We start from the raw sequence: 96,882 nt of genomic DNA, 5'->3' as shown, positions 1-96,882 counted from the left end.
AATTTTTTGGTCAATATCGTCTGTGGATTGATTGCTTATTGCCATCAGCCCAAGAAGCCTTCTCTCCAGATTGACTGGGCTTTACCCCCTGCTGCTTAACCCGTACTGACGTTAAGTTACTCTGGTTTCTACAATTGTGTTGCTGCAACTTCTGTCGTCCGACTTGCTGAAGATTGCAACAGCAAACCGTATTCAATTCCCTCGACCACTGCCTGATAAGAAGCTTCCAGAATATTGCTAGAAACCCCCACAGTTGCCCAGCGCTGATGACCATTGCTAGATTCCACGAGAACGCGAGTTTTAGCTGAAGTCCCGGCACCACTGTCGAGAATCCGCACTTTGTAGTCAGTCAAGTGAAATACAGCAATTTCTGGATAGAAATTGACTAAAGCTTTGCGTAATGCAGCATCCAACGCCGAAACGGGACCATTTGCTTCCGCAGCTTCCAAAATATCTTTGCCATTGACAGCAACTTTCACCGTGGCAAGGGCGTTTGCATTCCTGACAATATCGCAGTGGACTTGAAAACCCTTGAGTTCAAACATTTGCTGCCGTTGTCCCAGTGCCTCGCGCATCAGCAAATCGAAACTTGCTTCTGCTGCCTCAAACTGATAGCCTTCATTTTCCAGTTCCTTAAGGCGGCGTAAAAGTTGGCGACAGGCGGGATCTTGCTTATCTAGGTCAATGCCAAAGCTGCGAGCCTTTGCCAAAATATTACTTAATCCAGCTTGGTCGGAAATCACAATTCGACGCTCGTTGCCGACTTGTTCTGGCTGAATATGTTCGTAAGTCAACGGGTTGCGCTCAACCGCTGAAACGTGGACACCGCCTTTGTGAGCAAATGCAGAGCGACCCACAAACGGTGCGTGTTCATCGGGAGCAAGATTGACGACTTCGCTAATTGAACGACTGGCTGCTGTCAGATGTAGCAGTTGTTCGTCTTGAATACAGTCATATCCCAGTTTGAGTTGCAAATTGGGAATCAAAGAGCAAAGGTTAGCATTACCGCAGCGTTCGCCGTAGCCGTTGATGGTGCCTTGCACCATTTTGACTCCTTCCATGACAGCGGCTAAAGCATTCGCCACTGCTGTATCAGAATCATTGTGCGTGTGAATGCCGAGCAGGGGGAGGTTTTGAGTTTTGAACTCACTGTTGGCTTCTGACTGCTGAGCGCTGATTCCGATTACACTGGCAACATCCCGGACAATTTGGCTAATTTCGTGGGGAAGCGTGCCGCCATTGGTGTCGCAGAAAACGAGCCATTCTGCACCGGCTGCGATCGCACTATCTAAGGTCTTGAGCGCATAATCCCGATTGTGCTTATAGCCATCAAACCAGTGTTCGGCATCGTAAATTACCCGCCGCCCCTGACTGCGGAGATATTCAATCGTATCTCCGATCATCGCCAGATTTTCTTCTAAGCTGGTCTTCAGACCTTCTGTAACTTGTAAATCCCACGATTTGCCAAAAATCGTCACCCAGCGCGTCCCCGCCGCGAGAATGGGCTGCAACATCGGATCTTCTGCCGCAGTTGTATTTGGACGGCGAGTAGAACAAAAAGCGACAACTTCCGCGGAGGAAAGCGGTTCTTCTTTCAATTGCCAAAAAAATTGTACATCTTTGGGATTCGCCCCAGGCCAACCGCCTTCAATGAACGGAACGCCTAATTTATCTAGCTTTCGGGCAATTCGCAACTTGTCTTCGAGTGACAGCGATAGCCCTTCGCGTTGGGCACCGTCGCGCAATGTCGTGTCGTAAATCCAAATTCGGTTTGTTTGATCTGAGTGCATGGGAAGTTGTCGCCGAGGGAGAAAATTTAACAGCTAATTTTGTAAAGAACTGTAAAAATAAAGTGAAGATAAATGGTCACTCAAGAGGCTCGTTGAATCCATCATTATGCCAAAGGTAACAGCTCAAGGAAAAACGTTTGAGTGGAGTACGGGTGCTAACCTGCGTAAAGTGCTACTGGAAAATGGCATCGACCTCTACAATGGCAAGGCAAAAATCATTAATTGCCAGGGGATTGGCACCTGTGGCACCTGTGCAGTGGCAGTAGAAGGAAACGTTTCCGAAGCCAACTGGAAAGATAAAACCAGGCGATCGCTTCCTCCTCATTCTCCCACGGCAAACCGTCGCTTAGCTTGTCAAACCCAGGTTTTAGGAGATGTCAAAGTAACCAAATTTGATGGATTTTGGGGACAAGGCACTCAAACGGTTTGGACGCGGCAACAATAAACAATTTCAGTTTTAAATTTTAGATTTTGAGTTAAAAGCGTGTCACAAAATCTTGATTTACAGTCGGAATCAGCCCAGTCGGAATCAGCGCAACCCAGTCATTTCGTTTTTCGCATTTCCCCCCTGATTCGCATCACCTTGATGGCACTTTACCTGGCACTGACGATTCCGCTACCGTTTTTGTCACAGGCATCTGCGTCACCCGTACCGCCTTGGTTGCTGTGGTTGGGAATTGCCTTAGGGTTAGTCCCGTTATCTGGCGTCCTCAGCGAACGAGTGATTGTGGATGATGAAAAAATCCAGGTCACTTATCCTCGCTGGGTTCCCGGTTTCTTCCGCAAGGGTTGGTCGTTAGCTTGGGCAGAAGTCAAAGATTTAAAATTTCGCTCGACAGGGCAAGGTGGAATCGTTTATTACTTTATAAGTAAGTCAGAGCAAAAAGCTTATTTGCTACCGATGCGGGTCGTTGGCTTTGCTCGGTTAGTTAAACTGGTGGAAGACAAGACGGGAATTGATACAACTGATGTTCGTCCTTTGTCTCAGCCTTGGATGTATCTAATTTTGTTAGTGTTCTCGCTGCTGCTTTTTGTTACAGATGCGTGGACAATTTGGATGGCGACTACACAAGGACAATTGACATAATTTTTTGAACTACGAAGACACGAAAGCACAAAAAAATTTGCTGCGGCTGGAACGGGTAAGCCTTGCAGCGCCAGTTGGTTCGCAGTATTTATTGAAGGAGATTTCGTTTGAGGTATTTCCGGGCGATCGCTTGTGTTTAATTGGCCCTTCTGGTGCCGGAAAAACCTCGCTGTTGCGACTATTAAACCGGCTATTAGAACCCACTGCTGGCACAATTTACCTAGAAAATCAAGATTACCGAAAGCTTCCGATTATCCCGTTACGGCGGCAGGTAATGTTGGTTTCTCAAGAACCAAAACTTTTGGGAATGACGGTCAGAGATGCCTTAGCTTATCCTCTAGTTTTGCAAGGAGTCACAAAACAGGTAATTCAGCAACAATTGCTCAAATGGATCGAGCAACTACACATCCCAGAAGATTGGTTAGGGCGAATGGAAGTTCAACTGTCGCAAGGACAGCGGCAATTGGTTGGAATAGCTCGCGCCTTGATGATTGAACCTAAAATTTTATTATTTGATGAACCGACATCTGCCCTAGATGCGGGTCGTGCTGCTTACGTCCTGCAAGTATTGACACAATTGTGCAACGAGGGAAAAACGACAGTGGTGATGGTCAATCACCAGTTAGATTTAGCTCAAATGTTTTGCAATCGGGTTTTGTATTTGCAGGATGGGCAGTTGCTTGAGGATGTCTCAGCAGCACAGATAGACTGGACTAATTTACGCGATCGCTTTATCCAAGCAGAAGCACAAGCTGCTCAAGATTGGGGTTAAGGGTAATTAGTAATTGTCATTGGTGATAAGTCATTAGTTAGTAGGAACAAACTAATGACTATCGACTGATAACAAATAATCTTTTACCCAATGGACGGATTATTTCTTCGTAGCGATTGCTAATTTTGCACCTTTAACTTTACGCAACTGATCCATCACCGCCACGACTTGACCGTGATTAACTCCTTCATCAGCATTTAGCACGACAAGGGTTTCTTGCTCAGATGGAATTAGCGATCGCACTCCTGTTTCCAGTTCCTCTAAATCAATGGGCTGGCGGTTGAGTGCGATTTCTCCCTCCTCGTCAATTGACACTGTAACGGGTGTCGATTTTTGAGCTTGTCCGGTCGCTGCTTTCGGCAAATTTACCGATAGTCCTTCTGAACGGGTCAAAAATAGCGTGGACATGATGAAAAAGGTCAAAATGGCGAAGATTACATCGATCATCGGCACGATGTTAATCTGGACTGGGATATCCGGCTCATCGGGTAGTCGCATAGGAAGGCTCTCCTTTTTCATAACGGCGACGGTATAACAGTTCTAACTGACCGCCGTACTCTTGAATGTGCGCTGACTGCCTCTGATAGAAGCCGCGAAAGGCATTTGAAAACACGAGGACAAAGATCGCCACAATTAACCCGCTGGCGGTGGAAACTAACGCCTCGCTAATCCCTGCTGTAACACCGACTGTCTGGCTGCCTCCTACGCTCCCTAGCGTCAGTGAGGCAAAGGAGGTAATCAATCCCAAAACCGTTCCCAGCAACCCCAACAGAGGGGAAAGGGCGATAATCGTTTCAAACACCACATTGAATCGCTTCAATCCCGGTAACTCTGCTTGCGCTTCACTTTCCAACGCTAATCGAAATTCTTCTGGATTGGGTTGTTCCAGTTCCAATGCTGCCAAAAAGATTCGCGCAATCGGCAAGTCAACATTCTGCTTTAGCCGATGCACAGCAGCTTCGGGATCGTGCTGATAAAGCTTCATCACATCTCGGACAACCCGACCTTGCCGTCGGTTAATGCGATACCAAAATCTTGAACGCTCTATTACGAGAGCGATCGCTAATATAGAAAATGCTAGGAGTGGCCACATGACCACGCCGCCCGCCGCAAAAAGATTACTAATTCCCATCTAAGTTTCTCTAGGGCACTCAACAAGGCTTAGCCTACCAGCTTTCTTGAGTCTTAAAGCTGATAGAAGTTCTCAAGAGAAATTAAACCTAATGAGAATCTATGTCAAGCAGTTCTCCACAACTTGGGGAATAATGATTTTTGTTGAGTAATTTTAATAGAACCGTTGAAAAGGTTGAGAAGCCTATCAACGAAAGGTTTGGAGAGGGTTTGGCTAAGGTGATAGCAGCCCATTTTACTGGTTCTCCCTCTTGACATTTACTTCAGTGCATCTTACCTTGACCAAACAAGTGCAAATAACTTGCAATAATATATGGGCTTGTCAACTGTTGCTGTTCAGCAGCGAGAAAAAGAAGAAGAGGCTCTGAGGTCTTTTATTGCCTATAGCCTTATCGGTTCCCTAGCACTCCATATAGGGGCGTTGGCGACGAGCAATCGTTGGGTGAAAACATCTGACATCATTGCACAAGAGCCAATGGAAGTTGTGGTTCTCGATCCTGAGAATCTTGAAGCTTTGGAACCAGAGGAAGATACACCAAAAGAAGATCAACAAGAGCAGACGCCATCGTCAGCAAGTTCAGTTGCAGCCGGAGGCTCTCGCATACTTACGGGTTCTAGGCAGGAATCGGAAGAAGGTTCAGTTGCAGCAGAGAGTTCGAGTCAAAGCAGTACACCCGATACCAGTGCTGCTGCGCCAACATCTCAACCTCGTACGGAACCAAAAGCGATCGCTCGCTCTCCACTAGTAGCGTCGCAACCCGCGCCTACACGCCCTGAAGTGGTACCGCAGCCAGTGCGACAGCCGCTTGCAGTAAATTTACCTCCGTTCCGACCCGCTCAAAAGCCCAAACGAGTCGAGCAACGAGTCGATCCCGATCGAGTGGCAAGCGTGCCACCCACACCAGTAGAAAAGACGTCTTTGGAACGCACTGACGAACCCAATCGAACAAGTAACTCGCAGCCGATTCCCCAGCCTAGATCGGTTGCCGTTGCGCCGTCTTCACAAAATGACAAGCCAGCAGCGCCAACACAAGCGAGTCCATCTTTCCAGCAACAAACATCTGAAAGATTTAGAGATTTGGTTAGAGGAATCACTGGCTCCAGACAAACTCAAGAAAGTGCAGGAAATAGTGGCAGTCAAACTGATAAAAGCAGTGCTGTCGGCGGATCTACTGTTGCAAGCGGATTGGGAAGCCTGCTAGGCAGTGGTTCTGGGACGGGCAGCAGCACTCAAGGCTCAGGACAAGGAAGCGGTACCGGCAATGGCTTGGGTACCGGCAATGGCTTGGGTACCGGCAATGGCTCTGGTAGAGGCAATGGCTTGGGTACGGGTACAGGCAATGGTTCGGGCAATGGCTCAGGTACCGGCAATGGCTTAGGTACCGGCAGTGGCTCTGGTAGAGGCACTGGCACCAGCAAAGAACCGGGAAGCGGAAGGGATGTAGCGATAGTTCCAGAAAATTTCAAACCGAGAACCGAGCCAAGAACTGAGCCAAGAGACAGGGATGAAGAACGTCCTTCGAGAAGATCGGGATCAAGCCGAATCGGTTGCGTTAAATGTGACAAGCCCGACTATCCAAGCAATGCGAGACGGCAAGGCGTCGAAGGCGCATCCAAAGTCAGTGTTGATGTTGACGACAAAGGAAATGTTACTAATGTTCGGCTGTCGCGTTCCAGCGGTAGCAGCGAACTTGATGAAGCTGCCGTGAGAGCCGCCAGAAATTGGAAGTTCGATTCTTCCTCTGGTAGACGACAGGGGGTTGTGGCTTCAGTTGATTTTCAGCTAGAAGGATCGGAGCGATCGCGTCGTTCTCGCGAACGTCGTCGCACAGAATCGGCATCTTCCAGCCGTAGCTCGGAGTCATCGACTCCCCGGCGGCGGCGGCGTTTGGAAACAGCTTCTTCTTCCACGAGTGCCTCGGAAACACGCCGGATTAGTCGGCGGCGGCGTTTGGAAACGGCTTCTTCTTCCACGAGTGCCTCGGAAACACGCCGGATTAGTCGGCGACGGCGTCTGGAAACAGCTTCTTCTTCCACGAGTGCCTCGGAAACACGCCGGATTAGTCGGCGACGGCGTCTGGAAACAGCTTCTTCTTCCAGGAGTGCCTCAGAAACACGCCGGATTAGTCGGCGACGGCGTCTGGAAACAGCTTCTTCTTCCAGGAGTGCCTCAGAAACGCCGCGTCGTTCTCGGCGGCGGGTCGAATCTGCGGCTGCCAGTCCGTCCCAGCAAGCCCCACGGGCACGGCGGCGGCGGGTGGAATCTGCCTCTAGTTCGACCTCTAGACCGTCACGGCAAGCCCCACGGGCGCGGCGGCAGCGGCGTCTGGAAGCCGGTTCAGCAAGTCAGGCACAACAAGCTCCACGGGCGCGGCGGCGGAGAGCTGCACCTTCCTCAGCAGAATCATCGGGTTCAGCTACTACGAACAATGAATAATTGCCTCTCAACCAGAGTGGGTATAGACTCTTGAACTGATTGTTGAATACCCAATCACTCGTCACTAAGTAGATTTATGAACATCAAGACAGCGATCGCAATTCTAGGAGTTGTTATCGGAGTGGGTGGAGTGAACCCTGTAGTTCGTGCCCAAACTAAACCATCCCCCACTCCTACCAGTCCTCAAATCAAACCATCCCCCGCTCCTACTAGTCCCCAAATTAAACCGTCTGCGCCTACCAGTCCTCAAATTAAACCGTCTGCGCCTACCAGTCCTCAAATTAAACCGCCTGCGTCTACTAGTCCTCAAATTAAACCGCCTGCTCCCAGCAGTCCCCGCCTCCAAGGGAATCCTGAGGCGCTGCTCCAACAGGGTTTGGACAAACTTGATGCGGGAGACTACAAGGCAGCCGTCGATCTGTTGTCGAAGGTGCTAGAAGTAAATCCCAATGATACGGAAGCTTACTATAACCGAGCCGTAGCTCTTGTTGAGCTAGAGGACTACGAGAAAGCGATCGCTGATTACAGCAAAGTGTTGCAACTCGATCCCAAGGATGATGAAGCTTATTTGAATCGAGGACTAGCTCGGACTGAGTTAGAAGACGACGCCGGAGCGATCGCTGATTACAGCGAAGTTATCAAACTAAAGCCCGATCAAGCAGAAGCTTACTATCAGCGAGGAATCGCTTATGCTCAGCTAGAGGAAGATAATAAAGCGATTGAAGACCTTCAGAAAGCCTCTGAACTCTTCGCTGAGCAAGGCAAGCCAGATGAGTCCAAAGAAGCACTGGCGCTGATCAAAAAACTTCAGCCATAGCCTGAATCGAGAGGCTGAGCGACGCTCAGCCTCTCAGCGTTTTTTTGAATTTGATGTGATAGATTTTTGACCTGCGCCGCCGCTTCAGGAGTCGCGCTTCAGGAGTCACTAAGTGTGTTAGGGTTTTTTCGCTGATTTTTCAGACACTCTAGTTTCGCGTGTAGAGTTGGCGCGTGTAGAGATTGGCTGCGATCGCCCTCGTGATTTCTCTAGGACTCAATATTTTGTAGCCATCGGATCTATTAACAAGGCGAAAAGCAATCGTTCTCCACTCTAAACCAGCCTGCTGGTGGATTAAATTCGCCTTTCTTGAATAACTTTCTTAATTAGAGAAAACACTTTTATAAGGTTTTGTCAATTATTCGCTTGCTTAACTTCTTTAAACATTGGTTAAAGAAGTTAAGCTTGAGCCAATTGCTGAAGAACAAATGCCCAAAACTAGCCATTTGTCAATCTTTCTCGTAGGCGATGCCTCTAAATTTTTTCACTTGACTTTTGCACAGGCGTCGTTTTATCTTAACCACACTAATGATAATTACTTGCAATAAAAATCAGGCTTGTTAACCAAGACCTGGGTGCATAAATTAGGTGTGTGGAAACGGAATGAAACTACAGCAATTACTTCCTGGCTTGTTGCTCGCAGGCTCAGTTGTCATGACAGTGGCTCAGCCAGTACGGGCTGATGTCGTAGTAACAGGTGTGCAACTCAACTCAACACCCGACGGCTTGCAAGTGATTTTGCAGACGACAAATGGAGCAGCGCCCCAAGTGGTCACATCCAGCTATGACCAAACCCTGCTCATTGACCTGCTTAACGCCCAGCTAAGCCTTCCAGAAGGGGATACGTTTACTCAGGACAACCCAGCTTTCGGCATAACTTCTTTAACCGTAAACCGCTTGTATGGCAACAGTGTTCGGGTAACGATCAAAGGCGTCGCAGAACTACCAGTCGCAGAGGTGGTGCCGAGTCCGCAAGGAGTGGTACTCAGCTTAACAACCGCCTCCGAAACAGCAGAGGCTTCCCCTCCTAGCCAAACGCCAAAGACGACTGACTTTGAGCCTTCTGAGTCGCCCCAGACCCCTTCAGAGGCTGAACCTGGTGACGAAACCCAACCAGATGCAGATGCTTCAGTTGAAGAGCCAGAAGAAATTGAAATAGTAGTGACGGGTCAGCAAGAAGGCGGATATAGAGTCATCGACGCCACAACCGCCACGCGAACCGATACACCCTTGCGCGACGTTCCCCAGTCGATTCAGGTTGTCCCTCGACAGGTGATTGAGGATCAACAAGTCGTAAGAATCACAGAAGCTGCACGCAACGTCAGTGGCGTTGTGCGAAGCGAGGGTTATGGAGGCGCTACGGATAACTACACCATCCGGGGATTTGCCATCTCCAGTAACCTGAGAAATGGTTTCAGCGATGGCGGTTTTTACTCATTAACGGATGTCGCCAACATCGAACGAGTCGAAGTTCTCAAAGGGCCAGCTTCGGTGCTTTATGGTCAGATTGAACCGGGTGGTGTCGTGAATTACATCACCAAGCAACCGCTGAGCGAACCTTATTATGCCGCTTCATTTACGGCTGGAAGTTACGACTTCTATCGCCCATCGATAGATATTTCTGGCCCCCTCGATCCTGACAAAAATGTATTGTATCGATTGAATGTTGCCTATGAGAATTCGGGTAGTTTTAGAGATTTCGTAGACAGCGAGCTTTTCGTGGTTGCACCTGTCTTAAGCTTCAAGATTACCGATAAAACTACCTTAACCCTGGAGTATGAGTACCTGGATCTCGATCGAACTTTCGACCGAGCCTTTCCACCGCTAACTGCGATGTTTGATCTTCCCATTAGTCGTTATTTAGGAGAACCCAACGACAGTTACAACCATAGAAGCCATAAAGCTAGTTATGTTCTGGATCACCGTTTTAGCGAAAATTGGCGGCTCCGGAATGCTTTTTCAGCTCAAATCGTTGATACAGAGCGTAAAAATGTCCAAGCACGTACCTTCCAATTAGAGGGAGATGGACGCACCTTACGGCGAAGATATAATGACTCTGATGAAAACAGAGAAGATTATTCTCTGCAAACAGACTTGGTAGGCAAATTTAATACTGGCTCGATTAATCATCAACTTCTCATAGGGTTGGAGTTAAGTAAAATTAGAAATGGCTACACATTACGCAGAGCAAATTTCCCTTCAATTGATATTTACAATCCAGTTTACGGGTTTCCTCGTCCAAACAGTTTCGGTGACGCCTTTGGCAGAGAAGAAAACACTAATACGTTAGGTATCTATGTACAAGATCAGATAACGTTGTTGCCAAATCTGAAATTACTGATTGGCGGTCGATTTGATTCGGTCGATCTTGACATCGAAGATGTTTCAGACGCTTTGAATGGCAGCGAAGCTGAAAAATCCGGCCGTTACTTTGAAGCCTTTTCACCCCGTGTTGGAATTGTTTATCAGCCCATAGAACCGATTTCACTCTATGCCAGTTACAGCCGCTCTTTTCGACCAAATATTTTTGCTTTTACGTCGAACGGACAGCTAATAGAGCCTGAAAGAGGTACCCAATACGAAGCCGGAATTAAAGGCGAATTTTTAGATGGCAGATTGTCCACGACGCTGGCAGCTTACCAGATAACGAAAACAAACGTTGCCACGGCAGATCCCAATGATAGTGATTTCTCAATTGCAGCGGGAGAAGTTAAGAGCCGAGGCATCGAATTGGACGTGAGGGGAGAAATTAGACCCGGTTGGAATGTTATTGCATCTTATGCCCATATGGATGCTTTTGTGAGCAAAGATGAGAGCATTCCTGAAGGGGACGAATTGGTTAACGCGCCAAATAATAGCGCTAGCTTGTGGATGACCTATGAATTCCAAAGAGGTTCTCTGCAAGGGTTAGGTTTTGGAGCTGGAGTATATTTCGTGGGGGCTCGGGAAGCGGAACTTCCAAATACCATCGAAATCCCTTCATATTTGAGAACTGATGCCGCTATCTTCTATCGGCGGAACAATTACCGCGCTGCTCTGAATATCAAGAATCTCTTTGATATCAAATATTACGATTCTCAGGGCTTCTTAGTTTACCCCGGAGCGCCTTTAACTGTGTTAGGGACATTTGGGGTGGAATTTTGATGTTTTAAGCTCTGGCTAAGCGGTTAATCTGGTATCCCCAACGCCATTCTGGTTAAAGCTCAATACTTTTCGATGAGTAAGTTTCATCGCTCAGAGATCCTCCCAACCCCCTTTTTTGAGGGGGACTATGTTTCTCTATTTGTTCAGCTCTATTTGAGAGGAACTAGCCTTACTGAAAAGTATTAGATTAAACCCGCCCTGAGGAAGCCAGAAGACAAAATTCAAAGGAAGTCTTGCTGATGAAATTACGCAAACTTGCATTGATACTGCACCGCTATGTGGGTGTAATATTCGGTCTTCTGATACTTGTAATCGGATTGACGGGAAGCGCTTTAGTCTTTCACGAAGAGATCGATCGCGCTCTCAATTCCCATTTACATCAGGTTGTCCCGCAAGGCGAACTTGCTTCCGAGAGCCTGCGCGATCGCATATCCCCAGATTCAGCTTTACAGATCGTCCGCTCAGCCTATCCAGACTTGACACTGTCTTATATCGATCTGCCGCGAAAGCCAGACTCGGTGTACACGGTGGGGATGGAATCAAAGAAGGATGAGTTTATCTACGCTTATGTCAACCCCTACACTGGAGCGATCCTCGGCACACAACAGTGGGGACGCACGTTGATGACTTTCGTGTATGACATCCACTTCTCTCTCCTCGCTGGCAAGGTTGGCGAGAAAGTCGTTGGGATTTGTGGCTTGTTGCTGTTGCTGCTGAGCGTCTCTGGGATGATTTTATGGTCTGGTTGGAGAAGGCTCCTTTCCGGCTTCCAGATCAGGTGGCAAGCTCCCTGGCAGCTGGTCAACTATGACCTCCATAAGGTAGGGGGTATCGTGTCTGCTGTGTTTCTGCTCCTGATTGCTTCCACAGGAGCCGCAATGATTTTTCACGCGGAAACCGAACCAGCAATCTACTGGCTGACACAGACGCCACAACCTACTCCCTTAACGTCTACACCTCAAGTGGGCAAGTCACCTTTGACACTGGCAGAAATTTTGCCCAAAGCTGATGCGGCGTTGCCAGAAGGCAAAACCACCTTCATTTCTCTTGCTAGTAAACCGGATGGAATCGTCAGGGTCACGAAGAAATTGCCCCAGGAAATCCGCCCAGATGGTCGTAGCCGTGTCTATCTCGACCAGTACAGTGGGAAGGTCTTGCGGGTGGAAAATGCGCTGACGGTACCTCTAGGAACCCGGATTATGAATGAGCTGTTTACTTTGCACATTGGGATTTATGGTGGGCTGGGAATGCGGATTTTGTATGTGTTCGCTGGCTTGACCCCCACCGTTCTATTTATCACTGGCTTTGTGATGTGGCGACAGCGCCAGTGGGCGATCGCTCGTCGTCAAGAAGCGATCCGTCAGAGTCAGGGAATCCCAGAACCTCGCCCGAAAATCTACCCGACAACTGAAGTGCCTTGGATTTGAGGTGGGTGGCAAAGTTTATCTTATCTATCTTAAAAATTGATACTTAGCGGTGGCGGTTCTGTCCGCCTAGCATGGCAGGGGTAGCATGAGCAGGGAGCGGTTTGGAATCGTTCTCAATTATTGAGGCAACTGGTTCTGCTCCCTTAAGAATCTCTGGATTGAACCGATAGCCCACGTTGCGGACAGTTTGAATCATGCTGGGTTGTCGAGGATCGGTTTCAATTTTCTTGCGTAGGGAGAGGACGTGAGTATCAATGGTGCGTGGATTATCGATAGCGTCAGGCCAAGCGCGGCGCAGTAGTTCGGAACGGCTCAGCGCTACTCCTCCAGCCTGTGCCAGAACGTAAAGCAGGCTGAACTCTTGGGGCGTCAGGTCAATGAATTCTTCTTTGAAGCGGACGCGGCGTTGCACTAAGTCTATTTTTAGGTCGCCATAATCTAGGGACATCGGTGCAGCTGTGACCCGAACGCGGCGAACTAGCGCCTCAACCCGCGCCATAAATTCTTGCATCCCAAATGGCTTGGTCAAATAATCGTCGGCTCCCGCTTTTAACCCAGCGACAATATCGGCTTCCATACTGCGAGCGGACAGCATCAAGATGAGTACCTGTCCCTGTTGATGAAGCCATCGGCAAAATTCAATTCCATCGCCATCTGGCAGGTCGGAATCAAGGATTACGAGTGCAGGTTGGCGAGTATAAAACGTTTCTCTACCTTGATGAACGCCAGCGGATTGACACACCCAGTAGCTTGCTTGCTGTAAGTGCCAGCCCAGTAGCGATCGCAGGTGCGGGTTCCCCTCGATGATCTGAATGCAAATCGATCCCACGGTGGCATGCTTCCCTTCAAGCTGGTGAGATTTAGCTTAACAAAGCTTATGTCAGGATTCTGTAACCAGGGCTACGAGGGGTCTAGGCTATACAATTAAAAATTAAAAGTTAAAAGTTAAAAAATTCTATTAAAACTCAAACTTTTGTTTTATATTTTTAATAGTTTAAAAGAAATATTACAGATTTAGGGCGAGTCTGAAGTCAAAGCTGCCATTTCACCAAGCAGTCAGTAAAATGAAAGTTAACGAAGGGTAACGTTTAGTCAAGTTTACTGAACGATGCCATGCCAAAAGCTTCCGATGACCAAATTAGTATACCTAGCTAAAGCAAGCAGGATGTCTTTCCTACTAGAAACCCACTGAGTGAGGCACAAGGCATGCGTGAGGCACAAGGCATGAGACAAATCGCGTTTTGGATATACCAGGCACGGGACAACAGGCACCTCTATCCTGGTAATCGGAAATGTGGTTAAAAAACCGGAATTTTATTGACAAAAGCTTAAAATTCTGCTTATTACAGAGACAGTCTTTGTCAACCGGCGGTTTAAACCAGCTAACGACTAAATTCAAGTGCTTGCTAGAAAAGATGGCACAAATCGCTCGGCAGGGGCATGACGTTGGGGATCAAGTTTTCTACGATGAAACTAAAGTGAAAGCGATCGCGCAACTCGCTGCTCCCGGAAGGATGAGTTTTGGTTTTATTCCCTTAATTTTCAAGGAACACAACCAAGCGTTCTCTCATCACCAAACTGGGGTGCATTCGTTTTCGGTTTCCGCACCGCAACTCCAAACCGCTGTAGTTCTGGTTAAGACACTAGCCTTAACTGAAGCAAACCCGAAGTACGCTTGCGTTTTCTAGCGCCTAGCGCCTAGCGCCCTTAATGAGTTGCCAGAATCAAAGCTAACCGCTTAGAGCGAAAGTTTCCTTCTTGCGACTTCACCCCTTATACTTCTAATTCAAACCTGATACTTCCGACCATGCTACAGGACTCTCAAACCATCCGCTACTACCAAAGACTCACCGACGCCCTCGTCGAAATGTGGAATCGGGGTTATCGTTTCGATGATTTGCGGCTGTTTTTAGATGGCTATCTCGCAGCTATGCGTCATTCTAACGTTCTGGAACCCTTTCTCATCCACCGCTTAGAAGAAGAAGTTACCCGTTACATTTACGATCCATCCAACTTTGACATGACCCAGACTCAACCTAAATCGGACTATTATTAGTTCGGGTTAGCTGCTTTGGTCAAGCTGAGGCTATCAGCATCAGCCTTGCCATCGTTGCCTGTGGATAATGTGGTTAAATTGCCCACAGGGATCGGGTTTGGGTAGACAACAGCGATCTTCCGGGTGCTGTTTATCTTTGAAGTTCAGCAGCTTCGGAATTTTTATACAGCCGATAAGGAAAAATTTGAAAAAAGAGCGATCGCCCTTAGTATCGTTTACGTCCTAGTCCAGTCAATAATTTTATTTAGGATGATTTAGGCTGCACAGCTTTTGAATGAGCTTTTAAATTTAGTCGCAAGTTATCCTAAACCCAGTAAAAATTCCCTCCTAGATTCTTAATTTGAAGAACCAGGAGGGAATTTTCAGTTCGTATCCCAAAGCTTTAGGAAGCTAAGGCAACTTCAACCATTTCCTGCAATTCGCCCTTTTGATACAGTTCAATCAGAATGTCTGAGCCGCCAACAAACTGACCATCAACGTAAACTTGGGGAATGGTAGGCCAATTAGAATATTCCTTAATTCCCTGCCGGATTTCCCAGTCGTCCAAAATATCAATCGTGTGGTAGGGTACGCCCAAAGTATTCAGAATTTGTACCACATTGTTAGAAAAACCACACTGGGGCATCAGCTTATTGCCCTTCATAAAGACCACAATCTTATGCTCTTTGAGCAAGCTGTCAATCCGCTCTTTTAGTTCTGGCGTCATAGTTCTGCTTGGAATGCCTCTATTTTCTAGTGTAATGCCAGTGCGCGAGAACGCAATTTTTATTCAGGTTCAACCTCGCTTGGTAGCAGCCTCCCAATCTTGGGGAGTATAGGTTTTCAGTGCTAGAGCATGAATCGCTTCTGTAGCCATCGCTTGCTGCACTGCACCGTAAACCAGTTGGTGCTGTTGTACAAGCCTTTTGCCTTCAAACTGCGACGAAACCACTGTCACTTGGTAATGGTCGCCACCGCCAGTCAGATCCTGAACTTGAATCTGGGCATCTGGCATTTTGGCTTTGATCATCGCCTCTACCTGATCTGGGCTAACCATTTAAACTCCCGTATCACTTCAAGTTGCTAATTCTAATCTACCGTTTAGGTGCAGAGGAAGATGAATTGGAGCGATCGCTCGAAGAATTAGCCGGTGCAGAATCAGGAGAATCGATAAATCCAATTTCTAGCAACTGCTGATAAGCTTTCTTGCCGAGATCCCGTGTCGGCTGCTGACTGCGAACAATCTGTATTAACAAAGGTACTGCCAAATCTGGCTGATTTTGCGCGCGATGTACCAACGCTAGCTGATAAGTTGCCCGATCTCGAAGTTGAGCAGCTTCTACAGCCTTGCGGCGCTGGCTCTCGTAAACTCGATTATCAATTCCCGAAAAGCTAGAACCCAGTTGTTGATAGAAATTGGACAACTGGTTAAAAACCTGACGAGCCTCTTGGAGCTTCTTGGCAGCTAGAGTATAGTTTTGCGAAGATACAGCACTATCTGCCTCACTCAGCAAACGGTTCCCTCCTGCCATACTCAATAAGCCACTGTCCGGATCGATGGGGCGGAGATTGTTTGGATCGGTTAAATCCGGTTGTGCTTGACTGGTGTCTTCTGGTAGAGCAGGGATTTGGTTCTGAGCCTGCACGGGTTGTAGCAGAGCCAAAGACACTGTCAAAGGTAGGCCAGCAAGGCAGGTAAAACCGAGACGACGAGCAGTTCCAGAAGATACCATAAAATAACCCTATTGGGGGGCTGAAAACAGAACGATGACAAACTTTGGGTATCTTAACATTGTCGGACTCACCAAGTTTAAGACCAGCCGCTGATAACTTCCCAAAGTCATGCCCTGTTTAGATTGACAAAACTATAAAAAAGTTTCCGAATATTCTTTAATAATATAAAAAATAAGGGTGGAGATTTTACGCGCAAAAGCTCAAATATCCCTAGAGCAATTCCATCTAATCTGATAAAGGACTGCGAATTTGGGCGGAGTCAAGGATTTCAATTGGATTTGTAGCCTTGTCCCGTCAACTTGCATCTTGTCCCTGCTGGTTGAAACCACCGTCACCCGTTCATCTGGCGCTAGGAGTTCCGCTAAGGGTCGATCCGCTATTTTTAGCTTAAATGGAGAAGAGCGGGCGATCGCGCGATCGGCGTGAGTCCGTAGCGATTTCTCAGCACCTCAACATCCTGTACACGAACAGGATATTGAACGTGTTGATGCAGCGATAGCGATCGCATCTTCTATTATCTTGTTGCTGCGGCTTGCTCAAGAAGAAGCGAATCTTTCCCTTAAAATTAACCATAAATTATCTGAACTAATTCGTGTGGCTTAACTCGGAAGCCAGCCACTAAGGACTATCAAGCAGTTATTTGAAGCGGCAGAAGAACAAGAGAAATAGGAAACGATTAGGCAAAGGCAAGAAGCCGAAGTAAGACACATCAAAGCGTTAGAGACGTTAGCCAAACGGGAAGCCGATGCTGAGAAAGATGTCGAACGGCTGCTAGGAAATTCTTAGGCGCAAGCTTATGATGAGGCGGTGAAGTTACTTTTGAACCTCCAAGATTTAGCACTCAATAAAAACCAAAAGCTAGCTTTTCGGACACGCCTAAACCAAATTCACGAGCAATTACAGTAGACGCCCTGCTTTTATAAAACGTTTAAATAATGTAGGTTTGATATAAACCTACATCTTGCTTCCAATCGGTCAGTGCCAGGAATAGCAGCAATTTCGCAGTTGAACTGGCGTCAAGATGACAACGTCTTTTCAAGGCAAACGCTACCCTTAAGCCCTATGCGGATTGCTTCTATTTCCGACCAACCCATTCATGAAATCCCCTTTATTACTGCTGCTGCGGCAGGTCATCTCCAGGTGGTTGAGCAAGTTTTACCGATTTTATCGGCAGAAGCTGACTCACTTCCACCTGGCTTAGACGCCATCATCATCGCTAGTGATTTACAGGGTATCAATCCCACAGATGGACGCCTTCTCGGTCATCGTGTCGCGGAAGAATTAGAAACTTTAGCGAACCTGGGACGAATTCCATCCCCACAGAAAACAGGCATTATCTTGGCAGGCGATCTTTACGCACGAAGCGATAAGCGTGGGGGTGAGGGAGATGTCCGCGAAGTCTGGCAATCTTTCAGTCGTCGTTTTCGCTGGGTTGCTGGAGTTGCAGGAAACCATGACATCTTGGGAAACACGCCAGAGGACATTAAAACCTTTAAAAAGGGGCGAGGTATCCGCTATTTAGATGGTGAAATTGCTGTGGTTGATGGATTTCGCATCGCAGGCATCTCAGGGATTATCGGCAAACCGACTAAACTTTGGCGTCGTTCAGAAAAGGATTTTCATCAAGCTATTCGCCAACTGCTCAAGGAGTTACCAGATATCCTAATTTTGCACGAAGGTCCCAACGATCCAGACGCGAAACTCATCGGAAATCAGTCAATTCGCGCTGAACTTGCCACAGCGAACGAGTTGTTAGTCATTTGCGGTCACTCCCATTGGAAGGTGCCGATGACTACGTTATTCCCAGGAGTCCAAGTTCTCAATGTAGACAGCCGCGTTGTTGTCCTCACGGTGGCAACGTCAGGGTAATTTGCTGTAAACCTTTTTTAAGGGCAAAGGGGGCAAGGGGATGATTCATCAACGGAAAAATCGGCTTTCTCCCACTCCTCCACTTTCCCACTCCTTGATCCTCTAAAAAACCTACCCTTGTGAGGGGGTTAGGTCTGCTTTATCTGGGAAGGATTGATCCTAATAGGGTAGAAAACGAGCGTTTGTTTAAAATCTAATTGTCATGCGGGTCTAGATTTTAGATAAAAATAAGTTATTGAGTCAAAAGTTTGCTTTCCTCCAGCAGCTAGAAATTCGACAAACACGGGCGTCAGCATTCATGAAGAAGGGGAAGGGGTCGTGGAGTGGATAGAACCGCTAAAAAAAGCGCACCAGACACACCTATTGAAGGCATCGTTTGGGCAGGGGCAAGATAGTTTGAGTATCAAACCTGGAGACTGGTCATGGCCTTTTTGGCTGGCTGTGCCACTCTACCCATACAGTCGGCGGCGGACACTCCGCAAAGAAGTCGTGAAGGACACGATCTGGACTTTTGACCAGATGCAGGGCATCCTCTACACTGTCGTACCGATTCGCATGACCGTCGTTAAGCTCTCAGAAGGAGGTCTTCTCGTCTATGCCCCAGTTGCAGCGACCAAAGAGTGTATCCGGCTGGTTCAGGAGTTGGAGGCGAAACACGGCGATGTTAAGTACATCATCCTGCCAACCGCTTCTGGCTTAGAACACAAGGTTTTCGTGGGTCCGTTCGCCAGACGCTTTCCTTTGGCACAGGTGTTTGTGACTGAGAACCAATGGAGCTTTCCGGTGAATCTGCCGTTGAGTTGGCTTGGTTTCCCTAGCAAACGGACTCACGTACTTCCGGAGAATAGCAAGGATGCGCCCTTTGCTGAGGATTTTAATTATGCGGTGCTGAGCATCGACTTGGGGCGAGGGTCGTTTGAAGAAGTTGCTTTATTGCACAAGCGATCGCGCACGCTGCTGCTGACAGATTCGGTACTTTCGGTGCCAGAGTCTCCGCCAGAGATTGTCCAAGTTGACCCATATCCCTTGCTGTTCCACGCCAGAGATAGCGCCTTGGAGCGGGTTGAAGATACTGAGGCGAATCGTCGCAAGGGATGGCAGCGCATTGCGCTGTTTGCTTTGTACCTCCGTCCCAGTGCTTTGGAAATGAGCGGGCAGGGTCAAGCTTTGCGCGATGCTCTGAAAGCACCAGATCGGTCAAAGAAGGCGTATTTCGGTTGGTTTCCCTTTAAATGGAAGGATAACTGGCAGCAGTCCTTTGAGGCGCTGCGAGGGGGCGGTCGCCCGTTCGTCGCACCGATTCTGCAATCGTTCATTTTCACCCAAGCGCCTCAGGCAGTCATTGATTGGGCGGACGAGGTGGGAAGCTGGAATTTCCAGCGAATTATTCCCTGCCACTTTGATGCGCCGATTGAGGCAACTCCCGATCAGTTCCGACGGGCGTTCACCTTCCTGAAGAAGAAGTCTTCTATCGGTGAGGGTTTCTTAGGGGGTGGAAGTCAGCCTTTGCCGGAGGAGGACTTTGAATTCATTAGAGAACTCGAAGAAAATTTGACTAAGCGCGGCATCACATCGCCACAAAAGGAAAAGGTATGAGGCGGTGATTTTTGCAATTAGGTTCTTAGCCTGAATATACTTCAATCACTATACCCCCAACCCTTCCTTCATCAGCTCTGCATTTGATTCCATCTATATAGCAGAAGTGGCTTTTGTATTCTTCTTCGTCGTTGCTGTCTGCATAATATGCGATGTATCCACCTGACATGGAACTATTGTAAAAATGCAGTTTTCTGCCATTAATATCTGTCGCTTTACTGCGACAGTCACTACAAATGTATGCCGGGTATCGAAGAGAAGGAGGCACCCCAGTATGACAAATGGGACAGGTTTGTGTGGTCATGCTCAAAACTATTTTTATACTTGTATGACTATAGCCTCAACTTAATCAAAACAACTGCTCAATAAGATGGGCAGAAATATGTATAACTGATTAAGTATTGGTGTAGGAGTAACTACCCTGACTAACACAGGAGCGATCGCTTCTCGTGCTGCTTTGGCTTTGGGAGAGTAGAGCTAGAGGGATAAGAATGCGATCGCGCCGTTGGCATTTCCAGATATCCAAGTATCCGTCGAGAGACTTTTTGCTTGAATGCGATCGCTCAATTTTTTAAGTATATGATGAGTGCTAGAACTCTAAGTAATGAGCAATATGTCCGAAGTAAAAATACCACACAGGTTAGAGCAAGATTTCCTATTGCCGTTTTTTCAGGAACTCCGCAATGCCCAATCCGAGCAACACGTTTTTATTGATTTTACACCGTTGTCCTATTCCTTTCCTCTGTCCATGTTAGTCGCTGGTAGTTATTTAAGGCAATGGATAAAAATTAGAAAGGAAAATGGACTTGATACCACGGAGAAGGGAATTGATGACACAAACTATGTTCACACCTACCTCATGCACTTAGGCTTTTTCAATTTTATCGGGATTGACAGAGGGAAGCAGATAGGTGAGGCAACCGGATCAACTCGGTATCTCCCAATACGACGTATTACACGTAGCGAACTAGAGGAATATGCTAGAGCATGCAAGGAGAAAATATTAGACGCAATTGAGTTTCAATCTAAAAGCTTGGCAAATATTTTATCTGCTCCTACAGCTAATATTCAAGACCTAAATACATACAGTTATGCAATCAGGGAGATACTCAGAAACGTCTTTGAACATTCTGGGGCTGATGAGTGTTTTTTGTGTGGACAACGCTGGCAGGATGGAAAAGCCCAAATTGCCATCCTTGATGAAGGATGTGGGATTTATGAAACAATTAAACAAGCCTATAATGCAAACAATGATGAAGAGGCTATTAAGCTTTCTGTGCAACCAGGTATTACAAGAACTAAGTCGTTTTCTGATGAGGAAAACATTCATGGAAACTCAGGATATGGTTTGTATGTTCTGTCTCAACTCGGAAGTAGCTTCGGTTGGTTTTCCATCGGTAGCGGCTCATCAAGGCTTACATGTGAGTCGCAAAATGAGCGTATAGATAATTTTGACTTCAACGGAACTTTTCTTGGCGTTCACCTCAACCGAACACTACACAGTTTTAGGGATGTTTTAAAAGATATTATCTCTGAAGGTGAAAAAGACGCTCAAGCAAAGGGTAGACGTAGGCTAGCTTCTTCGGTGTCGAAATCACTGAGTTTTACTGATAACGACTAACATTAATAAAAACAGCATAAATTTTGCTAGCGCTCTATGCAACCGGCAAAGTTGCGATCGCGCAAGCGAGAAGAGCAAAGCAGATCGCACTGCTATAGGTTGTCGGCAAGGGCGCAGGGGAAAATCAGTAGAATTGAGAGAATTATCAACCCTATTGCTACCTATGCTAAAAACTGTTGAAGGCATTTATCAGAACGGACAAATTGAACTGCTCGAACTGCCACAGGATGTGAGCGATCGCACCCAAGTTCTGATCACCTTTCTCGATCCTGGCAAAATCGATCCCACCAAAATACGCCAACTAATCGATCAGTTGGAAACAATTGCAGGCATTCAACAAGGCTTTGAGGAACTGGAGCGCGGTCAAACTCGCCCTATCGGAGATTTCATCCAAGAAATGCAGCAAAAGTATGACATTTCAGGTTGAGATTACCCCGATTGCCGAAGCTCAGATCGAGCAAGTCTACCAATGGTATCGAGAGCGTAATCCCGAATTTGCCGATCGCTGGTTTCGAGGGTTGATGAACGCGATCGCAACACTCCAAGAGAAGCCCCAACGCTGTGCTTTGGCAGTTGAACGCGAAATTTTTCCTGAAGAAGTCCGACAGTTACTTTACGGGAAAGCCAAAAATATATATCGAGTGTTGTTTACTATTCGAGAGACTACAGTTTACGTGTTGTACGTCCGCCATAGCGCTCAATCACCATTAACTGTAGATGACCTAGACGATTTAGGAGATGGAGTTTAAATAGGTTGTCGGTGAGGGCGCAGGTTCGATGGTCTTTACTTTAATTGTTTCCACCGACTTGGTTTCAAAATCGGTTGGGACAAGATAGCGATCGCTCTCATGTTCACGCATTAGCATTCTGAAGTCCAGGGACTTTCCGATAGATGGAAGCAATATCGCAGCGAAAATCGATACTTGCAAAGTAAACTTCATCTCCTTGTCGGTAGATTTGAGAAACCCAATTGCCTGAATCAGAAAGGCGAAAACACTCGACACTCATCTGAGATTGATGAATTAACACATATTCTCGTAAAGATGGCGACGTTTGATAGTCAGCAAATTTCTCTCCTCTATCAAAAGCTGCTGTTGAGGGAGATAGCACTTCAATGACCAAGATGGGATAGAGGATGAAGTCATCTGTAGAGTTTGTATCCCGCTCATCGCAAGTTACTGCAACATCGGGATAGTAATAGCAGTCTGCTGACTCAAGCCTGACTTTGATATCTGAAGAAAGAACAATGCAGGGGCTATCTTCAAGGTGATTATTGAACAAAGTAACTAAGTTGCCAGCAATAATAATATGAGGCTTCTTTGCCCCTACCATTGCATAAACTTGCCCTCGCCTATACTCATGTTTGATAGGACTGACTCGCTCTCCCTCTAGGTAATCTTCTCTTGAGATGTAGAAGTTTTTGCTAATAGTCATTGGGTGGTTTTTTAAAACGAGTGGCTATTTCAGTAATCTGCAACCAACTTTAACAAAGCATTGCCAAACTTGGCTTCAGATTCAGTTGGCGCAAGTAAAGAGCGATCGCTCTTTTGTTACTGACGGTTGTATACCCGGAAACACACCTTATTCATCCTGTACTCCCCTAGATAGAGAAAGGGAAAGTAACGACCGTAGAACTTGTTAAAGTAGTGATACTGTGGGGTCTTAATGCAGTCGTTTTTAAAACGATCGCTATTCATGCTACATTCCAATCCCTCCTGCAATTTAACAATAGGCTCAAACGCGCTACTTGTGGAGCAACAGCAACTTAAAGCCCTCAAACAGGAATTAGCATGGGCTGGGTTGCTAGTTTCCGAGCAATTCTAAAAACAAAAATTATAAATTGACATAACCGCAAGAATGTAGAGAAGGATGAAAGTGGTGTCTACCTCCAGGTATGTCAGCCAGACAATCCATTGATAGTTGATATAACAATGATTCCCGATAACGAAGCTGACCGACTCGCCGCAGTGCGTCGCTACGACATTCTTGACACACCTCCAGATGGAGCCTTTGACCGAATTACAGCTCTAGCTGCCCGGTTTTTTAATGTCCCGATTTCCATTATTAGCATCGTTGACCACGACCGGATCTGGTTTAAATCCCATCATGGGCTAGAAGTTCAGCAAATTGAACGCGAACCTGGACTGTGTGCCAGTGCGATTTTGCAAGAAGACGTTTACACCGTTCTGGATGCCGAAGTAGACCCCCGGACATTAGCAAATTCCTTAGTATCTGGGGAATTTGGACTTCGCTTTTACGCAGCGGCTCCCTTGCAGACACGCGATGGTTTCAACTTAGGCACTATTTGTGTAATCGACTCTCAACCCCGTCAAGTGACCGAAGCAGAAAAGGCAACTCTCAAAGACCTAGCCGCCATCGTCATTGATGAATTGGAACTGCGACTCTCCGCTCAAAAAGCCGTACAAGCTGAAGTTGCCCTACGGATGGCAGCACTGGAAGCAACGCGATCTAAAAGCGAATTTCTGGCGATGATGAGCCATGAAATCCGCACTCCGATGAACGGAGTCATTGGAATGGCAAGCTTGCTATTGGATACAGAACTAACGTTCCAGCAACGAAAGTTTGTCGAGATTATCAGTAGCAGTGGCGATTCCTTACTGAAAATTATTAATGACATTCTCGACTTTTCAAAAATCGAGTCTGGCAAGCTGGAATTAGAAGAACAACCTTTAAACTTGTTAGATTGCATTGAAGCTGCCTTAGATTTACTCGCTCCCCATGCTTTTGAAAAAGGCTTAGAACTTGCTTACCGAATTGAGACAGGAACACCTAGCATCGTGCTAGGAGATGAAATCAGACTGCGCCAAATTCTGGTGAACTTGCTAAGTAATGCAATTAAATTTACTTCTGCTGGAGAAGTCGTGGTTTCTGTAACAGCAACAGAAGTAATGGTTAATCAGGAGTCAGCAATAATTAGTCACCGACAAGAAAACCAATCATCCATTGCCCCTGATTCATTCCCTAAAACCTATTACGAAATCCAATTTTCCGTCAAAGATACCGGAATTGGGATTCCTTCAGACCGAATCAATCGTTTATTTAAGTCGTTTAGCCAGGTTGATGCCTCTACCGCCCGTCAATATGGGGGAACCGGCTTGGGACTGGTGATTAGCAAACGCTTGAGTGAAATGATGGCGGGTCAGATGTGGGTTGAAAGCGAAGTGGGACGCGGCTCCACCTTTTATTTCACGATCGTCGTCCGAGATTTTCCTGGCTGTCCACTTGTTGAACTCGATGCTGTCCAGCCGCAGTTAGCTGGAAAACGGCTATTAATTGTGGATGCCAACGTTACTAGCCGCCAGATTTTGATTTTGCAAACGCAATCTTGGGGAATGATGCCGAAGGCAACTGAATCGGGTGCCCAGGCGTTAAACTGGCTTCGGCAAGGAGAGCGTTTTGATATGGTGATTCTCGATAGGCAAATTTTAGGGATGGACGCCTTGAGCCTAGCGACAGAAATTCGCTCCTTACCGAACGCTCAAGCATTACCCGTGGTGATGTTGACAACGTTTGGCAAGGAACCGGGGGGGAAACAGTTAGATCGAGTAAAATTTGCAACCTTCCTGAATAAGCCGATTAAACAATCTCAGCTTTACAATACCTTGAGCGATCTGTTGGTACGAGAGCCGATCAAGGTGCATTGCGCACCCTTTACTTTCCCTGAGTTTCAGCTCCCCTTTGCCGAAAGTCTTCCCCTCCGAATTCTTGTCGCCGAAGATAATCGGGTGAACCAGAAGGTTGCTTTGCACATACTTCAACAGTTGGGATATCGAGCCGATGTTGTGAACAATGGGTTAGAAGTGCTGGAATCTTTGCGGTGTCAACCCTACGATCTGCTGCTGCTGGATGTGCAGATGCCAGAAATGGACGGTTTAGAGACGAGTCGTAACATCTGCCAAAAAGAATTGGCAACCGATGGGAGCGCAAAACCTTGGATTATTGCCATGACGGCGAATGTCATGCAAGGCGATCGCGAAACGTGTCTGGAAGCTGGCATGGACGACTATATCAGCAAGCCGCTCCGGAAGGAAGAGTTAGTTCAGGCTTTGCTGAGGTACAGGGGCACTGAGGTGCAGCGATACAGAGGTGCAGGGAAGTCGGGGATTGGGGAAGTCAAAAAAAGAGAGGGCGAAGCCACTACTTCACTGAATACTGAGTGCGGACAGGGTAGCGATGTAACATTATCATTCAGTACTCCTATTGATGCGAAGATCCTGGAAGCATTTGCTAAAACAGTGGGAGGGAAAGCCTCAAATTTATTGACTCAATTGATTCATTGCTATTTAGAAGATGCTCCCAAACTGCTGCAAGCAATGGAGACGGCAGCGAGTAACCAAGATGCGATCGCGCTCAGGCAAGCATCTCATACTTTGAAAGCCAGCAGTGCCGCTCTTGGGGCAGTACAACTGGCTACTTTGTGTAAACAGCTAGAAGCGATGAGCCGGACTGGAGAAATTGCGGGTGCATCCAAAATTGTTGTACAGATTGAAACAGAGTATGAAAAAGTGAAAACGGCTTTGCAGATGGAAGCACAATCAAGTCAGCAATGAATATTACTTGCACCGAACCAGATTCCTACCTTGTTCTGATTGTTGACGACGACAAATTCACGCGGATGCAGCTGCGCGCCATGATTGAACACGAAGGCTACACAGTGGCAGAGGCAAGTGATGGAGAGGAAGGATTAGCTGCTTACATCAGCCTACATCCAGATATTGTGTTGCTAGATGCGTTGATGCCGATTCTGGATGGCTTTAGTTGTTGTCGCCAGTTAAAATCACTTCCTCAAGGCGATCGCACACCTGTTTTAATCATTACCAGTCTTGATGACCGAGAATCTGTCAATCAGGCGTTTGAGGCAGGTGCTACCGATTACGTGACTAAGCCGGTTCACTGGGCAGTGCTGCGCCAACGGATGCGTCGTCTCCTCCAAGCGAGTCGAGCAGCGGAAGAATTACGACAGCAAAATCAGCGACAACGGCTAATGGGAGCGATGCTAGAGCGCATCCGCCAATCTCTGAATCTAGAGGAAATTCTCAATACTACAGCCAGCGAGGTGCGGCAATTTCTTCAGACCGATAGAGTGGTGATTTATCGCTTCAATCCAGATTGGAGTGGCATGGTGGAGGTGGAATCTGTAGATGAGCGCTGGACTCCTATTTTAGGGAAAACCATTGTAGATCCGTGCTTTGCTGAAAACTATGTCAAGCCCTACAAACAGGGTCGTATCCGAGCTACGGAGGATATTTACAACGCTGGCTTGAAACAGTGTTACATCGATTTAATGTCTCAGTTTCAAGTCAAAGCTAATTTGGTAGTGCCCATCTTGCAAAACAGGGCTGAGGAAAGGGAACCGGCGAGCCGGGAGGAACCTTCGCTCAGTTCCCAAATAGCCCCTAGCACGGATAGCACTCAGTTGTGGGGGCTGTTGATTGCTCATCACTGTTCGCAACCTCGGCACTGGCAACCGTGGGAGATTGATTTTCTCAGTTCGTTGGCAATTCAGGTAGCGATCGCGATTCAACAATCTGAACTTTACCAACAGGTGCAGCGGCTCAACACAAACCTCGAACACCAGGTACAGGAACGCACCAGCCAGTTGCAGCAAGCTCTCAAATTTGAAGCGATGCTCAAACGAATTACTGATAAAGTGCGTGACAGCCTTGATGAGAGCCAAATTTTGCAAACAGCCGTGCAAGAATTAGCACAAGTGCTGGGAGTTACATACTGCGATACGGCGTTATATGACATTAATGGGGCTACTTCCACGGTTTGCTATGAGTACACGCTTTCCATGCCTTCATCTGAGGGAAGCGAAATCCAAATGGCAAGTAATCCGGCGATTTACTCCCAATTATTGCAAGGAAAGCATTTACAATTTTGCAAAATAGGCCCTAACCCAATTCAGCCGGTTTCCGGTGAATTTTCAGTTTTGGCTTGTCCGATTTTTGATGACCAAGGGGTTTTGGGCGATCTGTGGTTATTAAACGATCGGGAATATATTTTTAACGAACTAGAGATTCGCTTATTACAGCAGGTTGCTAATCAATGCGCGATCGCAATTCGCCAAGCCCGACTTTACCAAGCTTCACTGGCTCAAGTTGAGGAATTAGAAAAACTCAATTTTCTCAAAGATGATTTTTTGAGTACGGTTTCTCATGAGTTACGCACCCCCGTATCCAACATGAAAATGGCAATTCAGATGTTGGAAGTGATTATGGAAGAAACCTGCAATTGGCGGGATGAAATCGCTAATAAAAGTGCGGAGAGACACCCAGGTTATTGCTATTTTGAGCTGTTAAATAATGAGTGTGACCGAGAGATTAATCTGATTAACGATCTACTCCACTTACAGCAACTCAATGCAGAGGCGCATCCTTTAGAAAAAACAGCGATTCATCTACAAGACTGGATTCCCCATATCGTAGAACCTTTTGAACAGCGAACCCACAAACACAAGCAAATCTTACAAGTAGAGATTCCCGAAGAACTGCCGATTCTAATCTCCGATCCATTCTGTTTAGCACGCATCCTCACCGAGCTGCTGAATAATGCTTGTAAATATACTCCGCAAGGAGAAAAAATTAAGGTAGCTGTCCGTGCTAAATCAGAAAAGCTTCAGCTCGAAGTGACTAATTCTGGGATTGAAATTCCCACGGATGAAATTCCCCGAATTTTTGATAAGTTCTACCGCATTCCAAGTAATGATCCGTGGAAGCATGGCGGAACTGGTCTAGGCCTGGCATTGGTTCAAAAAATGGTAGCTTATTTAGGAGGAACAATTAAAGTGGAAAGCGAATCCAAAATCACCTGTTTTTTAGTTGAACTACCGATTCTTTAATTTTAGTAAAACTTGTTAGCAGGTAATAAAGTAATTTACAATAATTGTCAAGAAATCTAAGAATTTCATTGAGATTAAAAATACAATATCGATAAAACAGAAAAGAAGAATCAAGAGATACTATGATGTTACAAAAAGAATAGAATTGCTATAGAGAATAAAAATAAAAAGTTAAAACTTAGCTGTTTACCAATGAGCAATGACCAATCTGCGGGTAGTGTGCCAGAAGAAAGCGTCGGTCGTATTTTACAGCGGGGGGGTGAAGAACTGGCATTGGAGAAAGTGAGCGATCGCTTCACGGTTCGCCCCGCTACCCCCGACGCTGCATCTGAGGAGTTGGCGCAAACGATTCCCGCCCAAGCACACCAGGAAATCCCCGGTAGAAGCGGGATGACTCCTCCCCTACAAGAATTCATTGTTGACCCATCCCAGCGAGACGAAGCCATGCAGGCGGCAAGAGAATCTGAGGATGTCGCCTTTGCCAGTCATGTCTATAAACTTAAGGAGAATCCGCAGACGTTAGTTTATCTAACGGATCAGGTGACAATTCAATTTGCCCCATCGGTGGATGAAGAAACGCAAAGAGCGATCGCATCCTTATTTGGCTTACAATTGCTGCGACCCGTTAGCGGTATTCCCAACACCTTCGTCTTCGAGGTCAGTTCGCAAGCACGGGAAAATCCCATTAAAATTGCCAACCGCTTAATGGGGCGACAAGAGGTACTTACCGCCGAACCCAATATCGTTGTTCGACAAGAAAAGCACTACCGACCCAAAGATTCCCTCTATCCCAAGCAATGGTATCTCAACAACCTTGGCGGATCTCAGATAGCAGTCGGTTCTCATATTTCGGTTGAGAAAGCCTGGGATATCACCAAAGGCATCCGTTCCATCGTTGTCGCAGTGGCAGATGATGGCTTCGACCTCAACCACCCAGATTTTCAGGGAACCGGCAAAATTGTTGCTCCTAAAGACTTCAAAGAACAAGACTTCTTGCCGCTACCTGGAGATGACAATGAAAACCACGGAACCGCCTGTGCTGGGGTTGCAGTCGCAGAAGAAACCGGCACCGGCATTGTAGGAGTCGCCCCAGGCTGTGCCCTGATGCCCCTCCGCACCACCGGCTATCTAGATGACGAAACCATCGAACAACTCTTTGACTGGGCTACCAACAACGGTGCTGCGGTTATTTCCTGTAGCTGGGGGCCAGCAGCCGTCTACTTTCCCCTGTCTCTGCGGCAACGTGCCGCCCTAACTCGTGCCGCGACCCAAGGACGAGACGGTAAAGGATGTGTCATCGTCTTTGCTGCCGGGAATGCAAATCGTCCCATCAGTGGCACGATTAACGAGCAGGGATGGCCTAATAACCTGCTAAAAGGCCCTACCCAGTGGCTAGGCGGTTTCACCGTTCATCCAGATGCGATCGCAGTTTCTGCTTGTACCAGCCTCAACAAAAAATCTGCCTACAGTAACTGGGGAACCAACGTCTCTGTCTGTGCCCCCAGTAACAATGCGCCGCCGGGAATGTGGTTTGAACAAACCGGCTATGTCAGTACCGCCCCCGAAGTCAGAGCATTGCTGCCTGGATTGGGCATCTTTACCACTGACCGACTCGGAGCCGCTGGCTACGACAGCAGCAACTTCACCAGTGACTTTGGCGGCACCTCCAGTGCTTGTCCCGTTGTCGCAGGCGTCGCTGCCCTCATTCTGTCAGCTAATCCCGATTTAACTGCAACAGAAGTCAGGCAAATTCTGCAACAAACCGCTGACAAAGTCGTTGACCCCGACCCCGACCCCCAATTGACTTTTCGATTGGGCAGTTACGATGCAAACGGTTTCTCGCAGTGGTTCGGCTATGGCAAAGTCAACGCTTTTAAAGCTGTTCAAGCTGCCCAGCAGCAGCGCGTCCAACCCTCCCAAGCCTCCCAAGCCTTGCACGGACGCAATGACAACCTCGTCCCCATTCCCGACTACAACTCCCAAGGCGTTACCAGCGCAATTAACGTAACTTACGCCAGTCCTTTACGAGATATCCAAGTCAGCGTCAACATTCAACACCAGTTTTTGGGGGATATCGAAGTTAGGGTGAGGAGTCCTAACGGAATTACGGTGCTGTTGCAAGGTCGCACTCTGGGTTCTACAACTCAATTGCAAGCCACCTACACGCTGCAAAATACACCCGCACTCCAGCAACTTCTCAACAAACCCGTAGCAGGCATCTGGCAGTTGTGGGTCGTGGATTATGCCCAGATGGATACAGGAACTTTGAACAGCTGGGAATTAACCTTGGGCATCTGAGTAGGGGCACTGCTGTGCCCCTACTCAGTCTTTTATCGGCAATCAGAGTATATTGCTGGATATATAGAAATAGCGGTAATGGTCGTGAGTAATGAGCCGTCTCCCATTACTGATTCCCTAAAAGCTCTTGTTTGCGAATGAATGAGAATTTCTATAGAAAGGTTAAAACGATGACTGAGCGCCCGATACTTCATTTAAAGGGGGAGCAGTAGAGAGCGTATCCGCCTCTTCTACTTCGCATCCATCTATCTGTTTAAGCGCCGCTTCTAAATCGGCGGTTAGTTTTTTCGCACTTTGTTTTGGCGTATTGCTGCAATAATTCGCGACTGAGATCGGCTCACCAATGTTAACTTTTATACCACAGCCCCAATGCGGCACTGGGCTGCCGTAACGGACGCTAATCGGCACAATTTTGACATCCAATTCTGGTTGGCTAGATTCCACTTGCAAGGCAATTCGAGCTAAACCCGTCTTGAGGGGGTGAACTTGCGTATCCTGGTAGATGCCGCCTTCCGGGAAGATGACCAGCACTTCTCCCTGCCGGAGAACTTCGACGCCATGACGAAAAGTGCCAACTCCCGGATTTCGGGTATCTACTGGGAACCCTCCCATGCGGCTGATAAACCAGCCTTGCCACCCTTTCATTTCATCTGCTGACACCATAAACCGCAGGTCACGACCCGTCACAGGTTGTCCAGCCGCATGAGGCACGACAAACGCATCCCAGCGAGAGCGATGGGTAGGAGCTAGGATTACCGGCCCGGTAGCAGGGATATTTTCTTGTCCGGTGACTTCGGCTTTACCAAAGTAAAAGGGAATGACAAGATATTTTGTCACCTTATAGCCTAAGGAAGCTAGCCAAGGTAAAACACGGGAAGTAACAGGAACTACCTTGACAGATTTCGGCGTCTCTATCGTTTGTTCAGAGGGGTCGAACTGAGTCATCACGAATAAAACTTCTCACAGCATTCATAATTCCAGCTTATGTATGATTACGGCATCTGTCTTGTAGTAGAAGGACAGTTCTCATGCTGTCATTAGCAGAGTAAAAGTAAACATAAATAAGAGCAATTTTTTTGTTTTGCCTTTTGCCTTTTTACTTTTGACTTTTTAAGCGCCGCTGGGCAAACCAAGATTGCAGATGTTGGCGGCAGGCAGACTCTAAGATACCACTTATGACCGGCAAGCGGTGGTTAGAGCAAGCGCTATCTGGAATATTGGCAACGGTACGAATCGCGCCAGTTTTTGGATCGTCCACACTGTAAACGAGAAGTCGCAGACGTGCTAGCGCGATCGCACCAGCGCACATGGGGCAAGGTTCTAAGGTGACGTAGAGCGTGCATTCGTTAAGGTGCCAGTTCTGCATTGCTTGCCCAGCAGCTCTAAGAGCTAAAATTTCGGCGTGGGCAGTCGGGTCTTTGTCACGTTCTTTGCGATTTTCACCCTCTGCAATCAAGTTACCATCTGCACTCACAATTACTGCTCCCACTGGCACTTCCCCAGCATCACCCGCCTTCTCGGCAAGTTCCAGCGCTCGAATCATCCATTGTCGGTGAACTAGGTAAGCAGAGTCCTCAATTTCCGGTGGCGGAATTGCAATAGCCATGCGCTTGTGCCCGTACCGACTATACAAACGAAATTCACCTGTATTGGCTGATTCTAGCCTTGAACGGCGGGTTGAGCCAGTAAGGGGTCTAATTGTCCGCCTGTATTTAGTTGATAGAGGTCATCGCTCCCACCAATGTGCTTCTCATTGATGAATATCTGCGGCACGCTTCGACGCCCGTTGGCACGTTCAGCCATCTTCGCTCTGGCTGCCTCATCACCATCAATTTTATACTCAGTAAAGTTGACGCCCTTCCACCAGAGCAACATCTTGGCTCTGATGCAAAAGGGGCAAGTTTGCCAAGTATAGATTTCAACGTTGGCTTTGTTACGTTCTGGATGACGCCCTAGGATTGGATTAAGAAAGTCAAACATCTTAGGATTTTTAAATTTTCTAGATTTGGATATGTGTTTAGCTGTTGGCATTCAGCAATGCGCCTTCGTTTAATTTACCAAGCCCAGGGCTGAGTACCTCTGTTTAAACTAGATCGTTTTTTCAAACAAGACAACAACTACAATATATTAATAAGTTTAGTAAAATAAAAAATTAATTTTATTAATTATAAGTTTTTATGGTTTACTTCGTGAAAGGTTATAGGCGTTTAGCATTACGAGTATTTTGTTCCAATAAATACAAATTTTTTTGAAAATTATGCTAAGGCGAAAAAATAAGGTCAAAAGGGAGATTTGATAAAATTTTTGATTGTTGAGGATAAAAGCCAGCGAATACTTTTCGACCTGTTTCAAGAAAGAAATATCTAAACTTAATTAAAGCAGTCCTCAAGGATTCGAGAAAGGCGAGATTTCTGAGTTTGAAGGAGAAGCTGGGGATTTGAACTGCTAGCATCTCACAACTCAAATAGGATTGTTCTAGATCGGTTGACTTTTTGTGCTGGCTGCTGGAATTAATTCTCTAACAGACATGAGCCAAAGGGGTTCGTAGGCACGAACATAGCTAGCTTTTCAGTGATAGAGCGAAGATTTTTGACTAACTAGCGTTGGCAATGCGACGGATCGGGTTAACCTTTGAGGAAATACCATTCTGTTTTAAGGCACCCTTGGCAGCAGATTTCAGATTTTTTTTATAAGTTAATTGCTGTCTTGTCCGGGTTTGGCAGGAAAGTTGATAAAGAATGTTAATGCCTTCAGCCCTTTATTTGGTGAGAATTTTTAGCTAGCTGGTTTTTTTATTACAAAATACAATTGTTTCATTGCTTAAAAAGCTATCTGTAAAGCCATAGTCGTTTACTCAGATGCGATTCAATCGCCACATCTATGCTTACTGCCTACCACATTACCCAGCAAACGGTTCCGCTTCGTTCAATTAAAATTTAAAATAATTAATAAGAATGGTTAATTCTATTAAAGAAACTAATGATGTGTTCTCTATGCTCCACCCTTACGCTTTACCGCTCCATCAAGCAATTGATCGCAACCCTCTGACGGTAACTCCTAACACGCTAGCCACAGAAGCGATCGCATTGATGAGTCGGGCGCGGGCTAGCTGTGTCATCGTAGTAAATGAGCAGATAACAGCGGAAAAACCAACACAACTAGCGAAACAAACCCCCATCGGGATTTTTACAGAACGGGATTTGGTTCGAGTCACGGCTCTAGGTAGAGACATTAAAGGTGTAGCGATCGCTGCACTAATGAACCAGCCGCTGATTACCCTGAACGAATCCCAAGTACAAGATATTCAAACCATCAGCCGACTATTTTACCACCATCAGATTCGCCATCTGTTGATTGTAGAGGATGAATCCGGTCAACTGGTCGGAATCATGACGCCAACCAGTCTGATGCCAGTCGTTAGCGATCGCCATAACCCAAAACCGGAAAACTTGTTCGGCTATTCAAACTTAGAATTGTCTAAGCGGGAAACTCGTGACCGATTGCTGGCATCAGACTGCACCGACATGATTTCCACTCATACTCCGGAAGGTGTTTACCTCTACGTTTCACCTGTATGCAGTATTTTACTGGGATATAAGCCGGATGAACTTCTGGGACGCTCGGTGCTTGAATTTTGCCACCCGCAAGATTTAGTCCTGATAGAGGAATTTGCTCAGAATGATCCGGTTGCTTTAAGAGAACATCCAACTCAACTAAATTTTCAAGAAATCAACACAATTAGCTACCGAATTCGTCATCGGCAAGGTTATTACATTTGGTTTAAAACTACGCTCCGAACTATCCGCCATCCGGATACGGGAGCAGTGCAAGAAATCATCGCTGTTTCGTGCGATATTAGCCAACGCCAGCAAGCAGAAGCTGAATTAAGAGAAAGTCAAGAAAAATATAAAATCCTTTTTCAATGCTTCCCAATTGGCATTTCTATCACCGATAATAACGGCAATATTGTTGAAGCCAACCAAGCTTCAGAAAAAATTCTAAAGTTATCTATTGAAAACCATAAAAATAGAAGGTGCGACAGCAAAGAATGGCGAATCGTTCGACCGGATGGTAGCTCGATGCCACCGGAAGAATTTGCTAGCGTTCGGGCGTTAAAAGAAAATAAGGTGATTGAAAATCGAGAAATCGGAATTGTGAATGACCAGGATGAAATTACCTGGCTTAACGTCACTGCGATTCCCATTCCTCTCAAAGATTATGGCGTTGCGATCGCTTACATTGAGATTACAGAGCGTAAAACCGCCGAGGAAAAAGTTGAGAAATCGCTTTCTCTGCTGCGCGCTACGCTTGAATCAACTGCTGACGGCATCGTTGCAGTGAGCCTAGAAGGAGATATTGTCAGCTACAATCAGAAGTTTCTTCAGATGTGGGAGGTTCCCGAAGACCTAATCGGCTCGCCTCGCGCTAACGAACAAATCGTCTTTCTTAAAGACCAGTTGAAAGAGCCAGAAGCTTTTCTAAAGCTGGTTTGGGAACTTTCCAGGCAACCAGAAGCTAAGGCATACGACATTCTGGAATTAAAAAACGGGAAAATCTTTGAGCGCTACTCCACACCGTACCGACTCGGCGAACAAATCATTGGCAGGGTTTGGAGTTTTCTTGACATTACAGAACGGACGCGAACTGAGGAGGCATTACGCTCTTCTATTGAGCGAGAGCGCTTGCTGGGAAGAATACAAGGGCGCATCCGCCAATCGTTGCATTTAAACGAAATCCTTAACACAGCGGTTGCAGAGGTGCGAAACTTTCTGCCAGCCGAACGAGTTGCTCTTTATCGGCTCGATGCTCGCGGTGCTTGCTTTGTCGTCGAATCTGTTGCACCCGGTTGTGAATCGATTCTGGATGTCTCGCTGTATGACCCCTGCTTTGAGGCGGAATATATCCAAAAATTTCAAACCACCGGGTATGTGTCAGCGGTGGATGATATTTACCAAGCGGATCTGCCTGCGAGTTACGTGAAGTTACTCGCAGGGGCAGGAATTCGGGCAAATTTGATGGTGCCAATCTTGATTCGGGAACAGGGAGGCAACCGAGAAGCGAATAATGAATCGAATAGCAACAATCCCGCCCCACTCCGTCCCTCTTTATCCAATCCAGCCGCCAAAATTCATTTGTGGGGGATACTCTGCGTCCATCAATGCTCTGGATCTCGTCACTGGGAGCCTTATGAAATTAAGTTGTTGCAACAATTGTCCGTCGGGTTAGCGATCGCAATTCAGCAGTCTTCCCTCTTTAAACAGCTGGAGGAAGCCAACCGGGAGTTGCAGTGTATCGCTTCTCTGGATGGCTTAACTCAGGTGGCAAATCGGCGCAGGTTTGACGAATATCTTGCCCAAGAGTGGCGGCGGCTGGGACGAGAACAAGCGCCAATATCGCTAATTTTCTGCGATATCGACTGTTTTAAAATTTACAACGATACCTACGGTCATCAAGCTGGAGATAGCTGTTTGCGACAGGTTGCTGGTGCGATTCGGTTGATGCTAAAGCGCTCAACCGATTTAGTTGCCCGTTATGGAGGCGAGGAGTTTGCCTTAATTTTGCCCAACACTCCCTCTGCGGGTGCCAATTACATCGCCGAGTCGATCCGTTCAATGGTCAAAAGCTTAGAGATTGTCCACGTCCACTCTCCAGTTAGCCCCTACGTCACGCTGAGTCTGGGTGTCGCCAGCATAGTTCCCAGTTTAACGTCTTCACCGGCAGCGCTGATTGCAGCAGCCGATGACGCACTATATCAAGCGAAAAGAGAGGGACGCGATCGCGTCAAGGGATACTGCTAGACGCAGCTCTTCGCGTTAGAGTACACCAGAATCATTGAGAGCATCGCCCCGTCCTACAAACTGAGAATCTCTAACTTTGATTTTTTAACCTTTTAGATTTAAGGATCTCTGTTGCCGCTTCCGCCGGAACCGGGGGACTAAACAGATAACCCTGCAAACCATCACACTGAACTGAGTACAAAAAATCCAATTGTTCTACTGTTTCAACACCCTCAGCAATCACTTTTAAATTGAGTCCGTGACCCAGTGCCATGACTGCCTTAATAATCGCAGCATCATGAGTATTCTTCATGAGATCGCGAATAAATGAGCGGTCGATTTTTAGCGTATTGAGCGGAAAGTGTTTTAGATAACTTAGTGAGGAATAACCCGTCCCAAAATCATCCATTGAAATGTGAATTCCCAGTTCCTGCAACTTCTGCAACACAGAAATTGTCCATTCCACATCTTGCATTGCAATGCTCTCAGTAATTTCGAGTTCCAGATAACGAGGTTCCAACTCAGTTTCAGCTAGAATTTGCTCAACAACTTTTACTAAAGTGGGTTGCTGAACTTGACGACCTGAAAGATTCACGGCAATCCGGATTGGCGGCACTCCAACTGATTGCCAAAGACGATTTTGCCTGCAAGCTGTCCGCAAAACCCATTCTCCAATCGGAGAGATCAAACCCGTTTCTTCTGCCAGAGGAATAAATTGATAAGGAGGAATTAAGCCTAGTTCGGGAGATTGCCAGCGAATCAGCGCTTCCATGCCCACGATTTGACCTGTTTTTAAGTCTACCTGCGGCTGGTAGTGCAACAGAAATTCCTCACGTTCTAAGGCTTTGTAAAGTCGGTTTTCTAATTTCAGCCGTTCCAGTGCTTTTGCCCCTAGGGCTGGTGTATATAGCTGATAATTATTGCGCCCTTGTTGCTTGGCTCTGTACATCGCAGCATCGGCGTTTTTTAACAGCGTTTCTGCGTCTTCCCCATCATAAGGAGCTAAAGCAATCCCCAAACTCGCTTTGATGTGTAAAGAGGTATCGTGATAAGTCTCTACATCTTCAAAATGAAAAGGAACGTTTAGGGCACCCAGAATTCTTGTCGCAATCTTGGTAACATCGTCCAAACAAGTGATTGGGGAGAGCATAATGGTGAATTCATCCCCACCCCAACGGGCAACAATGTCGGTTTCTCGCAGGCAATCTGTGAGGCGTCGAGCCGCACATTGCAGCAGTAGATCGCCTACGGCATGACCGAGCGTGTCGTTAATCGTTTTGAAGCCATCCAGGTCGAGAAACACCACTGCCATCATATCGCCGCAATTCAGATGAGTGCTTGCCAGCGCTAGAGAGAGCCGGTCATTGAATAACAGCCGGTTGGGCAAACCCGTTAAGAGGTCATGAGACGCCTGATGTCGGATTGTATCCTCTACTCGCCTTTGCATTACTGCCATGTAGAGGTGGATTCCCACCGATTGAGCCAGCTTGAGTTCTTCTTGTGTCCACTCTTTAGCCTGTCCTTGGGTGATTTCTCGCCATGCTTCAAATGACTGGCGGGGGCGGACATTCCGTTCGTCGGGATTCTGACGACCTGCCCATAGGGTTTCTGTATTCATCTCATGCCGGAAGATGGTAAGACACCCCACGCATTGCTGATGATAACTGAGAGGCACGATCAGAATAGAGTGAATGGGCGTTGGCTCAAAAGCAGGGACTGCATATTTTAGTTGTGGTTCTTGATATAAATCGGGGATGGTGTAGAGAAAATTTTGACTTTTAAAATTTGATATTTCCCTAGCTACGGAGTAGCTGTGACGCGAAGACTCAAGGGAATGATTTTGAGGATTAAATTCCGACTGCAAAAACCAAGAGTTAGAAGCGTGATTGATGAGATTCTGATGACTGAAATCTTGATTGTTATCTTTGGATTTGTTTTCAGAAGGACTGTCTGGGATACCGACGCTGTTCGGTTTCCCGGAGATAATTTGTTGCCAAAAAGGAGTTTCTTCAATCCAAGCTTGGAGTGGCTGCTCGCCAGTCGTATAAAGTTGAGCAGGCTGACCTGTTGTATCTGCTGTAATGTACAATCTGCCAGCAGCACCGTGTAAGGCGCTAACGGTTTCTTCTAAAACGGTCTGCCGAATTTCTGAAATTTTTAGCGGAGAGTGGAGTAGACTACTGATTTGGTTAATTGTTGATTCATGCTGAGCTTGTTCGCGTGCGGTTTGAAGAAGATTGGACTGCGCGATCGCAATCGACACCTGATCCACGAGCAGTTGAACAATTTGTAATTCTTGTTCGCTGAATTTGCGCCGGGATGCGTGGTGACACACCAACAACCCCCACAAGCTGTTTTGATGTAGGATTGGCACGGCGAGAGAAGCACTCACCCCCATCGTCGTCAGATATTCGACGTGGCAAGGATCGACTGGGGAATAGCGGATGTCTCTAGTTACTAAATTTTTGCCGGTTGATAGGCAATCTAACTGTTCTTGAGTTTTCTGCCTAGAAATGACATCGACAATGACTCGCTGGCGGACTTTGACAAACAACTCACGAGCATTGGGCGGAATGTCCTCGGCTGGAAACCGCAGCCCCATCATAGAGGGTAAACAATCGCCATTTATAGATTCGGCAATTACTTCTCCACTGGCATCTGGGTGAAATCGGTAAATTTTGACCCGATCCATGTCTAAAAATGAGCGAATTTCCCGCGCTGTTGTCGCCAAAATCTCTTGTAGCTCTAAAGATTGGCGAATTCGGGTTGTAATTCGATTTAGCAAGCTTTCCCTATCGTAAGATCGGGTTGTCCCTGCCCTTCTTGCTTGCTGTAATGCCGGTATATTCTTTCGTCGAACCATTCAATTAAACCTGTCTAAAGAGAGAAATAGACCCCACAAATACCAGTATGAAGTGCTGCATCTATCTTGAGATATAAAGAAATAAATTTATAACTAAATAATTAAATGATGTTACGTCGAGAACTGAGTGTTACTTGCGTACCGTGCTTATGTTTTGCTAGTGTTCATGTCCACCTGAGTGCGATCGCACAGATGTTTTTTTAAGCAATGAATAGCGTAGCCCAAAAACTTGAAAGTCTCCTCCCCAGCTCTGGTATTGTGCCGTGGGAACAGATAGAAGCCACTCGAAAAGCACAAATCTCTCAAGCAATTGCACCAGGAACGACCCTTGATTGCATTGTTTCTCCCCGCACCGAGGAAGAACTCGCTCAGGTTATGGCTTATGCCTACCAGCATCGGTGGGGCATCTTACCCTGTGGCAGCGCTAGCAAACTAGGTTGGGGCGGATTAGTCGATGGGGTCAATTTGGTTGTCAGTACCGAACGTCTGAATCGCTTAATCGCTCATGCGGTTGGCGATTTAACCGTTACGGTCGAAGCAGGCATGAAATTTGCCGAACTGCAAAAGATTCTAGCGCAACAAGGTCAATTTTTCGCCCTCGATCCAGCCTATCCAAAAGACGCCACGGTTGGTGGTATTGTTGCGACTGCGGGGGGCGGTTCTTTGCGACAACGCTATGGTGGGGTGAGGGATATGCTACTGGGTCTTTCTTTCGTCCGCAGCGATGGTCAGATTGCCAAAGCTGGGGGTCGGGTGGTAAAAAATGTTGCCGGTTACGACATGATGAAGCTATTTACCGGCTCTTTTGGAACGTTAGGGATTATCAGTCAAGTGACGTTTCGGGTTTATCCCCTGCCTGAGGCATCTGCAACCGTAGTGCTGACTGGCACAGCCGAAAAAATTGCCGCAGCCACCAAAACGTTGCTCGCTTCAGCCTTAACGCCCACGGCTGTTGACCTGCTATCCACTCAAATTGTGGCTAGTTTAGGGTTAGGGGAGGGCATTGGTGCGATCGCTCGCTTTCAAAGTGTATCGCCGAGCGTGAAGGAACAGTGCGCTCGATGGTTGGAAGTGGGGCAACATCTCGGTTTACAGGGTGTCTTGTATTCAGATGCCGATGAGGCTGAGTTATGGCAGAAGTTACAAGAACAAATGTGGGCATCCCACACAGAGGCAGCGATCGCTTGCAAAATAGGAGTATTACCAGCTGCCGCCGCGACCATTTTGGCTCATCTGCAAATCTACGTCCCATCGGTGATGTGTCTGATCCATGCTGGAAGTGGGTTGGGACTATTGCGGTGCAATAGTGACGTTGTTGAAACAACAGCGATCGCGTTTTTACAACAGATGCGATCGCTCTGTGAATCTCACGGCGGGTTTCTGACAATTCTAGAAGCGCCGATCTCTTTGAAGCAGCAACTAGATGTCTGGGGTTATACCGGCAACGCTCTGGATTTAATGCAGAAAATCAAAACGCAATTTGATCCAGAAAATATTTTAAGTCCAAGTCGGTTTATCGGTGGAATGTGAACAAAGCGCTTTCATCGCAGAAAACACCGTCTAAAAAGTAGGGAAGATTAAACTCATCCATGCAAACATCAGAAAATTCTTTAACAAATTTAGATGACTCAAACCCGATTAATATTAACGGATTTGATAACGATCATCCCCCCAATCCCAAGTTAATTGATAGCTGCGTTCACTGCGGTTTTTGTCTATCTACTTGTCCCAGCTATCGGGTGATTGGCAAAGAGATGGATTCTCCTAGAGGCAGAATTTATCTCATGGATGCTATCAATAAAGGTGAGATTTCTCTAAATACTGCAACAGTACAGCATTTTGACTCTTGTTTAGGATGTCTTGCCTGTGTCACAACCTGTCCTTCTGGCGTGCAGTATGACAAGTTAATTACTGCCATGCGTCCCCAAATTGAACGCAATTATTCGCGCAGTTTGCCAGACAAGTTGTATCGAAAACTAATTTTTTCCCTATTTCCTTATCCTAATCGGTTGCGGGTTTTGCTAGCGCCTCTGATGGTCTATCAGAAATTAGGCTTGCAGAAATTAGTTCGTTCGACTGGATTACTCCAACGCCTTTCTCCCCGCTTAGCAGCGATGGAATCAAATCTGCAAGAAATTACTCCCAGAACCTTTGTAGATACCCTACCAGAGGTGATTTCGGCTGAGGGTGAGAAACGCTATCGAGTGGGCGTTATTTTGGGCTGCGTGCAACGTCTATTCTTCTCAAAGGTCAATGAAGCAACGGTACGGGTATTAACTGCCAATGGCTGTGAAGTCGTGATTCCAAAGGCTCAGGGGTGTTGTGCTGCATTGCCACATCACCAAGGACAGGAAGAACAAGCAAAAGCGATCGCGCGCCAAATGATTGATAGTTTTGAAGGTACAAACGTTGATGCCATCATCATCAATGCTGCTGGTTGCGGTCATACTTTAAAAGAATACGGACACCTGCTACAAGATGACCCCGATTATCAAGAGAAAGCCGTAAAATTTGCCGCTAAAGTAAAAGACGCTCAAGAGTTTCTATACGAAGCCGGAATAACGGCGAAACTTTCCCCACTTTCCGATCAACCATTGACTTTGGTTTATCAAGATGCCTGTCATTTATTGCACGGGCAAAAAATTAGCGTCCAACCGCGCCAATTATTGCGCCAAATTCCAGGCGTTCAACTTCGAGAACCGATGGATGCAGCGTTATGTTGTGGCAGTGCTGGGGTTTACAATATGCTGCAACCTGAAGTTGCTGGAGAATTGGGTAAGCAAAAAGTTGAAAATCTTCTGAATACGGGTGCTGAATTAATTGCTTCGGCAAATCCCGGTTGTACGATCCAAATTAGCAAGCATTTAGAACTTCAAGAGAAGACAATTCCGATCATGCATCCGGTAGAGTTGTTGGATTTGTCAATTCGAGGAGTGAAACTGCACGAGTAGGGTAATAGTAGCGGCATTTATGCGAGCGCTTATGGTACATACACCTCCTAAAACCTTGACTCTAGAGGAGTTTCTGAAGCTGCCAGAAACTAAGCCAGCCAGCGAATACAGCAAGGGTCAAAGCATCCAAAAGCCAATGCCGCAAGGGAAGCACAGCAAGTTACAGGGAAAGCTAGTCACTGTTATTAATGAGGTGGTCGAGGCTAAGCGAATTGCCCTAGCTTTTCCGGAATTGCGGTGTACCTTCGGCGGACGGTCAATCGTGCCAGATGTGGCGGTGTTTGCTTGGGATAGAATCCCTCTTGATGAAAATGGGGATATTGCCAATGTATTTCAGGCTGCTCCAGATTGGACAATTGAAGTTCTCTCTCCAGAACAAAGTCAAACCAAAGTAACCGGAAATATCCTGCACTGCCTCAAACACGGTAGCAAATTAGGCTGGCTACTCGATCCAGACGAACGCTCCGTGCTGGTTTATCCTCCCGGACAGCAACCGGAATTGTTGCAGGAAGCATTCGACGTGCTACCTGTTCCAGACTTGTTAACAGAACTGCGGCTAACGGTAGGGGATGTGTTTGGATGGTTAAGACTGGGAGGATGAACAGGAAAGACGAAGATTGAGCAACGATAACGGTTTGCAGTTGAGTCCAATACAGACCCAACCTCCAGCCCCTTCCCTATAGAGTGAAGGAGAGCCATCTTCAAGGCTCCTTCGGGCTTCTAAGAGGAGTTTGGGGAGCCAACCCCTGTAATTAATAAATTTAAAGCTACTGGCTCAGAATCTGGTTAGGGAAAAGTTGAGTTAAAAATCTCTCTACCTTGGATGTCGGTTTTAGGACGCATTTACCGACAACTTGTCAAAAATATTTTAGGCGATCGCCTCTAAACTCTCTAGCTCACCGAGTCAGCGCTCGGAGGGCATTTGACTTTTGTATACTACTTTATGAGTTTCATTAATTTTGTGCATGACTTCTAATACACCCTTAATTCAATTTTTTGAAGGGATTCCTGAAGAAATCGGTAACGTCAGCTTACGGCGGAATCGCAGTTCTGGAGTCCGCACGGTATTGATGACATTTAACGAGCTGAAAGCCATAGAAAAATTCAACAGCTTTAAAAATAAGTTTTCTAATGGGCTGCGATTAACGGATGAAGAAGGTGAAATAAGCGTTGAGCCTTCTTCTGTAAAATTTGTTTTCAGCGGGCCAGAAGGGGATGATTTTCAGCGGTTGGACTGCGAATTTGAAATTCAGCGAGAAGACCACTGGGAGAGATTTATGCGGTTTATGAATCGCTATGCTGAGGTCAATGGTATGGCTTACAGCGACACGAAAAAAACCCCCGATAGCGAGGCAACCAGAGAAGCATGAAAGTAGCCATTACAGGAGCAACTGGATTTGTCGGCTCTCGTCTGGTAGAACGACTACACGCTCAAGGAAATCAAATCTTGGTTTTCAGTCGTAACCCTGCGAAAGCGAAGCAAGTCTTTCCTGCCAACACCTATCCCAATCTCGAAATCATTGCATATACACCCACTGAATCAGGCTCCTGGCAACAGTCCATTGCTGGGTGCGATGCTGTGGTGAATCTATCAGGAGAACCGATTGCGGAAAAACGCTGGACTCCAGAACAAAAGCAGACGATCCTAAATAGCCGAAAGCTAGGGACGCAAAAAATTGTAGAAGCAATTAATCAAGCGAATCCCAAGCCTGCTGTCTTAGTTAATTCTTCTGCAATTGGCTACTACGGCACCAGCGAGACGGCTGCCTTTGATGAAACTAGCTCAGCCGGTAATGATTTTCTCAGCACTGTCTGTAAAGAATGGGAAACAGAAGCCCAAAAAGTCAAAGACAGCGGCACGCGACTGGTAATTGTGCGAACTGGAATTGTCTTAGGAATGGGAGGAGCACTTGCTAAAATGCTTCCCCCCTTTAAAATGTTTGCTGGTGGCCCCATTGGTTCAGGGCGTCAGTGGTTCTCCTGGATTCACCGAGACGATTTAGTGAATCTAATTCTATTTGCACTCAGCCACCCAGAAATTGAAGGTGTCCTAAACGGTACAGCTCCGAATCCAGTCCGGATGAACGAATTGGCCCAAACTTTGGGAGAAGTTTTAAATCGACCCTCCTGGCTACCAGTTCCCAGCTTTGTTTTAGAAGGTCTCTTAGGAGATGGTGCCCAAGTCGTTTTGGAAGGGCAACAAGTTCTTCCAAAACGCACCTTGTCCCAAAGATTTGAATATCAGTATTCAACCCTAAAACCAGCGCTGACAGAAATTGTGAAGGAATAGACAATTCGGTAAAAGGTAATTGTTATGAGTGTTGAGTTATGAGTTTTGAATGAATACCTCATCACTCATCACTCTACCTATTACCGATTATTCTGCCTTCAACTTTCAACCTTTAAACCTTCAACCGGCAGGCTGTCACCTTCAACCTTCAAATTTTCAACTGGCAAACTGTCATCATCCTGCACCCGCTGTAGTTTAGCTCCCAGCTGCCGTAGTTTATCCTCCAGCTTTTCGTAACCCCGATCTAGATGCTGCAATCCTCGAATGATTGTTTTTCCTTCTGCCGCCAGCGATGCCAAAACCAACGCCGCCGAAGCACGCAAATCAGTAGCTAGGACAGGTGCCCCCGATAACATTGGCACACCCCGCACAATTGCATGATTGCCTTTCACGCGAATATCTGCACCCATGCGATTCAACTCTGCCACATGACGCAATCGGTTTTCAAAAACCGTTTCGCTAATCACGCTGTCCCCTTCACTGAGGGTCAGCAATGCCATAAATTGTGCCTGCATATCCGTGGGGAATCCAGGATATGGCAATGTTTCAATATCTGTTGCCGTGTGTGTTTGTCCTCCGATAATCCGCAGGCAGTCGGGCGCTTCTTCGAGTACCGTCGCTCCAATTTCCCGCAGCTTGGCAATCACAGCCGTGAGATGGTCTGGAATAATTGGGGACAGACTTAGTTCTGAATGGGTAATTGCTCCTGCAACGAGCAATGTCCCCGCCTCAATCCGGTCGGGAATGATGCTGTAATCTACAGAATGTAAGCTGGGAACACCAGAAATCACAATTGTATTGGTACCTGCACCGCGAATCTTGGCTCCCATTGCAATGCAGAAATTAGCGAGATCCACGACTTCTGGTTCTTGGGCGGCGTTTTCTAGGATTGTTTCTCCCTCTGCTAGGGTTGCCGCCATCATCAGTGTCTCTGTCGCACCAACACTGGGATAGTCCAGATAAATTTTGGCTCCCTTTAATCTTCGATTGCTGCCAGTTACATGGGCATTGACCATCCCATGATCGATTTGGACATCTGCCCCCATGTCCCGCAAACCTCGGACGTGAAGATCGACGGGTCTGGCACCGATAGCACAACCGCCAGGTAGTGGCACTTTTGCTACACCCAGTCGCGCCAGCATCGGTCCAACGATGAAGAAACTAGCTCGTAGCTGAGAAACTAACTCGTAGGGAGCTTTTGATTGCCCAATGTGGCTAGCGTTGATGTCGAGAATGTCGCCATTCCATTCCAGCTTCAGGTCTAGGGACGACAGAATTTGACCCATGCGCTTGACATCGACAAGCGAGGGAACGTTACGGATTCGGCAATCTTCAGGACACAGCAAGGCTCCTGCCATGATCGCTAGTGCCGCGTTCTTTGCGCCGCTAATCTTGACGTGCCCTTGCAAGGAAGCTCTACCCCAAATGTGCAAAACGGACTTGTCTTCTTCGGGCAGAGAGTAAGTATCGGTCAGGCTGAGAGGGGGGTTAATAGGTCTGTCCTCCAAATTTCACGGAATAGGGTGGCTTTTTTTTAAATTTGGTTTTGATTCTACAGGAAAGATTTTAAATGTCTAGATTAGCAATCCCGCTTCATTGTCAGTCGATGAAGCATTGTACCTTGTATCGGTTCACTTTTCCGGATAAAAGGTATTGACAAATTCTAGGGTTTGTTGCAAGATAGTAAATCGGTGGTATAAATCCAGACGTCAGCGGAACTGGCGGAATTGGCAGACGCGCTAGATTCAGGTTCTAGTGTTCGCAAGGACTTCCGGGTTCAAGTCCCGGGTTCCGCATTTTTAGGACTGAGGTATCAGGACTGAGGACTGAGTAGAAAAAAGTGGCGATCGAGATAGGGTAGTCAGACGCTAATAAAGAATTTCGTCACTTAGTAACACTCAGAACTCAATCCTTTGCCAGATTGGGAAAAAGTTCTTTCTTGCCTTTTGACACTTTCTCAGTCCTACAGTCCTCAGTCCTCAGTCCTAATTCTTGTTGATGTTGACGAGTCTCCAGAATCCTCTGGTCAAGCAAATTCGCAAGTTACATCGCTCCAAGGAACGGCGGGAGCAGCAAATATTTTTGTTGGAAGGGACGCATTTGCTAGAGGAAGCTTGTGCGGTTGATTATCCGTTAGAAACGGTCTGTTGTACGCCTCAATGGCAGGAGCGTCACCAGCAATTGTGGGAGCAAGCTTGTAATCGATGTCAAAGGGCTGAAGTGGTGAGCGAGGAAGTTCTGAAAGCGATCGCTACCACGATTCAACCCGATGGTGTCATCGCTACGGCACCCCGGATGAGCCGCCAGGTGTCCCCATTGCCAGTTACGGGTTTGGGGCTAATTTTGGAAACCGTGCAAGATCCAGGCAACCTCGGCACGATGATTCGTACTGCCGCCGCTGCGGGTGCGGATTGGTTGTGTGTCAGTGAAGATAGTGTGGATCTGGACAATCCAAAGGTGCTGCGAGCCTCTGCTGGACAATGGTTTCGGCTACCGATGCGGAGCAGTTCTGATTTGATCGCAGATATCTCTCAGTGTCGGGAACGAGGAATGCAAGTCGTGGCAACTGTGCCTAGTGCGACTTTAACCTACTGGGAGGTAGACTTACGTCGTCCCACTCTGATTTTGATGGGCAATGAAGGTGCTGGATTGTCTTCAGAGTTAGTTTCACTGGCACAGGTGCAAGTGACCATCCCCCTGAGTCCAGGAGTCGAGTCGCTAAACGTGGCTGTAGCAGCTGCTTTGATGTTGTACGAAGTAAAGCGTCAGAATGGCAGAAGTTAGGAAGTAGCCGCTAATCAGTAGTTATGGGTCAACAATGGTTAGTGTTTTTTTCGCTTTTCCCAACCAATTACTTGCTATCCGTTCCCCGATGATTTAGTCTTTTTCTGCATATATTCCTCAATGTCAGCAGCGGCTTGTTCCAGCTCATCTGCTTCAGTCAATTCTTTTTGATGATTACCGCTGTCCGACTCTGACTGGGATCGAGCCGTCTGATTGTCCGGCAATTCCAATAAATCCTGCAATTGCTCAAGCGATTCGCTAAACGCTTGATCGGCGGCGCGACGATGGTCTTGGTCACTCTGATTCATTACGCTGGTTCCACAAACACTGCTTTTGATGGCAGGGCACCCTAGTAATTGACAGCGATCGCTCGAATTGAGCGATCGCTGGATTTCTTTTAGTTTCTAAGATATAACACGCGGCTGAAGGGATGACTCATTCGTAATTTTTTTAGAGAAAATTGTAAGGAGAATAACTTGCACTCTTTCACTCCACAACCGATTGGGGACTTGCGCTCACCGTTGGTCAAGCTGAAAATGAGGAGGGCATCGTCGTCTAGGGGAGAGTAACGTGACTCAAGGATTTGATTACGATTTAGTGATTATTGGAGCCGGTGTCGGCGGACATGGCGCTGCCCTACACGCCGTTTCCTGCGGTCTCAAAACCGCCATTGTGGAAGCAGCCGATATGGGCGGCACCTGCGTGAATCGGGGCTGCATTCCTTCTAAAGCTTTGTTGGCAGCATCCGGTCGAGTGCGAGAGTTACGCAATGCCCACCATTTGAAATCGCTGGGGATTCAAGTTGCAGGCGTTGAGTTTGACCGACAAGCGATCGCAGACCATGCGAACAACCTTGTCTCCAAGCTTCGCGGCGATTTGACAAACAGTTTGAAACGGCTGGACGTTGAAATTCTCCAAGGTCGGGGGAAAATTGCGGGACCGCAAAAAGTCACTATCAGCACGGGATCGGGTGAAAAAACCGTTACGGCAAAAGACATTATCATTGCCTCTGGGTCAATTCCTTGGGTTCCACCAGGAATTGAAATTGATGGCAAAACTGTTTTTACCAGCGATGACGGCGTGAGATTGGAGTCGCTACCTTCCTGGATTGCGATTATTGGCAGCGGTTACATTGGTCTAGAATTTTCAGATGTTTACACCGCATTAGGCGCTGAAGTCACCATGATTGAAGCGTTACCCCAGCTGATGCCTGGGTTTGACCGGGACATTGCCACGATTGCCGAAAGAGTGCTGATTAAGCCGCGTGACATTGAAACGAAAGTAGGCACGTTGGCGAAGAGTGTTAAACCGGGTTCTCCCGTGGTCATTGAGCTAGCCGACGCCAAAACGAAAGAAGTTGTGGACGTGCTAGAAGTAGACGCTTGCTTGGTTGCTACAGGTCGCATTCCGGATACTAAGGACTTGGGGCTGGATGCTATCGGCGTTGAGACAAATAGAGGCTTTATCCCCGTCGATGACCGGATGGCAGTCTTGTCAAGTGGCGAACCCGTGCCCCACCTGTGGGCAATTGGAGATGCGACGGGCAAGATGCAGCTGGCTCATGCGGCGTCGGCTCAAGGCGTTGTGGCGGTAGAGAATATCTGCGGGCGTCACCGTTTGATCGATTATCACAGCATCCCCGCCGCCGCCTTTACTCACCCAGAAATTAGCTTTGTCGGCAAGACGGAACTGGCAGCGAAAGAAATGGGGAAAGAGGAGGGATTTGAAGTTGCAGTGGCGAAGAGTTATTTCAAAGGAAACTCGAAAGCGATCGCAGAAGGGGAAGCGGATGGGATGGCAAAAGTAATTTACCGCAAAGATACAGGCGAAGTGCTGGGCGTCCACATCATCGGAATGCACGCAGCGGATTTGATTCACGAAGCCGCCAACGCGATCGCTCAACGCAATTCTGTCCAGACTCTGGCATATTTTGTCCACGCACATCCTACCCTCTCAGAAGTATTGGATGAAGCTTACAAACGGGCTGTAGGTTCTCATTAGGGAGAAGAGTCATTCGTGATTTGTCATTCGTCGATTGCTGGTGACGAATGACGAATCACCGTTGACAAATGACCCCTACTAAGCCCCCATTCCCCATGAATAATTGTGCCAAACTAGGAAATATGCAAATTCGCCGCCGTCCCCCAAACCCATCGATTGCCATCAGCACTTTACGCTATCAGGTTGCCGTACCTGATGCCAAACCCCGCCACATTCTGGAGGAAATTGTCTGGCAAAAAGAAACGGAAGTTGACCAGATGCGAGAACGCGTGCCCTTAGTGGAGTTGCGGCGTCAAGTGCAGTCTGCACCTGCACCTCGTGATTTTATCGGTGCTTTGCGGCAAGGGAAGACAAAACCTGCCTTGATTGCAGAAGTCAAAAAGGCTTCTCCCAGTAAAGGTGTGATTCGGGAAGATTTCGACCCAGTGGCGATCGCGACTGCTTACCAGCAAGGAGGAGCCAGCTGTTTATCAGTCTTGACCGATCGAAAATTTTTTCAAGGGAGTTTTGAAAATCTGACGGCTGTTCGCGCTGCCGTAGACTTGCCCGTTTTATGTAAGGATTTCCTAATCTATCCTTACCAAATTTATCTCGCCCGACGCCACGGAGCCGATGCCGTTCTCTTGATTGCAGCAATTCTGAGCGATCAAGACCTCCAATACTTTGTCAAAATTACCAATGCTTTGGGGATGACACCGCTGATTGAAGTGCATACTCTAGCAGAATTAGACCGAGTATTCTCCTTAGAAGGCGTTACGCTAGTTGGTATAAATAATCGCAATCTGGAAGATTTTTCCGTAGACTTACAAACAACCTGCCAGATTTTAGCGGCGCGAGGTAGCGAGTTGCGCGATCGGGCGATCGCTGTCGTTAGCGAATCGGGTCTGCACACGCCATCTGACCTTCGCTTGGTTGTGCAAGCGGGTGCTGATGCGGTGCTGATTGGTGAGTCCTTGGTGAAACAGTCCGACCCTGCTGTTGGCATCGCCAAGCTGTTTTCCTAGAATGAAAACCCTTTTGCAGGATAAAGGAGGGAGGAGGAAGGATGAAAGATTGAATAAAGAACTTTTTCATTCCCCCTTCCGCCTTCATCCTTGCCCAATATCTTGACCCCTATAGGTAAATTAGGTTTCATGGAGCCAATTCCTCTTCCCTCTCGTATCCACTACGAATTACTCCTGCAAGTGTTGGAACGCCACACCTCGTTCGCCGTTAGTCAAAAACCGGCAGTGCGGGAGCAAGTTCACCAGCTGATCGGTACTCTCCGCAAAGCAATGGCTCAACAGAAGCAACTCGAACAAACTTGCGAACGAGCAAATTTACCAATTGATTACCGTTGGTCTCTGAATAACATTGCCTTCGATCAACCACCTTCGCCAGATATTGTCACCGGACACCGAGAACCCAAGGTATAAAAGGTATTGAGATTAGAAAGGGTGTGGGGCGAAGCCAGAATTGTTAAATACCTGAATTCTGTGCCTAGATGCTGGCACTGATGCTTCGTCCTCAATACAGAAAAATCGCCGGAAAGCCCTAAAATTAGGGTCAATGCTTTCTACTTACTTAAGTGATAAACAGTGATAAACGCTCCGAGAACTGCTAACTGCTAACTCATCACTCGGAAATGCGAGATGGCTGTTGGATGCTCCAAGACCGTTATTGACTTCTGGGAGGTTCGGAGTGACTGAACCAGATTCAGCCGATCGTTTTTGGTTAAATTCAAAGGAAGCTTCAGCAGACGCAGAGGCAAAGGATGCTCTTGCTACTCCACAGCCTCATCCCAGCGAATTACCCTCGTTAGAAGACTCACAAGGGCAATGCTGTGAACTGGAGCCTCCAGAACCGCTGGAATTGGCGCGATCGCCTTCGCAAGAACAGCAGCAGTTAGCTCGCATTCATCAGTTAGAGCAGGCGTTGGAGGAATCCCAGGCTTGTGTCAGTGAGTTGAGACTCCAACTAAGCGAGCAACATCTTTTAGAAACTCAGCTAGCATCGACAGAGGAAGCCGCGAATCTTCAACAGCGGGCGCTCGATCAATTCAAGCAACAGCTGTTCGAGCAGCAGCAAGCGCTAGAGAATCATCAATCGCAAGCGGTTCTCAAAGACGAAACGGTTCAAGAATTGTTAGCGACGATTGAAACTTTAGCTGAGGCGCAGCAAGGAGAAGTAGGACGTTTGCGAAGGCAGCTAGCTCAGAGCCGTCAGACTAGCCAAAACAGTCAAACGCTGCTGGAACAAGAGCTAGCGAACCGACAAACAGCCTTAGAAGCACAGCAACAACGAGTGCAGGAGCTAGAATTTCAAATTCTGGAAGCTCGAACTGTAATAAGGCGTTTGGAGGTGCAGGCGCTAGAGCAAGAGCAGCAAATGCAGGCGCTTTATAGTCGATGTAGCGATCGCGCTACAGTTATCAATCAGCTAGAAGATCAACTCCAAGAAGCCAACGAAACATTGGAAGAACAGCAACAACTGTTGGCAAACCTTTCCGAGACTGAAGACTTGGTTGGTGAACAGGATGCAGCCATTAAAGCTCTTCACCGCCAGATTGAAGACCTAGAAAACCAGCTAGACAAGCAAGCCAAAATTCAGGCTCGATTGCAACAAGCTTGCCACGACTTGGCAGAGTCGCGCGATCGCTATCAAGCCCAGACAACCGAATTAGAAACTCACACCGCGACCCTGCAAGAGCAAATTCTCATGCAAGCCCAGCAAGCAAATGAGTACGAAGCCGCCATCCAGTACTGGAAAGACCGTTGCAATGCTAGCCTTCGTAGCGCTCAAAAACTAAAGGATTTCTTGCAACGAGTGCTAGCAGATAGCCCTGAGGATCTGGAAGAACTGCTGATGGCAATAGAACCCCCAACTGTGGCTGAGATTCCTCAGCCAATCAACCGAACTCCTTTATCATCTCCTCACCCCAACAAACATTTACAGGTAGACCTTCCCGCTTTTTTAAGAAAAATCCCACCGGAGAAATTAGAGTAAAGATTTGGCTTTTTGTCAATGTTTTAGTAGTTATTAACTCCTTACTTGTCAGTACTAGCTCGTAAAGAGACTGTAAACCGATTACCCACTACTGACTATCGATTACTCAATTACTCCGAAAAGCTAAAAAGCTGATTGCTAATTGGTGAATGGATTGGAAAAGATATGCGATTCTGGAGTATGCGCTCTTCAAGTTTAAGGACAGATCGATGGACGATAAGTTAATGTTGATGATTCCCGGCCCAACACCAGTGCCGGAACAGGTATTACTCGCCTTAGCCAAGCATCCATTTGGGCACCGCAGCAGTGAATTTAGCAAACTGATGGCTGAGGTGACGCAAAACCTGAAATGGTTGCACCAAACCGAGAATGACGTGCTGATGTTAACTGCCAGTGGCACGGGGGCGATGGAAGCTGGCATCATTAACTTCCTGAGTCCAGGCGATCGCGTTTTGGTTGGCTGCAATGGCAAATTTGGCGATCGCTGGGCGGAACTTAGCCAAGCTTTCGGTCTGAATGTTGATACGGTAAAAGCTGAGTGGGGTCAAGCCCTCGACCCAGAACAATTCCGGGAAAAACTCGAAGCCGATACAGATAAACAAATCAAAGCGGTGATTGTCACCCATAGCGAGACATCCACTGGCGTTCTCAACGACCTGGAAACGATCAATCGTCATGTTAAAGCCCACGGTGAAGCTTTAATGATCGTTGACGCTGTTACCAGCTTGGGAGCGGTGAATCTGCCGATTGATGAATGGGGCATTGATGTGGTGGGGTCTGGCTCCCAAAAAGGTTACATGATTCCCCCAGGACTCGCGTTTGTCTCTGTCAGCCCGAAAGCTTGGGAAGCTTACAAAACGGCTAAGTTGCCCCGCTACTACTTGGATTTGGGCAAGTACCGCAAAGATGCCGCCAAAAACACGACTCCCTTTACCCCTCCGGTGAACTTATTTGTGGGGCTGCACGTTGCCCTGAAAATGATGAAAGCTGAGGGTTTGGAGTCGATTTTTGCCCGTCACCAACGGCTGATGACGGCGACCCGCGAGGCGATGAATGCGCTCTCGTTGCCGCTGTTTGCGCCTGAAGGTGCAGGCAGTCCGGCGATTACCGCTGTGGCACCGACTGGGGTGGATTCCGAGCAAATCCGTAGCGTGATGAAAAAGCGGTTCGACATTGTCCTGGCTGGCGGACAAGACCATCTCAAAGGAAAAATCTTCCGGATTGGTCACTTGGGTTTTGTGAGCGATCGCGATATCCTCGCTGCCGTTGCCGCTCTGGAAGCGACACTGCGAGAAGTCGGATACGAAGGCTTTACTCCCGGTGCCGGTGTTGCCGCTGCCGCTAGGATATTTAGCACCCACTAGAACTGTCTCTTGGGGTTTGGATAGTTGCAGGCATTTTATATTGCAGTCTTATTTGAGTGGTGAGATGCCAGCGGTTTAGATCCCGGACTTCTAAGAAGTCCGGGATTTTGCCTTCAGTCCGATCTGATTTGTCAGTCAGCCCATTGCGATCGGGCTTTCTCTAACCCAAGCGCTCGCATTCTGATTATTATTGGAGTCGGTGCCAATTCAGGGGCTGGGGATTCGGTATCATTAGTAAAGATTGTTACCTTTTAACTTGGCGATCTCTCCATGCAAAAAACCAAGTTGATCAGTCAACTTCTTGTTGGCGGGCTGCTGTCCTTTGTCTTGGCGACTCTGGGCAATCAAGCTGTACAGGCACGGCGTACGGTCTCTCTCCCAGAGACTAAATGTGTGAGTACTGGCCCTGGTCGTTGGCGTCCTTATAAGTCAGATGTTGCTGTGGGTAGAGCCGTCTACACCAGCCGTCTCAGTCTGGCCCCAGGCAATGCTTTTGTGTCGATGACCTGTAGAATCATGCCGGAGGGTTATGACACTTACTTCCAAACTCTGAATTTGGAATATGGAATGCGGGATAACGACAGCGGTAGTCCTCCCACCACGGTCAATATTTATTTAGATGGACAGCGTAAGCATTCTCGCACGATTGCTCCTGGGCAGAAAGATTCCTTGTCATTTGATGTTACTAATGTCAATAATGTGGCGATAGAAACGATCTGTTCTAATAGGTCGCAATATTGCGGTCGCGTTTATTTCTTCCAAGCGGCGCTGGTGCCTTTCCCTCCACCTCCCGATGAGAGCAAGTAGAGAAATGTGCCCGCTTTGAGCGGAAAGCGATCGCTTAGCACTTATCTGAGTGTCGTCACAAGGAAGGCTCAGTTGCCGGACTCTCCGTGGGGCGAGGGCTTTCACTCGGACTCTGAATCGGGCTAGGGCTTTCAGTGGGACTAGGACTCTCGGTGGGGCTTTCGCTGGGGCTGGGAGACGGTGTTTGTTCGTTCTGTTTTTGCTCGGCTTGTGCCGCTAATTGGCGTAACCGATCTTGCCAATACCGGATTTGGGGAAGTCCAGGGTCGTTTGCAGCAGCAATGACGTCTTGCCACCGACCTTGCTCTAAAGCTCTTTGGGCATCCCGATATATCCCTTCTGCAACTGACCAGTTGAGAGACCACTCTTGCAGCGCCTCCCGCGCTTGTCCGTAAGCAGAACTGTTAGCGGGAATCGATTTTACTAGAGCGATCGCACCGCCTAAATCTCCTGCCTGAAATTTTTCTGTTGCCTGTGCAATAATCTCCCGTCCTCGATCGACGACAGGTTTCGGCGTTTCTGGAGAAGGTTTGGGAGTTGTTGTGCGAGAAGGCTTGGGAGTTGCTGAGGCAGATGAGCCACAATCGATAAATTTGCTAAAGACCCATCCCTTTACGGGCGAACTAATCGGCACCCACCCATTTTTTTCAGTCCCGGTAACAGATAAAATTGTCCCTTGTTTGACGCTGCCTACTACCGTAGCGTTAGGTCTAGAACGTACATTTAAGGGACCCTCTGAAACTTTGCAAGTGTCTTGTGGTTTTTCTACCACTTCATTGTTATTACTATTAGACTTTCTATCATTACTAGATTGCAGTTGATCAAATAAGAAAAATCCTCCTAGCAAAAACACCAAAGCAGTTACACCGACCCCCATCACGAGGGGAAATTTATTAGACGAGGGAGCAACAACAGGCGGATTGTACTCTTGACTAATTGGTTGTCGAGTAGGTTGTGGCGTGGGTTGGGGCGGAACGACTGGAAGGGTTTTCTGTTCAGACGGTGGAGTTGGCGGCGCTGGGGGAGAGGGCGCGTACTCAATGGGTGGATATCCAACTCCTACTCCTGGCTGTCCACTGCCATAGATTAGCTGTTGCAATTCCTGTAGTGCTTCCGTCGCTGACTGATAGCGGTCTTTGAAGTGGTAGCGGGTCATTTTTGTTAAAAAACCTGCTAACCCTGGACTGACCGCCACTAGATGCTGCCAGAGAATCTCGCCTGTCTGGGGATCTTCGTGCAATTGTAGCGGCATCAATCCCGTCAGTGCCTGGATGCCAATCATGCCTAAAGCATAAATATCGCTATTGGGGCGGGGTCTGCCTTGCGCTTGTTCGGTTGGCATATAGCCGGGAGTGCCAATGGCAACGGTGGCACTGGCTTGTGCTTGATTGATGAGGGTTTGAGTCCGCAGTAGCTTGACTGCGCCAAAGTCAACTAAAACTAGCTTGTTATCTGAGTTGCGTCGGATTATGTTATCGGGTTTGATGTCGCGGTGGATGACGCCGTTGTAGTGGACAAATTCCAAAACGCTCAAGACTTGTTGCAGCATCTGGATGACTTGACCTTCTTCCCAACGATAACTGGGTGAGAGTTCGGCGCTAAGGGGATGCCCATCGATGAACTCTTGGACTAAGTAAAATTCTTGGTTTTCTTCAAAGTTGGCTAATAATCTAGGAATTTGGTCGTGATTTCCCAGTTGTTCTAGAGTTTCGGCTTCGCTAGTGAATAACCGTCTAGCCGTTTCCAAAAAATGAGGGTCGCTACTAGCAGGCTTGAGGTGCTTGACAACACAAGTTGGGGCACCAGGACGGCGGGTGTCTTTGGCGATGTAGGTTTTTCCGAATCCACCGGCACCTAAGGCTTGGACAACTTGGTAACGCTGGTCTAATAAACGCCCGATCATGGTGCGACCTGCCGAAAAAAGAATGTACGCTCAATATTAATACCACTCGGATAAACCCAACGAATCCGCAGAGTTTGTCAAAGATTTCACTATTTTTTCAGATTGGAGTGTGAAGCGTTCGGGAAGCGTGCCTGTAAACACCGATAATTCACTGCTGATTTCCATCCAGAGAAGTAGCTAAATTTGGCGGAGGGATTGCGATCATTGTGAATATTGAGCATCAAGCGGAGCTTTTATCAGGCTTCAGATAGAATTTTAGGGTATTATTTTCATTTGCTAAAAAATATTCATTGGAAGTGGTCGAAATATCGGCGATGGCGACGAAAGGCACAGCAGGAGTTAGGCGTGCAGCGAGAGGGGCTGTTGGAAGAATCTACGATGGATTTGAACTACATCGTGTTGATTATTGGTTCCTGCGCGATCGCTACTTTGGGATTGTTGACTAACAGTGCGGCTGTCATTATTGGTGCGATGATCGTTGCCCCGTTGATGTTCCCCATTCGCGGATTAGCCTTTGCCGCTTTAGAAGGCGACGTGATTCTGTTTCGCAAAGGGTTGGTTGCAGTCGTCGTGGGGACGTGTCTGGCGATTGTTTTAGCGATGCTTCTGGGTTCCTTTGTCGGACTCCCAGAATTTGGCAGCGAAGTACTGTCTCGCTCTAGACCGACTCTACTCGATTTGGGAATTGCTGTAGTCGCTGGAGGCATTAGTGGCTTTGCGAAAGTGCAGCCCAAAATTTCTGGGACTTTGGCGGGGACAGCGATCGCTGTGGCGCTGATGCCTCCCGTTTGTGTCATTGGTTTGGGGCTTGCCCAAGCGAATTGGTCGCTGAGTCTGGGTGCAGCGCTGCTGTACATGACGAACTTGCTGGGGATTACCCTTGCCTGTATGCTGACTTTTTTATTGTCAGGCTACACCCCTCTAGCGAAAGCAAGGAAAGCCCTAAGTTGGACGCTTGCTTTAACGGCGATTCTTTTGATTCCTTTAGGGATCAGTTTTGTAGAATTACTCCGGCAAGCCCGACTAGAAGCGAGTTTGAAGCAGGCGCTACTGAAGAATACGATTACTTTTCAGCGAGTAGAACTGGTTAAAACTGAGTCCAACTGGTTAACAAACCCCCCTAAAGTTTATCTTACTGTTCGCGCTGAGCAAGTTTTAACTCCTAAACAAGTGCGATTGTTGGAAGAATTTGTTGCCAAAAAGATGGGTCAACGTTTTACCTTGATTTTTCAAGTTAGTCAAGTCGAAACTGTACAGCGAGAAACTCCAGTCTCGTCACCATCTTCACCTCAACCTTAAGTTTTTTCTATCACATTTTTTTCAATTTTATAAGATAAAAATGATGCCAAAGTTCACAAATATTACGAGTTGGGAGCAAGCTGAATTGCTCATGCAACCAGCTTTCATCCGAATCATCGACCAGATTCGCAAACAGCTAGACCAATCAAACTGGAAGGGAACTTACCAAGATGTATTGATTTGGCCTGAAGGGACGCCGGAGGAAACTAAAAACACTTTTACGTTATTAAGAGAAAAGCTTGCATCTGCTTCTCCAGAGGAAGCTGCGGAGATAGAACAAGCATTGGTAGCAATGCCTAATCCCTATCCTGGTTATCTACTTTGTTTGAAGCATCAAGACCAGCAAGTTACTGTTGATTTGTGGGAACTTTGTTATCAAGTCTGTTTTCGCAATTACACGCAAGCGATCGCTCACCCAGAGAATCAGCAAGTCGAGATTGATACTAGCTTAATTGAAGAGGATACTGGCGATGTAGACTGGAACCTCTTGGACGCTAAAGCGCGACAGCTAGTAGAGAAAGTATTTGCGGACTTACCAGCTAGTTAAAAAGTCCGCAAGTTAAAAGATGAGGAGAGGACGCGATCGCTTTTTTTTCAAGCGGCAGTCTCGTCAGCCAGATTATCGATGCTAATTGCGATCGCGTCACCGTATTCGCTCAAGTCAGTAGTCTCTGATTGTGTTTTCAGCTTTCAGAGACATTCTTCCATCCCCGGTACTTCCAACTGATGGAATGGGGTATAAATTTCTGTGTTATTAGCCGAAATTTCGGAGATAGGTTTTGGGTTCGTCTTTGTAGTTTCTGGCTGCATTTCCAGATTGCCAAGAAGTTCTTCCATGCCTGGTATTTCTAACTGGTGGAATCTAGGCTGACTTTCTAGAATTTTCATTGCTTTACTCAAATGCTTCTGTGAATATCATGCTCAGAACGCAGATACACACGACAATGGGCATCTATTAGCCTAATTTCAGTACGCAGAGTACGCAAAGTACGCAGATACATACGACAATGGGCATCTATATAGCCTAATTTCAGTACGCAGAGTACGCAAAGTACGCAGATAATGGAATAACTGCGATATTTGAAAAGATATGAATCGTCAACACTTCAACGAAGAACTGGAAAAGCTAGAATTGCGGAAACCTCGTACAGTTGAGGTGTTGCGAATGGTCTTGACTAGGCGTACAGATGCTGAAGTTGCTAAGTCTCTGGACATTCATCAAGGAACTATACGCAAGCACATCGAAAAACTTTATGCCGCCTTCGGCATCAAAAGTGAATTTGAAGGCGATCGACGGTCGAAACGCGGCGACTTAGTTGCTCTATTCGCCAAGTACAAGCCTGAGTGGGTTCATGATTGTTCTCCTGCTGCCACAAATGAGGTTAGCGATGAAGAGAAAAAGGCAAATTTAAATGGTCTATCTCAGCCAGTTTCATCATCAAGCACGAAAGATAGTGAAGCCGGAGAGAATTTAAGGGCTTTGGCTCTCACTATGCTGACACAACTTGGTTTTGATGAAACGTTTGAAGTGAGTGAATTCGCTCAACATAGAGGGTATCAGCTCAAGAATCCTGGTAAAGGAGCTAAACCCTATCAACTTATTTTAGTACAGCAAAAAGAAAAGCTATTTATTTCTATTGCTAAAGAAATTTTAGATCGATACTCACTTATATTCCAGTATCGGGAATATTTTGATTTAGCAGGGGAAATATGTCCTTTCACAAAAGGAAGGTTTTGGATATTACCTAGTAAAAAAGCTATTTTTTTACAGTCACTTGACTATTACTATTGGAATCTTTTAAAAGTAGAAGGAAAAACTATGGGCATTTTTTATCTGGATAAACTAGTAGTGGATGATGATAATTCGGAATTAGTTATTCCTCAAATTCCTTTAGAAAAATTTAACCCTGAAACCTTAAGTAGCAGAGACACTTATCTAGTACTTAATGAAGATAACCTTTTCCCCAATACTTGGCAAGTATGTATCAGCTCAAGGGAAGTTTTACGAGAGTTTATTGATCACTTTGGGAAGATTTTGATAGAAAGCCAATAATCTGTGTCAAATTCAGCCATTAATTCTGGTAATAGACAATTGCATGCTATTCCAGAAACTACACTACATTTAAAGAAGCGATCGCGCCCTAAACGCCTTAACTATGAGTAAACTACAAACAAAAATACCGACAGAAACTTGGGTTGTAGCGACTTGGGATGAATATATCCAGGCGATTGAAGATCCGCAACTAGAACAAGCGAAAGGCTATTACCACAATGGACAATTGAGGATAGAAATGTCACCTATCGGCTCTGACCACGCCAGCGATCACACTATTATTATCTTTGCCGTTAACCTGTTTGCTACCCTCAAAGGTATTCCTATACATGGACGGGATAACTGTACATACAGAAAAATAGGCGTTCAAGAAAGTCAACCAGATGTGTCTTATTATATTGGTGAAAATGCTGATGTAATCCCTTGGGGAACGTCAATCATTGACTTAAACCAATATCCAGCACCAGATTTAGTAATTGAAATTGCTAATACTTCACTATCTGATGATATTGGGCAAAAACGGCTGCTATACGAAGATTTAGGAGTGGCAGAATATTGGGTGGTAGATGTTGCGAATATCAGCATTATTGCTTTTGTCATCACCTCTGCTGGGGGAAGTCAAAGAATTACTGAGTCTCAGGTGTTGCCGGGATTAGCAATTTCAATGCTAGTGGAAGCTTTACAGCGCAGTCGTCAAGAAAACCAAAGCTTAGTTGGTGCTTGGTTATTATCCCAATTTCAGCAGTAACTATTGCCTGATGTCTTACTCAGAGCAATTCGCACGGTATTTTAGCTTTATATTGAATACCAGATTGAAGCTGATTAGTCTTTTTTGATAAAATTTTCAAGTCAGAGAAACTAGCAGAAATGCTAGGTAAAAATTGAAACGATTAGCAACAATCACCATGCCTACATCTGCAATTGACGGCAATTTTGACGACAAGAGTGCAGCAGCTATCCAAGCGGCGCGGGAGGGGGTTGCTGTATGCGATCGCTCTCATTGGGGACGGATTCAAGTTTCCGAAGGCGATCGCATCCGATTTTTGCACAACCAGAGTACAAACGATTTCCAGCGACTCAAGCCAGGACAAGGCTGCGATACGGTTTTTGTCACATCAACAGCGCGAACGATTGACTTAACCACCGCCTATGTGATGGAAGATGCAGTCCTGCTGCTGGTTTCACCCAATCGGCGCGAGAAGCTGCTCAAATGGCTAGACCAATACATTTTTTTCGCCGACAAGGTGCAGTTAACCGATGTAACTGATAATACTGCAAGCTTCAGCTTGATTGGGCCAGGGAGTGATGCCCTCTTAGAACAGTTGGGTGCGGGTGCCATGATTGGTCAACCTGATGGTTCTCATCAGCAATTGACAGTGGGGGATATCGAGGTGCGGGTAGCTGTGGGCAGCGGTTTGGCAACGCCGGGATACACGCTGATTCTCTCTGCTGCTGATAAGGAAACGCTGTGGAATACTTTAGCGCAAGCTGGGGCAGTGCCGATGAGCGATCGCGTCTGGGAACATCTGCGAATTGAACAAGGACGCCCCGCACCTGACCTTGAACTCACTGAAGATTACAATCCTCTAGAGGCAGGGTTGTGGCAAACCATCTCCTTTGAAAAAGGCTGCTACATCGGACAGGAGACAATTGCCCGTTTAAACACTTATAAAGGGGTCAAACAACACCTTTGGGGCGTCCGACTCAACACACCCGCCCAACCAGGAAGTGTAATTAGCGTTGGAGAGGAAAAAGTCGGCAAACTTACCAGCTATACCGAAACCGACCAAGGTTCCTTTGGACTCGGCTACGTCCGCACCAAAGCCGGTGGTGAAGGGCTGAAAGTACAAGTAGGGGAAAGCGAGGGTGAACTCGTCGCGGTGCCATTCGTGACACACGACTACGTTTAGGGGCAATACGCTACGAACGCTGGTGAAATTTGCCATAAAGCATTGCTGCAACAGGTTTTCCGCCCCGCAAATGTCGTTCTATCACTGTTGGCACTTCATCGGGATGGACGTGGTTGTACCAAACCTCTTCTGGCATCACCAATACCATAGGACCGTTGCCACATTGTCCTAAGCATTGGCTACCTGTTACAGTGACGTCGGGAACTTCAGACGCCTGGAAAGCTGCCAAAACTTTAGCTGCACCCTGCTTGCGGCAGCTGCGGTTTTGGCAAATCAAAATACTTTTAGAGCAAGACAAGGTAAAGGTTGGAAAAATTTCCGCTTCTTTGGGTAAGAAGCCGAAGCCTACAACTCTAGGGTAGCTCAGGCAGATTCCCACCCAGGGCAAGGCAATTGCACGAGACAACGATGCTAGGTTAGCGGCAATTTTGGTATGGTGAGTGATCGCGCTGTAATTTGCTAAACAGACAATTTTAAAAAATCAACTTTTCTAATCATTACTGTTTTGCTAAATGCCAGAGAGTAGTCTTCGTAATGTAAACAGGATCTATCTGCTGTTCCCACTCATATACTTTCTTTATCTGGTAGCTTGGTTCTCGATCGAGAACAGCCTTCAAAGCCTTTTTAGAATCCACAAATACATCACTGAAATCATTAGCAATAGAATTTATAGGTAACTTGCTGTCAATCTCTTCACCTGGTTTAAGAACAGGTTGATTAGAAACTGACTGAAGTTTAACTTTGGGATCGAGTAGGTAAGTCAAGGAAAAAGGAGGTAAGTTGTACCAGATATAAAGTGGATAATTAGCCTGGTTAACAATCTGAGCGATTTCTTTATAGTGACAACTGTTATATTTATTCCACCATTCTTGTGCTTGAGAACTGACTGCGCTGGATAAAACTCCTCCCGAAATGATGACGACTGTAGCAATTTGCCATAGCCACCGCTGCCAGTTTTTAGCAGAAAATGAGGATATTTTAGCAGCAAGTAGGTAGGCAATTGCGATTTCTATTGCTAAGTAACAAGGGATAAGATAACGAGCAACAGCAGAGCGTCTTCCTCCAGAGATTAAATCTGGTAGTGTCAATGCGATTGCAGTAACTCCAAGCATCGTCAAGATAAACAACCAAACGTGCTTTTCAGTCCGGCGGCAAAGAAAGTAAATTGCATAAATTACTAAAATCAACGAGAGAAAAATTGCAATATATAATCCAAAATTTCTATATTTAAAACTGTAATTAAAATCCACAAAAATACGACTAAGATTTAAAATCCACGTTCTTACTAAAGATTGTATCGGAAAAGTCGATCGCATCCACTCGGTTGCTTCATCGACTGTTGACAAATTAGCAAGAGCAATCAGAAGCCAAGGTATAAAAAGTAAGATAGCTGTTAAAGATGCCAGTAGATAGGAGATAAATGTTTTACTTGCTCGAAACTTTTCTAGCGAAAATACATAGACTCCATGACTAATTGCAGTCAACAGGAAAAATAAATGAGAATAAAGGCCTAAAATTAAGGTTGCTGCATACATACCCCAGGCGGATTTTGTTTTTACTCGCATTGCTCTCAAAAGCGATGCACTAGATATTAAAATTGCTACAGTCCACAGGCTATACTGCCGAGCTTCCTGAGCGTATAAGATATGAAATGGTGAAATAGCTACTAGCCCGGTTGCCATCCATCCCACCAGAGGCAATTCAAATAATTCTAGACATAGCCAATAAATACAAGGAAACGCAAGCAGACTAATCAAAGCAGGTAGACTTCTCATCACTGCCACCGAGTTTCCCCACAACTGTGCCCAAAACCGAGCTAACAAAAAATAGAGTGGTGGATGTTCAGCAGTTGCTGCTAAAGAATTAATCATATCAGTTAAATCTTTTTCAGTATTAGGGCGCTGATATTTCTGCAAATCCTTTACAGCGATTGCACCAGTGCTAGAAGCTTCCTGCTTAACTTCTTCTAAGGTATAACCTGAAATCCGACGTGAAGTGCTACTTTCATCGCCCCAATAAACTTTTTTTTCAAGGTTAGCGAATCGAAAGAAAAGACCTATGATTAATAAAATTGCGATAAAAAATCGTACCTCTTTTGAATAAAACCTGTGGCTCGCTTCCTGTATTTTCATCATGAGGTTAGTCCGTCCATTTCAGTCCCTAAATATTTAACCTACCCAAAAATAAGGTCTCTTTTACTGGAGAAGATGAACCTCAGCAACTTGAGTCTCTAAAACTGTACTATGAGCTTGTGTTAAATCTGGATTTCTATAAACATTAAAAACTGGAAAAAGGTTATCAGTACGTTGTACCATATAGGACTTTGGATAAATTAGGTAGTTCCCTGCTTGACAAAAAGTTTTAACAATATTGAAATTCTTTTTAGTGATATATTGATCGATATATTTATAGGGCTGGTACATTGACATCCAACCGACAGGTTTCGGATCAAATGTACAGATTGTTGAGTTTGCAGGTAATTGACTTAAAATTTGAGTAATGTCAGAAGTAGATACCAGTCTATTTTGGCTATATTTGCTGGTTAAATACTGATAGTCATAACTCGCATTAATCAAGATTGATAGAGCTATACCTGCAATTAAAAAAGCACTTAAAGATTTATCTGCTTTCTTAGATAAATCTAAGTAAGCTAAACTCAAGACAGCCAAAACTATTGGAGAGATTAAAATTAAAAGTTTGTAATGAATGTAATAAATTCCTTGATAATTTGAAGCAGCATATAGATAAATAGACCAAGTAAATGCTAAAAAAGCAAAAATAGTTTTGTTCCCTTTAAACTTGGCTATTGCTACCGTTAAAACCACTGTTAAGAAAATAATAGAAGTTAAAATATAAAACCAACCTTCTCCAGTAAAATAGGCTTGTTGTCCTAATTCAACATAATTAAATACCAGCCTACCAATCTTACTTAAGATATTAGAATTAGCTTCTTGATTAGAGCTGGTTAAAGTAGCGATAATTTGTTTGGTATTCAACCAACCGCGACTAAGTTCTCCTTTCCAATAAGGAAACAAAGCTACAAATGCTGCTAAAACGGACAAGATAGGCAGTAAAAACCTAATAGGAGTTCTGCGGTTTTTTGAGATGAATAAAATAGAGCTTGCAATAAAAACTACTGGCATTACAAAAAGAGTTGTGGAATGCAAGCTAATTAATATGGCTAAAACAATCCCATAAAGTATCCAGGAGAAGCATTGAGGAACTAGATAAAATCTAGCTTCCAACTGGTATTTATAGAGTAAAGTAAAACAAAGCAGAAAAAATATAATAGGGCTGGGGTTCCACTGGAACGTACTTATAAAAATTTCTCCGAAGATTAGACTGTACCAGAAACCCGCTAAGCCTGCCAGAAGAAGGCGTTTTGAAAATTCAACATTTTCTAAGAGTTCATAAACTAAATAAATTAAAAGCGGAATAGATAAAAAAGAGAATAAAGCATTAGGTACAGCTGTAAAAACTGGATCTGAGCCAAATATAGCAAAAGGAAAAACTAGATAATAATAAAGGGGCGGTAGATGATATCCTCCGACAGAGGCAGAAGGACCTAATATAGGCCAATTTCCCTGCCACATCTTCATGTAGATTTCAGCATCTCTGGCCTGATCGTAATAAAAAAAAGTGGTATATCTGAGAACACTGAATAGGCGTATAAAAAATCCAAAAACTAAGGATAATACGATTAAAGTATATGCAGTAATGTTGGCTGGATTCTTCTTAAGATTGAACACTGGTTTAACCCTATTCCTTAAAAAAGTTATTCTTTCTTTTTGTCACTAAAATTAATTTAATCTGCCATTTTGCTAGTATCTTCCAGATTAAAAATGTTCCAAATAGATAAGTACATCATCAACAATAAAAAGGCAACTGAAGTCGCTACTAAATACCAAGGAACACCGATAAACACAAGAGAGTTAGGCCAGAGATTTACAGTATGACTACCGTAAGCTTCTATGCCTGAATTTAAATACCATAAATTTTGGTTTTGAATTCCTGGAGAATGAGTAGCAATTTTAAAGGAATTGAGAAGATTTCTCGCTGCACTCTTCAACATATCCAATGACTGGCTATTTGAGAACTTCCAGACATAGGCTACTTCATCTTTTCTAGCGAATTCTAGTCTCCAGTACCAATGTGAAAGAATTGATGAAAATGAGAGAATGAAACCAAAACCAGCTAGAAAAATTGCTGAGAGCTTCAACGAGGTTCTTTGTAAAACATATTCCAGATTGGTTGCAAAGGGCAAAAAGAGAATGGGCAGGATGGTCACTAGATAACGGGGTCCCCATCCTCCGCCACCATACCAACTCCTTAATCTTGCATGCAGTAGAAACCAAGCTATTGTCAGTACCAATATATACAAAGCTTCTTTTTTATGCTCCTTAAAGAATTTTCTAAATAGAACAACAGATAGGATTAATAAAGGGGCATATATAAATATGCTTTTTCCAGGACTCAGCAAAAGACCTGTCAATCCTATAAAGATATTTCCATCCAACGCATTGTTACCCAAATATTTGGCGTCTGTTTGAACCGGGGAAAGGTAGAAAAATCCAGTTCTTAGATGGTTGTACCATGATTGCCATACTAAAAAAGGGAAGATTATCAGTAATGCAGTGGCAACATTCTTTGCTCGGCTGATCAAAGATAGTCTGCTAATAAGTACTAGATAACCAAGTGAAGCTACTATAGCTAAAATCATGGAAATTCTAGTAATTAAAGAAAAACCCAAACAAATAAAAGCTAGTATTAAATACTGATTTTTTTTGTTGTTTCTAAAATTTAATAACAGCAGAAAAGATGTAGTCAATAATGTAGAACAGAGAACTCCATCAAAGGATTCTCTGGTATAAGTCCAAAAATAAGTGCTGACGGCTAGGCATAAGGTTGCGATAAAGCTGGGTAAGATAGCTTGACCAAACTGAAACCGCAAGATACCGAAAAAAGCAGTGACTGTGAGTGCAGAATAAAACCCAGGCTGAAATGAACGTATAAATTCCTTCGTTATAGATATAACTTTTACCGTAGTGAAAGGAGCTAAAATCCTTTCTAAAATTACATTAATAAAGGCGGTAGGTAGAAAAAATATTGTATTTCCAATTTCTTGGGAAGCATAGGTTCTCCCATTGGGTGCTATTGAAAAAATTCCCTCTTGTGGAGTATCAAAACCTAGTTGCCCAGTGGTAACAATATGTTCTGCAAGTTTATAGTGGAAGGAGCCTTCGGCATAATCAAATCCGCAATTACTCAAGATAAAGAGTATCCAGAAAAAAATAAATATACTTAAATAAGCTTTAACTTTTTGCTTATTCTTGCTATCAGGCTTCCAAAAGTTTAATTTAAGCATTTTAAATGTGTAAAAATAGCGCCAGATGTCAAGTTAGAACGAAAAAAGACAAAGCCAATGCGACTGAAAAAACGCAAACTTTAAATACTAAGTTTTATCCGGCCAATCGACTAGAGAAAGTTTGAATGATAAGTGTTTTAAACTTGTCACAGCAAACTTTTTCTTTGACGAGCCTCACTGATATTGTTCGGGATTCTGTGAGCAGGATTGCTGCCAAGCGGGCTTCTTCTCGACATTCTGAGGTTGACCGGGTGGCACGGTTCTCTCGTTCATAAAGTCAATTTCAAAGTTATCTAGTTGTTTTGAACCTTGGTGCCGAGCGTTCCAGTCGCGGCAGAGGTATTGTCCATAGTAGGGATAAAGCTTTTTGCCGATGGTGCGATTGAGGTTTATGAAATAGGTGCGCCATTGCATATTTTGATAGAGGGCGTTTCGGCTCTTCCGACTCGGCTTTTCCCAACTTACAGGCTCCCCATCTCTCAAAACATTAACTTCAGTTCCATCTTTCAGCTTGCCAGGGATTACGTGCCAACCATCATCTCTGGGGGGAGCGGGGGCAAAAATACTCCAAGATTGATCTACCCTCAAAATTCGGCTAATCCAGTCAATCGAATTTAAGGCTTTTCGATTGAATTTTTCAGGAGAAAAACTTCTGAAGTTCCAGATAGTGACATAAGCTAGCAAGAGTAACGTCACTATATTGATCGGTCGCGAAGAACGTACTTCAAGAGGACGGAACTTGAAAGGTTTGGTAAAGTTACCAGCAGCCTTGCGGTTAGATGCAATTGTCTCGTAAAATTTTGTTCCTACAGACATTACGGGTCCCCATTTGAGAAGGGGAACCAGTGGCTTAAATATTGGGGATAAACTACAAACGTAAGCGATCGCTTCCCACTTAAAATGCCTGTTTCCTTGCCAATCCACCACTACCCAAGAATTTTTCGCTTGCATATCTGCAAAAATCGAGGGATCGTCCTGAGCTAAGAGCAGTGGCGTCTGTGCAGGCAATATCAGGAAAGTGCGAATCAGGTGGACAACCTTCTTGCAGAAGCCACAGTCGGCATCGTAGTAAATCTGGAGTCCAGCTCGTTCTGGAGTATACAGCCGCTTAGATACCGAGTCCCAAACTTCCGTCGGGATGAAAGCTAGCCAGCTAGCTGTACTGAGAAACGGGAAAATCCCCAGCACAAACGACAATCCGAAACCGATATGTAAGAGGATAAACGAGATAATTGCACAGCAGCGGAAAAAGCTGGTACGGACGGGAACGAAGAGTAACAGGGGACCAAGAGTTTCCAACCACAGGGCGCTAAAGGTGAGCAAGACTAAAAGTGCAGAAGGCAGACTAAGTAGGAATTGACCAAAGGGTGTTGCGTATTGGTCGAAACTCAAAGCATAGTAAACCGCACTGCCATCAGGCCACCAAAGTGGACTCTTCGCTTTAAAAGCCGCCGAAAAGATGTAGATAAAGCATTGCTGTAGCGTAAGTGCTAGGGTGGCACCGGAGAGGATGCGCTTGGGTAATTTTTGGGTAGATGTATTTAGGGCACTGTCAATCGAGTAATAAGCGCCCAAGGGCAAAAACATTGCCCAGAAAAGCAGCGCGCGAATTACATCATCCGCCGCGAAAATCAAAGCTGGGTTTCGGTTGTGGAGAGATACCATCAGCGCCCAAGTTGCGATCGCTGCTAACCGGGTTCGGTATCCCACCAATAGCGCTAAAGCCACAAATCCAGCTAGCAAAAATAGAATGGCTTGAAACCAGGTTTGACCGCCCAGCGCATGAACTGACCAATACCAAGGTTTTAAGATAGTAGTTAGTAGCGATCGCGGCATCACTCCAGCATCTGTATAATGTGCTGTCAGATCCCCCGCCCGAATGATTAAATCGGCAAGAACAACCAGCGCCAAACCAATCCGAAACAGGGCTAGCGATCGCAGGTCTAACCCAAACAGTTGCTCAAGCTTGGAAGTAAAAATGGCTTTAGATTTTTGCTGAGTAGAAGCCATAAAACATTAGACCTTGATGGAAAATTTTTTCATGGTTAACGGCAGTAAGCAATTGCCGTTTGTTAAATTTAATACTTAGATCGCCGGGAGTAATTCGCCGCCAATCGCCGCTTTCCCAAACTATTGGACCCTAACCGCCGGATTGCTGCCAGCCACTTCCAGACTGTTAAAACAACCCGCCGAATCGCTTGATAAATCCAGTTTCTCACTACTCGGAGGCGGTGAGGCACGGTTGGCAGGCGCTGGAGGTAAACGACTTGTCTAGTAATCGATGCCAAGCGCCCTTCTAAATTCAGACCAAAGCTAGAAACCGCAGCCGCACCCTTTCCCAAAGTCACCATCTCTCCTAAGTGCAAATAGCGGAAGCGCCGTAAGCGTTTGCCCGCGATCGCTGCCCAAATGTTGCGAGCAGCACAATCTGCCTGTTGAAAAGCGGCTTGAGCGGTTGCTGGCACCCGTGCGCCACGGGGATTGTAAATTTCTGCCAAATCCCCCAAAGCAAACACTTCTGGATAGTCAACTAATTGTAAGGTAGGGCAAGAAATCAGTTGTCCCTGGTTATTATGCTGGCAATCAAGTTCGCGCACCCAATCGAGCTGCCGGGTTCCAGCCGTCCAAAATACCAAATCTACAGGCAAAGTGTCAATCTGACCATCCCGAACTAGGGTAATTTGGTCAGGTTCAATGCGGTGGATGCTCGTTTCTAGTTTTACCCGCACACCACGACTTGATAAAGCACGGTGAGCCGCAGCTTGAGTATGAGCGGAAAAGGTTTTTAGAATTTGATTGCCCCGGTCAATCAACAGTACCTGCCCTCGTTTCTGTAGCCGGTCGGCGATTTTGCAAGCGAGTTCTACGCCATTAGGACCAGCGCCCGCGATCGCAATCCGCATTTGTTCCTGCTCAGAAAGCTCAAACTCGTATAGCTGTTGTTTCAGAAGCTCTACATCGGCCAAACTGCGAAAGGTTTGGGCATAAGTGCCAGCTCCAGGAACGCCCTCTAAGCGCGTTTCTCCCCCGACTGCTAAAACTAGGTAGTCGTAAGCGAGAGCCTCACCGGATTCAAGCTTTACCTGGCGCGTTTGTAAATTAACCTCCTGAATCGTCTCTTGACAAAACCGAATATTAGTGTTTCTTAATAGCTTTTGATAAGAAGGAGCGATTTCCCACGCTTGCAGTTCGTCTGTCACCAGTTCGTATAGCAAGGGGGTAAAGAGAAAGCGATCTTTTTGCTCAACCAGGGTAATTTCGCATCGACTTGATTTGAGTAAGGGAAAACGGCGCAGGTACAAAGCAGTGTAAAGACCACCAAAGCCCCCACCGAGAATGCAAATCCGGGTGGGAGTAGCGCTCCCAGATTCAGAGGGAGTAGAACTGACCTTTCTTTGATGCTTTGTACCGTCTAGCTTGCCGTCCATATCATTGACAGGGTTTTGGTAAATAAGCTTGATATCAAACGCGAATAGCTAAAGCGATTCGCTATTGCGGCACTTTGGTCGTGGAGTTGGGCGCTGTCAGTTGCTGAGCGATCGCTGGTTTTAGCTGTTGAACCAGCTCCATTGCCCGGATTGTTCTGGCTTCCGGCTTCAGGTGATAGTGGGTATCAGCGAACAAGTTAGAGTCTCTCTTCAGGTTCAACGAGTCTTTTTCGTAGATCAAAGGAGCGATTTTGCTCAGTTCCTCAGCCGTCTTTTTAACGTTACGAATCGTCTTATCGTCGCTGCTGTTCGCATAGACCCACGGCAATGACAGAACTAAAGTTGCTCCCTTTGCCTCGACTTCTTCACGGAATTTAGCGATCCGCTGAAGCGCGTGTTTGGATACGGGTTCTTGAAATGTCATCTGCCACCAGTTCCCAGCGCGTTCTTTCGTTACGGTAGGGTCGCCACGTTCGTCAACTGGATCGGAGTAGTAGCCAGTCATTTTTCCTTTTTCAATCACCTCCAAGCTCGACTTAGTAATTCCTCTAAGAGTCGGAACCCCTAGCATCATTGCGTCTAGAGCCAACTGTTTGGGAGGGATTCCTCCCAAACCGGGCTGTCCAATTGCCATCCCAAACGAACCAGAGCGATCGCCCAACCCATCCTCATCCAACAGCAGCAGGTACTCTGGAATCAGAAGCACAATGTCGCCCCGACGCACTTGACTCAAAACGCTCGGAAGGATGACATCTAAACCAATTGGGCCATCTAACCCCATGTTGAATACGGGAATGCCAAGTTCTTGCTCCATTAGCTTGGTATTCAACGTGTAGTGCGCTCCAGAACCACCCGTTATTAGAAGGCGGTGGGGTGCTTCAATTTGGCTTGCCAGCGCTACCTTGCGTTCGTACATAGCACGCAGCCAGCTCAGTTCTCCACCGTAGCGCACGTTGTAAAGGTACCCAACAGACCAGGCTAAGCCAGCAACCGCTATCCAACTAGCAAGCTTTAGAGGTTTCCACATTAGAACTCGAAGTAAATAAATTTAGAGGGGGTATTTGCAGCTAGCAAGATGGTCAAACCCAAAAGAACGCGAGTTAACCAGGGGGATAACAGTAAATCATATTCGCACGTCCGTTTTTGCCAAACTGCGAGGTGTTCCAAGAACAATTCCGCCGCTGTGAGAAAGAGGATCAAAACTAAGACCGCACCCTCATTCGCACTAAAGGAACTCATTGCCGCTCCCAAATTTGAGAACGAGTACGCCCAAGGCGTCACCAGTGTTTGCAGCTTCTGTCCCAGTCGAGTCATATCTGACTCCATGAAGAATAGACAGCCCAGCATCACCGAACCAAACGTTAGCGCCCACGATAAGAACTGAGGCATGAATAGACGTTCGCCAACAAAGCGGTAAAAAGGGCGACCCGCATATCGCAGAACTAGCAGCAACAAGCCATGATACGCACCCCAAATGATGAAATTCCAAGCAGCTCCGTGCCAAAACCCTGAGAGCGTAAACGTGACGAACAGATAAAATGCCGCCCACTGCTTCTTTGCGCCCATCAGGGGAAGGAAAACGTAGTCTCGAAACCAGGTACTCAGCGTCACGTGCCAGCGACGCCAAAATTCTTGGATGCTGGGTGAAGTGTAAGGGGCGATGAAATTGAGTGTTAGCTGAACGCCTACAAATTTAGCTAAACCTAGTGCGATGAAACTATATCCAGCAAAATCAAAGTAAATCCTCAGAGTGAACAAGTAGATAGATAGCCACACCAGCCAGACATTTCCTGTTTCTTGCAAGTTGATGTACGGCGACAAGTTATCCGCCAGTACCAACTTCATAAACAAGCCCAAAGACAGCCACTTGAGACCGTCCTCAAAGTTTTCTGCGGAGAACTTAAAGCGGAATGATTCAATTTGAGGAAACAAGTCAGCTCGGCGCTCAATCGGGCCAGCGACGACTTGCGGGAAGAAGGAAACAAAGTTGATGTAATCAACAACTCCAATTGGCTGCTTATTTTTGCTTCTGAATGAATCCACGACAAAAGCAACCATCTGGAAGGTGTAGAACGAAATTCCTGGAGGAATTGCACCTGCACCAGGAATGCCGCCTCTCTGCTGCCAACTCGCAGCAACTCCCCCCACAAATAGTCCTAGAACATCTTCCACAAAGAAGTTCACGTATTTGAAGTAGGCAAGGATGGCGATGTCGATCCCGATCACAGTGGCTGCGATCGCTTGCGACTCCCAACCTCGACGGCGCAACATCAGGCGCACCATCACGTAGTTAAAGATAATCTCAAAGGCGAAGATGATAAAGCTGGAGCGCGACGCATTTACAAACAGCATCAGCGACAGCACCATCAACCCGATGCTATCCAAGTAATCTCGCCAAATGTTCAGGTACTTGCCGATATAGCGAACCGTGAAGAAGGGAACGCCGATCAGAAGAAGTACCCACCAGAAGGAGAAATCAGAGAAATTCAATTGACTGTTTCCTCCCTATTTTTTAGGGTTTAAAAGTTATTATCTTAGTCAGTATTTAGCGATTGGTAATTAGTCATCAAGAATGGGTTATCTTTTTTTGTCCGAAGTTGAAGATTTACAGTCACCACAACAGCGATAAAATCTTTAACCAATTCCCAATTCCCAATCACCAACCAGATATCCTACTCTAGCTGCCGCTAATTCGGTTCCACAGACCGCCCCAGCCAGAAGGCTTGGAAGATGCCTCTACTTTTTCAGTTTTATCGTCACTAGCATCCTTGACATTGCTAGACGCAACTGGAGAAACTGCCGCTGAAACATCAAACTCTTTAACCAAGTATTCAGCAGATTTTTCAATAGTCGGATAATCCCACAGCAGAGTAGAAGGCAGCTCGCATCCTAGCCAATCTTCTAAATCGCCCACTAAGGTAACAGCATCGATGGAATCCAGACCGTAGCGCGTCAAAGGTTCGCGGACATCAATGGTTTTTGCATTGAGTGAAAGTTGCTTAGAAAGCTTGGTAACTAGCCAGGATTGAATCGCTTCAGCAGGGGAGTTTTCAACAATCATATTCTCGTCTTGTAAATTGTTTTTGCTTAAATCTTCACTAGGCTTGGAGCTGGAGTTCTGAAGCTGCATGGGTTTTCTCCTCTTGTGATTGGGACTGGGCTAGTTGGAGGGGGACAATCGAAAACATCTTGTTTTCTCTGTCAAGCTTGAGAAGCTCTTGGGCAACATTCTCGATGTAAATGCTAGGAATAATACCTGATGAAGGGCGAAAAGTCATTAGCAGTCTGTTGAGACAAATTGCTAACCATTCACCCTTTGCAAAAAAGTCACCCAAGATTTTTCGGTTGTAAATCCACATATGTACGCAAGCTGCTGCTGCGTGCAACGTGCAGTACTTCTTAGCGAGTTCAAATAACTCCGGAGACTGATCGTGTCCGAATTCAAAGCCTGAGCTTGCCAAAAATTCATCCTGTGCGTCGAGTTCTTCGAGGACCGCGCTTGTCAGTGTTATCAGCTTCTGCAACACTTCAGCATCGACGCTAGAATCTGTCTTTAAGTCATACAAGTGTTCTAGAGAGATTTCCAGACCTTGTAAAACATCATCGCATCCCCGGCTGAACAGCTCAAATTTTGCCCGTTCGCATGGTGGTAACGGTGCTTCTAGAGAAAACCGGGTTTCCAGACGCGATCGCAATCCCTCATAAGTGGCAGCATTTCTTTTCGCCCGGTATTTCGCCATCTGACGAAGCTGTAAAATCAGCGCGTGCAAGTTAACAACCGTACTGCCATCAAACACGCTAATAATGGCATTATCTCGGACAACTTTTTGGAAAATTCCCTCATCGTGACCTTCGCGCAAATAGAAACGTGCCCCTAGAATTACGGAAAGGTTTTGAACTAACTTTTCAACCGTTACAGGCACAAAATATTTCACGAAGATAGACGAAACGCTAGATTGCTCCGGCGCGACATGAAAACTTCTTGCCCCCGCAATCGTGACACAATCGCAGACCAAAATATCTAAGAAAGCGTCTACTAAAGTAGTCCGGGGGTGAGGAATATCGAAAACTGTTTTGCCGTATAATTTCCGTCCTAGAGAAAACTTCAGCACCGTTCTCAGGGCTGTATCCGCCGATCCTAAAGAAAAGGCTGCACACAACGTCCGGGTTAGATGAAAGCCTTTCAGCCCCAATTCTAAACCCGCTCCTTCTTGCCCCAGACGCATTTCTTCAGGTACAAAGCAATTATCAAAACGGATTCCGCTCATATCAGAACCGCGAATTCCCAAAGTCTTGATCTTAGGAAGATTGGAATAACCCGCTGGATCAATTTCACTTTTATCAACAACAAACAGCGACAAGCTACGTGCCCCGCCACTGTCATCTGTTTTGGCAAGCACAACTGAAATTCCAGAAATTGTCGCTCGGTTAATTGGCCATTTTTCCCCATTCAGCAGATAACCACCGGGAACCTTAGTTGCCTGCACATCACTAGCAACTAGGTCGCTTCCGTGTGCCCTTTCTGAATAAGCAAGACACATGGCACCATGTTTATCTTTAATAAACTTTGCCAGCTTTTGTTTCTGTTCGTGGGTACCTGCCATCCAAACTAAACCAGACCAGAAAAGCGTGCTAAAAGTTATCGATGTTGTTAGGTCACGTCTGGACAAAACTCTAACAAAAGCGACGAATTCTTCATAAGATTTCAGCTCTCCACCGTATTCCACGGGGATGTGGTAGTGATGAAGATTCCAGTTATAAAGCCATTCAACGTCTTTTTCTGGAAATTCTTCGCGCTCGTCCAGCTCCATGACGCTTTTGAAAGACATCACGCTTTCCGGCTGTGTTGGATCGCCTAAGTCCTTTTCGAGCGCTTCAGCGACCCAGTACTGTTTTAGTTGATGCATTGAATTCTCCGTGTAATGGGTAATGGCTTATCGGTGTGGGTAATCGCAAGCAATTCGCAATTCCCAATTCCCAATCGCTATTTAGGAGTTTGCACTTTCTGCAACAGGGATTCTACTTCTCCCTTGAGACTTTGAAACTTTGCCGTGGCTTGAGGATTTTCGCTCCAATCCGCGACGACATCTAGACTTCCTGCTAAGAAAGCTGCTCGACAACCCTGACGTTGAATCTTGCCGCTGGAAGTTTTCAGGATACTTCCCGGCTTCACTAATACCACAGCATAAACCTGTAGCTCGTGCTGTTCCGATACCACCTGACGGATGGCTCCCATGACCTCATTGGTGTCTAGATTATGGGTATGACGCTCGACTTCCTGGACAATTACCAGTCGCTCCTCGCCATTCACCATCACTGAAAAGGCTGCGCCATGTTCGGGTCGAAGCGCTGCATGGCTTTCTTGCACCGTCCATTCAATATCTTGAGGATAGTGATTGGTGCCTCGGATGATAATTAAATCTTTGATGCGCCCCGTGATAAATAGCTCGCCATCTTTTAAGAATCCCAAGTCGCCGGTACGTAGAAATGGCCCTTCCCCTGTATCGGCGATGCGTGCCCGGAAGGTGCGTTCCGATTCTTCGGGTCGCTGCCAGTAGCCGTGAGCCACGCTAGGATCGGATACCCAAATCTCGCCGACTTCATCAGCGGCACATCGGGTAAATTTCTCTGGATGCACGATCGCTATTTTGGTGTTGCAAACTTTAGTCCCGCATCCAACAACTGTTCGTACAATATCTTGATTTTTGGAGGCTGGAACGATGCGATTTTTTTCTAGTGCTGCCGGATCGAGATTGCACAAAACGGGTGTTGCGGTTTGTGCAGAGAAGGATACTAACAAAGTTGCCTCAGCCAATCCGTAGGCAGGACAAAAAGCATTCCACTGAAACCCGGATGGTGCAAAGGTTTCGTAAAAACTTTCCATAACTTGGGGGTTGATTGGCTCAGCGGCATTGCCTGCTGCACGCCAACTACTCAAGTCCAGGGTGGCGCGTTGTTCTGGTGTAATCCTACGCACGCATTGATCGTAGGCAAAGTTAGGGCCTTGGCTATGAGTCACTTTGTAGCGCGAAATCGCCTGGAGCCAGTGGAATGGGCGTTTGATAAAGGCGAAGGGTGACATCACGTAGCAGGGGATACCGTTGTAGAGGGGTTGGATGAGTCCTTCAACCAGTCCGTAATCGTGGAAGTAAGGCATCCACGCCACAGTTACGCTGTCCGGGGTGTAGCCACAGGCTTTTTGGAGGTTCGCTGAGTGGAACATTACGTTACTGTGGCTGAGCATCACACCTTTAGGAGTGGAAGTGGAGCCTGAGGTGTACTGGAGATAGGCCAGCATATCGCTGGTTACGGCTGGATCTTGCCAGGTTTCAGCCAGAGACAGGTCTACCTGCTCGGTGTCAATCCAGCTCATTGCCTGAAATTCCGGAATTTTCTCGTCGTACTCTTCAACGAGGGAAAGAATGCCAGAGGTGGTTAGCACCAATGAAGCTTGGGCATCTTTCGCGATCGCTTGCAGTCTGGGCAAGGTTCGCTTCAATCGCCCCGCTTCCGGTGGGGGTACGGGAATGGCAATTGTCCCGGCATATAAGCAACCGCAAAAAGCGGCAATAACCTCTAGACCTTGTGGATAAAGCAGTAGTGCCCGCTCTCCTCTGGCATTATGCTGTTGTAGCAAGGCAGCGATCGCTCTTGCTTGGCGATCGAGCTGAGCATAAGTGAGCTGGGAACCTTCTTTCTTGCCATCAATCAGAAAAGTATAAGCTACCTTTTCCGGCTGCTGGAGTGCCCTCCACCGCAGCAGTTCAACCAGGGTAGAAAAATTTTGAGCTGTAGAAGAATCAATATCGCTTGGTGTAACGGTGTTCATAAGTACTAATGGAAACTTACTAGCTTTATTGAGAAGTGGTCGCGGCACCAGAAAATTGACATATCAAGGTTAAGAACTACAATTCATCTTCTTTATTGTTTTTGTTCAGATTTTAAAAAAGCTTCTAGCTTGAACAATCCGGCAAGGTACAGACAGTGGTCTTGAGTAAAAAAATCAACCTTTCGGTAGTTTTTCAATTTTGGTCTGATGTCTATCTTTAAGACTAGTAATTCTACGAATCTTTACTAAAAAAATATATTTTAAACTCCCGACTAAATACGGCAAATAACTTATCCTACATTGCTTTTCTTGATATGGCACCTAAAAAGTTTTATAAAGATTTTGTAAAGTTATTTCATTGTTAAGTCCGATTAATCTGTCATCTAAATTACAAATATGAAAACTTCTTGCACAAGCTGGTTTCCGAAAGACGCGACTACCAGCAAAGTTAAATTGCTTTGCTGGCAAGCATTACAGCTTGGAAGATGGCAAAAAGATTTGAAGTCCTTTCGTAGTAAGAAGCCGGAAGACTATGCTGAAGTAATTTTCTGAAATCTATACTCAGCCAAATTTATTGACCATGTGTGGGATTAGCTATAAGCAGTTATATAAATTCTTGTATATGTGTGTCAAGGTTTGTAACTAATTTAGTATGAGTGTTGTTTTTTACAAAAAAGAGAGACAGCTATACTGAAGAAACGGCAATCTCGGAGTAACTAGTTTTCTCAAAGAATAAGGGATAGGCTACTTCCCGAAAAATCTACCAGTAGCGCCGTTAGCGTATGGCTTCTCTCCGCCCCACGAGCGAGGAGAAGTACCCGGTAAAGGCAAGCGGTGCCGATCTAAGCGCTCAGGTGCGTTCTGATGGGTAGAAAGTATAATGCAGAGGCAGATGGCGCAGTAGGAGAGCCAGACTTCTTTAGCAGTGCGATCGCGAACCGCGTCTCCTAACTCACGGGTGGGACCAATGCACAAGAGAGACATGAAGCAGAGTTAAGCGAACTGTATTAGATCGAGTCCGAGAAAATGCTTAAGAGTTTTTGTCGGCTTGTTCGGGTTCAGTGATGATGACACGCTAAAACAGAAGCTTTCCTTCGGTAATTCTCCGGACTCAAAATGGCGCAACGTTGGAGTTAGATAACCACAGGCTCAGATTGATGGCTCAGACTGATGACTGATATTGATTCTATGTGGTGTCCTCCACAAACTGACTTAGCGCTATCGAGCAATGATGTCCATGTCTGGCGTGCTTCCCTCGACCAATCAGCATTTCACGTTCAGCATCTGCAACAAATCCTTTCTGAAGATGAGCAAATAAGAGCCGCACGTTTCCACTTTGAGCGGGACAGGAAGCGTTTCATCATTGGGCGAGGTCTGCTCAGGACAATTCTGAGTTGCTACTTAGAAATCAACCCAGTCGAGGTGCAATTTTGCTATGGCTCTCGTGGCAAGCCAGCACTGGCTGGAACGCACGCAGAAAGTAACCTTCGGTTTAATTTATCTCACTCTCAAGATATCTGCCTGTATGCAGTAACACGCGATCGCCAGATCGGTGTCGATGTTGAATACATTCGTTCCGTTGCCGAAGTTGAAACGATCGCTAAACGCTTCTTTTCGGCGCGAGAAAATGCCGTTTTGCGTGCCTTGCCTGCACCTCAGAAGCAGCAAGCATTTTTAAACGCCTGGACTCGCAAAGAAGCTTACCTAAAAGCAATTGGAGAAGGGCTGGCTCGACCTCTGGATCAAATTGAGGTAACGCTGGCTCCAGGGGAACCAGCGATGTTGCTGAGCATTGAAGGCGATCGCATTGAAAGCGATCGCTGGTCACTCCAAGAATTGAAACCGGAACTCGACTACGTAGCTGCTCTTGCTGTGGAAGGAACTGGCACTTGCACCCGCTGCTGGCAATGGGATGCTAGCAATGGTTAGATAAAAACGACTAAATGCTGAGGGTAGGGAGGCGGTGAAAATTCTCACCGCCTCCCCTTTGCTTCCTTTCTAATCGGGTGAAAGTCCCTTCGATTCTAGCCATTCCCGATTAAACAGCCGTGACTGATAACGAGCGCCGCTATCGCAGAGGATGGTCACAATCGTATGACCTGGCCCCATCTGCTTGGCGAGTTCTACGGCTGCTCCTACATTGATTCCTGTGGAGCCACCCAGAAACAGTCCTTCCTCTCTTAAGAGTCTGTAGACAACCCGTACCGCTTCGGTGTCATCAATTTGGATAGCATCGTCTATCGGTACACCTTCCATATTGGCGGTGACGCGGCTATTGCCAATCCCTTCTGTGATTGAGTTGCCCTCACTCTTGGTTTCCCCCGTCTTGATATAACTGTAGAGGGCGCTACCCATCGGGTCTGCTAAGACGGTTTTAACAGCAGGATTTTTTTCTTTCAGGTACATCGCTACACCCGCTAAGGTGCCGCCAGTCCCCGTGGCTGTAACCCAAGCATTAACTTTACCGTCCGTTTGTTCCCAGATTTCTTTTGCGGTAGTTTCGTAGTGCGCTTGTCGATTGGCTAAATTATCAAATTGATTCGCCCAAATCGTGTTTTCCATCTCAGACGCAATTTTGCCGGAGAGCCTGACATAGTTGTTGGGGTTGCTGTAAGGTACAGATGGAACGGGACGAACTTCTGCGCCCAGCGTCCTCAAAGCATCCATCTTTTCCTGAGACTGGGTATCTGGGATGATAATCAGGCATTTGTAGCCCTTGGCGTTGCAAATATGAGCTAAACCGATGCCTGTGTTCCCGGCGGTTCCCTCAACGACTGTACCGCCAGGTTTGAGCAAACCTTTTTTTTCGGCGTCTTCAATGATATAAAGTGCTGCCCGGTCTTTCACAGAACCGCCTGGATTGAGAAATTCTGCTTTTCCCAGAATTTCACAACCTGTTTCATCGCTGAAGTTGTTTAAGCGGATGAGCGGTGTGTTGCCAACTGTCTCTACAAAACCCTTTTTGATATCCATTCTGAAATTACCTAAGTTCTTCCCTATAAAAATTTTGGCGTATTGCGGTAGTCCGACTCGACTTTTACCAAACTTTAGTCATATTGAGGGAAAATCCAGGCAAAACGCGATCGCCACTTACCGTGTCGGGATTGTCTAGGCATTCCACTTCTTGACTGGGACGATAGATATAAACTTTGCGGTTTTTTCGGTCAATCAACCAGCCTAGCTGGAATCCTGCCTCGCTCATGTATTCGAGTATTTTTTCTTGCAAAGGCTTTAAGTTGTCCGAAGCTGACCTCAGTTCAATCACAAAATCAGGGCAAATAGGGGCAAACTTTTGCTGTTGTTCTGGGGATAAAGCATTCCATCGTTCCAGTTTTATCCATGAAGCATCAGGCGACCTTTCTGCACCTGTTGATAGAATAAATCCCGTGCTAGAAGAAAAAGTTATCCCCGTGCCGTCTTGTTCTGACCATAACCAGAGCTGCCCGAATATATTACCTTCTCGGTTTCCTGTCTCTGAACCAGTTGGGGGCATGATGACGATTTCCCCAGTTTTATTCCGTTCAATGCGTAAGTTGCGGTTAATTTGACAGAACTCAAAAAACTGTTCGTCTGTCATTGGCATTGATGGCGGAATTCGCACAACTAGGGGAGAAGAAAGCATTCTGGATTTCCTCGATTCAGTTAGAGTGGGCAACGCCTACTCCAAAATTTTACTGTTGGCTCACTCAAACCAATGAAAATAGCCTGACGGACGATTAGCTTTCGACCCATCAGGCTATTGTTAATTATCTAGTGAGCGATCGCTGTGCGCGATCGCTCACTTACCCACTCAAAACTATTTGTCCGGTTGGGGAGTCATCCGCAGGTAAGGCTTGATTTCCGTGTAACCTTTAGGAAATTTCTCTTTTAACACTTCCGGATCTTTTAACGAAGGAACGATTACACAATCGTCTCCCTCTTTCCAGTTAACTGGAGTGGCTACGCTATAGTGATCCGTCAGTTGCAGCGAATCGATTACCCGCAGCAATTCATCGAAGTTACGTCCGGTGCTGGGGGGGTAGGTGAAGGTGAGACGCAGTTTCTTCTGCGGATCGATGACGAAGACCGATCTAACCGTTACGGTATTGGCGGCGTTGGGGTGGATCATGTCGTAAAGGTCAGAGACCTTCTTATCCGGATCTGCCAGAATTGGGTAGTTAAGACCAACACTCTGAGTTTCTTCGATATCACCAACCCACCCTTTGTGGGAGTCAACATCATCGACGCTAAGTGCGATCGCCTTCACGTTGCGCTTGTCAAATTCTGGCTTGAGACGAGCGACTTCGCCAAGTTCTGTGGTGCAAACGGGCGTAAAGTCTGCGGGGTGAGAAAATAGCACTACCCAGCTATCGCCAGCCCACTCATAAAAGTTGATTTGACCGTGTGTAGAATCCTGAGTGAAGTCGGGTACTTGGTCGCCTAATCTAAGAACCATATTGAATTTCCTGTGAACTACCTTGAGGAACGATCTTCTATATTGCCACAAAACCCCAGTTTCCCGGTCGGAGTTTAGCTCTTTATTAAGATTTGGGAAAACTAGCCAACTTCCAATTGTTCCAGAGTTGAGGTGGAGTGGGTACCGAGAGGTAATAAGATGAGAGGATAGAAAACAAAAATTAAACTAATAGTTGAGGACATGGTACCCTCAATCATGCTGTGTCAGGAGGATTTAAGTTTATGAAACGATTGGTTCGTCTGCTGACAGTGTTGGCTATGTTGGTGAGCTGCTTAGGATGGATGGGGCTGCCCAAAAGCGCTATTGCAGCCGATTTGACGGGTGTAGCACTGCACTCTTCATCAGTGTTGGCAGCAGTCGAGGCACCCCTCCGGAATCGGGCGGATGATAAGCTAGCCACCGAGTTCGGGAAAAAGATTGACTTGAACAACACCAATGTGCGAGCGTTTCGGCAATATCCAGGGCTGTACCCCACTCTGGCTCGCAAAGTTGTCGATAATGCACCTTACAAGAAAGTAGAAGATGTCCTGCAAATTCCAGGGCTAAGTGACGGTCAAAAAGAACGGCTTCAAGCGAACCTGGATAATTTCACGGTGACAGAAATAGAATCAAGCTTCGTGGAAGGTGGCGATCGCTATAACAACGGCTACTACTAAAGCGCTTTAGTGATTTACTAACCGTGGTGAGTCGTGACTATCCGGGAAAAGATTCTGCAAGCTGGGTGAGATCAACTTAACCTTGCATTCAGAATCTAGACCCTCAAAAGAACCTTCGCCCCTAACGACTCGATTTTCATCACCCACTCCATTAAGGAGTGGGTTATTTATTATGAGTGGAAGTATTAAGGAACTTATCGTTGAACTCTATAAACTTAAAATCTTTACCCCAGCAGGAAATACCCATCCAGTTTGATGTCTTGGTAGTAGGCGCAGGTGCAGCAGGACTTTATGCAGCGCTTTGTCTGCCAGACTCGTATCAAGTTGGTTTGATTACAAAGGATACTCTGCCCCTTTCTGCCAGCGACTGGGCACAAGGCGGCATCGCGGCTGCAATTGACCCGACAGACTCATCTTCGCTGCACATTGAGGACACAATGCGGGCAGGGGCGGGTTTGTGTGACAAAGAAGCCGTACAGTTTCTTGTAGAGGAGGCTGCATCCTGCATTGATTCGCTCGTGGATATGGGCGTTGCCTTTGACCGCAAAGGAACCTATCTCGCTTTGACCTTAGAGGCGGCTCATTCTCGTCCCCGCGTGCTTCATGCTGCCGATACAACGGGTCGCGCAATGGTGAGTACCTTAACCGAACAAGTGCTGCGCCGCCAGAATATCCAGGTTATCTCTCAAGCATTTGCCCTAAGTCTGTGGCTCAATCCTGAAACTGGTGAGTGCCAGGGAATTTGCCTGGTTTACCAAAATCAGATTAGCTGGATAAGGGCGGGTGCGGTGGTGCTGGCGACAGGCGGCGGAGGTCAAGTATTTGCTCAAACGACAAATCCATCGGTCAGTACGGGAGATGGGGTAGCGATCGCGTGGCGTGCTGGGGCTATCCTGCGAGACTTAGAATTTGTCCAATTTCACCCTACAGCCCTCACCAAGCCGGGTGCGCCTCGTTTTTTGATTAGCGAAGCAGTCCGGGGGGAAGGCGCTCATCTGGTCGATTCCCAAGGACGACGATTTGCCTTTGATTACCATCCCGCGGGTGAACTCGCACCGAGAGATGTCGTCAGTCGAGCGATTTTCAGCCACTTGCAGCAAATCGCAGCCGACCCTGCGACAGGCCACGTTTTCTTGGATTTGCGCCCAATTCCCGAAGAAAAGATTCGCCACCGTTTCCCTAACATTATCCAGGTGTGTCAGCGCTGGGGAATTGATGTCTTTCACGAGCCAATTCCGGTTGCGCCAGCGGCTCATTACTGGATGGGAGGCGTCGCCAGCGATTTAATGAATCGCACCTCGATTCCCGGTTTATATGCGATTGGGGAAACAGCTAGTACTGGCGTTCACGGTGCCAATCGTCTCGCCAGTAATTCCCTCCTGGAATGTTTGGTGTTTGGTGCCCAACTGGCTCATTTAGAAAGCAGTCAGAAGCAAGAAGGAAAGACTCGAAAGGCTCAAACAGCAAGGATGCAGGATGAAACAACACAAGAAAAACCAGACAGTGGAAGCATGGGAGAACTTTCCCCTTTGACTCTCTCTCATCCCTCATCATTCATCTGCGATTCGACCGAACGAGACAAAATTGAAGCTTTACGGCAAGAGTTACCGCGCTTAGTGTGGCAAAGTGCTGGAATTTGTCGATCGCAAGAGGTTTTAGAGAATGCGATCGCTCAAATCGAAGTTTGGCAACAAGAATTTGCTGCTCTGTCTCTGAGTCAGTATCTGATGAATTTAATCCCCGGTCAGCGGGCTAGTTTCGACTTACCCGATGCCGACCAACAACTGCGAACTTGGGGAGAAACCCACAACTTATTAGATGTAGCGTATCTAATTCTCAAAAGTGCTGCTTTTCGTACAGAGAGTCGAGGCGGACACTACCGAACTGACTTCTCTCAAACCTCGCCAAGCTGGCAAGTTCACACCTTAGTTCAACATCAGCATTGGTGGAAATCTCCCCCTCTGCAAAACTAAACAGTTCTAAGAAAGAACAAACTTCTTTATCCTTGCCTTTTAACTTTTACTTGACCTTTACCTTTGCCTGGTTCAGCGCGTTCCTGCACCAGTGCCATCGCCAGCAGGAGGGCCGTTATCTTTCGGTTGAAATGCTTTCCCTTCCCCGCCAGATTTTAGTAAATTCTGGGTCTCAGCAGCACTCCAGAAGCTGTTTGACGGGCTGTTGTTGGGAAGAGTGGGGTCGATTCTGGCAGACACCATCTGGGGGCTGAATAGTTGCAACCCAATCAGTAAAGTTGCTGTTCCTGTGAATCGAAAGTAATTACTCATAACACCCGTTACAGTTCCTAGACTTTTGGGAGTGCCACTTTTGGGAGTGCCAGTAATATCAGTATATCCACTGAAAACCTCAGTAGCCAGTACCTTTATCAAATCTTTTTCTTTACGTTCTCTTTATAAAAACTTGAGCTTCTACAAAGAATTTGTAAAGTTATCATCTGTAGTAAGGTATGCTAAACAAAGCTGTGGAAGTTGTTCGAGTGATTTTCTGACAATAGCAGGCGTTTCTGTGTAGTGGTCAACTAAACGTTTATTTGTAAGTTTAGTATTCAGTATTTTCAACGATAGATCTGGCAATGAATCCGGAAAATTTTTATAAGCTTAATATTTCGTATTTTTATTTTCTTGAAAAAGTTATTATCAAATCAAAAATGATTTAGGCTCTTCCTTTGGTATTAATTGCTAAAAGTTTGATTGAAGCTTTCAAGACAGGTGTTATACCTTTCATTTTTGGAGACGACATATCAGATATCCCCAGGTCTTTTTTAAAGAGGGGCACTAGATGTATCCATTGCAGACATGAAGTAAAATCGTCAGGACTTACACATCTGTCACAAGCAATGGCGCGGCTATGCGTGCCGAGCGCCAAACAACTAGAGGACAAACATGGTTCTATCCTCAGCTCATGACGTATCCCAAAAAAGTAGGCGTATTCACACCAAACTCTATTAAGTGAATTATCAAGGCGAAAAGCACAAGGCAGCACTGGTAAAGACTGTGTTTAAGAAAGGGCAGTTTCAGCGCTGGGTGTAGAGGTTCCAGCGATCGCGCCTTTTCACGCTTAGGTTGGCAGGGCAAACTGGGATATACCTACCAAAGCAAATAAACTCTTGAGAGTCGATGAGTTTATCCGAAGAACCTGTAAACGATAGCTGCTGTTCAAAATGGCAGCAGTTCATCAGATGTTTCAGTTAGAGGTTAAGTATCAGCGTTACCAAATCCAGCTCTAACAACCTAGATCGAGACTGGATTGGAGTTCGCTGTACAGGAAAGCGCAGCATAAATTATTGTCTTTTTACCTAAATTTGCTCTGATTTGGCACAGAAACCCGTCTAGTAATCGTTAAGACAAACATCAACACCAAAAGCTGGACTTGCCAAGGCAAAAAGAGCAAACATAGAATCAAACTGACAGATGCTGCTGATGCAGCAAGCATGGCAACTTCATCGTGAGAATTCTCAAAGATGACGAAGGCTGATGCTATCGAGATTGCTAAAGGGATTAAAAAAAGCAAGGACATATCCAAAACCTCTTGAAATCGAATATGCAGGCTACTTGTTGTCAAGTTGCCCTGTTTAGGGTCATTCCATCAAGCTATTACCATGTTTCCCTCCTCACCTCCTTTACACATCACCCTAATGGGTAAACTTTTCTTAGGAAAAATACAGGGGATCGTCTGAGGGATTAGTATAGATCGAATTTAAATTTTACGCCCTAAGTCGCCGTCAATTTATAAAAACAAATTTAAATAAGAACGATAACGGCTATCAAATATAGCATTGTTGCGACCAAAACTACTGATACTATTTTGGGCGAATTTCGTTTAAGTAGCAGCTACGCTGGAGAAATTCAACTAACTATAGCAATCCTATTTGAGTTGTGGAATGCCAGCCCTTCAGCTTCTCAACTTCTCTAAGAAGCCGGGGAGCAAGGCTTCATGAATCCTTGAGGACTGCTATAGGTAGCAGGGATAGGAAGGAGGGGAGTTTTTTCAGTCAATCAGGCGAGAAAGCTCAATCTGCACGCACTGCTTGAGAGATAAGCGATTTGGGTAGACAAAGTACAGATCAAGTAAATACAAAGCTAACAGAAGCGATCGCTTAGTGTGTCTCTCAGTCTCTCTTGACGTCTAGGCTGTACGTAGGTTTCAAGGTATCGCTTGATCTGGATTGACTGCAAGCATCCTTCAACCCTCTTGATAAGGACTCTCGGCTAATCGCTCCCCCAAAATGTAAAGTTTTGTAACAACTTTTTTGGTGATGAGGGGTCACACCCCTCAGTGGGGTATATTGAATCTTAGTAGATGCACCCTGATGATCGACGCCCTCAAGTTTTTGTTGGGCGTTTTTTGTTTTTAGGGGAGTAGCGATCGCGCAGGCTATGGGCGGCTACTCGGTTCTTTGAAGCTGGTAGAAGCAGCTTCTGGTAGTAATGTCATTTTGTTGTGCAAATTGTCTGCAACAGTTCCTTAACCCCCGCAATGGGCGCGCCGCTACGCTACCTACCAAAGTGGGAAAAGAGGAATCACAGATGTAGCGCTCATAAAGTGAAGGGGGATAACGCGCGACAGCCAGAACGTTTGGCTCTTTGAGAAGCGATTGAGAAGTTTTATAACAATCTTTTATTGGGGGTGGGGGGTGTGACCCCTCAGTGAGGTATATTGAATTTAGTAGATGCACCCTGATGATCGACGCCCTCAAGTTTTTGTTGGGCGTTTTTTGTTTGACTTAATACTCGTAACCGCAAGTTAATTTCCCTCCCCGCAAGCGGGGAGGGGTTCCAGGAAGTTTAGCCCCTGAGTCTTCTCAAACGGCGAAAAGCAATAAGATACAGCTTGTAAAAATTTTTTTTGACTCTGTAAGCGCAAGGCAATGTGCGCTTACAGAGCTAGCTAGGAGAATAGGCGTTACCCACGCTCTCGATAATTAGCGGCGTCTGCCACCAGAACCAAACGATCCCCGACTACGACTGGGGCGCGATCGCGATCCGCTGCCAAAACTGGGACTTCTATTCGCGCGGCTGGGAGTCGATCCGTTAGAGCGACGCAGCGTGCTGGAACCATAACCCGATCCAGTAGAACGGTTTCCGCTTTGCGGGACTCGACGAATGCTGGTCGGTTGACTGGATGAAGGCGATCTTAAGCGCCCAGTTGTCCGCAAGGTTTGACGATTTCTAACAGCAGGTGGCGGTGCTTGGTAGCGGGTTTGGTATTGCTGAACCGCTTGACTATAAGTGTTGCCGTATCCGCCGTAACCTCTCATAATTCCGCCCGGTTGATACACTGGCGGCATATAGTAACGCGGCGTAAACAACAAACTGCCTACGGCTTGACCTGCCAATGCTCCTGCAAAAGGTGCCCAGAAGCTTGACTGCTGACGCACGACCACGGTCTGGGGTTGACCTGTTTGAGGGTCGGGTCGCGTTTCAGTGACGTTGTGAACGTATTCAATTTTGAAGTCTTCTGGAATGTGCAGAGATGCCTGACCGTTAGCTGCTTTCACATAACCCTTCTGACCAGACTTAATTTCTTCGTCTGTCAGACGTGCCATTTGCAAATCTGTAGAGCGATAAACGGCGGGCGTGCCCGGAGGGGTATTGAGCAACATGAGGGTATATTCCCCATCGGCATCATTGTAGGTTGCCTGCTGGACTGGATATTGTCCATCAGGCAAACGACTTTGAGTGGTCGTTGTCTTAAAGTCCCGATTCTGAGATGGGGCTTGGGTTGTGGTTGAGGGACTACCACAAGCTACCGTTGTGAAGCACAACGTCAGGGACATGAAAAGAATGGTCAATCTACGTAACATAAACGGATGAATAATTTTGATGAGGAAGCTATTAGCCATTAAAGGGGAATCTAAAGAGGAATCAGTTCTGGAAAATTCAGCAACAATTGATCGTTTGTGAGTTCATCACCCAACTGCGCTGGAGAAAAGTGAACTTGTATTGCTCGCAGCCTTTCCTGATAGTGCAGATTAACCAAGGCTTTTAGACCTTCTTTAAGCGCACTAAGATTGGCGAGATCGCCTTCGAGTACGGGAAGTTCCCCCTCATAAGCCACCGTAATCATCACAATCAAGTTGCGAGTGACTGGCAATGACAAGGGTTCATTTCCGTGAGAAGGTTGGCTGAAGTCTGGTTCGCTCAAATAGCGCTCAGCAGAGTCTGTGAACAATTCATTCACATAGTCCCCAGCTTCACCTTCATTCCAGAAAACGTCGCCTTCATTCGCTGCGGATTGCCAGTAAGTATCGTACTGTAAGAGGTTCTGACAAATTTCAACCAGTCCTTCGCCCAAAATTTGCAGATCCCCGTCAGCTTCGACGGCTTCTCTAGCAGCACGATTTAGAACTCCCAACAGAGGCGCAACCTCTGCACCTGCTAGATGGACAAACAAACGACAGACTACGAAGCGGCTTTTGCCACTGATTTGATTGAAGCGATCGCGCCAAGAAGTCATGACTTATCTTGCTACCAAATGCCAATCTTAGTCAATTGAGCTACTTTTTTACTTTACTCGGTGGGTGCGATCGCAGCCGTCTACCCTCAGAATGGTTTGACTGCTCTAGCTGGGCTGGAGACTTCCTGACCTTACAGGGTTGTATAAAGGCAATGTCACAGTGCAAGTGGTTCCCACCCCGACTTCACTCTTTACTGTAATTGTGCCGCCGTGTAAGTCCACACACTTCTTAGTCACGGTTAGTCCTAATCCCGAACCAGCGACATTTCCAACATTTTCCCCTCGATAGAACGGCTCAAATAGATGAAGTTGGTCTTCTGGTGGAATACCAATGCCTTTATCCCTAATTTGCAGAGTTGCCTCTTGGCGATCGCAAACGAGGGAAAAATGAATATGACTGCCTTGGGGGGAGTATCTAATCGCATTGGAGAGTAAATTGGTAACAATCGAGCGCAGAAGTTTTTCATCGATTGCTGAGTTTGGGCTATCTCCCTGGCTGACAAATATTATTGAATTCTTACTACCTGCAATTAACCGCATTTCTTCAGTTAAGTAGTAGCAAAGCTTTTTGATATCAATAGACGCAGGATTAAATTCTAGTTTTCCAGCTTCTGCTCTATTGATTATTAGAATATCTTCTAATAGCTGAACCATGTGTTTGGCACTGGCTTGAATCCGAGCAATATTTTTCAATAATTTCTCTTTTGACCATCGCTCGAAGGAATGTTCTAAGGATTGCGAAGAGAGTAAAATCGTGCTGATTGGAGTGCGAAATTCATGGGAAACCATTGAAAAAAAGCGCATCTGAAGCTGACTGAGTTCTTTTTCTCTTTCTAGCGCCAGATGAATTTCTTCCGCTTTTTTAACATCGGTGATGTCTACTCCTGTACCTAGGATTTGTTCGGGTCTACCGTCAGCAGTTCTTGTAAAGACAACCTCACTGATATGAAACCAACGCCATTCACCCGTGGCGTTTTTCATCCGGTATTCTTTTTCGATTACTTGATCTTCTGTAGTAGTGGCAAACTCTTTGCTAAATTCCTCGATTTTAGCGAAATCTTCTGGGTGTAAAAAATCTGATAAAATCCGCGATCCGATTGCTTGAATTTCTGCCTGGGTGCATTGAAAAAAGTCTTCCGTTCGACGATTAGCATAAACATTACAATCTTGGATTATGTCATAAATGTAGAGCCAATTAGGAGTTGTATCGGCAATTTTCTGAATGAAACGTTGGCTTTCCTTCAGCGCTTCCTCGTTAGCTTTGCGCTCGGTAATGTCGATGCAGGTGCCAATGTAACCCGCAAAATCTCCTTCTGGGGTAAACCGGGGAACTCCTTTATCTACAATCCAACCGTATTCGCCATCAGCCTTTCTCAATCGATATTCTATACAAAAGGACATTCGGGAATTGAAAGCGGATAAGTAGCTATCTAAACAATGCTGAATATCTTCAGAATGCACGCCTTCCAACCAACTATTCCCAATTTCTTGTTCTAGAGTCCGTCCGGTAAAGTTTAGCCAAGTCTGGTTGAAAAACGTACAAAGTGCGTCTGGATCGGACATCCAGATCATAACGGGGGCGCTATCAGCCATCATGCGGAAGCGAGCCTCGCTCTCTCGCAGCGCTGCCTCTGCTTGCTTACGCATGGTGATGTCGCGTAACACTGATAGATTTCGCCCAGGAAGAAAATTAGCTCTAGCCGAATACTCAACTTCTCGCACGGTTCCATCTGGATGAAGGAGGCGCAATTCTCCGGTTGCCAGCCCTTGTTTTTGGAAGCTGTGCCACGCCTGTTCAAAATCGAAACTAGGCTCCATAAAGTCTGCAATCCGCTTTCCCAGGAGTTCTGGAAGTTGCAGCCCCAGTAGTTGGCAGGCAGCGGGATTCCCCTCTACATAAGCGCCCTCGTTATCTGTAATTAATATCGCTTCGAGTGCGCTCTCAAAGATTGCTCGCAGTTGTTCTTCCCTAGTACGGATGTCGGTAATATCCATCGCTGAGCCGGTAATGCCAATAACTTCCCCGGTTGGATTCCGCAACGGCTCTACGGTTAAATCGTAGTGGCGAACTTTTCCATTGAGTGCAATACACGTCTGTTTGCGCGTTCCAATTCCGCTTTCCAGCACCGGGCGCTTAATCGCTACCAGCTGTTGGGCATCTTCAGGCGAAAAGACTTCGGTTTCTAATTTTCCTAGTAAAACTTCGTCAACAACCCTTGAGGTGGGATGATGTACCCAGGTGTAGCGTAAATCGGTGTCTTGATTAAAGACAACGATGGGTGAATTTTTGAGCGCAATCCGAAAGCGTTCCTCACTAATTCTCAGTGCTTCTTCAGCAGCTTTGCGATCGCTAATATCGGTGGAAATGCCACCAATTGCGTAGGGAATCCCTTCGGTGTTATGAATGAGAAACTTGAGCGATAAGTAAGTGCGGATACCGTCGGGGCAAGGAATGAGTTCTTCAAACTCAAAGGAACTTCCAGATTCAAGCACTCTCTTGTCGTTGGACACCAATCTATCTGCGATTTCCTTGGGAAATATATCGTAATCGTTTTTGCCGAGAACTTGCTCTCTAGTGAGGTGCAATAAATTTTCAAACTGGCGATTGACTAGAATGTGTCGGCAATAAGTGTCTTTAAGGTAGATAATTGCTTGGGAGTTATCTAGAATTGCCTGGAGCCGTTGTTCGCTCTCTCGGAGAGCTAATTCTGCTTGTTGGCGTAGCGTAGCGTGCCGCAGGCGATCGCTGATATCGCGAGCAAAAAAACTAGCGTACTCCTTGCCCTTAAACTGCAAGTAATTGCCTGTCACCTCAATCGGGAATATCCTGCTATCTTTACTACGATGATGAGACTCCAGGGAGAGAGAGCCGCGTTGCTTGATAGCTTGCCAAATATCTGGCCAGACTGCTGGGGGAATGTCCGGATTTACGTCATATAGGCTCATCGAGAGTAATTCTTCTCGTGAATAACCGATGGAATGACAAAGGGCGTCGTTTACATAGACAAACCGCCCTTCCGGATTTATCCAAGCGATCGCATATACCGCCCGCTCGACACAAAATTGGGTTAGATGTAACGCTTCTTCAGCTCGCTTGCGCTCGATAATTTCAGCCAGCAGCAATTCATTCGTACTAACGATTTCTGCGGTTCGTTCCTGAACTCTGATTTCTAGTTCCTCATTAACCTTTCTGAGTGCTTCCTCTGCGCGTTGACGCTTTGCATTTTCGCTATACAGAAGCAAGTAAACCCAGCATAAAAGCAAAAAAACCGAGCCTGTGCCAAGATAATGCATCAGGATTGTATTTTGAGCGCTGGTTGATACTGCTAGCGATCGCTGCTGTAAAAATGCTCGCTCATCATTCTGCATCTGCTGAATTAACTGGCGAATCTCACCTTGACGCTTTTGCTCCTCTTCAATCAGGGCAATCTGACCCGCCGCATCTTCATCATTGTTTTGCCGCAAGGAAACTAACTTTTCGGCTACAGGGAGTTCCTTTGTCACTAAAGACTCAAGCACATTCAACTTTGTCTGTTGCAGGGAGTTATCGCCCGTCAACTTTCGGAGCTTTTGAATTTTCGAGCCAATTTCCGGACTAGCCGCGGGAGCGGTGTTTAGCCAAGTTTCGTCGCCCCTTAGGATATCGTTGCGTTCCTTTGCTTGAATATCTTTTAGCGTAGAAAGCATCTCATCAAGGTTCTGCACAACTTCTTCAGTGTGCTGTATCCATTCATGGCATTCGATCGGTTGAGTCATGCTCCAATACGAAGCTGTACTTGTTGCACCGAGTAGCAACAATGCCAACCCTAAACCGCTGATAATCATTGTTTTTTTAATAGGCCACTTCATCGCATTGTTTTCTTGCTAAGGTTACTGTTTATCCTGCGTTAATCGTCCGAATGATAGATGATATTCTATGAATAGGGCAGTTTAGCCAATTAGAGACTTTATCAATCATCTTTATTTCCCGTTTTTTATCAACTAAAAGCAATTTATGCAATGAGAATCCTTCTAATAGAAGATGATTTGCGTCTTGCAGAAGCTTTAGTAGAAGCTCTTACCGATCAAACTTATGTGGTTGATGTGGTGACAGATGGGGAAGCTGCTTGGGATCAAGTCCAAACCGTTACGTATGACTTAATTTTGCTAGATGTAATGCTGCCTAAGCTAGATGGCATAAGCCTTTGCCGTCGATTGCGCTCTCATGACTACAACCAGCCAATCCTCATGATCACTGCCCGTGACACTAGCGCAGATAAAGTCACCGGCTTAGATGCTGGAGCGGATGATTATATTGTTAAACCGATCGATCTGCCAGAGTTATTAGCCCGGATACGCGCTTTGTTGCGTCGAGGGAGTTCCTCAGCGTCTCCAGTGCTAGAGTGGGGCAGCTTGAGCTTTAACCCTAGTACCTATGAAGTTAGCTATGCTGAGCAATCTTTGCACTTAACCCGCAAGGAATATTCTTTATTGGAGCTATTCCTCCGCAATGGTCGGCGGGTACTCAGCCGCAGTAGCATCATTGAACACGTATGGTCTCTTGAGGAACCGCCAGAGGAGGAGACTGTTAAAGCCCATATTAAAAGCCTACGGCAGAAACTCAGAGCAGTAGGCGCACCGCCCGATTTGATTGAGACAATTCACGGTATTGGGTATCGCCTTAAACAGCTATCTTAATTTGATGCTTTGTAAACAGCAGCAAAATATTATTTGCAAAAGTTTACTGTTTTTTTCATTTCTTCTCGATTTCTTCCCGATTTCTCCTCTATTTTTTTACATTTGAGACGTAATCTTAGATTCAAAACAGGCTAGAGTCTGTTTCCCAATCTGACGACCTCCTTTTAATGCAGGCTGGGTTAGTCGGCATACGCTAGAAGCGATTAATCCAGTATGCTCTCTTTGCGCTAGTAGATAGAACTGATATTAATCCAATAGAAGCTGAGTTTCCTGTTAATATTCATGCCTTGAGTTTGCAAAGCAGCCGATGTTAACAAAAACCTCTAAGCAAGATACCCGTAAACTTTATGGCTGGGGGAAATTATTACCTATTAGTCAGCCTATAAGTACTATTTTTGTCTCTTCATTTGTAAAGAAAGTATTAAATTTCATCTGTGTTTTTACGTGAAAACTTCATAAATGAAATAAGAGAGTAGCTCCAGTTTTAAAATTTGCTTCGGGCAAGACGTTGATGTTTTTAAAAGTAATAATAATAGATATAAATTAGAAAATCAACCAGACAAAATCAGAATGTTATTCGATAAAAAGTGAGGTTAAAATGGCTAATCGAACCATCAATTTAACAATGTTGTGGGTTGCCGATGAAATTGCTCAAATCTTAGACAATGAACAAGAGTATTTTGAATACGGAGCTTTTTTAAATTCTAGATTATATAAAGAATTAATGACCTATACCCTGAGTCGAGTTCCTAACGTATACGCTGCGATCGAGGATGGCCAAAAAATTTCAGAGAAATGTAATCGCCGTTACTGCTCTGGAGAAAGAAAGCTGCACATAGAAACAGTAATTCGCCAAGGAATTTTTGAGATTCTCCAAAGGAAGAGAGATTGGATTAAACATCAACTTCCTAGCTCGTCTGAGCAGAGTTTTTCCCCATCTACTTGGTTTACCTAATTTGCAAAGGTTTAAAATGAAGAAAGCAAAAAAATTGAAAATGCGATCGCACCCTACTTGAATCAACAGGGCATTCCTTGCGATCGCATTCTTATTCCTGCCTACTCTTTGCTCAAGGAGCGCTCACCACGCCAATAGTTTGTGGAATTGTTCTTGGAGATGTAATATAATTTACACCCTGAGCAAGCAACTGTGAAGAGCCGCCACCATCGAGCATAACTACTTGATCTGCACCAAACTTTTTTAGTGTCTGTGCTGCATGAAACTGAGTTGAATCACTCGAATTAAAAATTAAAACGGTTTCGGAGATTCCATTATAGTCTCTATCTAGGACTCCCATAAAAGTTCTACCTAAATTTTTGTTCATAAATTTATTCGCCTTTTCGCTTAAACCAACAATGATATTGGGAGCTGAAGAAGAGTAAAGAGAGTTTTTACCATTGAAAACGCTAATTTCTGCGCGATTCTTCCAAACCGCAAGCATCAGCTTTTGGCTAGCAAATTCACTTTCGCCTGCATAGCCGTCACTCATAATGATTCCATTGGCTTTAACTGGAAAAGCTAAGTTAGTGATGGTGGCGGATTTAGTGTCATTTCTGAAAAACTGACCATTCGTTATCGAAAAAGCTTTTTTATTAAAAGAATAGAAATTTTTCCAAGCTTGTGTCAGCGTTTGGCGTCTCAACTTAGGATCGTTTCCTCCATAAGCGCCTTGTTTCTTACCGGGATTGGTAATCTCGCCATAAAGGAATTTGACAGACGCGCCTTGGCTCAAATCAACAACTTGCACATAATCAGATTTTTGGTTATAAAGCGTAACTCCTGGCGCACTTCTAATAGCTTTAAAACCAAGAGGAAAGAATTTTTGATTGCGATCGCTTTTAACAATTTGTGAGGAGATACCGTTTTTAGCATCCAACCCTAGAGAATGTTCCCGGTGAATAGAATTCGCGGCTACATAAGCAACAGGTAAAACGGCAAAACCCCTCTGTGCGGTTTTTAAATACCTTAAGTCTGCGAAGGCGGAGTTCGTTGGTACTGTTGAGGCTGCTATTCGCTCGAACTTGGCTCGCTCGTTCTCAGATTTAGACGCAGGAAGTTTTGGAGCGCTCAAGTGGATGCTTTGAGCGATCGCGCTAAAAATCAAATATGCAAACATGAACAATCTCTTCTCGAATTAATCTGGCTGACGATACCTTATTCGCTAGCGAAAGCTACATAGCGTTCGCGGCTGTCCTCCGAGCCGCTAATTCAGCCCCAAGTTGAATCGCTGCCTTCATACTGGTAGCATCGGCAATTCCCTGACTAGCGATATCAAAAGCAGTCCCGTGATCGGGAGAGGTGCGGATGAAGGGAAGACCGATAGAAGTATTTACCGCTCGGTCAAATGCCATCAGTTTAACCGGGATTAAGCCTTGGTCATGATAGAGTGCCAAGTAAGCATCGTGAGCCGATGAGATGCCATTTGAACCGAACCAGGCTTGACCGGGCTTTACCCACATCGTATCTGGGGGAATTGGGCCATCCAGTTGCAGATCGGGTCGCCGTTGTTGCTCTAGCCAAGGGATTAACCAATCGATTTCTTCTCGTCCCAGTTGTCCTTGTTCGCCGCTGTGAGGATTTAGACCAGCGATCGCTATCTTTGCCTTTTCTATCCCAAAATCTGCTTTTAAGCATTCCACCAGCAAATCAAGCTTATTCGTCAGCAGTTGCGGTGTCAGCACCTCAGCGACTTGACGGAGGGGAATATGGGTAGTGGCAAGTAAAGTGCGGAGTGTCCAACCAGTATGAGGCGATCGCGCCACAAATAACATCCCAAAGCGCTGAACCCCGGAACGCTTGGCTAACAATTCTGTTTGACCCGGATAATCATATCCTGCGGCTTTCCAAGCAGATTTAGCAATCGGGCCAGTCACAATGCCTTGGAACTCACCCGAAAGCGTGTGCGCGATCGCTGTTTCCATATAAGCAAAGCTTGCCGCGCCACTCGCAGCATTCCCAGTCCCAATCTTGATTTGCCGCTCTATTTCCCCATCCAGCGGGACATCAAGAATTGATAACTGTGCCGGGTTTGCTAGCGGTGCTGACACCAACTCAGATGCCTCCCCACCCGCTTCTAAAGTCTGTGTAGGCAGGCTTTGTTCCTGTTGCTGGGAGCGGCACGGCACCGTGCCCTTACGTTGTCGGGTCAATCGATGATAAGTTTCTTGCAACAGTCCCCGACTGCCAACGACAGTAATCTCGCAATTTTCGGTAATCGGATCTGCCAACGCCTTCAGCACCACCTCTGGCCCAATCCCCGCCGGATCTCCCAGTGTTACCGCTAACCGAGGACGTTCTTGCCGTTGTGTGAGATTGGTAGGTGTTTGTGTAAAGAAAGTTTTCACAGCTTTCAGTTTAAAATACTCTAAACTTTTTAATTGATTCCGAAGGAG

Annotated in this window: 80 protein-coding genes, 1 tRNA gene and 1 pseudogene; 42 read left to right on the top strand and 40 right to left on the bottom strand. The window is 46.2% G+C overall.

The window, feature by feature from the left end; all coding sequences use genetic code 11:
- Window positions 1-99 (top strand): annotated as a pseudogene (locus NDA03_RS09800) (IS982 family transposase); the annotation flags it as partial.
- 29 nt (window positions 100-128) lie between these two features.
- On the opposite strand, the gene cimA reads toward NDA03_RS09800, so the two are convergent.
- Complete coding sequence (gene cimA / locus NDA03_RS09795; RefSeq protein WP_348237926.1) at window positions 129-1,790, bottom strand: citramalate synthase; 1,662 nt, start codon at window positions 1,788-1,790, stop codon at window positions 129-131.
- Window positions 1,791-1,896: 106 nt separating this feature from the next.
- Here cimA and NDA03_RS09790 point away from each other — a divergent pair, with 106 nt between their 5' ends.
- From NDA03_RS09790 to NDA03_RS09780, 3 genes are all read left to right on the top strand, one after another.
- Window positions 1,897-2,235 (top strand): 2Fe-2S iron-sulfur cluster-binding protein, encoded by a 339-nt coding sequence (locus NDA03_RS09790; protein ID WP_190674390.1) that lies wholly within the window; start codon window positions 1,897-1,899, stop codon window positions 2,233-2,235.
- A 114-nt stretch (window positions 2,236-2,349) separates the two neighbouring features.
- Window positions 2,350-2,877, top strand: coding sequence for a hypothetical protein (locus tag NDA03_RS09785; RefSeq protein ID WP_190674684.1), 528 nt, complete (start codon window positions 2,350-2,352; stop codon window positions 2,875-2,877).
- A gap of 4 nt (window positions 2,878-2,881) precedes the next feature.
- The gene (locus tag NDA03_RS09780; RefSeq protein WP_190674387.1) at window positions 2,882-3,649 is read left to right on the top strand and encodes an ATP-binding cassette domain-containing protein; all 768 of its coding nucleotides are present in this window, start codon (window positions 2,882-2,884) and stop codon (window positions 3,647-3,649) included.
- Between the two features lie 99 nt (window positions 3,650-3,748).
- Here the strand turns inward: NDA03_RS09780 and NDA03_RS09775 are convergent, their stop codons facing one another.
- A complete protein-coding gene (locus NDA03_RS09775) occupies window positions 3,749-4,147 on the bottom strand; it encodes a biopolymer transporter ExbD (RefSeq protein ID WP_190415598.1) in 399 nt (132 codons plus the stop codon).
- On the bottom strand, window positions 4,131-4,781 hold the full coding sequence (locus NDA03_RS09770) for a MotA/TolQ/ExbB proton channel family protein (RefSeq protein ID WP_190415596.1): 651 nt from the start codon (window positions 4,779-4,781) through the stop codon (window positions 4,131-4,133). The genes NDA03_RS09775 and NDA03_RS09770 overlap by 17 nt, the downstream gene beginning before the upstream one ends.
- A 312-nt stretch (window positions 4,782-5,093) precedes the next feature.
- On the opposite strand from NDA03_RS09770, the gene NDA03_RS09765 reads away from it, so the two are divergent.
- From NDA03_RS09765 to NDA03_RS09750, 4 genes are all read left to right on the top strand, one after another.
- Window positions 5,094-7,217 (top strand): TonB family protein, encoded by a 2,124-nt coding sequence (locus NDA03_RS09765; RefSeq protein WP_348237925.1) that lies wholly within the window; start codon window positions 5,094-5,096, stop codon window positions 7,215-7,217.
- Between the two features lie 76 nt (window positions 7,218-7,293).
- The gene (locus NDA03_RS09760) at window positions 7,294-8,034 is read left to right on the top strand and encodes a tetratricopeptide repeat protein (RefSeq protein ID WP_190674381.1); all 741 of its coding nucleotides are present in this window, start codon (window positions 7,294-7,296) and stop codon (window positions 8,032-8,034) included.
- 603 nt (window positions 8,035-8,637) lie between these two features.
- Window positions 8,638-11,178 (top strand): TonB-dependent siderophore receptor, encoded by a 2,541-nt coding sequence (locus NDA03_RS09755; protein ID WP_348237924.1) that lies wholly within the window; start codon window positions 8,638-8,640, stop codon window positions 11,176-11,178.
- A gap of 239 nt (window positions 11,179-11,417) precedes the next feature.
- The gene (locus NDA03_RS09750) at window positions 11,418-12,605 is read left to right on the top strand and encodes a PepSY-associated TM helix domain-containing protein (protein WP_190532439.1); all 1,188 of its coding nucleotides are present in this window, start codon (window positions 11,418-11,420) and stop codon (window positions 12,603-12,605) included.
- A 43-nt stretch (window positions 12,606-12,648) separates the two neighbouring features.
- Here the strand turns inward: NDA03_RS09750 and NDA03_RS09745 are convergent, their stop codons facing one another.
- A complete protein-coding gene (locus NDA03_RS09745; RefSeq protein WP_348237923.1) occupies window positions 12,649-13,434 on the bottom strand; it encodes a response regulator transcription factor in 786 nt (261 codons plus the stop codon).
- 463 nt (window positions 13,435-13,897) lie between these two features.
- On the opposite strand from NDA03_RS09745, the gene NDA03_RS09740 reads away from it, so the two are divergent.
- Window positions 13,898-14,293, top strand: coding sequence for a hypothetical protein (locus tag NDA03_RS09740; RefSeq protein WP_348237922.1), 396 nt, complete (start codon window positions 13,898-13,900; stop codon window positions 14,291-14,293).
- Between the two features lie 119 nt (window positions 14,294-14,412).
- The gene (locus tag NDA03_RS09735; RefSeq protein ID WP_190415582.1) at window positions 14,413-14,661 is read left to right on the top strand and encodes a DUF6761 family protein; all 249 of its coding nucleotides are present in this window, start codon (window positions 14,413-14,415) and stop codon (window positions 14,659-14,661) included.
- Between the two features lie 382 nt (window positions 14,662-15,043).
- On the opposite strand, the gene grxD is transcribed toward NDA03_RS09735, so the two are convergent.
- The 4 genes from grxD to NDA03_RS09715 all read right to left on the bottom strand — a co-directional run bounded on the left by grxD (window position 15,044) and on the right by NDA03_RS09715 (window position 16,882).
- Window positions 15,044-15,367: a Grx4 family monothiol glutaredoxin gene (gene grxD, locus NDA03_RS09730; protein ID WP_190415580.1), complete on the bottom strand. Its 324-nt coding sequence runs from the start codon at window positions 15,365-15,367 to the stop codon at window positions 15,044-15,046.
- A 69-nt stretch (window positions 15,368-15,436) separates the two neighbouring features.
- Window positions 15,437-15,697: a BolA family transcriptional regulator gene (locus tag NDA03_RS09725; RefSeq protein ID WP_190415578.1), complete on the bottom strand. Its 261-nt coding sequence runs from the start codon at window positions 15,695-15,697 to the stop codon at window positions 15,437-15,439.
- Between the two features lie 37 nt (window positions 15,698-15,734).
- Complete coding sequence (locus NDA03_RS09720) at window positions 15,735-16,373, bottom strand: hypothetical protein (RefSeq protein WP_348237921.1); 639 nt, start codon at window positions 16,371-16,373, stop codon at window positions 15,735-15,737.
- A 383-nt stretch (window positions 16,374-16,756) separates the two neighbouring features.
- Window positions 16,757-16,882 carry a hypothetical protein gene (locus NDA03_RS09715; RefSeq protein WP_348237920.1) on the bottom strand — a complete coding sequence of 42 codons (126 nt, stop codon included), beginning with the start codon at window positions 16,880-16,882 and terminating at the stop codon, window positions 16,757-16,759.
- A gap of 554 nt (window positions 16,883-17,436) precedes the next feature.
- On the opposite strand from NDA03_RS09715, the gene NDA03_RS09710 reads away from it, so the two are divergent.
- The 5 genes from NDA03_RS09710 (at window position 17,437) to NDA03_RS09690 (ending at window position 22,209) form a co-directional block, all read left to right on the top strand.
- The gene (locus tag NDA03_RS09710) at window positions 17,437-18,243 is read left to right on the top strand and encodes a metallophosphoesterase (RefSeq protein WP_190428945.1); all 807 of its coding nucleotides are present in this window, start codon (window positions 17,437-17,439) and stop codon (window positions 18,241-18,243) included.
- 363 nt (window positions 18,244-18,606) lie between these two features.
- Complete coding sequence (locus NDA03_RS09705) at window positions 18,607-19,839, top strand: DUF4336 domain-containing protein (RefSeq protein WP_348237930.1); 1,233 nt, start codon at window positions 18,607-18,609, stop codon at window positions 19,837-19,839.
- A gap of 613 nt (window positions 19,840-20,452) precedes the next feature.
- Entirely contained in the window at window positions 20,453-21,460 is a 1,008-nt protein-coding gene (locus tag NDA03_RS09700; RefSeq protein ID WP_348237919.1) for an ATP-binding protein, read from the top strand.
- Window positions 21,461-21,623: 163 nt separating this feature from the next.
- Window positions 21,624-21,887: a hypothetical protein gene (locus tag NDA03_RS09695; protein ID WP_348237918.1), complete on the top strand. Its 264-nt coding sequence runs from the start codon at window positions 21,624-21,626 to the stop codon at window positions 21,885-21,887.
- Window positions 21,871-22,209: a type II toxin-antitoxin system RelE/ParE family toxin gene (locus tag NDA03_RS09690; protein WP_348237917.1), complete on the top strand. Its 339-nt coding sequence runs from the start codon at window positions 21,871-21,873 to the stop codon at window positions 22,207-22,209. The genes NDA03_RS09695 and NDA03_RS09690 overlap by 17 nt, the downstream gene beginning before the upstream one ends.
- A 103-nt stretch (window positions 22,210-22,312) precedes the next feature.
- On the opposite strand, the gene NDA03_RS09685 is transcribed toward NDA03_RS09690, so the two are convergent.
- Complete coding sequence (locus NDA03_RS09685) at window positions 22,313-22,894, bottom strand: Uma2 family endonuclease (protein WP_348237916.1); 582 nt, start codon at window positions 22,892-22,894, stop codon at window positions 22,313-22,315.
- A 497-nt stretch (window positions 22,895-23,391) separates the two neighbouring features.
- On the opposite strand from NDA03_RS09685, the gene NDA03_RS09680 reads away from it, so the two are divergent.
- From NDA03_RS09680 to NDA03_RS09670, 3 genes are all read left to right on the top strand, one after another.
- Window positions 23,392-26,031 carry a response regulator gene (locus NDA03_RS09680; protein ID WP_348237915.1) on the top strand — a complete coding sequence of 880 codons (2,640 nt, stop codon included), beginning with the start codon at window positions 23,392-23,394 and terminating at the stop codon, window positions 26,029-26,031.
- Complete coding sequence (locus NDA03_RS09675) at window positions 26,028-28,322, top strand: GAF domain-containing protein (protein ID WP_348237914.1); 2,295 nt, start codon at window positions 26,028-26,030, stop codon at window positions 28,320-28,322. Before NDA03_RS09680 ends, NDA03_RS09675 begins: the two co-directional genes overlap by 4 nt.
- Before the next feature lie 192 nt (window positions 28,323-28,514).
- Window positions 28,515-30,620, top strand: coding sequence for a S8 family serine peptidase (locus NDA03_RS09670; RefSeq protein ID WP_348237913.1), 2,106 nt, complete (start codon window positions 28,515-28,517; stop codon window positions 30,618-30,620).
- A 162-nt stretch (window positions 30,621-30,782) separates the two neighbouring features.
- On the opposite strand, the gene NDA03_RS09665 is transcribed toward NDA03_RS09670, so the two are convergent.
- From NDA03_RS09665 to grxC, 3 genes are all read right to left on the bottom strand, one after another.
- A complete protein-coding gene (locus tag NDA03_RS09665) occupies window positions 30,783-31,565 on the bottom strand; it encodes a 1-acyl-sn-glycerol-3-phosphate acyltransferase (protein ID WP_348237912.1) in 783 nt (260 codons plus the stop codon).
- 151 nt (window positions 31,566-31,716) lie between these two features.
- Complete coding sequence (tadA, locus tag NDA03_RS09660; protein ID WP_348237911.1) at window positions 31,717-32,226, bottom strand: tRNA adenosine(34) deaminase TadA; 510 nt, start codon at window positions 32,224-32,226, stop codon at window positions 31,717-31,719.
- A 53-nt stretch (window positions 32,227-32,279) separates the two neighbouring features.
- Complete coding sequence (grxC, locus tag NDA03_RS09655) at window positions 32,280-32,600, bottom strand: glutaredoxin 3 (protein WP_348237910.1); 321 nt, start codon at window positions 32,598-32,600, stop codon at window positions 32,280-32,282.
- A gap of 974 nt (window positions 32,601-33,574) precedes the next feature.
- Here grxC and NDA03_RS09650 point away from each other — a divergent pair.
- Complete coding sequence (locus NDA03_RS09650) at window positions 33,575-36,418, top strand: diguanylate cyclase (protein WP_348237909.1); 2,844 nt, start codon at window positions 33,575-33,577, stop codon at window positions 36,416-36,418.
- Window positions 36,419-36,488: 70 nt separating this feature from the next.
- On the opposite strand, the gene NDA03_RS09645 is transcribed toward NDA03_RS09650, so the two are convergent.
- Complete coding sequence (locus NDA03_RS09645; RefSeq protein ID WP_348237908.1) at window positions 36,489-39,260, bottom strand: EAL domain-containing protein; 2,772 nt, start codon at window positions 39,258-39,260, stop codon at window positions 36,489-36,491.
- Window positions 39,261-39,467: 207 nt separating this feature from the next.
- Here NDA03_RS09645 and NDA03_RS09640 point away from each other — a divergent pair, with 207 nt between their 5' ends.
- The 5 genes from NDA03_RS09640 (at window position 39,468) to NDA03_RS09620 (ending at window position 44,501) form a co-directional block, all read left to right on the top strand.
- Complete coding sequence (locus tag NDA03_RS09640) at window positions 39,468-40,790, top strand: FAD-binding oxidoreductase (RefSeq protein WP_190525755.1); 1,323 nt, start codon at window positions 39,468-39,470, stop codon at window positions 40,788-40,790.
- Between the two features lie 59 nt (window positions 40,791-40,849).
- Complete coding sequence (locus NDA03_RS09635; protein ID WP_190525753.1) at window positions 40,850-42,211, top strand: heterodisulfide reductase-related iron-sulfur binding cluster; 1,362 nt, start codon at window positions 40,850-40,852, stop codon at window positions 42,209-42,211.
- 31 nt (window positions 42,212-42,242) lie between these two features.
- Window positions 42,243-42,812, top strand: a complete 570-nt coding sequence (locus NDA03_RS09630; protein WP_348237907.1) for a Uma2 family endonuclease — start codon at window positions 42,243-42,245, stop codon at window positions 42,810-42,812.
- Between the two features lie 364 nt (window positions 42,813-43,176).
- Window positions 43,177-43,581, top strand: a complete 405-nt coding sequence (gene psb28, locus NDA03_RS09625; RefSeq protein ID WP_190415533.1) for a photosystem II reaction center protein Psb28 — start codon at window positions 43,177-43,179, stop codon at window positions 43,579-43,581.
- The gene (locus NDA03_RS09620) at window positions 43,578-44,501 is read left to right on the top strand and encodes a TIGR01777 family oxidoreductase (protein ID WP_190415532.1); all 924 of its coding nucleotides are present in this window, start codon (window positions 43,578-43,580) and stop codon (window positions 44,499-44,501) included. Before psb28 ends, NDA03_RS09620 begins: the two co-directional genes overlap by 4 nt.
- A 98-nt stretch (window positions 44,502-44,599) precedes the next feature.
- On the opposite strand, the gene murA is transcribed toward NDA03_RS09620, so the two are convergent.
- A complete protein-coding gene (murA, locus tag NDA03_RS09615) occupies window positions 44,600-46,009 on the bottom strand; it encodes a UDP-N-acetylglucosamine 1-carboxyvinyltransferase (protein ID WP_190415530.1) in 1,410 nt (469 codons plus the stop codon).
- A 204-nt stretch (window positions 46,010-46,213) separates the two neighbouring features.
- On the opposite strand from murA, the gene NDA03_RS09610 reads away from it, so the two are divergent.
- Both NDA03_RS09610 and NDA03_RS09605 read left to right on the top strand, forming a co-directional pair.
- A tRNA-Leu gene (locus tag NDA03_RS09610) sits at window positions 46,214-46,297 on the top strand.
- Window positions 46,298-46,499: 202 nt separating this feature from the next.
- Complete coding sequence (locus NDA03_RS09605) at window positions 46,500-47,285, top strand: RNA methyltransferase (protein WP_190415529.1); 786 nt, start codon at window positions 46,500-46,502, stop codon at window positions 47,283-47,285.
- A 74-nt stretch (window positions 47,286-47,359) separates the two neighbouring features.
- Here NDA03_RS09605 and NDA03_RS09600 read toward each other — a convergent pair whose 3' ends face one another.
- Complete coding sequence (locus NDA03_RS09600) at window positions 47,360-47,593, bottom strand: hypothetical protein (protein WP_190415527.1); 234 nt, start codon at window positions 47,591-47,593, stop codon at window positions 47,360-47,362.
- A 262-nt stretch (window positions 47,594-47,855) separates the two neighbouring features.
- Between NDA03_RS09600 and lpdA the strand changes: the two genes are divergently transcribed.
- From lpdA to NDA03_RS09570, 6 genes are all read left to right on the top strand, one after another.
- Window positions 47,856-49,286: a dihydrolipoyl dehydrogenase gene (gene lpdA, locus NDA03_RS09595; protein WP_190415525.1), complete on the top strand. Its 1,431-nt coding sequence runs from the start codon at window positions 47,856-47,858 to the stop codon at window positions 49,284-49,286.
- A 122-nt stretch (window positions 49,287-49,408) separates the two neighbouring features.
- Complete coding sequence (trpC, locus tag NDA03_RS09590) at window positions 49,409-50,290, top strand: indole-3-glycerol phosphate synthase TrpC (protein ID WP_348237929.1); 882 nt, start codon at window positions 49,409-49,411, stop codon at window positions 50,288-50,290.
- A 129-nt stretch (window positions 50,291-50,419) separates the two neighbouring features.
- Window positions 50,420-50,701: a DUF5340 domain-containing protein gene (locus NDA03_RS09585; RefSeq protein ID WP_190415523.1), complete on the top strand. Its 282-nt coding sequence runs from the start codon at window positions 50,420-50,422 to the stop codon at window positions 50,699-50,701.
- 265 nt (window positions 50,702-50,966) lie between these two features.
- A complete protein-coding gene (locus NDA03_RS09580; RefSeq protein ID WP_190415521.1) occupies window positions 50,967-52,271 on the top strand; it encodes a hypothetical protein in 1,305 nt (434 codons plus the stop codon).
- 209 nt (window positions 52,272-52,480) lie between these two features.
- Window positions 52,481-53,635, top strand: coding sequence for an alanine--glyoxylate aminotransferase family protein (locus tag NDA03_RS09575; protein WP_348237906.1), 1,155 nt, complete (start codon window positions 52,481-52,483; stop codon window positions 53,633-53,635).
- A gap of 270 nt (window positions 53,636-53,905) precedes the next feature.
- Window positions 53,906-54,442 (top strand): hypothetical protein, encoded by a 537-nt coding sequence (locus tag NDA03_RS09570; protein WP_190440924.1) that lies wholly within the window; start codon window positions 53,906-53,908, stop codon window positions 54,440-54,442.
- A 55-nt stretch (window positions 54,443-54,497) separates the two neighbouring features.
- On the opposite strand, the gene NDA03_RS09565 is transcribed toward NDA03_RS09570, so the two are convergent.
- Window positions 54,498-56,345, bottom strand: coding sequence for a protein kinase (locus tag NDA03_RS09565; protein WP_348237905.1), 1,848 nt, complete (start codon window positions 56,343-56,345; stop codon window positions 54,498-54,500).
- Window positions 56,346-56,618: 273 nt separating this feature from the next.
- Here NDA03_RS09565 and NDA03_RS09560 point away from each other — a divergent pair, with 273 nt between their 5' ends.
- Window positions 56,619-57,644, top strand: a complete 1,026-nt coding sequence (locus NDA03_RS09560; protein ID WP_242033852.1) for a DUF389 domain-containing protein — start codon at window positions 56,619-56,621, stop codon at window positions 57,642-57,644.
- A 40-nt stretch (window positions 57,645-57,684) separates the two neighbouring features.
- Window positions 57,685-58,191: a hypothetical protein gene (locus tag NDA03_RS09555; protein ID WP_348237904.1), complete on the top strand. Its 507-nt coding sequence runs from the start codon at window positions 57,685-57,687 to the stop codon at window positions 58,189-58,191.
- A 143-nt stretch (window positions 58,192-58,334) separates the two neighbouring features.
- Here NDA03_RS09555 and NDA03_RS09550 read toward each other — a convergent pair whose 3' ends face one another.
- Window positions 58,335-58,532, bottom strand: a complete 198-nt coding sequence (locus NDA03_RS09550) for a hypothetical protein (RefSeq protein WP_348237903.1) — start codon at window positions 58,530-58,532, stop codon at window positions 58,335-58,337.
- 202 nt (window positions 58,533-58,734) lie between these two features.
- On the opposite strand from NDA03_RS09550, the gene NDA03_RS09545 reads away from it, so the two are divergent.
- The 3 genes from NDA03_RS09545 (at window position 58,735) to NDA03_RS09535 (ending at window position 61,607) form a co-directional block, all read left to right on the top strand.
- A complete protein-coding gene (locus NDA03_RS09545) occupies window positions 58,735-59,697 on the top strand; it encodes a hypothetical protein (RefSeq protein ID WP_190532367.1) in 963 nt (320 codons plus the stop codon).
- Window positions 59,698-59,800: 103 nt separating this feature from the next.
- Window positions 59,801-60,445, top strand: coding sequence for a Uma2 family endonuclease (locus NDA03_RS09540; protein WP_190532363.1), 645 nt, complete (start codon window positions 59,801-59,803; stop codon window positions 60,443-60,445).
- A gap of 157 nt (window positions 60,446-60,602) precedes the next feature.
- Window positions 60,603-61,607 (top strand): folate-binding protein YgfZ, encoded by a 1,005-nt coding sequence (locus tag NDA03_RS09535; RefSeq protein ID WP_190525726.1) that lies wholly within the window; start codon window positions 60,603-60,605, stop codon window positions 61,605-61,607.
- A gap of 10 nt (window positions 61,608-61,617) precedes the next feature.
- Here the strand turns inward: NDA03_RS09535 and NDA03_RS09530 are convergent, their stop codons facing one another.
- From NDA03_RS09530 to NDA03_RS09475, 12 genes are all read right to left on the bottom strand, one after another.
- Window positions 61,618-61,905 (bottom strand): (2Fe-2S) ferredoxin domain-containing protein, encoded by a 288-nt coding sequence (locus tag NDA03_RS09530; RefSeq protein ID WP_190674673.1) that lies wholly within the window; start codon window positions 61,903-61,905, stop codon window positions 61,618-61,620.
- Window positions 61,906-62,104: 199 nt separating this feature from the next.
- Complete coding sequence (locus NDA03_RS09525; RefSeq protein ID WP_348237902.1) at window positions 62,105-63,742, bottom strand: glycosyltransferase family 39 protein; 1,638 nt, start codon at window positions 63,740-63,742, stop codon at window positions 62,105-62,107.
- Window positions 63,743-63,802: 60 nt separating this feature from the next.
- Window positions 63,803-65,356: a hypothetical protein gene (locus NDA03_RS09520; protein ID WP_190415503.1), complete on the bottom strand. Its 1,554-nt coding sequence runs from the start codon at window positions 65,354-65,356 to the stop codon at window positions 63,803-63,805.
- Between the two features lie 56 nt (window positions 65,357-65,412).
- A complete protein-coding gene (locus NDA03_RS09515; RefSeq protein ID WP_190415501.1) occupies window positions 65,413-66,972 on the bottom strand; it encodes a glycosyltransferase family 39 protein in 1,560 nt (519 codons plus the stop codon).
- A gap of 174 nt (window positions 66,973-67,146) precedes the next feature.
- A complete protein-coding gene (locus tag NDA03_RS09510; RefSeq protein ID WP_190415499.1) occupies window positions 67,147-68,982 on the bottom strand; it encodes a DCC1-like thiol-disulfide oxidoreductase family protein in 1,836 nt (611 codons plus the stop codon).
- Between the two features lie 68 nt (window positions 68,983-69,050).
- Window positions 69,051-70,400 (bottom strand): NAD(P)/FAD-dependent oxidoreductase, encoded by a 1,350-nt coding sequence (locus NDA03_RS09505; protein ID WP_190429097.1) that lies wholly within the window; start codon window positions 70,398-70,400, stop codon window positions 69,051-69,053.
- A 61-nt stretch (window positions 70,401-70,461) separates the two neighbouring features.
- Entirely contained in the window at window positions 70,462-71,427 is a 966-nt protein-coding gene (locus NDA03_RS09500; RefSeq protein ID WP_348237901.1) for a hypothetical protein, read from the bottom strand.
- Entirely contained in the window at window positions 71,427-72,890 is a 1,464-nt protein-coding gene (locus NDA03_RS09495) for an MBOAT family O-acyltransferase (RefSeq protein WP_348237900.1), read from the bottom strand. Before NDA03_RS09495 ends, NDA03_RS09500 begins: the two co-directional genes overlap by 1 nt.
- Before the next feature lie 187 nt (window positions 72,891-73,077).
- The gene (locus NDA03_RS09490) at window positions 73,078-73,530 is read right to left on the bottom strand and encodes an acyl carrier protein (RefSeq protein WP_190984605.1); all 453 of its coding nucleotides are present in this window, start codon (window positions 73,528-73,530) and stop codon (window positions 73,078-73,080) included.
- Window positions 73,499-75,307, bottom strand: a complete 1,809-nt coding sequence (locus tag NDA03_RS09485; protein WP_348237899.1) for an acyl-CoA dehydrogenase family protein — start codon at window positions 75,305-75,307, stop codon at window positions 73,499-73,501. The genes NDA03_RS09490 and NDA03_RS09485 overlap by 32 nt, the downstream gene beginning before the upstream one ends.
- Before the next feature lie 77 nt (window positions 75,308-75,384).
- Window positions 75,385-77,229, bottom strand: a complete 1,845-nt coding sequence (locus tag NDA03_RS09480) for a fatty acyl-AMP ligase (protein ID WP_348237898.1) — start codon at window positions 77,227-77,229, stop codon at window positions 75,385-75,387.
- 744 nt (window positions 77,230-77,973) lie between these two features.
- Complete coding sequence (locus NDA03_RS09475; RefSeq protein ID WP_348237897.1) at window positions 77,974-78,213, bottom strand: hypothetical protein; 240 nt, start codon at window positions 78,211-78,213, stop codon at window positions 77,974-77,976.
- A gap of 186 nt (window positions 78,214-78,399) precedes the next feature.
- Here NDA03_RS09475 and NDA03_RS09470 point away from each other — a divergent pair, with 186 nt between their 5' ends.
- Window positions 78,400-79,158, top strand: a complete 759-nt coding sequence (locus NDA03_RS09470) for a 4'-phosphopantetheinyl transferase superfamily protein (protein WP_348237896.1) — start codon at window positions 78,400-78,402, stop codon at window positions 79,156-79,158.
- A 69-nt stretch (window positions 79,159-79,227) separates the two neighbouring features.
- On the opposite strand, the gene NDA03_RS09465 is transcribed toward NDA03_RS09470, so the two are convergent.
- The 3 genes from NDA03_RS09465 to NDA03_RS09455 form a co-directional block, all read right to left on the bottom strand.
- Window positions 79,228-80,202 carry a cysteine synthase A gene (locus tag NDA03_RS09465; RefSeq protein WP_348237895.1) on the bottom strand — a complete coding sequence of 325 codons (975 nt, stop codon included), beginning with the start codon at window positions 80,200-80,202 and terminating at the stop codon, window positions 79,228-79,230.
- Window positions 80,203-80,266: 64 nt separating this feature from the next.
- Window positions 80,267-80,851, bottom strand: a complete 585-nt coding sequence (locus tag NDA03_RS09460) for a Uma2 family endonuclease (RefSeq protein ID WP_348237894.1) — start codon at window positions 80,849-80,851, stop codon at window positions 80,267-80,269.
- 174 nt (window positions 80,852-81,025) lie between these two features.
- The gene (locus NDA03_RS09455) at window positions 81,026-81,664 is read right to left on the bottom strand and encodes a peroxiredoxin (protein ID WP_190415478.1); all 639 of its coding nucleotides are present in this window, start codon (window positions 81,662-81,664) and stop codon (window positions 81,026-81,028) included.
- Between the two features lie 242 nt (window positions 81,665-81,906).
- Between NDA03_RS09455 and psbU the strand changes: the two genes are divergently transcribed.
- Both psbU and nadB read left to right on the top strand, forming a co-directional pair.
- Window positions 81,907-82,341, top strand: a complete 435-nt coding sequence (gene psbU / locus NDA03_RS09450; protein WP_190415476.1) for a photosystem II complex extrinsic protein PsbU — start codon at window positions 81,907-81,909, stop codon at window positions 82,339-82,341.
- 200 nt (window positions 82,342-82,541) lie between these two features.
- Window positions 82,542-84,314 (top strand): L-aspartate oxidase, encoded by a 1,773-nt coding sequence (gene nadB, locus NDA03_RS09445; protein WP_348237893.1) that lies wholly within the window; start codon window positions 82,542-82,544, stop codon window positions 84,312-84,314.
- A 72-nt stretch (window positions 84,315-84,386) separates the two neighbouring features.
- On the opposite strand, the gene NDA03_RS09440 is transcribed toward nadB, so the two are convergent.
- The 6 genes from NDA03_RS09440 to NDA03_RS09415 form a co-directional block, all read right to left on the bottom strand.
- A complete protein-coding gene (locus NDA03_RS09440) occupies window positions 84,387-84,728 on the bottom strand; it encodes a hypothetical protein (RefSeq protein WP_190440968.1) in 342 nt (113 codons plus the stop codon).
- A 644-nt stretch (window positions 84,729-85,372) separates the two neighbouring features.
- A complete protein-coding gene (locus NDA03_RS09435; RefSeq protein WP_348232341.1) occupies window positions 85,373-85,534 on the bottom strand; it encodes a hypothetical protein in 162 nt (53 codons plus the stop codon).
- Between the two features lie 116 nt (window positions 85,535-85,650).
- Entirely contained in the window at window positions 85,651-85,875 is a 225-nt protein-coding gene (locus tag NDA03_RS09430) for a hypothetical protein (RefSeq protein WP_190415469.1), read from the bottom strand.
- 1,405 nt (window positions 85,876-87,280) lie between these two features.
- Complete coding sequence (locus tag NDA03_RS09425; RefSeq protein ID WP_190415465.1) at window positions 87,281-88,162, bottom strand: hypothetical protein; 882 nt, start codon at window positions 88,160-88,162, stop codon at window positions 87,281-87,283.
- A 50-nt stretch (window positions 88,163-88,212) separates the two neighbouring features.
- Window positions 88,213-88,815, bottom strand: a complete 603-nt coding sequence (locus NDA03_RS09420) for a DUF1517 domain-containing protein (RefSeq protein WP_190525704.1) — start codon at window positions 88,813-88,815, stop codon at window positions 88,213-88,215.
- Between the two features lie 105 nt (window positions 88,816-88,920).
- Complete coding sequence (locus tag NDA03_RS09415) at window positions 88,921-92,664, bottom strand: PAS domain S-box protein (RefSeq protein WP_348237892.1); 3,744 nt, start codon at window positions 92,662-92,664, stop codon at window positions 88,921-88,923.
- A 150-nt stretch (window positions 92,665-92,814) separates the two neighbouring features.
- Between NDA03_RS09415 and NDA03_RS09410 the strand changes: the two genes are divergently transcribed.
- Together NDA03_RS09410 and NDA03_RS09405 are read left to right on the top strand one after the other, a co-directional pair.
- Window positions 92,815-93,492, top strand: coding sequence for a response regulator transcription factor (locus NDA03_RS09410; RefSeq protein WP_190415460.1), 678 nt, complete (start codon window positions 92,815-92,817; stop codon window positions 93,490-93,492).
- A gap of 598 nt (window positions 93,493-94,090) precedes the next feature.
- Window positions 94,091-94,447: a hypothetical protein gene (locus NDA03_RS09405; protein ID WP_190690240.1), complete on the top strand. Its 357-nt coding sequence runs from the start codon at window positions 94,091-94,093 to the stop codon at window positions 94,445-94,447.
- A gap of 112 nt (window positions 94,448-94,559) precedes the next feature.
- Here the strand turns inward: NDA03_RS09405 and NDA03_RS09400 are convergent, their stop codons facing one another.
- Together NDA03_RS09400 and pdxA are read right to left on the bottom strand one after the other, a co-directional pair.
- Entirely contained in the window at window positions 94,560-95,606 is a 1,047-nt protein-coding gene (locus NDA03_RS09400; protein ID WP_348237891.1) for a phosphodiester glycosidase family protein, read from the bottom strand.
- 55 nt (window positions 95,607-95,661) lie between these two features.
- The gene (gene pdxA / locus NDA03_RS09395) at window positions 95,662-96,834 is read right to left on the bottom strand and encodes a 4-hydroxythreonine-4-phosphate dehydrogenase PdxA (RefSeq protein WP_347276186.1); all 1,173 of its coding nucleotides are present in this window, start codon (window positions 96,832-96,834) and stop codon (window positions 95,662-95,664) included.
- Window positions 96,835-96,882 lie beyond the last annotated feature (48 nt).

This window comes from Trichocoleus sp. Lan (assembly GCF_039961855.1).
In the GTDB taxonomy this organism is placed as follows: domain Bacteria; phylum Cyanobacteriota; class Cyanobacteriia; order Cyanobacteriales; family FACHB-T130; genus FACHB-T130.
This window is presented reverse-complemented; position numbering and strand designations above follow the sequence as displayed.

What these genes read in the sequence shown, in the direction of transcription:
- NDA03_RS09550 (WP_348237903.1), bottom strand. Translation starts at nt 58,532, where the DNA reads ATGAAAATTCTAGAAAGTCAGCCTAGATTCCACCAGTTAGAAATACCA.
- NDA03_RS09465 (WP_348237895.1), bottom strand. Translation starts at nt 80,202, where the DNA reads ATGGATATCAAAAAGGGTTTTGTAGAGACAGTTGGCAACACACCGCTC.
- NDA03_RS09500 (WP_348237901.1), bottom strand. Translation starts at nt 71,427, where the DNA reads ATGTGGAAACCTCTAAAGCTTGCTAGTTGGATAGCGGTTGCTGGCTTA.
- psb28 (WP_190415533.1), top strand. Translation starts at nt 43,177, where the DNA reads ATGACTTCTAATACACCCTTAATTCAATTTTTTGAAGGGATTCCTGAA.
- NDA03_RS09740 (WP_348237922.1), top strand. Translation starts at nt 13,898, where the DNA reads ATGTGGTTAAAAAACCGGAATTTTATTGACAAAAGCTTAAAATTCTGC.
- NDA03_RS09570 (WP_190440924.1), top strand. Translation starts at nt 53,906, where the DNA reads ATGCAAAAAACCAAGTTGATCAGTCAACTTCTTGTTGGCGGGCTGCTG.
- NDA03_RS09490 (WP_190984605.1), bottom strand. Translation starts at nt 73,530, where the DNA reads ATGCAGCTTCAGAACTCCAGCTCCAAGCCTAGTGAAGATTTAAGCAAA.
- NDA03_RS09540 (WP_190532363.1), top strand. Translation starts at nt 59,801, where the DNA reads ATGAGTAAACTACAAACAAAAATACCGACAGAAACTTGGGTTGTAGCG.
- NDA03_RS09715 (WP_348237920.1), bottom strand. Translation starts at nt 16,882, where the DNA reads ATGCGATCGCTATCGCTGCATCAACACGTTCAATATCCTGTTCGTGTA.
- NDA03_RS09630 (WP_348237907.1), top strand. Translation starts at nt 42,243, where the DNA reads ATGGTACATACACCTCCTAAAACCTTGACTCTAGAGGAGTTTCTGAAG.
- NDA03_RS09685 (WP_348237916.1), bottom strand. Translation starts at nt 22,894, where the DNA reads ATGACTATTAGCAAAAACTTCTACATCTCAAGAGAAGATTACCTAGAG.
- NDA03_RS09425 (WP_190415465.1), bottom strand. Translation starts at nt 88,162, where the DNA reads ATGTTACGTAGATTGACCATTCTTTTCATGTCCCTGACGTTGTGCTTC.
- NDA03_RS09400 (WP_348237891.1), bottom strand. Translation starts at nt 95,606, where the DNA reads ATGTTTGCATATTTGATTTTTAGCGCGATCGCTCAAAGCATCCACTTG.
- NDA03_RS09650 (WP_348237909.1), top strand. Translation starts at nt 33,575, where the DNA reads ATGGTTAATTCTATTAAAGAAACTAATGATGTGTTCTCTATGCTCCAC.
- NDA03_RS09675 (WP_348237914.1), top strand. Translation starts at nt 26,028, where the DNA reads ATGAATATTACTTGCACCGAACCAGATTCCTACCTTGTTCTGATTGTT.
- NDA03_RS09710 (WP_190428945.1), top strand. Translation starts at nt 17,437, where the DNA reads ATGCGGATTGCTTCTATTTCCGACCAACCCATTCATGAAATCCCCTTT.
- trpC (WP_348237929.1), top strand. Translation starts at nt 49,409, where the DNA reads ATGCAAATTCGCCGCCGTCCCCCAAACCCATCGATTGCCATCAGCACT.
- NDA03_RS09525 (WP_348237902.1), bottom strand. Translation starts at nt 63,742, where the DNA reads ATGATGAAAATACAGGAAGCGAGCCACAGGTTTTATTCAAAAGAGGTA.
- NDA03_RS09510 (WP_190415499.1), bottom strand. Translation starts at nt 68,982, where the DNA reads ATGGCTTCTACTCAGCAAAAATCTAAAGCCATTTTTACTTCCAAGCTT.
- NDA03_RS09505 (WP_190429097.1), bottom strand. Translation starts at nt 70,400, where the DNA reads ATGGACGGCAAGCTAGACGGTACAAAGCATCAAAGAAAGGTCAGTTCT.
- NDA03_RS09700 (WP_348237919.1), top strand. Translation starts at nt 20,453, where the DNA reads ATGTCCGAAGTAAAAATACCACACAGGTTAGAGCAAGATTTCCTATTG.
- NDA03_RS09640 (WP_190525755.1), top strand. Translation starts at nt 39,468, where the DNA reads ATGAATAGCGTAGCCCAAAAACTTGAAAGTCTCCTCCCCAGCTCTGGT.
- NDA03_RS09755 (WP_348237924.1), top strand. Translation starts at nt 8,638, where the DNA reads ATGAAACTACAGCAATTACTTCCTGGCTTGTTGCTCGCAGGCTCAGTT.
- psbU (WP_190415476.1), top strand. Translation starts at nt 81,907, where the DNA reads ATGAAACGATTGGTTCGTCTGCTGACAGTGTTGGCTATGTTGGTGAGC.
- NDA03_RS09775 (WP_190415598.1), bottom strand. Translation starts at nt 4,147, where the DNA reads ATGCGACTACCCGATGAGCCGGATATCCCAGTCCAGATTAACATCGTG.
- NDA03_RS09565 (WP_348237905.1), bottom strand. Translation starts at nt 56,345, where the DNA reads ATGATCGGGCGTTTATTAGACCAGCGTTACCAAGTTGTCCAAGCCTTA.
- NDA03_RS09735 (WP_190415582.1), top strand. Translation starts at nt 14,413, where the DNA reads ATGCTACAGGACTCTCAAACCATCCGCTACTACCAAAGACTCACCGAC.
- NDA03_RS09515 (WP_190415501.1), bottom strand. Translation starts at nt 66,972, where the DNA reads ATGCTTAAATTAAACTTTTGGAAGCCTGATAGCAAGAATAAGCAAAAA.
- NDA03_RS09670 (WP_348237913.1), top strand. Translation starts at nt 28,515, where the DNA reads ATGAGCAATGACCAATCTGCGGGTAGTGTGCCAGAAGAAAGCGTCGGT.
- NDA03_RS09635 (WP_190525753.1), top strand. Translation starts at nt 40,850, where the DNA reads ATGCAAACATCAGAAAATTCTTTAACAAATTTAGATGACTCAAACCCG.
- tadA (WP_348237911.1), bottom strand. Translation starts at nt 32,226, where the DNA reads ATGGCTATTGCAATTCCGCCACCGGAAATTGAGGACTCTGCTTACCTA.
- grxD (WP_190415580.1), bottom strand. Translation starts at nt 15,367, where the DNA reads ATGACGCCAGAACTAAAAGAGCGGATTGACAGCTTGCTCAAAGAGCAT.
- NDA03_RS09645 (WP_348237908.1), bottom strand. Translation starts at nt 39,260, where the DNA reads ATGGTTCGACGAAAGAATATACCGGCATTACAGCAAGCAAGAAGGGCA.
- NDA03_RS09545 (WP_190532367.1), top strand. Translation starts at nt 58,735, where the DNA reads ATGAATCGTCAACACTTCAACGAAGAACTGGAAAAGCTAGAATTGCGG.
- NDA03_RS09790 (WP_190674390.1), top strand. Translation starts at nt 1,897, where the DNA reads ATGCCAAAGGTAACAGCTCAAGGAAAAACGTTTGAGTGGAGTACGGGT.
- cimA (WP_348237926.1), bottom strand. Translation starts at nt 1,790, where the DNA reads ATGCACTCAGATCAAACAAACCGAATTTGGATTTACGACACGACATTG.
- NDA03_RS09760 (WP_190674381.1), top strand. Translation starts at nt 7,294, where the DNA reads ATGAACATCAAGACAGCGATCGCAATTCTAGGAGTTGTTATCGGAGTG.
- NDA03_RS09430 (WP_190415469.1), bottom strand. Translation starts at nt 85,875, where the DNA reads ATGTCCTTGCTTTTTTTAATCCCTTTAGCAATCTCGATAGCATCAGCC.
- NDA03_RS09470 (WP_348237896.1), top strand. Translation starts at nt 78,400, where the DNA reads ATGACTGATATTGATTCTATGTGGTGTCCTCCACAAACTGACTTAGCG.
- NDA03_RS09725 (WP_190415578.1), bottom strand. Translation starts at nt 15,697, where the DNA reads ATGGTTAGCCCAGATCAGGTAGAGGCGATGATCAAAGCCAAAATGCCA.
- NDA03_RS09535 (WP_190525726.1), top strand. Translation starts at nt 60,603, where the DNA reads ATGCCTACATCTGCAATTGACGGCAATTTTGACGACAAGAGTGCAGCA.
- NDA03_RS09455 (WP_190415478.1), bottom strand. Translation starts at nt 81,664, where the DNA reads ATGGTTCTTAGATTAGGCGACCAAGTACCCGACTTCACTCAGGATTCT.
- NDA03_RS09750 (WP_190532439.1), top strand. Translation starts at nt 11,418, where the DNA reads ATGAAATTACGCAAACTTGCATTGATACTGCACCGCTATGTGGGTGTA.
- NDA03_RS09410 (WP_190415460.1), top strand. Translation starts at nt 92,815, where the DNA reads ATGAGAATCCTTCTAATAGAAGATGATTTGCGTCTTGCAGAAGCTTTA.
- NDA03_RS09435 (WP_348232341.1), bottom strand. Translation starts at nt 85,534, where the DNA reads ATGAACTGCTGCCATTTTGAACAGCAGCTATCGTTTACAGGTTCTTCG.
- NDA03_RS09620 (WP_190415532.1), top strand. Translation starts at nt 43,578, where the DNA reads ATGAAAGTAGCCATTACAGGAGCAACTGGATTTGTCGGCTCTCGTCTG.
- NDA03_RS09405 (WP_190690240.1), top strand. Translation starts at nt 94,091, where the DNA reads ATGGCTAATCGAACCATCAATTTAACAATGTTGTGGGTTGCCGATGAA.
- NDA03_RS09420 (WP_190525704.1), bottom strand. Translation starts at nt 88,815, where the DNA reads ATGACTTCTTGGCGCGATCGCTTCAATCAAATCAGTGGCAAAAGCCGC.
- NDA03_RS09585 (WP_190415523.1), top strand. Translation starts at nt 50,420, where the DNA reads ATGGAGCCAATTCCTCTTCCCTCTCGTATCCACTACGAATTACTCCTG.
- NDA03_RS09555 (WP_348237904.1), top strand. Translation starts at nt 57,685, where the DNA reads ATGATGCCAAAGTTCACAAATATTACGAGTTGGGAGCAAGCTGAATTG.
- NDA03_RS09605 (WP_190415529.1), top strand. Translation starts at nt 46,500, where the DNA reads ATGTTGACGAGTCTCCAGAATCCTCTGGTCAAGCAAATTCGCAAGTTA.
- NDA03_RS09690 (WP_348237917.1), top strand. Translation starts at nt 21,871, where the DNA reads ATGACATTTCAGGTTGAGATTACCCCGATTGCCGAAGCTCAGATCGAG.
- grxC (WP_348237910.1), bottom strand. Translation starts at nt 32,600, where the DNA reads ATGTTTGACTTTCTTAATCCAATCCTAGGGCGTCATCCAGAACGTAAC.
- NDA03_RS09460 (WP_348237894.1), bottom strand. Translation starts at nt 80,851, where the DNA reads ATGCTTTCTTCTCCCCTAGTTGTGCGAATTCCGCCATCAATGCCAATG.
- NDA03_RS09575 (WP_348237906.1), top strand. Translation starts at nt 52,481, where the DNA reads ATGGACGATAAGTTAATGTTGATGATTCCCGGCCCAACACCAGTGCCG.
- NDA03_RS09480 (WP_348237898.1), bottom strand. Translation starts at nt 77,229, where the DNA reads ATGAACACCGTTACACCAAGCGATATTGATTCTTCTACAGCTCAAAAT.
- NDA03_RS09765 (WP_348237925.1), top strand. Translation starts at nt 5,094, where the DNA reads ATGGGCTTGTCAACTGTTGCTGTTCAGCAGCGAGAAAAAGAAGAAGAG.
- NDA03_RS09415 (WP_348237892.1), bottom strand. Translation starts at nt 92,664, where the DNA reads ATGAAGTGGCCTATTAAAAAAACAATGATTATCAGCGGTTTAGGGTTG.
- NDA03_RS09680 (WP_348237915.1), top strand. Translation starts at nt 23,392, where the DNA reads ATGATTCCCGATAACGAAGCTGACCGACTCGCCGCAGTGCGTCGCTAC.
- NDA03_RS09600 (WP_190415527.1), bottom strand. Translation starts at nt 47,593, where the DNA reads ATGAATCAGAGTGACCAAGACCATCGTCGCGCCGCCGATCAAGCGTTT.
- NDA03_RS09475 (WP_348237897.1), bottom strand. Translation starts at nt 78,213, where the DNA reads ATGTCTCTCTTGTGCATTGGTCCCACCCGTGAGTTAGGAGACGCGGTT.
- NDA03_RS09770 (WP_190415596.1), bottom strand. Translation starts at nt 4,781, where the DNA reads ATGGGAATTAGTAATCTTTTTGCGGCGGGCGGCGTGGTCATGTGGCCA.
- NDA03_RS09665 (WP_348237912.1), bottom strand. Translation starts at nt 31,565, where the DNA reads ATGACTCAGTTCGACCCCTCTGAACAAACGATAGAGACGCCGAAATCT.
- NDA03_RS09720 (WP_348237921.1), bottom strand. Translation starts at nt 16,373, where the DNA reads ATGGTATCTTCTGGAACTGCTCGTCGTCTCGGTTTTACCTGCCTTGCT.
- NDA03_RS09485 (WP_348237899.1), bottom strand. Translation starts at nt 75,307, where the DNA reads ATGCATCAACTAAAACAGTACTGGGTCGCTGAAGCGCTCGAAAAGGAC.
- NDA03_RS09695 (WP_348237918.1), top strand. Translation starts at nt 21,624, where the DNA reads ATGCTAAAAACTGTTGAAGGCATTTATCAGAACGGACAAATTGAACTG.